Origin of the sequence: Azospira restricta, from assembly GCF_016858125.1 — a bacterium.
GTDB classification, from domain to species: domain Bacteria; phylum Pseudomonadota; class Gammaproteobacteria; order Burkholderiales; family Rhodocyclaceae; genus Proximibacter; species Proximibacter restrictus.
Map to the genome: position 1 here is coordinate 3238120 of NZ_CP064781.1, position 113199 is coordinate 3351318.

The window sequence follows — 113199 nt, forward strand, 5'->3', positions numbered from 1 at the left end:
GCATGCCGAGCAGCGGCGAGACGAAGATGAAGATGATCGTCTTGGTGACGCCCGAGGCGATCAGCGCCGACGGCCCGGCCTTGGCGATCGCGGCACCGACCAGCCCGCCCATCAGCGCGTGCGACGACGACGACGGGATGCCGTAGTACCAGGTGATCAGGTTCCAGGCGATGGCGCCGACCAGCGCGCCGAAGACGACGATGTGGTCGATGATCACCGGCTCGACGGTGCCCTTGCCGACCGTGGTCGCCACCTTCAGCTGGAAGACGGCGACGGCGACGACGTTGAAGAAGGCGGCGAAGGCCACCGCGTGCTGCGGCTTGAGCACGCCGGTCGAGACCACGGTCGCGATCGAGTTCGCGGCATCGTGGAAGCCGTTCATGAAGTCGAACGCGAGGGCCAGCAGGACGAGGAAAATCACTACGCCCAGGCTGATTTGCAGGGTTTCCATGCGCCGTCCGCGTTTTCTGGGTCAGGAGTTTTCGAGGACGATGCCTTCGATGACGTTGGCAACGTCCTCGCAGCGGTCGGTAATCGTTTCGAGCAGTTCGTAGATCGCCTTGAACTTGATCAGCTGGCGGACGTCCGGCTCGTCGCGGAACAGCTTCGACATCGCGCCGCGCATGACGCGGTCGGCGTCCGACTCGAACTGGTCGATCTCGCGGCAGGTGGCGAGGATGGTCTGCGCATGGTCCATCGAATGCAGCAGGTTCACCGCAATCTTCACCCGCTCGCAGCAGGCGAGCGTGATCTCGGCCAGCGTGATCGCCTCCGGCGTGCCGCGCTGGATGTCGTACAGCGCGACGGTCTGCGCCACGTCCTGGGTGATGTCCAGGATGTCGTCCATGCGCGTGATCAGCTGGTGGATCTCGTCGCGGTCGAGCGGCGTGATGAAGGTCTTGTGCAGCTGCGCGATGGTTTCGTGCGTGATCTTGTCGGCACCGGTCTCGGCCTTGTCGATCGCTGCTGCGCAGACCTCGACGTCCTCCTTGCCGTTGTTCAGCGCGGTCATCATCGCGACCAGCTGCTTGCCGCCCTCGACGATCAGTTCCGCGTGCTCGTTGAAAAGATCGAAGAATTTGCCCTCTTTGGGCATCAGCCGTCCGAACATGACAGTTCCGTGATGATTTTGTGACGGGCGCGAGTGTACCATCTCTTGATGCAGCGCAACGACGATTTACCTCAAGGAAATCGCCCTTTCCCGCGCGCCCGTAAACGACAAAGCCCGCACCAATGGTGCGGGCTGTCGAGTGGCGGAGAGGGTGGGATTCGAACCCACGGTAGGTTGCCCTACGCCTGATTTCGAGTCAGGTACAATCGACCACTCTGCCACCTCTCCGCGAAAGGCGCGCAGTATAGCAGCACAAATAGAACGACACAATGCGCTGGCCGCTGATTTTTCTTTCCACCCTTTTTCTCGCCGCCTGCGGGGAGCCGTTGCCGCCCCCGCTCGCCGAGAGCCGCGAGCTGATCGTGCTGACGCGCGAGGGGCCGACGACGCTGTCGCGCGACGACAACGGCAGCACCGCCGGCTTCGAGCACAGCCTGGTCACGCTGTTCGCCGCCGAGCTCGGCAAGAAGCCGCGCTTCGTCGTCGTCCGCGACGACGCCGAGATCGCCGAGCGGCTGAAGGCCGGCAGGGGGCACCTCGGCGCCGCCTGGCTGACACCGCCGGACGACCCGGCGCTGGTCGCCGGCCCGAGCTTCTTCACCAGCGGCAACGTCGTCGCGCAGAACGAGGGCGCGCTGACCATCAACTCGCCGGAGGACCTCGCCGGCCGCACGCTGCACGTGCTCGCCGGCTCGCGCCAGGCGGCGGCGCTGCATGCGCTGCGCGAACGGATCGGCGGGCTGGACGTGGTCGAGGCCGACGACGGCAGCGAACTCGACCTGCTCGGCCGCGTCGCCGAGCGGCGCGACGCCGCGGCGCTGGTCGACGGCGCGGTGCTCGACATCGCCGCCAATTACTATCCGCAGCTGCAGCACGGCCCGAGCCTCGGCGAAGCGGTGCCGATCGCCTGGCTGTTCCCGGCCGGCACCGCCCCCGAGGTGCTGCAGCACGCGCACGCCTTCTTCGAGCGCATCCGCGCCGACGGCACGCTGGCCCGGCTGACCGACCGCTATTTCGGCCACGTCGAGCGCCTCGGGCAGATCGACGTCGTGCGCTTCATCGAGCGCATGCGCACGCTGCTGCCGCGCTACCGGGGCGAGTTCGAGGCGGCCGAGGCGAGCACCGGCATCGACTGGCGGCTGCTCGCCGCGCTCGCCTACCAGGAATCGCAGTGGGACCCGCTGGCGACCAGCCCGACCGGCGTGCGCGGCATGATGATGCTGACCGAGGACACCGCCGACCAGCTGCGCGTGAGCAACCGGCTCGACGCGAAGCAGAGCATCCGCGCCGGCGCGCAGTATTTCGCCGACCTCCGCGACGCGCTGCCGGCCTCGGTGCCGGAGCCGGACCGAACCTGGATGGCGATCGCCGCCTACAACATGGGGATGGGGCACTTCAACGGTGCCCGCCACATCGCGCAGGGGATGAAGAAGAGTACGGACTCGTGGTACGAGATGAAGACCGTGCTGCCGCTGCTGGCGCGGCCGCAGTATTACCAGCGGCTGAAATCGGGCAAGGCGCGCGGCGGCGAGGCGGTGATCACCGCCGAGAACGTGCGCATGTACTACGACATCCTGAGCCGCTTCGAGCCCCGCTACCGCCCGTTCGCCGAGCGCGGCACGGACCGGATCGACGGCGCCGCGGCGGGGCTGCGGCGCTGACCCGGCGCTACCTGCCGATGACGTCCAGCCCGCCCAGGTAGGGGCGCAGCGCGGCCGGCACGGCGATGCTGCCGTCGGCGTTCTGGAAGTTCTCGAGGATCGCCACCAGCGTGCGACCGACGGCCAGGCCGGAACCGTTCAGCGTATGCACGATCTCCGGCTTGTTCTTCTCGTTGCGGAAGCGGGCCTGCATGCGGCGCGCCTGGAAGTCGGAGAAGGTCGAGCACGAGGAGATCTCGCGGTAGGTATCCTGCGCCGGCAGCCAGACCTCGAGGTCGTAGGTCTTCGCCGCCGAGAAGCCCATGTCGCCGGTGCACAGCACGACGCGGCGGTACGGCAGCTCGAGCCGCTCGAGGATCGTTTCGGCGTGGCGGGTCAGCTCCTCGTGCGCTTCCAGCGACTTCTCGGGCGTCACCACCTGCACCAGCTCGACCTTGTCGAACTGGTGCTGGCGGATCATGCCGCGCGTGTCCTTGCCGTAGGAACCGGCTTCCGAGCGGAAGCACGGCGTGTGGCAGACGAACTTCAGCGGCAGCGCCTCGGCAGCGAGGATCTCGTCGCGGACGATGTTGGTCACCGGCACTTCGGCGGTCGGGATCAGATACAGCGGATCGGCGTCGGCGCGGTCGATGCGGAACAGGTCCTCCTCGAACTTGGGCAGCTGTCCGGTACCGAACAGGCTCGCGGCGTTCACCAGGTAGGGCGCATAGACCTCGGTGTAGCCGTGCTCCTGCGTGTGGATGTCGAGCATGAACTGGGCGAGCGCGCGGTGCAGCCGCGCCAGCGGGCCCTTCATCAGCGTGAAGCGGGCGCCGGAGATCTTCGCGGCGGTGGCGAAGTCGAGCTGGCCGAGCCCCTCGCCGAGGTCGACGTGGTCCTTGACCGGAAAGTCGAAGGCGCGCGGCGTTCCCCAGCGCTTGATCTCGATGTTGGCGGTCTCGTCCCGGCCGACCGGCACGCTCTCGTGCGGCAGGTTCGGAATGGCGGCGACGATCGCCTCGATCTGCGGCAGCAGCGCGGAGAGACGCGCCTCGCTCGCCTCCAGTTCGTCCTTCAGCTTCGCCACCTCGGCCATCACGCCGCTGGCATCCTCGCCCTTGCCCTTCAGCATGCCGATCTGCTTCGAGAGCGCATTGCGCTGCGCCTGCAGCTCCTGCGTCTTCGTCTGCAGCGTCTTGCGCTCGCCTTCGAGCTTCTGGAACTCGGAGAAATCGATCGGCTTGCCGCGTGCGGCGAGGCGTTCGGCGACGGCGTCGAGGTTGTTGCGCAGGAGCTGGATGTCGAGCATTTGGGTACGTCCGGAATCAATGGAGGCCGCAGCGCGCGGCGAAAGCGCGGATTATACGCGAGGCCGGCTGCGGCTTCAGCGGCGGGGCAGCGCCGCTCAGCCGCGGAACGCCGAGAACCAGGCGTTCGCCTCCTGCGGCCGGGCGTACAGGTAGCCCTGGTGCACCATCGGGTAGCGGGTATCGAGGTAGTCGGCCTGGGCGCGCGTCTCGACCCCCTCGGCGACCACCTGCAGCTCCATCAGCCGCGCCACGGCGAGGATGGTGTCGACCAGCGCGGCATCGTTGGCGTCGGTGGTCACGTCGCGGATGAAGCCGCGGTCGATCTTCAGTTCGTGGATCGGCAGCCGCTTCAGGTAAGAGAGGCTGGAATAGCCGGTGCCGAAGTCGTCGAGCGAGAAGCGGATGCCGAGGTCCTGCAGGCGGAGCATGCGCGCGACGACCTCGTCGACGTTGCCGATGACCAGGCCCTCGGTCACCTCGAGCACCAGGTGGCTGCCGTCGGCGCCGGTCTGGCGCAGAATCTCGGCGACGCGCTCGACGAAATCCGGCTCCTGGAAGTGCTGCGGGCTGATGTTCACCGAGATGCGCAGCGGCCGCCCGCCGGCGTCGAGGCGGGCGAGCAGCCGGCAGGCTTCGGTCAGCACCCAGCGGTCGAGGACGCCGACCAGGTTGCAGCCCTCGGCCACCGGCACGAAACTCGCCGGCGGCACCAGCCCGCGCCGCGGGTGTTCCCAGCGCACCAGCGCCTCGGCGCCGACCGGCGTCTTGTCCGGGCCGATCTGCGTCTGCAGGTAGAGGCGCAGCTCGCCGGCCTCGATCGCCTGGCGCAGCTCCTGCTCCAGCTCGTAGCGGTCGCGGACGGCGTCGCCCATGCGCGATTCGAAGAACTTGACGCGCCCGCCGCCGCCCGCCTTCGCCTGATGCATCGCGAGGTCGGCCTGGCGCAGGACGTCCATCGCCGTATCGGCGCCGGCCTCGGGGAACAGCGCGATGCCGATGCTGCACTCGACGCGCAGCTTGCCGTCGTGGATGTCGATGCCGCCGTAGAGTCTGCTGCGCAGCTTCTCGGCGGTGCGCAGCGCCGCCGCGGCCAGTTCCTGCCGGTCGTGCGCACGCGGCCCGAGCAGGATGGCGAACTCGTCGGCATCGAGGCGGGCCACCAGGTCGTCGTCGCCGAGCGTGTCCACCAGCGACGAGGCGATCGACAGCAGCACCGTGTCGCCGACGGTGATGCCGCGCGCCTCGTTGAGCAGCTTGAAGCGGTCGATGTCGAGCAGCAGCACGCAGGAGGCCGTCCCGTCTCGGTGCGATGCGGCGAGCGCCTGCGTCAGCCGCTCGCCGAACAGCGAGCGGTTACCCAGCCCGGTCAGCGGGTCGCGCCACGACAGCTGCTCGGCCAGTTCCTGCGCGCGGCGGACCTCCGACAGGTCGGAGAGCACGGCGACGTAGTGGGAAACGGCGCCGTCCTCGTCGCGCAGCGCGGTGATGCGCAGCCACAACGGGCGCCGCTCGCCGTCGCGCATGCGCCCGCTGACCTCGCCGAGCCAGCTGCCCTGCGCCTGCAGGTCGCGCCACAGGCCGGCGGCGAAGACGTCGTCGTCGCGTAATGCGCCGAGGACCTGCGGCAGCGCGCCAGCGACTTCGGCCCCGGCATAGCCGGTGATGCGCGTGAACGCCGCGTTCACGCGCTCGATGCGGCCGGCCGGGTCGGTGATCATCACCGCCTCGCCCATCGTGTCGACGACCTGCGCCGCCAGCTGCTGCTGCGCCGCCGCCGCGCGGTGCTCGGTGATGTCCAGGCCGTGCCCGACGTAGCCGGCGAAGCCGCCGTCGCCGTCATAGCGCGGCGCCCCCTCGCAGACCAGCCAGCGGTAGGCGCCGTCGTGGCGGCGCAGGCGGCAGACGATGTTGAACTTCTCCTGGCGCGCCAGCGCGGCGTCGAGCGCCGCCTGGCAGCGCGCCAGGTCGTCGGGATGCACGCCCTCCAGCCAGCCGTGGCCGGTCTCCTGCTCGGCGCTGCGGCCGGTGAAGCGCAGCCAGGGACGGTTGAAGAACTCGGCGTCGCCGCCGACGCCGGCCATCCAGATCAGCGCCTGGCCGTTGTCGGCGAGCGCCCGGTAGCGCGCCTCGCTGGCGCGCAGCGCGGCCTCGGTCCGTTCGCGCTCGCGCATCTGGTGCAGCAGGCGGCGGTTGGTGTCGAGCACTTCCAGCGTGCGCACGCTGATGCTGTCGTAGAGCTCGCTGACGGTGTTGATCAGCGTATCGTGGCCGGCATCGCCCTCGGCGCTCGCCGACGGCAGTGCCGGCAGCGGCATGCCGAGCGCCGCCAGCTCCCGCGCCAGGCGGGCGTCGACGACGCCGATGTGCTGCACCAGCCACTTCCCGAGGAACGCGAGCAGGTGGTCGACGGCGTCGTCGGTGCACTCGCCGAGCATCGCCTCGGCCTTGTGCAGGCAGCGTGCGAAGCTGGTATGCGCGCGCAGGTGCGCGGCCTTGTTCTCCGGGCTCACCGGCCAGGCCGCCATCAGCTCCTCCTCGAGCCAGAAGTGGTGGCCAGCGTAGCTGCGCAGCTCCTGCAGCGACTCGCGGATCCGCCGCGGTTCGGCGCGGCGGCGGTGCAGGTCGGCAAGCGTAGCGAGCATGTCGAGCAGCTGCCGGTTCTCGCGGTCGAGCATCGACAGCCCGGTCGCCAGCCGGGCGTTCCACGCGGCCTGCGGCAGCACCGCGCTCACGGCCGGCCTCCGCCGACCAGCGCCTCGGGGATGCGTTCGAGCGGCAGGATGCGCTCGGCGGCGTCGAGCCTGATCGCCTCCTTCGGCATGCCGAAGACGACGCAGCTCGCCTCGTCCTGCGCCACGGTGCGCGCGCCGGCGTCGCGCATCTCCTTCAGGCCGCGCGCACCGTCGTCGCCCATGCCGGTCATGATCACCCCCAGCGCGTTGCGGCCGGCGGCGCGGGCGACCGAGCGGAAGAGCACGTCGACCGAGGGCTTGTGCCGGTTGACCGGCGGCCCGTCGCGCACGTCGACGATGTAGTGCGCACCGCTGCGCCGCACCGCCATGTGCCGCCCGCCGGGGGCGATCAGCACGCGGCCGGGGAGCACCCGCTGCCCGTCCGCGGCTTCCAGCACCTCGACCGCGCAGAGCTGGTCGAGGCGCTGCGCGAACAGCGCGGTGAATTTCTCGGGCATGTGCTGGACGACGACGATGCCCGGCGTCGTCCGCGGCAGCCGGCCGAGCACCGCCTCCAGCGCCTGCGTGCCGCCGGTCGAGGTGCCGATCGCGATCAGGCGGTCGGTGGTCTCGGCCATTGCGCCGGCGGCCGGCTCGGCGGCGGCGGCCAGCGGCCGCGCGGCCGACAGCGCACCGCTGCGCCCGAGCGCACGCAGGTTGGCGCGCGCGGCGCCGCGCACCGCCGCCACCAGGTCGTCGGCGGCGTCGTGCAGGAAGGACTTCAAGCCCAGCGTCGGCTTGGTGATGATCGACACCGCGCCGGCGGCGAGCGCCTGCATCGCCGTCTCCGAGCCCTTGCCGGTCAGCGTCGAGCAGACCACCACCGGCGTCGGGCGCTCGGCCATGATCTTCTTCAGGAAGGTGATGCCGTCCATGCGCGGCATCTCGACGTCGAGCGTGATCACGTCGGGCCACGCCTTGTTCATGCGGTCGAGCGCGAACAGCGGGTCGGCCGCGGCGCCGACGACCTCGATGCCGGGCGCCCGGGAGAGCAGCTCGGTAACGACCTGGCGCACCACCGCCGAATCGTCGACGACCATCACGCGGATCGGATCAGCCATGTTGCCCTCCCCGGCGCCGCGCCGCGGTGCCGCCGTCGTCGGCGGCGTGGCGGACCCAGACGTCGCCGCTGGCGATGTCGAAAACGAGGTGGCGATGCCCGTCGCCGGCGAGGTGCTCGGCGACGATGCGGAAGCCGTTCCGGCGCAGCAGGCGGCGGCCGGCCTCGATGTTGCCGCGGCCGATGTCGGTCGCCCGGCCGTCGCCGCCACCGTTGCGCGGCGCGAACATCCAGCCGCCGCCGAACAGCTTCGCCTCGTAGTCGCCCGGCTGCGTGCCGCGCACCGCCAGCTCGCGCAGGAACAGCGCCAGCGCGCCATCGGCGTAGCGGCCGTCGCTGCCGCCCGGGCTGCCGCCGCGCTCGGGCAGCAGGTAGTGGCACATGCCGCCGTGGCGCAGCTGCGGATGCCAGACGGTGATCGCGACGCAGGAGCCGAGCAGCGTGCGCAGGCGCGTGCGGCCGTCGCCGAAATGGAAGTCGCCGGGATCGAGGAAGAAGTCGACCGGCTCGCGGCTGGCGAGATAGGTAGCCATGCTCAGTCCCGGCGGTAGATCGTCGGCCGCTCCTGGCGCAAGGCCGTCGAGATGCCGTTCAGGCTTTCCGAATGGCCGATGAACAGCCAGCCGCCGCGGCGGATGCGGCCGGCGACGCGGGCGACGATCTCGCGCTTGGTCGGCAGGTTGAAGTAGATCAGCACGTTACGCAGGAAGACCACGTCGAATTCGCCGACCGCGGCCAGCGACGCGTTCAGGTTGGCCTCGGCGAAACGCACCCGCCGGCGCAGCTCCGGCGCGACGCGCAGCGTGCCGGTACGGCGGCCGATGCCGCGCAGCAGGTAGCGCCGCTGGTAGGCCGCCGGCACGCCGTCGATGCGCTCGGTGCCGTAGATGCCGGTACGCGCGCGTTCAAGGACCTCGCGGCTGATGTCGGTGGCGAGAATCTCCCACGGCTGGTCCTCGCCGAGGCGGTCCATCAGCACCATCGCCAGGCTGTAGGCCTCCTCGCCGGTCGAGCTCGCCGCGCTCCAGATACGCAGCGGCCGGCCGCCGGCATGGCGCGCCGCCAGTTCGTCGAGGACCGGGCCGGCGAAATACTCGAAGTGCTTCGGCTCGCGGAAGAAGTAGGTCTCGTGCGTGGTCAGGAGGTCGAGCATGCGGTGGTACTCATCGCCGTCGCCGCCGTCGGCGACCAGCCGGTAGTAGTCGGCGAAGCTCGCCAGCCCGCGCTCGCGCACGCGCCGCGCCAGCCGACCGCAGACCAGATGCTTCTTGCTGTCGGCAAGATCGACGCCGGCCACCCGGCGCATCAGGTCGCGGAACTGCCGGAACTCGCCGTCGCTGATCGCCAGGTCGCCGCCCATCGCTTTTCTCCGCCCGCCGGTTTCAGGCCGTCGCCTCGGCGAAGCCGCCGAGGGTCGCCAGTTCGTCGACCGAGAACACCTTGCCGACGTCGAGCAGGATCACGAAGCGGCCGTTCACCCGCCCCATGCCGGCGATGAAGTCGGTGCGGATGCGCGCGCCGAAGGCCGGCGGCGGCTCGACGTCCTCGGCCGGGATCTCCATCACCTCGTTCACCGCGTCGACCATCACGCCCAGCGTCTGCGTCGCCTCCCCGCCCTCGACCTCGACGATCACCACGCAGGTGCGCCGCGCCACCGCCGAGGCCCCCTGGCCGAAGCGCGCCGAGAGGTCGATCACCGGCACCACGGCGCCGCGCAGGTTGATCACGCCGCGGATCGTCTCCGGCATCATCGGCACCTCGGTCAGCGTGCCGAACTCGATGATCTCGCGGATCTGCAGGATGTCGATCGCGAAGACCTCGCCGTTGAGCGTGAAGGCGAGATACTGGCGCCCGCCGCCGCCCTCGACGCGCGGCGCGCTGGCGCCGGCGACCACCATGCTCGTCTGTACCATGGCGGCCTCCCTTCAGACGCGGACGTAGTCGGGGTCGTCGTCGGGGATCGGCAGCAAGCGGGCGAGGTCGCGCCGCTCGCCGGCCTTCTTCGCCAGCGGCGTCACTTTCGCCCGCGCGGCCACCGCCGGGATGCGCGCCGCCGCGCCGCCTTCGAGCCGGAACAGGCTGACCAGCCGCTGCAGCTGCTCGGCCTGGCCGCTCATCTCCTCGGCGGTCGCCGACAGCTCCTCGGAGGCCGAGGCGTTCTGCTGCGTGGTCTGGCTGATCTGGCTCATCGCCGTGTTGATCTGGCCGGCACCGGCGGACTGCTCCTCGGAGGCGGCGGTGATCTCCTGCACCAGCTCGGCGGTCTTGCGGATCGACGGCACCATCTGGTCGAGCAGCGTGCCGGCCTTCTCGGCGGTCTTCACGCTGCTGCCGGCGAGCTCGCCGATCTCCTGCGCCGCCACCTGGCTGCGCTCGGCCAGCTTCCGGACCTCGGCGGCGACCACCGCGAAGCCCTTGCCGTGCTCGCCGGCGCGCGCCGCCTCGATCGCCGCGTTCAGCGCCAGCAGGTTGGTCTGGTAGGCGATGTCGTCGACGATGCCGATCTTGTCGGCGATCGACTTCATCGCCTCGACCGTCGCGCGCACCGCCTGGCCGCCGTCGGTCGCGTCGCCGGCGGATTTGCTGGCGATGCCGTCGGTGACCTTGGCGTTCTCGGTGTTCTGCGCGATCGAGCTCGACATCTGCTCGATCGACGCGGTCGTCTCCTCGAGGCTAGCCGCCTGCTCGGACGACGCCTGCGCCAGCGACTGCGAGGTGGCGCTGACCTGCTCGGACGCCGCCGACAGGGAATCGGCCGCCGAACGCACTTCGCCGATCGTCTGCGCCAGCTTGTCGACCATCGTCTTCATCGCGAACAGCAGGCTGTCCTGGTCGCCGCGGCGCAGCTCGACCTGTACCGTCAGGTTGCCGTCGGCCACCTGGCGCGCCACCTCGGCGGCGTAGAACGGCTCGCCGCCGAGCTGGCGACTCAGGCTGCGGATGATCAGCAGCGCGGCGACCACCGCCACCAGCAAGGCCGCGACGACGCTGCCGAGCACCAGCAGGCGCGCCGATTCGTAGGCTTCCTTCGCTTCCTTGACACCGGCATCGAGCAGATCGCCCTGGAACTTGGCGAAGGCGTTGGCGCTCGCCTGGTAGCTGCGCAGGATCGGCCGCAGCTCGTTGTTCAGGTAGTTGCGCGCGCCGTCCTGGTCGCCGGCCTCGATCAGCGCAATCAGCCGCTCCTGGCCGGCAATGTAGCGCTGCCGGTTCTCGATGATCTCCTGCAGCAGCTCCTTGCCCTTCGGGTTCTGCACCACCTCCTTCAGCTTCTCGACGATGCCGCCCAGCGTGCGCCGGGTCTCCAGCACCGTCTCCTTCTGCCGCTGGAGATCCTCGCGGGAACTGCTGAGCATCATGTTGCGCAGCGCGATGCCGATGCCGCTGCTGTGCACGACGATGTCGCTGGCCATGTGCGCACGCGGCCAGCGTTCCTCGCCGACCGCGCGCAGCGATTCGTTGAGCTGGCCCATGCGGGTGATGCCGATGGCGGAGACGACGAGCAGCAGCAGGATGACCAGCCCGAATCCGAGCGCCAGCTTGGTAGCGACCTTCATGTTTGCGAACATAGTGTTGCCTCCTGGGAAAACCTGGATGAACGGAACGCTCACGCCGCTGGCGCGGGCGTCGGAACCTTCGTGCCGGCCGGCAACGCCGCGCCATGCACGAGCTGGGCGACGTCGAGGATCAGCGCCACCTCGCCGCTGCCGAGAATGGTCGAGCCGGAAATGCCGCTGACCCCGGAAAAGAGCCGGCCGAGCGGCTTGATCACCGTCTGGCACTCGCCGAACAGGCGGTCGACGGCGATCCCCGCCTTGCGCCCGCCGAAGCGCACGACGACGATGTTCTGCCGCAGCGGCTCGTCGCCGGCGACGGCGAACACCCGGCGCAGGCGCAGGAAGGGCAGCACCTCGCCGCGCAGGTTCAGGTAGTCGGCGCCGGCGGCGCCGGCCGGCAGCTCGATGCATTCGACGACGGTGTCGAGCGGCACGATGAAGGTGGCCAGCCCGACGCCGACCTGGAAGCCGTCGATGATCGCCAGCGTCAGCGGCAGGCAGATGCGCATCGTCGTCCCCTGCCCCGGCCGGCTGTCGATGTCGAGCGTGCCGCGCAGCGCCTCGACGTTGCTCTTCACCACGTCCATGCCGACGCCGCGCCCGGACAGGTTGGTGACCTGCTCGGCGGTCGAGAAGCCGGGTTCGAGGATCAGGCGATGGATGTCGGCCGGCGCCAGGCTGGCATCGGCCGCCACCAGCCCCTTGGCGATCGCCTTCTGCAGGATGCGCTCGCTGTTCAGTCCGCCGCCGTCGTCGGCGACCTCGATGACGATGCTGCCCGACTCGTGGTAGGCATTCAGCGACACCGTGCCGCGCGCCGGCTTGCCGGCCGCGGTGCGCCGCTCCGGCGGCTCGATGCCGTGGTCGATGGCGTTGCGCACGAGGTGCATCAGCGGGTCGCCGATGCGCTCGACCATCGACTTGTCGAGCTCGGCGTCGGCGCCGCTGATCGCCAGTTCGATGTCCTTGCCGAGCTCGCGGGCGACGTCGCGGACGACGCGCGGGAAGCGGCCGAAGACCTCGCCGATCGGCGTCATGCGCAGGCGCAACGCCGAGTCGCGCACGTCCTCGACCAGCCGCAGCAGGTTCGACGCCGCCTCCTGCAGCTCGCGCTGGTTCGCCCGCTTCGCCTGCAGCTGTGTCGCCGCGCCGGCGATCACCAGCTCGCCGACCTGGTCGATCAGGGCGTCGAGCCGGTCGGCGGGGATCTTCATGCTCTTCGCCTCGCTGCTGCGCCGCTCCTCGACCTTCTTCTGCTGCGCCAGCGCAGCATCGACCAGCGCCGGCTGCACCGCGCCCTGGCCGACCAGCATCTCGCCCAGTCGCACCGGCGGCGCGGCTTCCTGCTGCGCGGCAAGCGCACGCGCCAGCTCGTGTTCGGTGACGCTGCCGCAGGCGACGAGCAGTTCGCCGAGGCGGAACTTGTCCTCGCCGGACTCCTCGATCAGCGCCAGGAAATCGTCCAGGCGGCTGTGCGGCGGCAGAATCGTGATCCGCGCCTGGTCGAGCACGAACTCGAAGACGCCCTCGATTTCCGCCTTGCTGGCGCCGCTCTTCAGCGCCACCTCGAAGCCGAGGTAGCACAGCTCCGGGTCGAGCGCGGCGAGATCGGGCAGCATGTCGGCCACCGTCTCGAGATGCACCACGGTGCCGAGACTGCCGAGAAAGTGGATCATTGCCAGCGGATCGAAGCCGGACTGAAGCACCTCGCGCTCGAAGCGCAGCGACAGGTGCCAGCAGTCGTTGCCGAGCGGCCCGCCGCCGCTCGCCTCGACCGCCACCAGCGGCGCCGCGACGGTCGCCGGCAGGTCCGCAGGGCGCGCGCCGCCGCCGGCGGCGCGCAGGCCATCGAGCAGCGCCGGCGCGGGCGGCGCCTCGCCGCCGGCGGTGGCCGCCGCGACCAGCGCCGCCATGTGGTCGCGCGCTTCGAGCAGCAGGCCGACCAGCGCCGGCGTGAACGCCAGTTCGCCCTGGCGCAGGCGGTCGAGCACCGTCTCCACCTCGTGCGTGAAGCGCACCACCGGGTCCAGCCCGAACAGCCCGGCCGAGCCCTTGATCGTGTGCGCGCAGCGGAACAGCGCGTTCATCTCCTCGCCCTCGAGCGCGTCGCTCTCGGCGCGCAGAAGGATGCGCTCCATGTCGGCGAGGAGGTCGCGACTCTCGTCGAAGAAGGTCGCCAGTGCCTGCGAGAGGTCCATGGTCACGCCCTCCCGTCGGAGGCGCGGAACAGCAGCGGGTCGCCGAGCTGCTGTCCGAGGTTGGCGAGCTCGAGCAGGCTCAGCACCGCCGCCGAGTGGTTGACGAAGCGCACCGTCCTGCCGGCGCAGCGCTTCGCGGCGAGCATGATCTGCAGCCCGGCGCTGTCCATCTCCTCGACGCCGGCGAGGTCGACCTCGGTTTCGTCGTGGCCGAGCACGGCGACGCCGAGCGCATCGCCGACCTCGGCGGCATTGGCGACGGTCAGGTCGCCGTCGATGACGACGCGGCACGCACGGCCGGCTTCTTCGATACGCAAGCCCATGGTCCGCTCCTCACATCACCAGTTTCGACACCGCCGCCAGCATCTGCTGCGGCTGGAAGGGCTTGACCACCCAGGCCTTGGCGCCGGCGTCCTGGCCGGCCGCCTTCTTGTCCTCGCCGGCCTCGGTGGTGAGCATGATCACCGGCGTGAAGCGGTAGCCGGCGTTCTTCTTCATCTCGCGCACGAAGCTCAAGCCGTCCATGTGCGGCATGTTGACGTCGGAGATGACGAGATGGATCTTCTGCCCGGTCAGCTTGCCCAGCGCGTCGCGGCCGTCGCTGGCCTCGATCACGTCGTAGCCGGCGCCCTTCAGGGTCAGCGCCACCACCTGCCGCAGCGACGCCGAATCATCGACGATCAGGATCGTTTTCGACATGGAATGTCCTCCTGCTAGAAAAAGGTGATGCCTTGCGGCGAGGCGCCCTTGCCCGAATCGAGGGTGTGCTGCTCGAGCGTCGTGTAGGTCTGTTCCAGTTGCCGGATCCAGCCGTCGACGTCGATCGCCGGCGGCACGGCGGACTGCCGGGCCAGCGCCTCGTCGGCCGCGACCCGTTCGCCGAGCCGCGCCATGTCGCCGCGCACCGCCGACAGGATCTGGCTGACGCGGTCCTGGAACTGCAGCTGGACGATGACGCCCTCGACCTGGTGCTGCACCGCGGCGCTGTCCTCCTCGAGGCGCGCCGAGGCATCGGCCAGCGTCGACAGCGTGTCGTTGAAGCCCGCCAGCACGCGGCCGATCGACGCCTCGGCGTCGCGCACCAGGTTCTGGTCGCTCTGCGCCATGCGGTCGGCCGCGGCCAGCGCCTCGCTCATCGCGCGGCTGGCGGTGTCGACGCGGTCGCGGATGTTGGCACCGGTCTTGCCGGAGAGGTCGGAGAGCTTGCGCACCTCGTCGGCGACGACCGCGAAGCCGCGCCCGGTCTCGCCGGCGCGCGCCGCCTCGATCGCCGCATTCAACGCGAGCAGGTTGGTCTGCTTGGCGATTTCGCCGACCTCGTTCGCCATCTGCTTCAGCTCGTCGGTCAGCGCTGCCAGCCGCGAAACCGACTCGAGCAGGACCTGCTTCTCGTCGAGGGCGACGTTCAGCGCCGCGATGGTCGAGCGCAGCTCGTCGCGGGCATCGTCGATCACCGCCAGCACGCCGCGCTCGCCGCCGGCGGCAGCGCGCGATTCGCTGAGCGCGTCGCGCAGGCGGGCAAGGATCTCGTCGAATTCCAGGGTCAGTGCCGTCACCGCCTGTTCGGTCTGCGCGCGCGACACCTCGATATGGCCCGACCAGCGCCGGGCGGTCTCGCCGACCAGGCGGCGCAGGTCGCCGGCGTAGGCGGCGATTTCGCCGCAGGCCGAGACCTTGGCACGGGCGATGTCGGCGTAGGCTGCCGCCTGTTGCCGGTCGCGCGCCCGGGCGCGGGCGGAGGCGAGGACGCCGGCGGCGGCGAGGAGCAGCGCCCCGACCCAAGCCGCCGGGCCGTCGGCAAGCAGCAGCACGACAACGCCGCCGGCAATGCCGATCAGCGCCGCATCGGGAACGGACACGCCGTCGCCCTGCGCCGTCGGCAGCGGCATCGCGCCGACCAGACTATCCGTGGCTTGCATCGTTGATCCCCCTTGAAGACGGCAGGCGACTGCCGGTACGCCACCAATCTAGTGGCAGACCGATGTCATCGCCATTGGAGAAAACCCGGTGCGGGCACCGGGGTTTTCCCGGAGGGGATCAGGCGGGCGGGAGCAGCCCGAGGGTCGCGGCGACGGCCGCCAGCTCGCTGGAGGTGCCGACCTGCATCTTGCCGAGGATGCGGCTGCGGTATTCGTCGACGGTCTTCACGGTGATGCCGAGGTCGGCCGCGATCTGCTTGCTGCGGCGGCCGCCGGCGACATGGACGAGGATCTCGCGCTCGCGCGGCGTCAGCTGCTCGAGGCGCTGGCGGCTCGCCGCCTGCTGCACCGGCGGCGGCGCCTGCCGCGCCGCCGCGGCTGACAGTACCGACTGCACGGCGTCGATCAGCACCTGGTCGCGGAAGGGCTTGGTCAGGAAGTCGACGGCGCCGCGCTTCATCGCGTCCACCGCCATCTCGATATCGCCGTGGCCGGTGATGAAGATCACCGGCGCCGCGATGCCCAGCTCCTTCATCCGCCGCTGCGCCTCGATGCCCGACAGCCCGGGCATGCGGATGTCCATCACCAGGCAGCGGTAGGACGAGGCTTCCGGTGCGGCAAGGAAATCCTGCGCCGAGGCGAAGGTATGCGCGGCGATGCCGATGCTGTCGAGGACGACGACGATCGCCTCGCGCGTCGCCGCATCGTCGTCGACGACGGCGACCGGAACGGTACTGCTGTCGCTCATGAGCTGTCCCTCTCCATCGAAGCCGCGACCTCCGCGAGCGGAGGCGCGGCGAACGCCGCCGCATCGTCGCCCTTGCACTCGCCATCGACGGGAACGGAGAACGAAAACACCGTGCCGCCCCCTTCGCGTGCCGCAGACCACAGGCGGCCGCCGTGGCGGGCGACGATCGACTGCGTGATCGACAGGCCGAGGCCGAGGCCGTCGGGCTTGGTCGTGAAGAACGGCTGGAAGACGTCGCAGGCGACCTGGCTGGGCAGGCCGCAGCCGCGGTCGGCGACGTCGACGACGACCTGCGCGCCGTCGATGCGCGCGCGCACGAGGATGCTGCGCGGGTGTTCGCTGTCGGCCATCGACTGGATCGAGTTGCGCAGCAGGTTGAGCAGCGCCTGCTCGATCAGCACCCGGTCGACGCGCACCGGCAGCGGCACCTCCGGCAGCTCGACTTCGAAGCCGATGCCCTGCACCCGGTTGTCGAGGCGCACCCATTCCAGGCTCTCGTCGATCAGCGCGCGCAGGTCGAGCGCCACCGGGTCGAGCTGGCCGTGCCGCGAGAACTGCCGCATCCGCCACACCACCTGACCGGCGCGCAGCGTCTCGTTCTCGATGCGCACCGCCAGTTCGCGCAGCTCGGGATGGTCCGCCGCCTTGCGCACGAGCACCCCGGCGTAGCTGGCGACGACGCCGAGCGGCTGGTTGACCTCGTGCGCGATCGCCGACGCCATCTCGCCCAGCGCCAGCAGGCGGTCGGCATGCGACAGGCGGTCGAGCTGGGCGTCGATCATCTTCTGCCGCAGCTTGCGCTGCGTGATGTCGCGGGTGGTGCCGATGATCTTCGTCGGCCGGCCGTCGCCGTTCCGCTCCATCGTCCGGCAGCGGTAGCTGACCCAGATCTGCTCGCCGTCGGCGCGGCGCAGCCGGCATTCGCCGTCGAGCTCGTCGGCGTGGCCGGCGAGCATCTCGCGGAAGCCGATGCTGACCTCGGGCAGATCCTCGGTGAAGAAGGCGGCGCCATGCTCTTCCTGGCTGGCAAGTACGGCGCTGTCGGGCAGGCCGAGCATCGACAGCCAGCGCGGCGAGCGGTAGATCGTCCGCTCGTCCACCCGCCACTCCCACAGCGCGTCGCCGTGGCCCTCGATCGCGAAGCGCCAGCGCTCCTCGCTCTGCCGCAGGCGCTGCTCGATCTCGACGCGGCGGCGGATGTCGCGGCGCGAGACGATCAGCCGGTACTCGCCGTCGATCACGATGCGGCGCGCCGACAGCGAGGTGGCGATCTCGTCGCCGCGCTTGTTGCGGAACACCGACTGCAGGTCGTCGATGGCGCCGCCGCGCACGATCAGCTCGCGCACCGCGCGCCGCTGGGCGTCGTTTCCCCACAGCTGGTGCGAGGAGGTGCGCGTCCCGATCAATTCCTCGGCCGACGACGCGGCCAGCTCGCAGTAGGCGCGATTGACGGCAATGAAGACGCCGTCGAGCTCGCAGGTGGTGATCGCGATGGCGTCCGGGAGGTGCTCGAGGAGGACGACGAAGGATTCGCGGTTGGCGCGGCCGACATGCTCGGCGCAGCGCAACGCGTGGATGTCGCGATGTACGCCGAGCATGCGCACCGGCTTCCCGCTTTCGCGCTCGACTACCCGGCCGTGCGCGGCGACCCAGCACCAGTCGCCGTTCTTGCCGCGCATCCGGTAGTCGGCGGAATACGATTCGGTCTCGCCGGAGAGGCAGGCGGCGAGCGCCGCGAAGACCCGACCGTAGTCCTCCGGGTGGATGCGCGACGACCAGAAGCCATCCGTTTCGGCCTCGCCGTCGGCCGGCGCGTAGCCGAGCATGCGGTACCAGTTCTCCGAGCGGAACTGCCGCCCGCTCAGCAGGTTCCACTCCCAGACGCCGTCGCCGCCGATCTCCACCGCGTTGCGCCAGCGCAGGTTGCCGTCCTCGCCGCCGCCGTCCACTTCCCTGGCGAAGAGAAAGACCGGTGACTCGTCGTCGGGGAAATCCAGGCGCAGTTCGAGGCGGAGCAGGCCGCCCCCCTTGCGCCGATGGATGCGGAGCAGAATCTGCGAACGACCGGCGCCGAAGGCGTCGGTGGTCGAGCGGGGTTCGTCGGAAAGGAAGCGCAGCTCGCGCCCGAGCAGTTCGCTGCACCGATAGCCGTGCAGCGCGCAGAAGGCCGGGTTGGCGTGGAGGATCTCGCCGCCGCGGGAGAGGAGCGCCAGCGGCTCGGCGGCGGCGTCCGCGAGCCGGGTCAGCGTCTTATCGACGGCACGGTGCCGGGCAGGCATGGCTCACGGCCGGCAGCGATGGCGAGGGGGAATTCACGTGCATTTCCCTTTCCTGGCAGGTCGAGCGTACGGGAGGCGGCGGACGGCGGCGTCGCCGCAGCGGCGCCGGCCGGGATTCCGGCGCATCATAAACCGAAGCCGCGCGATATGCCAATCGCGTCAAAATGAAGCGCAGCGGAATATTTTCCCGGCCGCCAGCGCGCCGGTCAGCGCGCCTGCCCCTTCTTCTTCGCCTCGGCGTCGAGTCGCCGCAGGTGCGCGAGCTTCTCGCCGATCTTCGTCTCCAGCCCGCGCTCGACCGGCCGGTACCAGCGCTGCGGCTTCATGCCGTCGGGGAAGTAGGTTTCGCCCGCCGCATAGCCCTCGGCCTCGTCGTGCGCGTAGCGGTACTCCTTGCCGAAGCCCATCTCCTTCATCAGCTTCGTCGGCGCGTTGCGCAGGTGCAGCGGCACCGGCCGCGAGCCGTCCTCGGCGATGAAGGCGCGCACCGCGTTGTAGGCGTTGTAGGCGGCGTTCGATTTGGCCGCGACGGCAAGGTAGACGACGGCGTTGGCCAGCGCCAGCTCGCCTTCCGGCGAACCGAGGCGCTCGTAGGTTTCGGCCGCACTCAATGCGATCTCGGCGCCGCGCGGATCGGCCAGCCCGATATCCTCCCAGGCCATGCGCACGATGCGCCGGGCGAGGTAGCGCGGGTCGGCGCCACCGTCGAGCATGCGGCAGTACCAGTACAGCGCGGCGTCCGGGTCGGAGCCGCGCACCGACTTGTGCAGCGCCGAGATCTGGTCGTAGAAGGCGTCGCCGCCCTTGTCGAAGCGGCGCAGCTGCTGCGCCAGCGTGGCGTTCACGAAATCGCCGTCGACCGTGTCGCGGCCGGCGGCCTGCGCCGCGGTGCGGATCTGTTCGAGCAGGTTGAGGAGCTTCCTCGCATCGCCGTCGGCGACGCCGCACAGGCGCCCGCGCGCCGCCTCGTCGAACGAGAGGCCGGCGAGCGCGGTGCTCGCCGCGCGGTCGAAGAGCTGCCCCATCTCGTCTGCGGAAAGCGACTGCAGCGTATAGACCGAGGCGCGCGAGAGCAGCGCCGAATTGACCTCGAACGACGGGTTCTCGGTGGTGGCGCCGACGAAGGTCACCAGCCCGGACTCGACGAAGGGCAGGAAGGCGTCCTGCTGCGCCTTGTTGAAGCGGTGCACCTCGTCGACGAAGAGGATGGTGCGCCGCCCCTGCCCGCGCGTGATCTCGGCGCGGGCGATCGCCTCGCGGATTTCCTTGACGCCGGAGAGCACAGCGGAGAGCGCGATGAAGTCGGCGTCGAAGGCATCCGCCATCAGCCGCGCCAGCGTCGTCTTGCCGACGCCTGGCGGCCCCCAGAAGATCATCGAATGCGGCTGCCCGGCCTCGAACGCGAGCCGGAGCGGCTTGCCCGGCCCGAGCAGGTGCGACTGGCCGACCACCTCGGCTAGCGTCTTCGGCCGCAGTTGTTCGGCGAGCGGGGCGAAGGGGCTGCCCGGCGCCTCGTCGGCGGGGGTCGAGAAAAGGTCGGTCATTTCGGTGAACTCGACGGCATGCCTAGCCGCGCTTCAGCTCGCGGTAGAAATTCTCGTGCGATCCGAGCAGAAGCAGCAGGCGGGTTGTCGGATCGTACTCGTAAGCGAGGAGCATCAGCTGCCCGCAGCACTTGAACTTGTAGACGAAGACGCCGGCCAGATCGCCCTTCTTCGCCTCGCCCAGCGTCGGATCGGCAACGATGGCGCCGACCGCGTCATCGACGTCCGCCTTCTGGTTTGCATGCAGGCGCTTGTAGGCCCGACGGAAGGACGCGCTCTGGACGACCTGAATGGTCATCGTGCGTCGCGCCGGCCTTCCGGAACGAAGGGCGTCGCCAGCGACGGCCCCTCGGCGCGCGCCACCAGCAGGTCGCGCACGAAGTCGATCGGCAGGTCGGGGTTGTCGAGCGCAGCCTTGCCGACCATCGCCCAGAACTCGATCTGCCCGGCGATGGTGCGGCGCTCGGCCTGCGCCTGCGCTTTCGCCTGCTCGTAAAGGGTGTCGTCGATGCGTACCGGCATGCCCATGCTTCACCTCGAATCAAATTGCTACTTTTGTAGCAACACTATAGCCGGCTACGCAACGCGGAGCAAGAAATCACTCGCCGAGCACGTCCGCCCCCTTCGGCGGCGTAAAGCGGAAGTGGGCGGCGGCGAGCGGCGGGTTCTTCTCGACCTTGGAGAAGACGAGCGAGGTCTGCTGGCCGAAGCTGTCGGTCAGCTCCATCGCGCGCAGCTCGGCGCCGGCAAAGCCGATGCGCACCTTCTCGAAGCCGGTGTCCCTGCTCTTCGGCGTCGCCGCCAGCCATTCCAGGCCGTCCTTCGCGCCATCGTCCTTCAGGGCGAAGTGCTGTTCGAGTGCGGCGACGCCCTCGCCGGCGAGCAGCGCGGCCGGCGAACCGGCGAGCGCGGCGCCCTGCTTCCTGACCGTCACCTGGTTCAGCTCGGGGTCGTGCAGCCAGACCTTCTCGCCGTCGCCGACGATCAGCTGCGGGTAGGGCTTGTCGATCTGCCAGCGGAACTTGTGCGGCCGCGCGATGGCCATGCTGCCCGAGGAGAACTGCGGCTTCCTGCCGTTCTTCGGCAGCACCGTCTGCGCGAAGTCGGCGCGCAGCAGTTTGGTCGTTTCGAGGAAGGCGCGCAGGCGGTCGACGGCGTCGGCGTCGGCGGCGGTCGCCGCCAGCGCGAAAAAGAGTCCGAACAGCGAGCGAAACATCATTCCTCCGCGCATCACTCTTCCGCTTTCCGCGCCAGCACTTCGCGGCCGCCGCGGCCGTCCATCGCCGACACCAGGCCGGCTTTCTCCATCGCCTCGATCAGCCGCGCCGAGCGGTTGTAGCCGATGCGCAGGTGGCGCTGCACCAGCGAGATCGACGCGCGGCGGTTCTTCAGCACGATATCGACGGCCTGGTCGTAGAGCGGGTCGCTCTCGGCATCGCCGGCGTCGCCGCCCTCGCCGCCTTCGTCGTCGTCGCCGCCGGCGCCGGTCAGCACGCCGTCGACGTACTCCGGCACGCCGGCCTTCTTCAGGTAGTCGACGACCTGGTGCACCTCCTCGTCGGCGACGAAGGCGCCATGCACCCGCGTCGGGTAGCCGGTGCCCGGCGCCAGCCACAGCATGTCGCCCTGGCCGAGCAGCGCCTCGGCGCCCATCTGGTCGAGGATGGTGCGCGAGTCGATCTTCGACGACACCTGGAACGAGATGCGGGTCGGGATGTTGGCCTTGATCAGGCCGGTGATCACGTCGACCGACGGCCGCTGCGTCGCCAGGATCAGGTGGATGCCGGCGGCGCGCGCCTTCTGCGCCAGACGGGCAATGAGTTCCTCGACCTTCTTGCCGACGACCATCATCAGGTCGGCCAGCTCGTCGATCACCACGACGATGAACGGCAGCGTGGACAGCGGTTCCGGCGCCTCGGGGGTCAGCGACAGCGGGTTCGGGATCTTCTCGCCGCGCTTCTCGGCGTCCTTGATCTTGCTGTTGAAGCCGACGAGGTTGCGGACGCCCAGCGCGCTCATCAGCTTGTAGCGCTTCTCCATCTCGCCGACGCACCAGTTGAGCGCGTTCGCCGCCTGCTTCATGTCGGTGACGACCGGCGCCAGCAGGTGCGGGATGCCCTCGTAGATCGACAGTTCGAGCATCTTCGGGTCGACCATGATCAGGCGCACCTTCTCCGGCTCGGACTTGTAGACCATCGACAGGATCATCGCGTTGATGCCCACCGACTTGCCCGAGCCGGTGGTGCCGGCGACCAGCAGGTGCGGCATCTTGGCGAGGTCGGCGACCACCGGCTGGCCGCCGATGTCCTTGCCGAGCGTCAGGGTCAGCGGAGAAGCCATGTCCTGGTAGGCCTTGCTCGAAACGATCTCGGACAGGCGCACCGTCTGCCGCTTCGGGTTCGGCAGCTCGAGCGCCATGCACGACTTGCCGGGCACCGTCTCGACGACGCGGATCGAAACGAGGGCCAGCGCCCGGGCGAGGTCGCGCGCGAGGTTAACGATCTGCGCCCCCTTTACGCCGACCGCCGGCTCGATTTCGTAGCGGGTGATCACCGGCCCGGGGTAGGCGGCGACGACCTGCACCTGCACGCCGAACTCGGCGAGCTTCCTTTCGATCAGCCGCGACGTGAATTCCAGCGTCTCCGGGCTCGGCCGCTCGGTCTGCGCCGGCGCCGGCGCCAAGAGGTGCAGCGGCGGCAGCATGCCGCCCTCGACCGCCTCCGGGAACAGCGGCGTCTGCCGCTCGCGCTCGATGCGCTTCTCGACCTTCTTCGACACCTCGACCACCGGCTCCGGCATCTCGATGACGATCGGCTCGTGCTGCTCGACCCGCTCGCGCTCGACCTCGACCTCGACTTCGCGCTCGCGCGCGACTTCGCGGCCGATGCGGCGGTCCTGCCAGGTTTCGATCAGGCTGCGCACGCCGAGATAGGCCCCTTCGAGCAGCGTGCCGACGCGCTCGGCGGCCCCCAGCCAGGACATCCCGGAGAACAGGCTCCAGCCGACCGCGACCAGCGCGATCAGCGCCAGCGTGCCGCCGGTGAAGCCGAGCGTGCGCATCGCCAGCCCGCCCAGCTCGTGGCCGATCATGCCGCCCGGGGCGAGCGGCAGCGCGATCTTCAGCGAGTGGAAGCGCAGCGCCTCGAGCGCGCTGCTCGAGGCGAGCAGCAGCAGGTAGCCGGAGAGCGCGATCGCCAGCGGCCGGCGGTCGCCGGCGCGCAGGCCGTCAAGGCGGCGGTAGCCCCACCAGACGATGGCCGCGCACAGCATCACCCACCACCAGGCGGAGATACCGAAGATGTACAGCAGCAGGTCGGAGATCCACGCGCCGGCGCGGCCGGCCGGGTTGTGCAGCGTCGAGCTGAAGACGGCGCGCGACCAGCCCGGGTCTTCCGGGTGGTAGCCGAAGAGCGACAGCGAGAGGAAGCCGGCGAGCACCACCAGGGCGAGCCAGCGCGATTCCTGCAGGACGAGCGCGATCTTCTCGGGCAGCGGGCTCGGCGCGTCGGCGCGCCGTTCGATGGTCTTGGTCGTCAATGAAGTCGGTACGCCAGGGAGTGCGGATACGGCCGGATTATACCCCCCGGCCGCGGCGCCTCCGCAGCCGATGCGGGCCGGCCGCCGTCGCCCGCGAATCCCCGCTGCGGACGGCCGCCGGCCGACGACGCTCCGGCCGCCCGGCGACCTCGCTATAATTTACGGCTTACCCAACCAGCCAACCAGAAGACGATCATGACCCAGACCACTCGCCACTGCCGCCTGCTGATCCTCGGTTCCGGCCCCGCCGGCTACTCCGCCGCCGTCTACGCCGCCCGCGCCAACCTGAAGCCGGTGCTGGTCACCGGCATGGCCCAGGGCGGCCAGCTGATGACCACGACCGACGTCGACAACTGGCCGGCGGACGCCGACGGCGTGCAGGGTCCGGACCTGATGGCGCGCTTCCAGAAGCACGCCGAGCGCTTCGAGACCGAGATCGTCTTCGACCACATCCACACCACGCACCTCGCCGAAAAGCCGATCCGCCTGGTCGGCGACTCGGCCACCTACACCTGCGACGCGCTGATCATCGCCACCGGCGCCTCGGCGCAGTACCTCGGCCTGCCCTCGGAAGAGAAGTTCTCCGGCCGCGGCGTCTCGGCCTGCGCCACCTGCGACGGCTTCTTCTACCGCAACCAGCAGGTCGCCGTCGTCGGCGGCGGCAACACCGCGGTCGAGGAGGCGCTGTACCTCGCCAACATCGCCCGCCACGTCTCGCTGATCCACCGCCGCGACAAGTTCCGCGCCGAGAAGATTCTGGTCGACAAGCTCAACCGCAAGGTCGAGGAAGGCAAGATCAGCCTGGTGCTCGACTCGACGCTGGACGAAGTGCTCGGCGACAACACCGGCGTCACCGGCGTGCGCGTGAAGAGCACCAAGCACGGCGACACCAAGGAGCTGAAGCTGACCGGCGTCTTCATCGCCATCGGCCACAAGCCGAACACCGACATCTTCGCCGGCCAGCTCGAGATGGAAAACGGCTACATCGTCACCAAGGGCGGCCGCGAGGGCGACGCCACCGCGACCAACATCCCCGGCGTGTTCGCCGCCGGCGACGTGCAGGACCACGTCTACCGCCAGGCGGTCACCTCGGCCGGCACCGGCTGCATGGCCGCGCTCGACGCCGAGCGCTACCTGGACGCGCTCGGCCTGGCCTGAACCACGGAGTAGCGCATGAGCCGGCGCCCCAAGGACTCCCCCTTCGGGGCGCTCGCCGCGCTGCGCGGCCGCCTCGCGCCGCCGCCGACCGGCAAACCCGAGGCGCGCCCGCTGCCGCCGGCGGCCGCGGCCGACGACGCGGATGCCGCCGCCCTCTTCCATGCCGCGCTCGGCAACGTCACGCCGCTGCCGGCCGACGACCACGCCGCCATCGAGCGCCCGCGCCCGGCGCCGCTGCCGCGCCCGCGCGGCGAGGAGGCGGAACCCGAGCCGGCGCGCCGCGCGCCGGCGCCCGACCCGAACGATGCCGCCGCCCTCTTCCGCCACGAGATGGCCGACGTCACCCGCCTGTCCGACCACGGCCGCGTCGAGATCGGCCGCCGCCGCGCGCACGCCATCGTCGCCACGCTGCCCGCCGCGCTGACCGCGGACGCCCGCCCGGCGCCGGTCGACGAGCCCTGGCTGCCCGACGACGTCGACGACCCGGCGGCGCTGTTCCGCCATGCCGTCGGCGCCGCCGCGCCGCTGCCCGACGCGAACCGCGCCGAACTGGCGCGCCCCGCGCCGGCGCCGCACCCGCGCCAGCGCGAGGAGGACGAGGCGGCGGTGCTGCGCGAGGCGATCGCCGCGCCGCTCTCCTTCGAGGACCGCATCGACATCGGCGACGAGGGCGTGCACCTGCGCGACGGCCTGCCGCGGCGCGTGCTCACCGACCTGCGCCGCGGCCGCTGGGTGGTGCAGGCCGAGCTCGACCTGCACGGGCTGACCCGCGACGAGGCGCGCAGCGCGCTCGGCCATTTCCTGCACGACGCGCTCGAACACGGCTACCGCTGCGTGCGCCTGATCCACGGCAAGGGCCTCGGCTCGCCGGGGCGCGAACCGGTGCTGAAGCACCTCTCGCGCGGCTGGCTGATGCAGCGCGAGGAAATCCTCGCCTTCTGCCAGGCGCGCCCGCACGACGGCGGCGAAGGCGCGCTGCTGGTGCTGCTGCGCGCGCCGCGCAATACCGAGCGGCCCTAGGCCACAACCACCGACACGACCATGATCCAGAACGAAGACATCATCGGCGACGAGCTGAAGAACTACATCCATGCGCTGTTGAAGGCGATGGTGCAGCACGGCGGCTCCGACCTGTTCATCTCGAAGGACTTCCCGCCGACGATGAAGATCCACGGGACGATGAAGGCGCTGTCGTCGCAGAAGCTCTCCGCCGACGTCTCGAAGAAGCTGGCGTGGATCCTGATGAACCGCGACCAGCGGACCGAATTCGAGCGCGAGATGGAATGCAACTTCGCGATCTCGCTGCCCGGCATCGCCCGCTTCCGCGTCAACGTCTTCGTCCAGCAGCAGGCCGTGGGCATGGTCATCCGCACCATCACCAGCGAAATCCCGAACTTCGAGAAACTGGGCCTGCCGCCGGTGCTGAAGGACGTGATCATGGCCAAGCGCGGCCTCGTGCTGGTCGTCGGCGGCACCGGCTCCGGCAAGTCGACGACGATGGCGGCGATGATCGACCACCGCAACAGCACGGCGCCCGGCCACATCATCACCGTCGAGGACCCGGTCGAGTACGTGCACACCTCCAAGCAATGCCTGATCACGCACCGCGAGGTCGGCGTCGACACGATGTCCTGGCACGCCGCGCTGAAGAACACGCTGCGCCAGGCGCCCGACGTCATCCTGATCGGCGAGATCCGCGACCTGGAGACGATGGAGCACGCGCTGGCCTTCGCCGAGACCGGCCACCTGTGCATGGGCACGCTGCACGCCAACAACGCCAACCAGACGCTGGACCGCATCGTCAATTTCTTCCCCGACGAGCGCAAGCCGCAGGTGCTGATGGACATCGCCTCCAACCTCAAGGCGGTCGTCTCGCAACGCCTCGTCCGCTCGCAGGACGGCAAGCGCAAGGCGGCGATCGAGATCCTGCTGAACACCGCGACGGTCGCCGAACTGCTGTCCAAGGGCCAGTCGGCGGCGATCAAGCCGATCATGGACAAGAGCCGCCAGCTCGGCATGCAGACCTTCGACCAGGCCCTCTTCGACCTCTACGACCAGGGCCACATCAGCTACGACGAAGCCATCCGCAACGCCGACTCGACCAACGAGCTGCGGCTGGCGATCAAGCTGAAGAGTAAGCGCGGGGAGCCGTCGACGGCGAGCGGCATGTCGCTGTCGATCGAGGAGGAAAAGAAGGAAGAGAAGGCCGAGGGCGAAGAGGAAGAGAAGAAGTAATGACGCCTGCCGCGTTTCGGGTTACGTCTAGCGGCCGGTAGTCAGTTTGTCGGCCTTTGCTGCCAGTGAGATGCTTGGGGTGATGGGGCTGCTATGTGACCGAAACCAGCCACAGTGCCCCCAGGCATGGCCTCATTCGATTCCGGTTATTCCTCAAATAGCTCCCGCTCCTTTAGCGATTCGGCAATGTTCTTCTCCGCGTCCCGCTTGATGAGGTCGTAGAGCCTATAAGCGGGGGAGAAGCGTGGGAGCGAATCGAGAATGGACTTCGCTTTTTCCAAGACTTCCACGTCACGGGGAAACGGTTCGCCTGGAGTTCCCTGTTTTCCCCCGCTCACGGCCGAGCAATACAGTGCGCTGGTGGCTGATTCGAGACACTTACTGCCGTGCGACTTGGCTGCTGTAAGGTAGCCGATGGCGAAGGAGGGATTGTCCAATGAGAAATTGTGATCGGCATCCCGGATGACTTTCCCGATCAGTGAAATGTCGAGGCTGTCGCCGGAGCACTTATTCCGCATGAAGAACAGCGTCCTTTCGTCCGTTGCAGAAAATACGGCGGCGAAAAGGTGGGAGGCGAAGTATTGGAATTTGCGGTCGCTGTCATTGCCGCTTCTCATCCAGGACCAAACGTCCTTGCACAGATCGTCGTACGCCGCTGATTCCGCGAACCGCAACGGCTCGTGTATGTACGGGCCGTAGTTGCAGGGGCGGAACGAGTGATCCTCCGTCGAGGCTGCATGCTCGACGCGCTGCTTGAAGAAGCCCAGCGTTTCCACCGGGTACCGGGCCGAAACGGACGCGAGGAATTTCTGGATCCAATACTTTTCGAGAACCGGTATGGGGAACAATTTTTTCAACAGGGTTCCTACTGAGCCGGAATCGAGCAGCTCAAGCGGGATCGGTCCGGGGGTCCCAAAGAGGGATAGGATCTCGTCGGCCACGTACTGACAACCGCAGAGGTTCGCGCTCTCCACGAGTTCCAACGCTTTGGCTGCGTCCAACGATCCGACGTGGCGCAACTCGCGCGCGGCGATTTCTACGTCATGTTGGTCATCGGAAGAGAGAAATCCTTTCAGGACGTCGAGTTCGTAGTCGCCGAATGACGAATTTTCAATGATCTGACCGAGGCAGCGGGCCAACGACATCCTCAGTTCCTGACTCCCGGATGTCAGTATTCTGGACGTGAATGCCCTTCCCTTTCCGACGTCTTCCAAATAGACCATCGGCAACGCCAGGGGAACGTACCGGACGATGACGGACTCCGGGTTCCCGAGCGCGTACTCCACGACATGGTTTGCCAAGGAGTTCGTACCAGCGAGCAGTTCGTGGAACAGGATGTGGGGCGAGGCGTCCCTTCCCTGCTTGGAGTTTTCGACCCTCGTTAGCATCGTCGCCGCGAACTGCACGATCGCCTCCGGGGTCTGGAAGGCGTCGGCTATCTCCGAGGCGGTATGCCGGACGGTCGCTTGCCATTCCTTTTGCCTCGTTTCGAAGTCCGGATCCTCAACCAGGTGGCCATACCCGTCGACGAATGCGCGTATCGCCCTGAATTCCAGGCTGTCCGGGATAAGCCCGAATATCTGGTTCGCCGCGTCGCTCGTCTTGCCGCTGGCGAACTTCGCGTGCCATGAGATCGAAGAGAGCAGTTCGAGCCAGACGAACGGATCCAACGTCGACGACAGCACCTTGCCCTTAATTGATTCCAACGTGCTGACGAATTCGTCGGTCCAACGCTCGCGGTCCGCTTCCGAAACGGTGACCCCGAATTGGCCCATCGGATACCGGAGCGCGTCGGAAAGCGCCCTCGCGGACAGGATCGCAACGTCCACCCGCTCGGAATCGAGCCGGGCAATCGTAGCGAGGATTACATCCTGTCTCAGCGAAGCAACGGCTTCCTGCCTCACGAAGTACGGGCTGAACGAAAACGCGCGGCCATTCGAAGAAGTGGTGTGGCCTTCGGTTTGGAGAATCCCACTCAGGAAGTCGTACGGCGTGTACACCTCGCTCCACGAATCGGGGCAATCTAAGAGCGATAGTCCGAATCCAACGACCTCGGCGTTGTACTCGACCGGCTTATTGGGCTCCACCGTGCAGAGTTCCTTCAGTATGCGGATGGCGTGGCCGGGGTGTTGGTGCAACTGCCTTTCGTCCGATTTCCCCAATTCCCACAAGCATTCGCACGCCCGACGCAAGTGCCCGAAGTTGTAGGCGGCGTACTTGACGAGATCCGGCAGGCCCGTGGGAATCCTGTCTTCGGCGATGCGTTGTTCGGCGAACTGAAGCGCCCTCGCGGGCTGGTAGTACGCGACGGACGTCATCGCCTTGAAATGCGCGTCGCCGTACTCCCCCGTGGGCCGCAATTGCTGCCACAGCCCGTCGAGCAATCGGCTGCTGGCGGTGTTCCCGCTCGACAGCCGCCAATCCAGCTTCCCGAGGTTCAGCAGGACGTGCTCCACGAGTGATTGCGGTGACGCGGCGAAGAGCTTTTCCGCGTAGCCGGACGACGCGCCGTTCTCGGTCACGCAGCTTTGCTCGATGATGTAGTCGGCGAGGAGGTCCGGAGCGAGCCTGTACGTCAAGCCCCGCTTGAACGCCACGCCGCCCGTTACCAAGGTCTTGACTAAGCGGTTGCTGTCCGCGACGGAGATGCCCTCGGCATCCTCCAGCAGTTTCAGGAGCCCGGCGTCGTCCGGACTGAAAGGTTGGACCAATGCCAAGACTCTCAGGATGGAGAGGATGGCCTCTCTGTCTTTGCCTTGGGCTAGATCTCCCGCGATTACCTGCTGGAAGCGGGCCAAAAGAGTCGTCCGGAACGCGCCTTCGGTGCTCAGGAGTTCCGGATGCAACTTCTCCTTCGCCACGACCTGGGCCGCGACGACCGTGGCCAATGGGCAGTCGAGGGTGTAGCGGCTGACCGCGTCGGCCGCCGATTCGGGGCCGCCGTACTCCTTCAGAACCTGGGCCGCGAGTTCGACCGACTGTTTCTGGGACAGCGGTTCGAGGCCGATTTGGAAAGTGTAGGGCGGCTGGAGAAGGACGGCGGCCGCCTGCAACCTGATCCGCTCGAGGCCGTACGTCCGGAGGGAAAGGACCGCTCGCGCCGAATTCTTGGGATTGGCGACGTAGGCGAAAAGAATGGGGAGATCGTCCCGGTCGTGAGCGTCGTCGACGACCAAGAGCTTTTCGCCTTGCCCGAGACTCTCTAGATGCTTCGAGGAGAGCTCCTCCGTCGTCGAAAGAACTTTGACTAGCGTTCCAGACTTCGTGTTTTTGTAATCGGTGAGGGCTTGGTACAGCAAACGGGACTTCCCAGACCCGCCAGAGCCGGTCAGCAGGGTGACCAGCCGATCCTTGTCGCGGATGCTGTCGGATAGGTTTGCGAGCTCTTCGCTCCGTCCCACCAGTTGCCACAGGTGGTTGAAGGCGCGCTCCTTGCGCAGGAACGCGGAGAAGAAGTCCTCGACGGACATCCACGGGCCGGCCTCGACTTCGCCGAGCAACGCGAGTCGCTGTCCGGGGAAAAAGATGTCCACTAGGCGAATTTGCTCCGACTTCGGGAGTTGGCGGATTCGTTTGGCGACGTCCTCTTTGTCCCACAGTTCCCACTCGGGATGGGCGGCCATCGCCACCCTCGCCTGCGGGCTGGCGATTCTTGTGAGCAGCAGGACTTTCTTGTCGGAGCGGCGGACGTGTGCTTTTACAGCCGCTTCGACCTTCGCTGCGCCGAACTCCTTATGCCTCTTGCATTGATAGGTGCGGATCGTCCCGTTTTGCAAAACGGCCTCGACATCTAGGCCGTCCTGCTTGTGGCCGGTCCCGCCGAACCGGTGCACGTCGGCAGTCGGATGGAGCGCGGAGATAAAGAAGTCGCAAAACCGTTCGAAACCTTCCGCACTCAGGGAGTCGATCGGAAACGGTTGGTCGAAACTGACCGTCGTCGTTTGCGGATCCAGCCCTCGCTCGCTCACGTTCTCTAGATCCTCTGGGCTTACGGATAGCACGTGCGCGAGCCGAAGCATGTCCTTTGCCCTGGGGCGAGATGTGCCGGCCTCCCATCGGCTGACTGTCTGCTGCCGGACGCCCATCGCAATGGCCAATTCCCTTTGCGTCTCGATTCCCGCTTGGATGCGGAATTGCAGGAGACGATGGCCAAATTCGGCCGCCCTCGCATCGTTAGTCGTACTCATATCATGTGTGCCAAATAAGTAGAACACAGTTTATGAGTGCAAAAATGCTGCGTCAAGTGCGGGTGATTATGGATTCCAAGGACCTATGCCGCCTTAGTCTGCAATCAACCACATGGCCGACATTACTGGAGTGGCACGCCGACGGCAGCTTCGGCCGACTTGCAGACGTACTCGCCATTGACCACAAGCAGCCCCAAACGAAACGGGCCAGCACTTTCGTGCCGGCCCGTTTCGTTATCGGATCGCCTGAAAAGCGTCAGATCGCCGCTTCGTTCGTCTCGCCGGTGCGGATGCGCACGATCTGCTCGACCGGCGTCACGAAGATCTTGCCGTCGCCGATCTTGCCGGTGTGCGCGGCCTTGACGATGGCGTCGATCGCCGGCTCGACGCTGTCGTCGGCGACGACGATCTCGAGCTTCACCTTGGGCAGGAAGTCGACCACGTATTCGGCGCCGCGGTACAGCTCGGTGTGGCCCTTCTGGCGGCCGAAGCCCTTGACCTCGGTGACGGTCAGGCCGGTGACGCCGATTTCCGACAGGGCCTCGCGGACCTCGTCGAGCTTGAAGGGTTTGATGATCGCTTCGATTTTCTTCATGGTGGGTGGTCTCCGGCGGTAAGCGCCTATCGTATCAAATCTCGGTCAAAACTCGTCGCGGTAGCGGTTGGTGATCGGGTAGCGCCAGTCCTTGCCGAACCCGCGCTGGGTGACGCGGATGCCGACCGGCGCCTGCCGCCGCTTGTATTCGGCGATGCGCAAGAGGCGAACGACGCGACGCACGTCGGCTTCCGCATAGCCCCTGGCGATGATCTCGCGCGGGCTCTCGTCGCGCTCCATGTAGGCCTGCATGATCGCGTCGAGCACCTCGTACGGCGGCAGGCTGTCCTGGTCGGTCTGGCCGGGCTTCAGCTCGGCCGACGGCGGCCGCGTGATGATGCGTTCGGGAATGATCTCGCGCTCGCGGTTCACCCAGCGCGACAGGCGGTAGACGAAGGTCTTGAAGACGTCCTTGATCACCGCGAAGCCGCCGGCCATGTCGCCGTACAGCGTGCAGTAGCCGACCGCCATCTCCGACTTGTTGCCGGTGGTCAGCACCAGCGCGCCGGTCTTGTTCGAGAGCGCCATCAGGATGTTGCCGCGGATGCGCGCCTGCAGGTTCTCCTCGGTGGTGTCGCTGGGCAGGCCGGCGAACTCTTTCGCCAGCATCGCGTCGTAGGTCTGCATCGCCGGCGCGATCGGGATCTCGTCGTAGCGCACGCCGAGCGTCCGCACCATCTGCCGCGAATCTTCAAGGCTGATGTCGGCGGTGTAGGGCGAAGGCATCATCACCGCACGCACCTTGTCGGCGCCGAGCGCATCGACGGCGACGGCCAGCGTCAGCGCCGAGTCGATGCCGCCGGAGAGGCCGATGATCGCGCCGGGGAAGCCGTTCTTGCCGAGGTAGTCGCGCACGCCGAGCACCAGCGCGGCGTAGACCTGCGCCTCCAGCGGCTGCGCCGGCGCCTGCGTTCCCGGCCGCGGCTGGCCGTCGACGAGCTCGACGATCTCCAGCGCTTCGGCGAACTGCGGCAGGCGGCAGGTCTCGTTGCCGGCGCCGTCGAGCACGAACGAGCCGCCGTCGAAGACCAGCTCGTCCTGGCCGCCGACCAGGTTGGCGTAGAGCGCCGGCATGCCGGTGGCGGCGATGCGCTCGCGCAGCACGGCGACGCGGTCCTCGTGCTTGTCGAGGTGGTAGGGCGAGGCGTTCAGCACCAGCAGCAGCTCGGCGCCGGCGGCGTGCGCCGCCTCGGCGGCGCCCTCCTCCCAGATGTCGGCGCAGATGTTGATGCCGCAGCGCACGCCCTGCACGGTCACGACGCAGGCGGCGTCGCCGGCCTCGAAGTAGCGCTCCTCGTCGAAGACCTCGTAGTTCGGCAGCCGCTGCTTGCGGTAGGTGGCGACCTGCCGCCCGTCGGCGAGCAGCGTCGCCGCGTTGTAGCGCTTGCCGTCGCAGTCCTCGGGATGGCCGACGAGGACGGCGATGCCGGCGATGCGCGCGGCCAGCGCGTCGAGCTCGCGGGCGCAGGCGCGGTAGAAGTCGGGGCGCAGCAGCAGGTCTTCCGGCGGGTAGCCGCACAGCGCCAGCTCCGGCGTCAGCAGCAGGTCGGCGCCGGCGGCGCGGGCGCGTTCGGCGAATTCGGCGATCTTCGCCGCGTTGCCGGCGAGGTCGCCGACGGTGGCGTTGATCTGGGCGATGGCGATCTTCAGTGACATAGGCCGCAACTATACCGGAAGCGGAATTCGTCCGCCGCCCCGGACGGCACGCGAGTGCCCGCGTTTACAGGCGTTCGCGCGCAGCGTCGGGAAACGGCGACAGCCCGATCGCCCCCGCGCACGGGGCCGGCGCGCAAACCGCGCCACCGGCTGTCGCCGGCAGGCGACGGTTTGTCCGCCGTCGCCCCGCCGGGCTACGATCATCCCGCTGATTTTGCAGGCTTTCCGTAGATTGGCACGCAAGCTGCAGGGCGTGCCCATCTGCTTTGACAAGGAGCGAACGATGAATTTCCTGCGCACCCGACGATGGTTGGCCGCCGCGCTGGCGGCCACTGCCCTGACCGCCTGCGCCGGCAGCGCGACGCGCGAGAGCACCGGCGAATACATCGACGACAGCGTGATCACCACCAAGGTCAAGGCCAAGTTCTTCGACAACCCGCAGGTGCGGGCGATGTCGATCAGTGTCGAGACCTACAAGGGCGTCGTCCAGCTGAGCGGCTTCGCCGCCAGCGAAACCGAACGCAGCCGCGCCGTCGAGCTCGCGCGCACCGTGCCCGGCGTCAAGTCGGTGCACAACGACATCATCCTGAAGTAAGCCGACGCCCGGACCGGCGCCAGCGCCGGCCGCCGGGCGACCTCCCCCCACCCGTTGCACGACGCGCTCCGGGCGGCCCGCGCGGGCCGCCCGCCGCCGCCATTTCCGCCCCCCAAAGAACAGAAAGGAGCACGCATGCCTTTTCGCCCGCCCCCCCATCACCTCTGGCTCAGCCTGCGCCACATCGCCGGCCACGTCGCAATCACGCTGCTCGCGGTCGGCATCGCCTTCGCGCTGCCGCCGTTCGCCGAATACATCCTCTACAGCTGGTGGCCGCAGGTGCGCGACGATTCGCAGATGCTGCTGTTCACCGAGATCGCCTTCGCCGCGGTGCTGGTCGTGCTGTTCAACGCGCTGTCGCTGGCGCTGCACTACCGCCGGAAGGCGCGCATGAGCGGCGTCGCCGCGCTGGTGCACGCGCACGAGCAGAGCGACTGGTTCTCGCGCCGCGAGAAGCGCAACCTGCTGCGCCGGTTGCCGTGGAAGCGCGACGTGGCGATCATGGCAGTCACCGGCTACGGCACCTTCTCGGCGGCCGACGCCGACCTGCGCCATGTGCTGCAGGATTGCTACGAGGTGCGGGTGATGCTGATGCATCCCGACGGCGCCGGCGCCCGCGCCTACGTCGCGACGCACGCCGACCCGCCGGCTGCGCTCGCCAGCCTGCGCCGGGAATTCGCCGCCAGCCTCGACTACCTGCGCGCGCTGCACGCCGCCGGGCGCCAGGTGGCGCTGAAGCTCTACGACGAGGCGCCGTTCTGGAAGCTGGTGTTCACCGGCGAACACGCCTGGGTGCGCTGCTGCCACGACTGCCGCGACTTCGGCCGCTACCCGGAGTACGTCTTCGCGCTGCAGGCCGAGAAGCCGGCGCGCGGCTTCTTCCCGGCCTTCTACACCTACTTCCTCAACCAGTGGAACGACCCGCGCCACCCCGACTACAGCTTCGAGAGCGACGAGCTCGTCTATCGCGACGCCGACGGCCGCGAGGCGCGCCGCGAAGGCCGGCCCGGCGACGGCGCCGCGGACGGCCCCCCGCCGGCGCTGGCGGCGGCCGCCTGAGCGCCCGCCCGGGAAACAAAAAACCCGCCGGACGGCGGGTTTTTTTTCGCTGCGGAAGCGGGGCCGATCAGTAGTTCGGCTTGTCCTTGGCTTCCTCGTAGCGCTTGACGCCTTCCATGATCTCGTTCTTCGCCTCTTCCTGGCCGTACCAGCCTTCGATCTTGACGAACTTGCCCGGCTCGAGATCCTTGTAGTGCTCGAAGAAGTGCGAGATCTGGTCGAGGGTGATCTGCGGCAGGTCGCGCGGGCTCTGCACGTTGCGGTAGAGCGGGGTCAGCTTGTCGACCGGCACGGCGAGCAGCTTGGCGTCGGCGCCGGCCTCGTCGGTCATCGCCAGCATGCCGATCGGGCGGCAGCGGACGACGACGCCCGGCGGCAGCGCGAACTGGGTGACCACCAGCACGTCGACCGGGTCGCCGTCGCCGGCGATGGTGTGCGGGATGTAGCCGTAGTTGCACGGGTAGTGCATCGACGTCCCCATGAAGCGGTCGACGAAGATCGCGCCGCTTTCCTTGTCGACCTCGTACTTGACCGGGTCGGCGTGGGCCGGGATCTCGATGATCACGTTGAAATCGTTGGGCAGGGACTTGCCGGAGGGGACGTTGTTGAGGGCCATGATGCGTGCTTTCTGACGGACTGTTTGCGAAAGGCCGTAATTATACGCCATTTCTCCCCCGGAAGCCGCTTCCGTGCTGGCTTTGCTTACATTCCTGACACATCCGCTGGCGGCCTTCCGGCGACGACTATTTTTGCAGAAAGGGTTGACGAAGGCATCATGCCTTCGCATAATGCGAACCATTCTCATTCGCAAAGCAACCCAAGACAGCGGAGCCCACGATGCAGACGAATCCCACCGCCCCCACCCTGGTCGTCGTTCCGGTCCAGCCCGAACTGCCGCCGCGGGTCGACAGCAGCCAGCTGCTGCGCGGCCGGCGCACCGTCGAGATCGAGCACGGCGAGCAGACCTACACGCTGCGCGTGACCAAGGACAACAAGCTGATCCTGACCAAGTAGGACGCGGCCCGCACCGACTTCATCCCCCTGGAGAGATCACCCCCGTTTTCTCTCGCTCGTTCCGCCAGCCAGCCAGCCCTCGGGCAAGCAAGCCACGCTTTTTTTGACCGGGCTGCGCGGGACTCGGCGCCTCGACGACCAGCTGCCGGATGCCCACATTCCCATGACCACGCTCACCCACGCCCGCCTCGAGCTCCCCTACGCCCCGTCATCGCGCCCCTCGCTGCGCGCGATCGCGCTGATCGCCGGCGCCCACGCCGGGGCGCTGGCGCTGCTCGTTTCGCTCGACGTCGTTCCCGTTCCGCAGGCCGTCAACAGCCTGATGGTCGACATCATCCGGCCGGCCGCGCCGACGCCGCCGCCGGAAATCGTCAAGCCGCGGCCGCGACCGGTGGAAAGCAAGCCGCAACCGCGGCCGCAGCCGGCTCCGACGCCGACGCCGGTGCTCGCCGTGCCCGCCGAAAGCCCGGCGCCCGCCGTCGAGGCGGCAGTGGTGAAGGCGCCGCCACCGCCGCCGGCCCCGCCGGCGCCGGTCACCGTCAGCCAGCCGCGCTTCGACGCCGACTATCTCTCCAACCCGGCGCCGGCCTATCCGGCGATCTCCCGCCGCCTGGGCGAGGAAGGCAAGGTGGTGCTGCGCGTCCAGGTCGAGCCGGCCGGCCATCCGTCGCAGGTCGAGCTGAAATCGTCCAGCGGCTCGCCGCGCCTCGACCAGGCGGCGCTGGACGCCGTCCGGCGCTGGAAATTCATCCCCGCCAGGCGCGGCGACGAAGCCGTCGCCGCCTGGGTGCTGGTTCCCGTCGTATTCAACCTGAAGAGCTGAAAGACCCCCATGGAAAACCCGCTGGGCTTCGCCCACTTTCTTGCCCACACCGACGCCGTCGCTCGCGTCGTCCTCGTGCTGATGCTGATCGCTTCGATCGGCACCTGGTACCTGATCGTCACCAAGGGAATCCAGGGCCTGCGCATGAAGCGGCGCAGCAACGCGTTTCTCGCCGCCTTCTGGGAGGCGCCCAATCTCGAAGCGGTCGCCGCGCGCATTCGCGAGAACGGCACCACCGAACCCTTCTCGCACCTCGTGCACCACGGATTCACCGCGATCGAGCAGCAGAACCGCCATGCCGGCGGCAACGGCCGCACCGCACTGGTCAACGCCGGGGCGCCGGAGGAACTGCTCACCCGTGCGCTGAAACGCGCGATCGACGAAGACAAGGCGCACCTGGAGTTCGGCCAGACCTTCCTCGCCACGGTCGCCTCGGCCGCCCCCTTCGTCGGCCTGTTCGGTACCGTCTGGGGCATCTACCATGCGCTGATCGCCATCGGCATGTCCGGCCAGGGCACGCTCGACAAGGTCGCCGGCCCGGTCGGCGAGGCGCTGATCATGACCGGCATCGGTCTCGCCGTCGCCATCCCGGCGGCGGTCGCCTACAACCACTTCGCCCGCGCCAACCGCAACACGCTGTCGCAGCTCAACTCGTTCGCCTACGACGTGTTCGCCTTCCTCGCCACCGGCGTCAAGACCTCGCCGATGCTGACCGACGCCCGCGCGACCAGCGAGAAGGTGATCGCGATGGCCCGCGCCCAGGGCGTGTCGGCCGGCGATGCGCGCGTGCCGGGTCATCCCGGCATCGCCGTGCGCTGAGGAGGGACGGAGATGGCCTTCGCCAGCATGGATTCCGGCGACGACGACGCGCCGCTGACCGAAATCAACATGGTGCCGCTGATCGACGTGATGCTGGTGCTGCTGATCATTTTCATCGTCACCGCGCCGCTGCTGACGCATGCGGTCAAGGTCGAGCTGCCCAAGGCCTCGTCCTCGGCCAACCAGACCAAGCCCGAGAACGTGCAACTGGCGATCGACGCCGCCAGCCAGATTTTCTGGAACGGCGAGGCGGTGGACGCCAGCGAGTTCGACCGCCGCCTGCAGGCGGCGAGCGCGCTGCAGCCGCAGCCCGAGCTGCACATCCGCGCCGAGCGGACGACGCCTTACGAAAAGGTCGCGCAGGTCATGTCGGAGGCCGCGAAGAACGGCCTGACACGGATCGGCTTCGTCACCGATCCGTCGGCCGCCGCGCACTGAACAGTTTTTTTCATCACAAAAAGGGAGAGTCACCAATGTTGTCCACCAAGAAAATCATCGCCTCGCTGCTGCTGTCGGCGGCCCTGTCCGCCCCGGCGCTGGCGCTCGAATACCCGATCGGCGTGCCGCAGAACAAGGCCGGCATGGAGATCGCCGCGGTCTACCTGCAGCCGGTCGAGATGGAGCCGGAAGGCTTCATGCGCAAGGCGTCCGAATCCGACATCCACATCGAGGCCGACATCCACGCGCTCGCCAACAACCCGAACGGCTTCGAGGAAGGCGCCTGGATTCCGTACCTGGTGGTCAAGTACGAAGTGAGCAAGATCGGCGCCGACTACAAGGTCGCCGGCGAGTTCATGCCGATGGTCGCCAACGACGGCCCGCACTACGGCGACAACATCAAGCTCGCCGGCCCGGGCAAGTACAAGGTGAAGTACACGATCCTGCCGCCGTCGGAGAACAAGCACGCCCACTTCGGCCGCCACACCGACCGCGCCACCGGCGTCCGCCCGTGGTTCAAGCCGTTCGAGGTCGAGTACGAATTCACCTACGTCGGCATCGGCAAGAAGGGCGGGTACTGATCATGCGCACCCGGGTATTGGTCGCCGCGCTCGCCGCGGCGGGACTGTGTTCGCCCGCGCTCGCCGCCAAGGCGGCACCGGCGAAGGGGACGAAGGCCGAGCCGGTGAAGGTCGCGACGGCCGACGCGGCGCTGCTGGAAAAGCTGGCGGCGCGGCTGGAGAAGCTCGAAGCGCGCAACGCCGAGCTGGAAAAGGAGGTGAAGACGCTGAAGAGCGACAACGAGAAGATCGTCAGCGGCCTCGACAGCGACCGCATCTCGCAGTACGAGCCGGAGCTGACCGCACGCCTGAAGGCGGTCGAGAAGGACACGCTGGAGATGAAGAAGTCGGCCAAGGTGATCGAGGCGCTCGACGGCGTCAAGGCCGGCGCCAGCCTGACGATGGTCGCGCAGAAGCCGGCCGGCCTGCCCGCCGGCACCCGCGACAACAACGGCCGGCTCAGCTACCGCGCCGACGTCGAGGTCGAGCTGCCGCTGGCGCCGATCGGCGACATCGAGCAGAAACTGTTCGGCCATTTCCGCCTCGGCCAGGGCTTCGGCGCAAACGAGCCGCTCGGCAACATCGGCGCCTTCAGCCCGGCGAACGGCACCGCCTTCCGCATCGGCGGCGTCGACGACGACAACTCGTCGGCGCTGCTCGCGCAGGCCTGGTACCAGGCGAGCATCCCGCTGCCCTACGGCGGCTTCAAGCCGCACTCGCGCGAGAAGCTGGAGCTGACCTTCGGCAAGATCGACCTGTTCGGCTTCTTCGACCAGAACGAGGTCGCCGGCGACGAGGCGACGCAGTTCCTGAACACGATGCTGGTGCACAACCCGCTGCTCGACGCCGGCGGCGAGGTCGCCCCCGACGGCAACGGCTTCCAGCCGGGCTTCATCGCCGCCTACGTGAACGAGACGAACAAGGCCGAGCCGTGGCGCGTCTCGCTCGGCTACTTCGGCGCCGGCGAACGCGGGGCGAGCTTCGGCCGCAGCTTCAACTCGCCGCTGACGATCGCGCAGGCGGAGAAGCAGCTGAAGCTGTTCGGCGGCCTCACCGGCAACTACCGCGCCTATGTCTGGCACCGCAGCCGCGCCACCGAGCTCGACGGCGTCACCGAGAAGAACCACACCGGCTTCGGCCTCTCCGCCGACCAGCGCATCGGCGACGGCGTAAACGTCTTCGCCCGCTTCGGCAAGCTGGCCAAGGGCGAGCTCGCCTTCGACCGCGCGCTCGCGCTCGGTGCCGAGATCAGCGGCAACTACTGGGGCCGCGGCGGCGACGCGCTGGGCTTCGGCGGCGCCTGGATGAAGGCCAGCGACGACTTCCGCCGCGCCGGCGGCACCGTCGACCTGACCGGCGACGGCGTCACCGCGGTGTCCGCCTACGCCCCGTCGGGCGCCGAGAAGCTGGCGGAGATCTACTACCGCTACCGCGTCTCGCCGCAGTTCCACCTGACCCCGGACTTCCAGTGGATCGGCCGCCCCGGCGCCAATCCGGATGCGAAGGCGGTGAAGGTGGTCGGCGTCCGCGCCAACGTCGCCTTCTGACGGAGGACACGATGCCCGCCCTACCCCTCGATTTCGCCCGCGGCACGTTCACCCGCCTGCACCGGCGGCTGCTCGCCAGCGACTGGGCGCCGATCGGCGCCGCCGCACTGGTGCTGCTGGCGTCGATCTGCTGGACGCCGCCGGCCCGCGCCGACGACATGCCGACCATCGAGCTGTTGATGAAGGACGGCCGCCTCCATCCGGAAGCGCTGGAGGTGCCGGCGAACACCCGCTTCCGGCTGCGGGTGAGGAACGAGGGGCCGGGCGCCGCCGAGTTCGAGAGCCTGGAACTCCGGAAGGAACTGGTGCTCGCCCCCGGCGTCACGCGCAACCTCGTGTTCGCGCCGATGAAGCCGGGCAGCTACAAGTTCTTCGACGAGTTCCACCCGGACACGGCGCAGGGGCGGATCGTCGCCAAGTAGCACGGAACCCGCCCGGCCGGCGACGGCCGGGCGGAACCGCATCCGTGTGCGCAGCGAACGGACGGCGTCGACAGAACGCCCGGCGCCGCGCACGGACAACCGAAACAACGGGAGAGAGAAAAATGGGTAACGCATTCTTCGTCGTCTGGCGGGAAAGCCTCGAGGCCTTCCTCGTCGTCGGCATCCTCTACGCCTGGCTGCAGGCCAACGACGATAGCGGCTACGGGCGCGGCCGGCGGGCGCTGTTCGCCGGCGTCGCCGCCGGCGTCGCGCTGGCGGCGGCGCTCGGCTGGGCGCTGGTCGGCGTCCAGGACGAACTCGCCGGCGAGGCGCTGGACGCCTTCCAGACCGGCATGCTGCTGGTCGCCGCGGCACTGATCACGCAGATGGTGCTGTGGATGAGGAAGCACGGCCGGCAGATGCGCGCGCGGCTGCATGCCGAGCTGGCGTCGGCGAGCGAACGCTCCGGCGCCCTCGGCGTCGCCGTCGTCGCCGCGCTCGCCGTCGCCCGCGAAGGCGCCGAGACGGTGATCTTCCTCTACGGGCTGGCGCAGGAAGGCAGCCTGCAGCCGCTCTTCGCCGGCGCCGCCGCCGGCTTCGTCGCCGCCGCGCTGACCGCGTGGCTCGCCGCGCGCGGCCTGAAACTGCTCAACCTCGGCCTGTTCCTGCGCATCTCCTCGCTGCTCCTCCTGGTGCTCGCCTCGGCGCTGCTGGTCGCCGCCGCCGACCGCATGATCGGCGCCGGCTGGCTGCCGGCGCTGGTCGACCCGCTGTGGGACAGCAGCGCGCTGCTCGACGATGCCGCCGGCGCCGGCAAGCTCGTCGCCGATTTCTCCGGCTACCGCGCGCGGCCGGCGCTGAGCGTGGTGATCGCCTACGCCGCCTACTGGGCCGGCGTCGCCCTGGTCTGGCGGAGAGCTGCCCGTGGCTGAGCAGCCCCTCGTCTTCCACCGGCGGCGCCCCGCCGAGCTGCCGGCCGGCCAGCCTGCCGGAACGCTGGCCAAGGCGGGCCTGTTCCTGCGCCGCCACCGCAGGCTGATCCTGACCATCCAGTGGATGGTCGTCTGCGTTTACGCGGTCCTCGTCGTCGTCCCCGCCTTCCTGCCGCTGCCGCCGGAAAGTGCGCACCTGTGGGACAACCTGCGCCTGTTCGCGCAGTTCGTCTTCTGGGGCATCTGGTGGCCGGGCGTGATGGTCGCCACGGTGCTGCTCGGGCGCGTCTGGTGCGGCCTCTTCTGCCCGGAGGGGTCGCTCTCCGAATGGGCCAGCCGCCACGGCCGCGGCCGGCCGCTGCCCGGCTGGCTGAAGTGGTCGGGCTGGCCCTTCGTCGCCTTCGTCGCCACCACCGTCTACGGCCAGCTGGTCAGCGTCTACGAGTACCCGCAGGCGGCGCTCCTGGTGCTCGGCGGCTCGACCGTCGCCGCCGTCGCCATCGGCCTGCTCTACGGCCGCGAGAAGCGCATCTGGTGCCGCTACCTGTGCCCGGCCTCGGGCGTCTTCGCCGTGCTGGCGAAGATCGCGCCGCTGCACTACAAGGTCGACCGCGACGCCTGGGACCGCCACAGCGGCGAAGGCAAACATTTCGAGCCGGTCAACTGCGCGCCGCTGGTCGACGTGCGGCGCATGACCAGCGCCTCCGAATGCCACGCCTGCGGCCGCTGCGCCGGGCAGCGCGACGCCGTCGCACTGGCCTTGCGCTCGCCGGCCGCCGAGGCGCTCGACCTCGCGGCGCCGGCGAAGACGGCGGACGCGGCGACACTGCTCTTCGGCGTGCTCGGCGTCGCCACCGCCGCCTTCCAGTGGACGGTCAGCCCGTGGTTCCTGAAAGCGAAGCTCGCGCTCGCCGACTGGCTGGTCGAGCGCGAGCATTTCGCGCTGCTCGACAACGAGGTGCCGTGGTGGCTGCTGACCCACTACCCGGAAGCCAACGACCTGTTCACCTGGCTCGACGGCGCGCTGATCATCGCCTACCTGCTCGGCGGCGGCTTCCTGCTCGGCGCGCTGCTGTGGACCGGGCCGGCCCTCGCCGCGAGGCTCGTGCGCCACCCGCGCCTCGACTGGCAGCGCTTCACGCTGGCGCTGACGCCGCTCGCCGCGGCCAGCGTGATCCTCGGCCTCTCCATGCTCACGGTCACCCACCTCAGGGCCGAACACGTCTGGCTCGGCTGGCTGCCGGCGTTCCGCGTCGCGCTGCTCGCCGGCGGCGGCCTCGCCTCGCTGTGGCTCGCGCTGCGCCTGCTCGCGGCCAGCGGCGCCGCGCGGCCGCGCCGGCTCGCCGCCGCGCTGGCGATGGCGGCGCCGGTGGCGCTGATGGCGACGATCTGGAGCCTGGTCTTCTTCGTCTGGTAAGCTCGCCACCCTCGCCCAAGCCCCGCATCGAAACCATGAAGAAAGCGCACCAAAACGAGCACCAGCAAGCCGCCTGGCAGTTCGTCCGCCGCCTCGCGCCGGCGCTGGCGATCGCCCACCATATCCCCGGCCGCATCCGCCTGAAGCTGCACGGCGGCGCGACCGAGATCGGCGAATTGCCGCCGCTCGACGAAATCCGGCGCGAGCTGGAGGCGACCCGCGGCGTGAGCGCCGTGCGCGTCAACCTCCTCGCCCGCTCCTGCACCGTGGAGTACGATGCACAGATCATTCCGCCGACGGCGTGGAATGACCTCCTGGCCGGCACGGCAAGCCCGGCCGCCGACGCGCTGGTCGGCACCCTGCGCGCGCAGTACGACGCCTGGCGCGACCGGCAAGATTGATCTAGACAGCGAAAGGAGCAACGATGATTCCCCTCCTCCCCTTTGCCGCCGGCCTGATCGCCGGCGGTCTGGCGGTCCGGCTGTGGCGCAGCGAGGAAACGCAGGCCGGCGTGAAGAAGGCGCAGGACACGCTGCGCTCGGCGGCGCAGTCCGGCCTGGACACGCTCCGCGAAACGGGTGCCGCCGTCCGCCAGCGCTTCGCCGGCGGCGAGTCCCCGGCTGCGGCAGCCGAGGTGACGGCGGCGGCGCCGAAGAAGAAGGCGGCGCCGCGGAAACGCAAGCCGGCGGCGGACAAGGCCGTCGCGAAAGCGGCCGCGCCCGCCGCCCCGCACAAGCGCGCGCGCAAGGCGACGACTGAGACGCCGGCATGAAGAAGCGATCGCGCAAGGCGCGCCGCGCCGCCGGCGGCGAACTGCAGGACGGTTTCGTGCGCGGCTTCGTCGCCACCGGCCTGCTCGCCGCGCTGCGCGACGGCGCCGGCCGCAAACAGGTGCTCTGCGCCGCGCTGCAGGGCGGCACCGCGCTCGCTGCCGCCGGCCTCGCGGTCGACGCGCTGAAGCAGCGCTCGCCGGCCGGCGCGCTGTCGGCAGTCGCCGCCGGCGCCGCCGGCCTCTATCTGATCGGGCGGCTCGCCGACGGCGAAACGCAGTGAGCGCCTGATCGAACAACGACTTTACGGGAGAAAACCAATGGCCAAGAAGAAGGACAAGAAGCGCATGAAGCGCGAGATGGAAACGATGTTCGCGCAGGCGATGCTGAACGCCGGCAACGGCGGAGCGGCATTCGCCGGCAACCAGCGCGGACTGCTCGGGCGCCTGGCGACGGTGGCGCCGAACCAGCAGTTCATGCTCGGCGCGCTGCTCGGCGCGGCGGCGGTCTACGTACTCGGCGACGAGAAGCTGCGCGGCAAGCTGATGAAATCGGGAATGAACCTCTACGCCAGCATCCTCGGCGGCATCGAGGAGATCAAGGAACAGGCCGCCGACCTGCGCGCCGAAGTGGAAGCGAATGCCGGCAACACCCTCTGAACTTCCGCTCTTCGCGGCGCTGACGCCGCTGCACGCAATCCCCGGACGGATCCGCTTCCGCTACCGGAGCAACGACAACGGCGTCGACGCGCCGGCGATCGAGCGTGCGCTGCAGCACCTCGCCGGCGTCGTCGCGGTGCGCGCCAACCCGCGCATCCGCTCGCTCGCCGTGGTCTATGACGCGCAGGCGACCGATGCCGAGCGGCTCAGCGCCGAACTGCTCGCCTGCGTGCCGGTGCCGCGCAACGGCGCCGCCCCGCCGGCGCGCCGCGACACGCTGGACGCGGTGACGCGCAACGCCGGCATGCTGCTCCTCGGCAACGCGCTGCCGCAGGCGATGCGCCTGCCGGCGACGCTGTCGGCGGCGACGCCGCTGTTCGCCGAGGCCGCCGACGACCTGCGCACGGTCGGCGTCAATTCGCACGTACTGGAAGCGCTGGCGGTCGGCATCTCGACCGCGCGCAAGGACTTCACCGCGGCGAACACGACGCTGTTCATGCTCGCGCTCGGCGAGCACCTCGAACAGTCGATCGCCCGCCGCTCCGACGACCTGCTGCGCAGCCTGCTGCGTCCGGACACCGGCCTCGTCTGGGTCGAGCGCGACGGCGTCGAATGCCGCATCACCGCCGACGAGCTGGCGATCGGCGAGACGGTGGTGGTCGGCGCCGGCGCGACGATTCCGGTCGACGGCACGATCCTGTCCGGCGAGGCGCTGGTGAACGAAGCGGCGATGACCGGCGAGAGCGTCCCCGTCGCCAAGGGGCGCGGCGGCAAGGCGCTGTCCGGCACGGTGGTCGAGGAAGGCCGGCTGCGCATCTACGCCGAGCACGTCGGCCGGCACACCGCCGTCGCGCGCATCGCCGACTATGTCGAGGCCTCGCTCGCCTCGAAGAGCCAGGCCCAGCTCGGCGCCGCGAAGCTCGCCGACAAGCTGGTGCCGGCGGTGCTCGGGCTGGCCGGCACCGCCCTCGTCGGCAGCGGCGACTGGCGGCGCGCCGCCGCGGTGCTGCAGGCCGACTACGCCTGCGCGCTGAAGCTGGCGACGCCGGTCGCCTTCAAGTCGGCGATGCACCGCGCCGGCAAGGCCGGCATCCTGATGAAGGGCGCCGACGTGCTCGAGCGCCTGGCCGAGGCCGACACCTTCGTCTTCGACAAGACCGGCACGCTGACCACCGGCCGCCTGGAGGTGACCGACTCGGTGACCTTCGACAAGACCTTCACCGCCGACGACCTGATCTGCCTCGCCGCGTCGGTCGAGGAGCACTACTTCCACCCGCTCGCGCTCGCCGTCGTCGAGGCCGCGCGCATGCGCCACGGGCGCCATTTCGACCACACCGAGGTGCAGTTCATCGCCGCCCACGGCGTCGCCAGCGTCGTCGACGGCAAGCGCATCGTCGTCGGCTCGCGCCACTTCGTCGAGGAGGACGAGGGCATCGCCATCGACGCCCGCCAGCGCGCGCAGATCACCCGCCTCTACCGGCAGGGCAAGACGCTGCTCTACATCGGCTTCGGCGGCCGCCTGCTCGGCGTCATCGCGCTGAAGGACCAGCCGCGCGCCAACGCCGCCGCCACCGTCGCCCGCCTGCGCCGGCTCGGCGCGAAGAAGATCCTGATGCTCACCGGCGACCACCGCGAGCGCGCCGAGGAGCTGGCCGCAGCGCTCGGGCTCGACGCCTGCCACGCCGAGCTGCTGCCCGACGAGAAGGCCGAGATCGTCCGCCGCCTGAAGGAAAACGGCGCGCGCGTCGCCTTCATCGGCGACGGCATCAACGACGCGCCGGCGCTGGCCGGCGCCCACGTCGGCATCGCCATGCAGCGCGGCGCCGACATCGCCCGGCTGACCTCCGACGTCGTGCTGCTCGAGGACGACATCGACCTCGTCGCCGAAGCCAAGGCCTCGGCGGATGCGACGCTGAAGCTGATCGCCGGCAACTACCGGCTGACCGTCGGCATCAACACTGCCATCCTCGCCGCCGCCGCCTTCGGCCGGCTGTCGCCGATCGCCTCGTCGATCCTGCACAACGGCGCGACCCTCGGCATCCTGCTCAACGCGCTGCGCGGCGGCACGCGCCGGCCCCGGCAGCGCAAGCCGGCGCGGGGTGCAGCGTGACGCGCATTGTCGCCACCATTCCCGGCCGCATCCGCATCCGCGACGGCGGCCTGCGCCAGCCGGACCGCCAGGACCGCCTGCAGCAGGCCGTCACCGCGCTTCCCGGCGTGCTCTCCTGCCGCGGCAACCCGGTCGCCGGCAGCGTCGTCGTCCATTACGATGCCGCCCGCGTGGCGCCCGAGCGCATGGAGACGCTGGTCGAGCAGGCGGTCGACGCCGAACTCGCGCAGCCGCGCGACAAGGCGGCGATCGCCCGCCGCCTGCGCACCAACCGCATCGCCAAATACGGCATGCTCGGCAGCCTCGCCGCGTCGCTCGCGCTCGCCGCCGCCGGCAACAAGCGCTGGCACGCGGCCACCGGCGTCGCCTTCGTCGCCTGCCTCGGCGTGCATCTGGCGACGCACCGGCGGCAGCTGCTGCGCTGAGCCCGAACGCGGGCCCCTCTCGTTCCTGCGGGTGCTCGCCGAACGGTTGCGGGCACCGCTGGGCACCCAGGCAATCAACGCCGCCACCTTCGTGCGAGCCGTCCTGGCTGGCACCGTTCTCGTTCTACGCCTGGCGCATGCGGACGCTGCTCGCCGGCCCGTGCGATGACAGCGATGCGGGCTGTGCAGGAATCACCGCCGCAGCTTAGGACACGGAGAGCTCCCCGTCGCGAACGCAGGCGGCCTCGACCGCCCGGCCGAAGCTGGACACGCCCGGGTTCTTCACGAACAGACAGGGCTTGCCGGTACGCTTGCAGTGCTCCTTCACCCGCCAGTAGGCGCTGTGGCTGATGCAGCCGACCTGGCAGACGACGAGGTCGGCGGCGGCGACGGCGCTGTCGATGCGGTGCAGGTTCTCCTCGACGCCGCCGTCGTGGTGCAGGAAGCGGCCGCCGGACTGCTCGACCACCTCGCGATACGAATCGACCGCGCCCAGCCGGCCGCCGACGCAGAGCACGCATTTTCCGGACAGCTGTACCGGCACGCCGCGATCGCAGATGCCGGCGACGGCCTCCGGCGGCGCGGCGAGCGCCGCCTCGGCCGCTGCGGCACGCTCGCGCCAGCGCGCAGCGTCCTGCGCCAGCGCCTCGGCCTGCCGCCGCAGCGCCGCCGCCTGCGCCTCGACGTCGTTCAGCCGCTGCGCCAGCGCCTCGCGCGCCGGCAGGTCGCGCTGCGCACGGCGCAGGTCGGCGACTTCGCCGGCCAGCCGCGCGCTGCCGCTTGCGGCCGCCGCCAGCTCGGCGCGCAGCGCAGCGACTTCGCGCGCAGCCCCCTGCGCCGCGGCATCCCGGCCGGCGCGCGCCTCCTCCAGCGCCGCCTGCGCCGCCGCGAGCTGCCGGCGCAGGCCGGCGTTCTCGTCGCGCAGCGCCTGCATCGCGCGCAGGTCGGCACGCGTACCGCTGCCGAGCTGGTGCTGCAGCATGTGGATGTCGGCGAAGATTTCCTGCTCGAGCGCCGGGTCGAGCGCCGGGTGCGTGCAGCACGCCCACAGCGCGGCGGCGACTTCGACGCCTTCGCCGCAGGCGCGGCGCCAGGCCGCGCGCAGTGCGGCAGCGTCGCGCAGCGCCGCGAAGCGCGCGACCGTCAGCCGGTAGCGCTTCTCCAGCGCCTTGTGCAGGAGCTCGGCGAGCGGGCTGCGCTGCTCGCAGGCGCCGACGGCGCTGGTATGCAGGTAGTAGTCGTCGGCGTCGCGGGCGAGGTGCATGACCTTCGCCATCAGGCCGCGCAGCTCGTCGCAGGCGAAGCAGACGCCGATCACCGGGCAGTGGAACTTGTGCGGCAGCTCCCACAGCCGCCGCCGGCGCGAGCCGGCCGCGCGCTGCGCGGCGGCCGGCGAGGGCTCGCCGGGCCAGGCCGCCTGCGGTGCGGCGAAGGCGGTGCGCGCGGCGCCGATGATGCCGCCGGCGACATGAAAGGGAAATCCGGACACGGTGATCTCCTAGCGCTCGACCGCGGCCGTGCGCAGCCGGTGCAGCTCGCGCGCCAGCGCGTCGCGCTCGGCGTGCAGGCGCAGGCATTCGGTACGGCTCAGTTCGAGGATGCGGGCGAGCTTCACCGCACGCAGCGCATCGCCGCGCAGCAGCCGGTTGGCCTCGCTCAGTTCCATCAGCTTGCGCCCGAGCTCGACGATCGGCAGCCCGGCGGCATAGCCCTCCAGCTGCCGCTGCTGCCGCTCGCAGAGCGCCCGCAGCCGGGCGAGCTCGGCGTGCAGCGCGGGGCGGCGCGGGCCGCGCCGCCGGCCGCTGCGCGTCTCGTCGCCGGCGCGGGCGAGGATGCTGCGATCTTCAAGCGGGGCAAGCATGCTGCACCTCCAGTCGCTGTTCGAGGCGCCGGCTCGCGCGTTCGCACAGCGCCCGCAACTCGCCGTCCACCCCGTCGTCGGCGCACAGCGCGTCGAGCAGGCGGATGGCGTGCCGTGCGGAATGCCGGCAGCCGGTTTCGTCGTGGATCAGCAGCTGGCTGAGCACGCCGGCGCAGAGACCGTTGGTCGGCATCGCGGGCGCCCTCAGTGGCTGGCCAGCACCAGCCAGAGCAGGCCGGCGGTGATGAGTACGTTGAAATAGAGACTCTGCGGCATGGCGACCTCCAGTCTTCCGGTGGGGTTGATGGCTGGCTACCGGGATGCGGTCGCTGGCTGATTGTTGAGAACAATTCTCATCAACTCGAACCGCAAAGTCAACACAAATGAGAACTACTTTTATTTGCCGTAGTCATGAAGCGGCCGGACACCGGAGCGGCGCGTCCCCGGCCGCCCGCGGCGGGCCCGCTATAATCCGGCGCATGCCCGAACCCGACCGCCTTCCCGCCGCCGACGGCGACTGGCCGCCCCCCGCGCTGCGCTGCGCCGGGCTGGCGATCGCCGGGCTGCTGCTGGCGCTGCTCGCCGTCTGGCTCGGCACCGGCTGGCTCGACGGCTTCGACTACCGCGGCGTCAACAAGCTCGGCCGCCGCTTCCTGCGCGCACTGCCGTGGGCGCTGCCGCTCGCCGCGGCGGGCGGCATGCTGCTCTACGGCTATTTCCGCTGGGCGCTCGCCGAGCGGCACAAGGGCTGGGTGACGCTGCTCGCGGTGCTGCGCGCCTTCGCGCTCTTTCCCTTCCTCGGCTTCGCGATGCTGTTCGCGATGATCTTCGGCTTCGTCGCCGCGATCGCCGTCGGCGTCTGGCACAAGCTCGCCCCCCGGCCGCCGGCGGAGGGCGCCGACGGCTCCTTCTTCCCCGGCCTGCTGGTACCGTTGCTGTGGATGATGACGCTGCCGTTCACGCTGCTGAAGATCCAGTCGCGGGGCGACATCGAGATTCCGGCGCGCATCCCGCCCGCACGGCTGCTCCGCTGGCTGCCGATCCTGTTCCTGATGCTGCTCGTCGGCCCCGGCTTCGAGTCGGAATCGACCGGCGAGCGCGTCGATCCGAACTGGCTGGCGGCGCTCGCCGCCTACTGGCTGGCCGACTGCCTGATCGTCGCCGGCCATGTCGCGCCGCTGCTGGCGCGGCAGGCCCGCGCGGCGCGCGTCGCCGAGCTGCGGCGGGGAACTTGACCGGCCCCGCGAACCGCCCGCCGCCGGCGCAGTCCAATCGCAGGTGAGGCCGGTCCATGCCGGCGGGAATTTGTAATCCCGGCGGCAATCTCATATAACGGTAGCAAGTAACGCATCACCCGTCCGGGCGACAGGACGTGCAGGGAGGGCGGGGGGACGGACGGTGCCGCGATCCGGTGAAAGGGATGGCGCACCATGATGGAATGTCTGCAACACGGCAGTCCGCTGCCGTTCCGTGTCACTGCCCGCCCGGGGCCCGGCGTCCGGTGGCCCGGCCTGCGCGTCGCGCTCGCCGTTCTCCTGCCCTGGTTCGCCGCCGCCGGCACCTTCTTCGCGCTGCACGGCGCGTGGCCGATCGTCGCCTGGATGGCCGCCGCGCTGGCCGGGCTGGTCGCTGCCTTCCTGCACCTCAAGCGTCACGCCGGCGATTTCGAGCGGCTGACGCTGGACGCCGACCGCCTGGTCGTCGACAGCCACGCGCCGGGCGACGACCGCCATACCGAATTCAACAGCCACTGGGTGTCCGCCGCGCTGCGCCGGGTCGACGCCGCCGGCACGCGCCGCCTGGTGCTGCGCGCAGAGGGCAAGGAGGTCGCCTTCGGCCGCCTGCTCTCGGACGCCGAACTCGCGATCGTCGGCCGCGAACTGGGCCGGCGGCTGGCGCGGCTGCGCCAGTGGGGCGGCCGCTAGGACCATGGGCACAACACGCTGCTCCCTGTCCGTGCCGGCCGTGCTGGCGGCAGGCTTGCTGCTCGCCGGCCCGGCCGGCGCCGAATTCGCCCTCAACCTGCCGCCGCCGGCAACCGAGATCGCCCGGAAAATCTACGACCTGCACACGCTGATCCTGTGGATCTGCTTCGGCATCTTCCTGGTCGTCTTCGTGCCGATGTTCTATGCGCTGTGGCGCCACCGGAAATCCGCCGGCCACGCCGCGCAGCCCTTCCACGAGCACCCGCAGCTGGAGATCGCGTGGACCATCGCGCCGGCGCTGATCCTGATCGGCATGGCGGTGCCGACCACCTCGGTGGTGCTGGCGATGAAGGACACCGGCGCCTCCGACCTGACGGTCAAGGTCACCGCCCGCCAGTGGAAGTGGGAGTACGAGTACCTCGGCGAGGACGTGCGTTTCGCCAGCAACCTGGCGACCCCGCAGGCGCAGATCGAGAATCGCGAGGTCAAGGGCGAGCACTACCTGCTCGAGGTCGACCGGCCGCTGGTGGTGCCGACCGGCAGGAAGGTGCGCCTGGTGCTGACCGCCGAGGACGTGATCCACGCCTGGTGGGTGCCGACGCTCGGCGTCAAGCAGGACGCGATCCCCGGTTTCGTCCGCGACGCCTGGTTCCGCATCGACGCACCGGGCACCTACCGCGGCCAGTGCGCCGAGCTGTGCGGCGTGAACCACGCCTTCATGCCGGTCGTCGTCGAGGCGGTGCCGCCGGAGCAGTACGCGGCCTGGCTGGACGGGCAGAAGCGCGAGCGGGCCGCGGCGCAGGCGGCCACCGGCCGCGACTACGCGCTGGCCGAGCTGGTCGAGCGCGGCAAGGCGGTCTATGCCGCCAACTGTGCGGCCTGCCACCAGGAAAACGGCAAGGGCCTGCCCGGCACCTTCCCGGCGCTCGACGGCTCGCCGCTGGTCAAGGGGCCGACCGCCGCGCATCTGGCGATCGTCCTCGACGGCAAGCCGGGCACCGCGATGCAGGCCTTCGCCAAGCAGCTGTCCGACCTCGACCTGGCGGCGGTGGTGAGCTACGAGCGCAACGCCTGGGGCAACCAGACCGGCGATGCCGTGCAGCCGCGCGACGTGGCGGCGCTGCGCAAATAGGAGATCGCGGATGGACGCCACCCTCGCCCCGCACGCGCACGACGCGCATCCGACCGGCCTCGCGCGCTGGCTGACGACGACCAACCACAAGGACATCGGCACGCTCTACCTGTGGTTCTCGCTGTCGATGTTCCTGTTCGCCGGCGCGCTGGCGATGATCATCCGCGCCGAGCTGCTGCAGCCCGGGCTGCAGCTGGTCGATCCGATGCAGTTCAACCGGCTGACCTCGATGCACGGGCTGATCATGATCTTCGGCGCGATCATGCCGGCCTTCGTCGGCTTCGCCAACTGGCAGGTGCCGCTGATGATCGGCGCCCCGGACATGGCCTTCCCGCGGCTCAACAACTGGAGCTTCTGGCTGCTGCCGGTGGCGGCGACGCTGCTGCTGACCTCGTTCTTCGTCCCCGGCGGCGCGCTCGCCGCCGGCTGGACGATGTACCCGCCGCTGTTCATCCAGGGCGGCATCGCCTACGACATGACCATCCTCGCCGTGCATGTGCTGGGCCTCTCCTCGATCATGGGTGCGATCAACATCATCACGACGATCCTCAACCTGCGCGCACCGGGGATGACGCTGATGAAGATGCCGCTGTTCGTGTGGACCTGGCTGATCACCGCCTACCTGCTGGTCGCGGTGATGCCGGTGCTGGCCAGCGTGATCACCATGCTCTTGACCGACCGCCACTTCGGCACGCACTTCTTCAACGCCGCCGGCGGCGGCGACCCGGTGATGTTCCAGCACATCTTCTGGTTCTTCGGCCACCCCGAGGTGTACATCATGATCCTGCCGGCCTTCGGCATCGTGTCGACGATCATCCCGACCTTCGCGCGCAAGAAGCTGTTCGGCTACACCTCGATGGTCTATGCGGTGTCGTCGATCGCGCTCTTGTCGTTCATCGTCTGGGCGCACCACATGTTCACCACCGGCATGCCGGTCACCGGCCAGCTGTTCTTCATGTACGCGACGATGCTGATCGCGATCCCCACCGGGGTGAAGGTGTTCAACTGGGTGGCGACGATCTGGCGCGGCTCGCTCAGCTTCGAGACGCCGATGCTGTTCGCCGTCGCCGTCGTCTGCCTGTTCACCATCGGCGGCTTCTCCGGGCTGGTGCTGGCGCTGGTGCCGGTGGACATCCAGCTGCAGGACACCTACTACGTCGTCGCCCACTTCCACTACGTGCTCTTCTCCGGCGCGGCGATGAGCATCATGGGCGGGGTCTATTACTGGCTGCCGAAATGGACCGGCCACCGCTACGACGAGGCGCTCGGCCAATGGCACTTCTGGCTGACGACGATCGCCTTCAACCTGACTTTCTTCCCGATGCACTTCCTGGGCTTGGCCGGCATGCCGCGGCGGATTCCCGACTACGCGCTGCAGTTCGCCGACTTCAACGTGATCGCCAGCATCGGCGGCTTCGTCCTCGGCGCCGCGCAGCTGCTGTTCGTCTACATCGTCGTCAAGTGCGTGCGCGGCGGCGAGCCGGCCGGCGACAGGCCGTGGGACGGCGCCGACACGCTCGAATGGACGCTGCCGTCGCCGCCGCCCTACCACTCGTTCACGACGCCGCCGAAGATCGACTGAGCAAGGGGAACGCGCCATGAGCGAACACGCCTCCGCCTACTACCTGCCGCCGCCGTCGCGCTGGCCGATCGTCGGCTCCTGCGCGCTGCTGGCGATCACCGCCGGCTTCGTGCTGCTGCTCGCCAAGGTCGCCGCCGGGCCGTGGCTGATGGCGCTCGGCGCCGCGATCCTCATCTACATGCTGGTCGGCTGGTTCGGCAGCGTCATCCGCGAGAACCAGGCCGGCCTGCTCGAAGGCCAGGTCGACGTCTCGTTCCGCTGGGGCATGGTGTGGTTCATCTTCTCGGAAGTGATGTTCTTCGCCGGTTTCTTCGGCGCGCTGTTCTACGCGCGCAACTTCGCCGTGCCCGGGCTCGCCGACGCCGAGCTGGTGTGGCCCGGCTACGAGGGCGGCTGGCCGACCGCCGGGCCGGGGATCAAGGACGCGTTCACGCCGATGGCGGCCTGGGGCATCCCGGCGATCAACACGCTGATCCTGCTCTCGTCCGGGGCGACGGTGACCTGGGCGCACTGGGGGCTGCAGAAGGGCGCGCGCTGGCAGATCAAGCTCGGCCTGCTGCTCACGATCGGCCTCGGCCTCGTCTTCCTGGCGCTGCAGATCCACGAGTACGGCGTCGCCGCGTTCTCGCTGAAGACCGGCATCTACGGCGCCACCTTCTACCTGCTGACCGGCTTCCACGGCCTGCACGTGACGCTCGGCATCGTCATGCTCGCGGTCATCGCCGGCCGCGTCTTCGCCGGCCACTTCGACGCCGCACACCACTTCGGCTTCGCCGCGGTGTCGTGGTACTGGCACTTCGTCGACGTCGTCTGGCTGATCCTGTTCGTCTTCGTCTACTGGCTGTAGAAAACGGGATCCCTATTTCGTGGTTGATGCGCCCTGGGCATACCGCGTCGCGATAAGGCGGCGGCACGCCGCTCGCTGCCGGGATTTTGACAGTCTCAGTTCGACCCGCGCCTACCCATTGCCTCTCCCAGATTCCGACGGCAGGTAAGCGAGTCGAGAAGTCATAGGGACCAACAACCCACGGACGGGAAGTCGGCCAAAGCCGACTGTTAGCCTTGGCTCGGCATCGGGCAGCTATGCGCCAGTTTCTGGCCGCTCAGCACGAAAGAGCTGGGAACGGCAACATTCTCGTTAAAAAAATACGTGCTCCCGTAACCGAAAAGATTTCCGCGTTGCCTATGTGGTCACGCCACTGCCGTTTCTGTCCGAGCAAAGGCGCAAGGAAAAAGCACTCAGCGGAGAGCGCACTTGGTGAACACCGTCAGTTAGACTGATCTTTGGAGAATGGATCGATGTGCTCTACGTCGTCCGTGGCTTGGCCATAACGCGTTCCCAGCAGTTTCTCGAAGGCGGTCATGTCAGGAGTACGGGATCGTACGGTAAGGTTCCAAATATTCGCTGTTGTCATCATGAAGGTAGTTGCCGACATCTTCGCTTCTTCGCTGAATAGGGTTTCCACCGGGAATTCGACAGCGTCAGCAGATTCCTCCTCGTGCAGTACTTTAGACATGTACTGCCGCAATCCCTCCACATCGTTAGGCTTAAGCGCCAGCCTTGCCCGATAGTTGAGGATCGTATTCATGAGAACGAGAAGGATCCACCAGTCCTTGCGCCCGTCCGCGCGATGTAAGGCGACCCACTCCTGGAATCGCGGATTCCCTCGCAGACGTGCAAGCGTGGTCGCGATTGGTTTCACGCCACGCTCATATCGGTTCCTGAGCGCGATCTGAGCCTTCTCTCGAGTGTAGCCTGGCCCCGGAGTGTCAATCCAAGCGAGTTCTGGTGCTGAGCGAATGAGATAGGCACTCGCATCAACTGGAGCCAACAACGTAGCCCTCCGCCTGTCGTACTCGGTGGAGTCTACGAACTGAACGAACAGTTCACTGTACGGACGGACGATAAACACTTTAGACGTAAGCCCATCTCGGAAGGCGCTGTCGAGTCGGCTGAATAGGTCCTTATCCGAAAGGCAACTGCATTGCGTCAGCACGGCTAGAGCTATGCTACTGACGTCTTGCTGTATCTCCTCCAGTTCTGTCTGGCTAACGGCATTTACCTTCGGTAATGTGACCTTCATTCCGGAAGCGTTGTTACCAGGCAGCATCTCGACCCCCGCCCGGCGAATCGCCTTTAGTTCCACCTGAATCGACACGCTTGTGGGAAGCAGGCACAGGTCGCGCTGCGCGAGATCGGCCAATGCTATTTGCAGAATGGCGACGAACTGCTCGACCACGCAGATCGTTTCGTAGCTATTGGGGCACATTACACGCCACTGAATTCCGAGCGCCGCCCAAGCGTAAGTTCGGGTCGGGCCGGTGTCGCTGAGCGGTACTCCGAAGAATTCCCTCTGCATCTCATCACGAAGCTGCGCCGCGCTAAAAGTTTCGAATTTTGTCAAATCGGTCAAAGGAATCAGAAGGTCCTTCGCCAAGTCCTCCGGCATGCTGACAGCAGCCAGTGGTGCGTTCAGGAGCGCCATTGCCGATTCACCGTTGAGCGCCTTGGAGAGCGCACGGGCGACAAAGAAGTGGTAGACGGTTGCCTGGAGTCGTTCGTGCTCCTCCCAATTATCCGGGTCGTTGAGGAATTCATAGTGCGATGACAGTATCAACGGCATCAGCTCGCTGAACGACATCCACTCTCCTGCCTCATAGTTGCAAGCAGCCGCTTCGTGGAGTGCGCCCACAAAAAGTGGCCGCAGGTCGTCATCCTCAGACCTATGAACCAGGAACGCGGCGCCGAACGCATAGTACTTAGCCGCCCAGACCAGTCCGAGCCTGCGATAGGCCCCTGAGAGCAACAGCATTGCAAGTACGGTTGGCCGCAACGTGTCTCCTGTGAACCACTTGACCTTGACCCGATGTAGCTCCGACATGCCGGACAGGATGTCACCTTGCTCGATGAGGGCAATTGCGCGATCGCGGCATTTCTCAGCCACAACGAAGCCGGACGTGCGCTTCTCAAGCACTTCGTCAGCCCGACGGACAAGCCGGTTGAACTGCGGGTGGCTGCTCAGGATGGGGGTCAGCTTCGTCAGCCCGTCTACGAACAACTCCAGTTCGAATAGCGGTGCTTCATCAGCAACCTTCAATAACTTGAACCAGAATCTGATCGGAGCGTCGAGGTCGAACTGCGGCTCGGCGCCAGCGAGGAATGGGAGCGAGGCGAGCGTAGAACGTGTGTAGAGGAGGTCAGCTAGCCGGTTCCGGTTGTCGGAGGACGCAGCAATCTCTGCGTCCACGAACGTGACGATCTCGGTGCTGTAACCATGGAGCACAGCTGGGTCCGCATCGAATTCGCGATGAAGTACTGCGGACGAGGCATAGGACAGCAGGAGTGCCGAATCACGAAGCTCCGCAGGCCTGGTCCATCGGTGCCAGTCGGCGAGGTATGCGTGGACCATGGGTTCGCGTGGTCTCAAGTCATGCAATCCGCGAAGTGTCGCCACGCACAGCTCGTATTGGGCTCGACGGACCAGCGACTCCCTCTGCTCGGGAGTTATTAACTGCTCCATAACGGCAAGCCAGCGCGTCAAATCAGCTTTGTACTCCGACTGAAAGGTCGCAGCGCGAAGGCCGTACTTGACGCTGACGAAGTCGGCGAACGTGTACGGCGTCTGTGTCTCTTCGAGCCATCGCCGACGGGCGTCCGCGTATGCGGATTTGGGGGCCACCTGCGGCTCCGGAAGCAGGTCGCTGGGTATGTGAAGGTATTCCTCAGCGATCCAGAATAGAGTCGGTTCGGTGAACTGTTCCGCCATAGCCTGTGCGTCCAAGATCTCAAGGCGGCACCCGTAGGTGTCAACGCATTCTTGTGCGAGCTCAAGGCGAGTAGCGATGGGAATGTTCTGGTTGGAGAAGAAGTAGACGATATAGGGGGCTTCTCGCGCGCAAATCTTGGCGAGGTCGTCACGAACTTTCGCTTTGATGCGGGATTTTCCGGTGATTGAGCAGGCGAAGACCAGCGGCTTCGACTCCCCGATGCCGCGGAAGAGGCTGCTACGGGTCTCCACCCGCCGTATGAAGGTCGTGAAAGTCTCGAAATCTCTGCCCTCATCGCCACCAGCTGTCACAGGGCCGGTCGCCGGGAGGATGTTTGGCGTAATCGTCTCACGAGCCAAGTGGCGGCAGATGTGTTCAAACTCGTGGTGCGAGTTTGTGGCTGAAAGCTGGTCTAGCTGAAAGAGCAGTTGCGCGATTAGGGCACGTCGCCTCGGCGTATTTTTCGCCCGCTTAGGTGCGCTTTCTGTTGCATACGTCAAAGTTGTCCCCCTGAGTCGCTCGGCTATGTTCTAGGTCGTTTAGCGGACCCGAGGGGCCGCCGACTGAGAATTTCGTATGGGTTTTAAGCTTGCGTTGCCGCCGACATATTACTGCCTGATTTAGCTATGATGAGCAATTAAGAACGGCATCGGACTGCTCGGGTAGCCTTCGTCGCAAAGGTAACTCTAAGATCTGGTGACTGGCGTATAGCAGACGTTCATGCGGTAACGGCTGTATGTCCGCAAAGGCCGATCACTGTGAATTGGCCCTACGGCAGGTCTCGAAGTACAACTGCCACGCAGATGACGGCTTTGTGGAACCGACCACTGTCGGCAGTGGGCCGGACGCGCCCCTCAGAACGCCGAGCAGGGCATGCCCACGCAATGGCGCACTGCGCAACGGAAAATCGACCACGGAGTGCGGATACCCAAAAGACATCGGCCCGCCCGGCGACTGCCGGAACGGGCCGATGCGCATTGCGTTGCGGAAGCGCCTAGGCCGAGAACGACACCGCCCAGCCCCAGCTGACGAAGGCCAGCCCGAGCATCGCCACCCAGCCGACCAGGCCGGCACCGACCACCGAGGCGGTCAGCAGCTGCGCCGGGCCTTCCTCGTCGATGCCGAAGACGCGGTAGGTGCCTTCGTAGATCAGCAGCACCGACGCGGCGATGGCGACGACGCCGACCAGCGCGATGAAGATCAGGTTCGGCACAAACAGCGCCAGGCCGGACAGCCACAGCGGCGTCGGCACGACCGCGGCGAAGGCGAACGCGTCGTGATACTCCGGACGACGGTCGGCGACTTCGCCGATGTTGCGGATCACCGCCGCCATCACCGGCACCATCACCAGCTCGGCGATGTAGAAGATCGTCGCCAGCGCCCAGGCACGGTTCATCGGGATGCCGAGCACGCCCTCCTCGTAGGCGCTCGCCGCGTAGAGCAGCATCGCCGGCGGGATCAGCGACATCGGCACGACATAGAGCGCCATCATCTTCATGACCGACGGGTGGACGCGCATCAACCACGCCCATCCTTCGTCGTGCGACGACAGCATCTTCGGGAACATCATCATGTTCATGGCTGGCCTCCTTTGCGCAGTCATTCGATACTCCTTTGACTGGCGACGCCGCGGCCGGTTCCGGGCCGCCGCCGGCGCCGACTTGAATGCCGGCCGGCGCCGCCTAGAATGAACGAAACGTATGCGAAGGATTGCGCGACACGCGCAGCCCGGAGGCGCCCGCCGCGCATCCGCGGCGACGAGCGCCTGCGAAAGGAGGCCGCATGCCGACCCGTTCCCCGCCCACCGCCGTCCCGACCGACCGCGAACGCCCGCGCGCCGGCGGCGGCCGGCGCCTGCGGCCAACCCCCGCGCCATGAACGAGCGCAGCCCGCGCGACGACGCGCGCGCGGCGGCCGCCGAACGCTACCGCGCCGTGCGCGCGTTGAGCGAACGGCTGGCCGAGCCGCTGTCGGCCGAGGACCAGGGCCTGCAGTCGATGCCCGACGCCAGCCCGACGCGCTGGCACCTGGCGCACACCAGCTGGTTCTTCGAGGCGCTGCTGCTGGCGCCGCTGCAGCCCGGCTACGCGGTTTTCGACCCGCGCTTCCACTACTTCTTCAACTCCTACTACGAGAGCCTCGGGCCGCGCCAGGCGCGCCCGCAGCGCGGCCTGATCAGCCGCCCCGGCAGCGACGAGATCCGCCGCTATCGCGCGCACGTCGACGCCGCCGTGCAGCGCCTCGTCGCCGGCGGCGACGCGGCGACCTGGGCGGCGGCGGCGCCGCTGCTCGAACTGGGCCTCAACCACGAGCAGCAGCACCAGGAGCTGATCCTCACCGACATCAAGCACGCGCTGGCGCAGAACGCCTTCGACCCGGCCTACCGCGCCGCACCGGCGGCCTCGGCATCCCCGGCCGCCGCCGCGCCGGCCGTCGCGTGGTGCGACTTCGCCGGCGGCGAGGTCGCGGTCGGCGACGCCGGCGCCGGCTTCGCCTACGACAACGAGCGGCCACGGCACGCGGTGCTGCTGCGCCCCTACCGGCTGGCCAGCCGGCCGGTGACCTGCGGCGAATACCTCGACTTCATCGACGACGGCGGCTACGCCCGCGCCGCGCTGTGGCTGTCCGACGGCTGGACGCTGGCCGGCGAGCAGCGCGGGCAGGCGCCGCTCTACTGGCGGCGCGAAGCCGACGGCAGTTGGAGCGAATTCACGCTGCACGGACGGCGCCCGCTCGACCCGGCGGCGCCAGTCTGCCACGTCAGCTTCTACGAGGCCGCCGCCTACGCCGCCTGGGCCGGCGCCCGGCTGCCGACCGAATTCGAGTGGGAGGCCGCAGTCGCCGACCTGCCGGTCGCCGGCCGCTGGCTCGACGCCGACGTGCTGCGGCCGCTGCCGGCGACGCCGGGGCCGGGGCTGCGCCAGGCCTTCGGCGACGTCTGGGAATGGACGCGCTCGGCCTACGACCCCTACCCCGGCTTCCAGCCGCTCACCGGCGCCGCCGCCGAGTACAACGGCAAGTTCATGGTCGGCCAGCTGGTGCTGCGCGGCGGCAGCTGCGCCAGCCCGGCCGGGCACCTGCGCGCCAGCTATCGCAACTTCTTCCCGCCGGCCGCGCGCTGGCAGTTCTCCGGCATCCGCCTGGCGAGGGACGCATGACCCCGCAGGCGGCCCTGCACCTGGTGCCGGCGGCGGCTGCCGCCGAGTTCGGGCGCGACCTGCTCGACTGCCTGCGCCGGCAGCCGCACGCGATCGCGCCGAAGTATTTCTACGACGCGACCGGCTCGCAGCTGTTCGAGCGCATCTGCGCGCTGCCCGAGTACTACCTGACGCGCACCGAGCTCGCCGTCCTCGAGCGCCACGTCGGCGAAATGGCGGCGCTGATCGGCCCCGGCGCCGAGATCGTCGAGTTCGGCGCCGGCTCGCTGACCAAGGTCCGCCTGCTGCTCGACGCGCTCGATTCGCCGGCGCGCTTCACCGCCATCGACATTTCCGGCGACCACGTGAACGCGGCGCTGGCGGCGCTGCGCGGGGATTATCCGGGGCTGGAGATGGAGGCGATCGTCGACGACTTCACGCGCATGGAGACGCTGCCGGTCTGGCGCGTCGGCCATCCGCGGCGGATCGGCTTCTTCCCCGGCTCGACGATCGGCAACTTCACGCCGGAGGAGGCGCATCGCTTCCTGTCCACGGCCTCGCGCCTGCTCCGCGGCGGCGGCCTGCTGATCGGTATCGACCTGGTCAAGGACCCGGCGCTGCTGCACGCCGCGTACAACGACGCCGCCGGGGTCACCGCCGCCTTCAACCGCAACCTGCTGGCACGCGCCAACCGCGAGCTGGGCGCGAACTTCGACCCCGCCGCGTTCGCCCACTACGCGTTCTACAACCCGCAGCAGCGGCGCGTCGAGATGCACCTGGTCAACCAGGCGCAGCAGGAAATCCGGCTGCTCGGCCAGCATTTCGTGCTGCTGCCGGGCGAGGCGATCCACACCGAGAACTCGTACAAGTTCACGCCGGAATCCTTCGCGGCGATGGCGAGCTACTGCGGCTTCGCGCCGGCGGCGCAGTGGTGCGACCCGGAACGGCGCTTCGCCATCTACTGGCTGGCAGCGGGCTGAGCCCGGGCCGCCGGCAGCGCTTGCACGCCGTCGCGATATCCGTATAATGCGAACAATTCTCATTTGTATACGGACGGACATCATGCTGCAATCGCTGGTCATCGCCCTGCGCGAAGGGCTGGAAGCCTTCCTGATCGTCGGCATCACGCTCGCCTACCTGCGCCAGACCGGCCGCGGCGCGCTCGTCGCCGCCGCCCGCTGGGGCATCGCCGTGTCCGTGTTCACCTGTTTCGCCGCCGGCTGGGCGCTCGGCAAGGCGGACAGCCAGCCGCTGTGGGAGGGCTCGCTGGCGCTGGTCGCCGCGGTGCTGGTGATCTCGATGGTGGTCTACATGCTGAAGGCGGCGCGCTTCCTCCGGCAGCGCATCCACGCCCGGCTCGACGCCGCGGCGGCGAAGACCGGCGCCGCCGCCTGGCTCGGCGTGTTCGCCTTCGTCGTGCTGATGATCACGCGCGAAGGGATGGAGACGGCGCTGATGCTGACCTCGCTCGCGGCGCTCGGCACCGCCGGCGACATGATCGCCGGCGCGCTGCTCGGGCTGGCACTCGCCGCCGCGATCGCCTGGGCCGGCGGCCGCTTCGGTGCCCGCCTCGACCTCGCCCGCTTCTTCCAGGTGACCTCGGTCTTCCTGCTGCTGTTCGCCGTGCAGCTCGTCTTCTACGCCTTCCACGAATTCACCGAGACCGGCCTGCTGCCGATCGATAACGAATACTGGCATCTCGCCACCGAGCCCTACGCGCCCGAGGGCGAGTACGGCAACGTGATCACCAGCCTGCTGCTGTTCGTTCCGCTCGCCTGGTACGTCGTGCTCAGCCTGCGCGCCCGCCTGCGCCCGGCCGCCGCCTGAGCGATATGCCGCGCATATCGCGAGGAAGAGCCCTCGGGGTACGCCTGAGCGATTTTCCCGGGGGCGCCTGACGGCCCCGCAACCCCCCGCCCACACCGACTGACCGCTATCGACTAGACCCGTTTTTCACAATCGAACGCCAGCCAGCCCTGCGCCAGCCAGCTCTCAACAAAGCTCCCTGGAGGTCCGCATGTCTGCCGTTCGCGCGCACCCGCGCCGTTGTTTCACGCTTCAACCGCTCGCCGCTACGCTCGCCGCGGCACTTTCCGCCGCCGCCTTCCCCGCGCTCGCCGACACCGCGCTGCGCGACACCGTCGTCACCGCGACGCGCAGCGCGGCGGCGATCGACGACCTGCCGGTCACCGTCACCACGGTCACCCGCGAGGAGATGGACCGCCGCCTGCCCGCCGACGAGGCCGACCTCTTCCGCGACGAACCGGACGTGGCGATGGCGCGCGACCTGCGCCGCTTCGGCGCGACGCGCGTGAACATCCGCGGCATCGAGGACAACCGCGTCGTCACCATGGTCGACGGCGTGCGCCTGCCCGACTTCTACAACGGCGGCGGCCCGACCAACTTCTCGATGAGCGCGACGCCGTCGGCGCTGCCCGACTTCCTGAAGCAGGTCGAGATCGTCCGCGGCCCGGCCTCCAGCCTCTACGGCTCGGACGCGATGGGCGGCGTCGTCGGCTTCGTCACGCTCGATCCCGCCGACATCGCGACCGGCGAGCGAAAGGCCGCGGTGCGCGTGCGCGGCGGCTACTTCGGCGCCAGCGAGCAGTTCTCGGGCAGCGTCGTCGGCGCGCTGCGCGGCGAGCGCGCCGAGTTCCTGCTCGGCTACGGCGAAGCGCACGGCCACGAGGCCGACAACCAGGGCAGGAACGACAGCACCAGCCGCTTCCGCGAGAAGCCGAACCCGGCCGACAGCGAAGACCGCGGCCTGCTCGCCAAACTGGTGCTGAAGCCGGCCGCCGGCCACAAGCTGACGGCGACCGTCGAGAGCCGCGAACAGAAGGTCGACACCGACGTGCGCCGCCTCTCCGGCTCGCTGCCGAAGATCACCCGGATGCTCGGCGACGACAGCAGCGAGCGCACCCGCTTCAGCCTGGAATACGAGCACAAGCCGACCGGCGCCTTCTACGACCGCCTGCTCGCCCGCGCCTACCATCAGCGGGCGGAAACGCACAACGAGAACTACCAGCGCCGCAGCAACACCGGCGCCACCTGCTCGGCCTCGACCGGCGCCGGCAACAACTGCGACATCTTCCAGGATTTCCGCTTCGAGCAGACCAGCAGCGGCATCAACCTGCAGTTCGAATCGCTGCTCGGCAAGGACGTCACGCAGCTGCTGACCTACGGCGTCGACCTGATGCGCAGCGAGGTCGAGGAGCTGCGCGACGCGACACGCTACAACCTGACCACCGGCACCGTCTCCAAGTCGATCGCCGGCGAGAACTACCCGCTGCGCGACTTCGCCAACGGACGTACCGACACCATCGGCCTCTTCGTCCAGGACGAGATCGGCGGCCTGGTCGGCGGCCGCCTGACGCTGACGCCGGGCATCCGCTATGACCGCACGACGCTGAAGCCACAGGTCGACGCGCTCTCGCAGGGCGTGCTGACGGCGATCAATCGCAGCGTCGCCGAGCAAAGCTACAGCCGCTTCTCGCCGAAACTGGCGGCGCAGTGGAAGGTCGACGAGGCGCTGTCGACCTACGGCCAGATCGCCGCCGGCTTCCGCGCGCCGAACTACAACGAGGTCAACGGCGCCTTCCGCAACACTGCGCAGCTCTACGCGACGATCCCGAACGGCGAACTGAAGCCGGAGACCAGCGTCGGCGTCGAGCTCGGCCTGCGCGCGAAGGGCGCCACCGCCCGCGGCCAGGTCGCGGTCTTCCACAACAAGTACAAGGACTTCATCGAGACCGTCCGCCTCGCCTGCCCGTCCGACCCGGCGTGCATCGCCGGCTTCACCACCTACCAGTCGCGCAACCTCTCCAAGGTCCGCATCTACGGCGCCGAAGCCCGCGGCAGCTGGGACTTCATGCCGGGCTGGCGCGTCGATGGCGCGCTCGCCTACGCGCACGGCGACAACCAGGAAGACGACCAGCCGCTGAACAGCATCGAGCCGATGCGCCTGAGCCTCGGACTCGTCCGCGACGCCGGCAGCTGGGGCGCCGAAGCCCGCCTGCGGGCGGCAAAGCGCAAAACGCGCATCGACGACAGCGACGGCACCGCCAGCGATCCGGTCTACTACCGCACCCCGGGCTACGGCGTCACCGACCTCGCCGCGTGGATCAAGCCGAGCCGCGACACGCGCCTGACCGTCGGCGTGAACAACCTGTTCGACAAGAAGTATTGGCTGTGGAGCGACATCCGCCAGGCCGACGCGCGCAATCCGGCGGCCGTCGACTTCTACTCGCAGCCCGGCCGCAGCTTCCGCGTCGCCTTCCAGGCGGATTTCTAAACCAAAGAGGAAAAGGCCGGAGACAGCCCCCCGGCACGCATCCGCGTGCCGGGGTTCCCGCCGAAAGGAACAGCGATGGACACCGCCCCGCACCGCCCGCAACTGCCCGACCCGAGCGCGCTCGTCGCCGCGCTGCTGACGATGATGACGCGCTTTTCCTGCCTCGGCTGCCCGCGGCTGGCCGGCCGCATCCGGCGCAACCTGGCGCTGCTGCAGCACTACGCCGACGACGACATGCCGCCGCTGCTGAAGGCGCTCGCGCAGAAGCTCGAACGCGAATGGGCGCAGCTGCAGTTCGCCATTTCCGACGCCGCCGGCGAGCCCGGCGACGCCCCCGCCGAACCGACCGCCTACCCCGCCAGCCAGTCGCTGCATTGATCGACCGACGCCCCCCATGCCGCTCGCCAGACTCCTCCGCCTCGCCGCCTTCGCCGCCGCGCTGATCGGTACCGCCGCTGAGGCCGATACCGTCCTCTTCGTGTCCACCAGCCCGGTGCCGCCCGGCAAGTTCACGAAGCTCGCCGAAATCGGCGCCGCGCACGGCTTCAAGGTCGAATCGCGGCAGGCCGAGAAGCTGCCGGCCGATCCCGACGCGTCGCTGTGGAGAGGCGCCGACGCCGTCTTCTTCGACGCGCCGCGCGACCACCTGCAGGACGCGGTGCGCGCCAAGCTCGCCAAGGCCCTGCCGGGCCTTTCCGCGCCGCACCTCTGGATGCACGAGGCGAAGCCGGAAAGCCGGGGCTTCCCGAAGCCGGTCGCCGACCGCCTGCACGCCTACTACGTGAACGGCGCGCGACCGAACTTCGAGAACTTCTTCCGCACGCTCGCCGCGCACCGCCAGGGCCAGCCGCTCGACGGCATCGCACCGCCGGTGGTCTTCCCGAAGGCGGCGATCTACCACCCGCAGGCGCCCGGCCTCGTCTTCGCCGATACCGCCGCCTACCTGAAGTGGAAACTTGGCAAACGCGAGGTCGATCTCGCGCAGAAGCCGCCGGTGATCGCCGTCGCGCTGCACCAGACCTACGTCGGCAGCGAGCAGACCGCCTTCGTCGACGACCTGATCGCGCGCATCGAAGCGGCCGGCGCCGTGCCGCTGGCCTGGTACGCGCCGGTGATGGGGCCGCAGGCCGGGCTGCTGAAAGTCGACGGCCGGCTCGTCGCCGACGCGATCATCAACACGCAGATCGTCCTCGACCCGGACGGCCGGCGGAAGGAGCTCGAAGCGCTCGGCATTCCGGTCATGCAGGCGCTCTCCTACCGCAAGGGCGACGAGGCCGACTGGCGCGCCGACCCGCAGGGTGTGCCGCTGATCGACGTGCCCTTCTTCCTCGCCCAGGGCGAATACGCCGGCATCACCGACGCAGTCGTCGCCGGCGCGCAGAAGAAGGGCGACGACGCGGTGACGGCGATCGCCGCGCAATCCGCGGCAGTCGTCGCCAAGGCGGTGAACCAGGTCCGCCTGCAGCGCCTGCCGAACGCCGACAAGAAGCTCGCCGTGATGTTCTGGAACTACCCGCCGGGCGAGAAGAACCTCTCCGCCTCCTACCTCAACCTGCCGAAGAGCCTCGCCGCGACGCTGCAGGCGCTCAAGGCCGCCGGCTACGACACGCGCCCCGAGGACGAGGCGGTGCTGATCAACAACCTGCAGCGGCTGCTGGCGCCGTTCTACCGCGACGGCCAATTGCCGTCGCTGCTGCGCGACGGGCTCGCCGAGCGGCTGCCGGTCGCCGCCTACCGCGCCTGGCTGGCGACGCTGCCGGAGCCGGTCCGACGCGAGCTGCACGAGCGCTGGGGCGACCCGGAGCAGTCGGCGATGGTCATCCGCAACGACGGCGCGCCCTACTTCGTGATCCCGCGCTTTACCGCCGGCAAGGTCGTGTTCACGCCGCAGGCGCCGCGCGGCGAGAAGTGGGAGGACAAGGAGAAGGCGCTCTACCACTCGACCAAGGCGGTGCCGTCGCACTACTACCTGGCGCAGTACCTGTGGGCGCGCGAGCAGTTCAAGGCCGACGCGCTGGTGCATTACGGCACGCACGGCTCGCAGGAATGGCTGCCGGGCAAGGAGCGCGGCCTGGCGATGAGCGACTACCCGATGCTGGCGGTGGGCAACGTGCCGGTGATCTACCCGTACATCGTCGACAACATCGGCGAGGCGCTGCAGGCCAAGCGCCGCGGCCGGGCGACGATCGTCACGCACCAGACGCCGGCCTTCGCGCCGGCCGGCCTGCACGAGGCGACGGTGAAGATCCACGACCTGCTGCACGCCTGGCTGGCGCAGGACGACGGCGCGGTGAAGCTGAAGCTCGCCGCCGACCTCAGGGCGGCGGTGAAGAAGGAGCGCATCGACAAGGACATGGGCTGGAGCGACGCGCGCATCGACGCCGAGTTCCGCAACTTCGTCGACGCCCTGCACGACCACCTGCACGAGCTGGCGCAGACCGCGCAGCCGCTCGGCCTGCACACCTTCGGCACGGCGCCGCAGGAGACGCACCGCCTCGGCACGGTGCTGCTGATGCTCGGCAAGGGCTTCTGGGAAAGCGCGGCGAAGGCCGCCGGTGTCGCCGCCGACGAGCTCGACGAGATGTTCGTCGACAGCTACGAGAAGACGGTCGAGGCGCCGCCGTTCAAGCTGTTCCGCGACTGGATGACCGGCAAGGCAGCGAAACCTGCCGATGCCAGGCTGGCGGCGCAGTTCGAGCAAGGCAAGACGTGGTACGAACAGCTCGCCGCCGCCGGCGAGATGAACGGCCTCATCGCCGCGCTCGCCGGAAAATACCTCCCGACCTCGTACGGCGGCGACCCGATGAAGAACCCGGACGCGCTGCCGACCGGCCGCAACCTGTACGGCTTCGACCCCTCGCGCGTACCGACCAAGCAGGCCTGGGAGGCCGGCAAGGAGGCGGCGGAAGCGCTGCTCGCCGCGCACCGCGCGAAGACCGGCAGGACCCCGAAGAAGCTCGCTTTCTCGCTGTGGTCGGTGGAGACGATGCGCCATCAGGGCATGCTCGAGGCGCAGGCGCTGTGGACGATGGGCGTCGAGCCGGTGTGGGACCAGGGCGGGCGCGTCGTCGACGTGCAGCTGGTGCCGCGCGAGAAGCTCGGCCGGCCGCGCGTCGACGTCGTGCTGTCGGCCACCGGCCTCTACCGCGACCACTTCCCGAACGCGATGAAGCAGCTGGCGAAGGCGGTGCAGCTCGCGGCCCGCGCCGACGAGGCCGACAACCCGCTGTTCGAGAACAGCCGCGCGATCGCCGCCCGGCTGCTCAGGCAGGGCGTGCCGGCGGCGGCGGCGGTGAAGGCAGCCGAGACGCGCCTGTTCTCGTCCGAATCGGGCAAGTACGGCACCGGTCTCGACGACGCGACGCTCGCCACCGACACCTGGAAGGGCAAGGCCGAGGGCGACCGCAAGCTCGCCGACCTCTACCTCTCCCGGATGCAGTTCGCCTACGGCGCCGACGAGGCCGACTGGGGCGCGCAAGGCATCGCGGGCGCCACGGGCAAGCCGGCGCAGATGAACCTCTACGCCGAGCACCTGAAGGGCACCGAAGGCGCCGTGCTGTCGCGCACCTCGAACCTGTACGGCATGCTGACCACCGACGATCCCTTCCAGTACCTCGGCGGCATCGGCCTCGCGGTGCGCCGCCTCGACGGCAAGGCGCCCGAGCTGTACATCTCGAACCTGCGCGGCAGCGGCTCGGGCAAGGTCGAAGGCGCCGACGCCTTCCTCGCCAAGGAACTGGCGACGCGCAACTTCCACCCCGGCTACATCCAGGGGCTGATGGCCGAGGGCTACGCCGGCACGCTGCAGGTGCTCGACGCGATGAACAACTTCTCCGGGTGGACCATCGTCGCCCGCGAGATCGTGCGCGACGACCAGTGGCAGGAGTTCGTCGACGTCTATGTCCGCGACAAGCACCGGCTGGGCCTCAAGCAGTGGTTCGAGACGCACAACCCGGCGGCGCTGGCGCAGACCATCGAGCGCATGCTCGAAGCCGCGCGCCAGGGCTACTGGCAGGCCGACGCGAAAACGCTGGCCGAGCTGAAGGAGCGCTACCGCGACCTCGCGCAGCGCCACGACGTCGTCACCGACAACCAGGCGTTCAAGGATTTCGTCAAGGCCGGAGCGGACGCAAATTCGGGCTTCGGCCTCGCCGCGCTGCTCGGCGCGACGAAACCGCAGCAGGCCGCCGACCTCACCCCGCCGCCGGCAGCCCCGGCGCCGCCGACTATCGAAGGCATGCGGCTGGAGCGCGTCGAGGAAAAGCAGCAAGCCCCCGCCCTGCCCTTCGCCCTGCTCGGCATCGCGCTGCTGCTGCTCGCCACGCTCGGCGGCGCCGCGCGCACGCTGGCCAATCCGGCGCTGCGCCGGGTGGAGGCGGCGGCATGAAGGCGCGGCTGAAACCGGCGCTCGCCGCGGTTCTCGCCCTCGCCAGCGGCTCGGCGCTGGCGCAGGCCGAGCTCGACGAAATCGTCGTCACCGCTACCCACGACGTCCTCGCCGACCGCCGCGAGGCGGTCACGCAGAAGACCGTGCTCGACCGCAAGGAAATCGAGGCCCTCGGCGGGCTCACCGTCGGCGAAGTGATCCGCAAGCTGCCCGGCATCGACGCCGGCGAGCACAGCGGCGACGGCGCGCCGTCGGCGAAGACGCGCGGCATCGGCCGCGACGCGGTGCAGTTCCTGGTCGACGGCGAGCGGCCGTCGGCCAACGCGCGCTACGCGCTGACGCTGGTCGGCCGCATGCCGTCGGGCGAACTCGAGCGCGTCGAGATCCTGCGCGGCGCGTCGGCCGAGCATGGCGGTTCGGCGCCGGTCACCGTCAACCTCGTCATGCGCAAGGCGAGGCCGACCGCGTCGACGACGCTGAAGGCCGCCGTCGGCCAGCGCGGCAGCGGCGGCGACGCCGAGCCGAACGGCCAGTTCTCGCTCAGCCGCGGCGGCGGCAGCACGGCGGCCGACGGCACCGCGTTCTCGTGGCTGCTGCCGGTCACCATCAACCGCCACGGCCTGCCGCTCGAAAAGGACAGCACGCGCATCGCCGCCACCGCCGGCACGCGCACGCTGTGGCAGGAGGACCACGAGACCGGTCCGTACACGCTGAACGAACTGATCGTCTCGCCGCGGCTGACCTGGAAGAAGGCCGGCGACAGCTTCACGCTGTGGCCCAGCCTGTACCGCAACGAAGGCCGGCGCGAGACGGTGCTGACGCGCGCCGCCTACGCCGACCCGGCGGCCGGCACCAGCCTTGCCGCCGACGGCGGCCGCCGCGACGACGAGACGAGCGACCTGACCATCGCCCGCCTGCGCGGCGAAGGCGAGCTGAAGCTCGCCGGCGGCGGCAAGCTGTCCGGCCGCGCCGCGGTGATGGGCGGCTGGCGCGACAGCGACACCGCGCGCCGCTGGCGCGACGCGCTCGGCACCGTCACGCAGAGCCGCGAAAAACTCGGCCGCGACGAGAACGAGTTTTCCGCCGCGCTGCGCCTCGACCAGCCGGTCGGCGAGGCGATGAACAGCTTCGGCATCGAGCACGCGACGCACCGCCGCGACGAGACGCAGACGATTGTTGGTAACCTCGCCGGCGTCGGCGCGATCGACACCAGGGCGGAGGCCAGCCAGCGGCACTGGACCGCCTGGGCGCAGCACGAATGGTCGCCGACGAAACCGTTGACGCTGACCGCCGGCCTGCGCGGCGAGGCGATCCGCCTCGAGTCCGACGGCCGCGCCAGCCATGCCTCCCAGCTCGCGCCGTCCGTCGCCGCGCGGCTCGACGCCGGCGCCGGCTGGATGCTGCGCAGCTCGCTCGGCGCCGGCATCAAGGCGCCGAAGCTCGACGAGATCTCGGCGATCACCGTCCGCAACACCGCCAGCAGCGCCGGTAACACGCCGCTCGAAGCCGACCGCGCCGGCAACCCGGAGTTGAAGGCCGAGCGCAACGTGAACCTCGAAGCCGGCGTCGAGCGCTATCTCGCCGACGATTCGGGAGTTCTCGGCGCCAACCTCTACCTGCGCCGCACCGAGGACTTCATCGAGCGCACGACACGCCTCGAAGGCGCGCGCTGGGTCGAGCGCCCGTACAACCAGGGCACCGCCCGCCACTACGGGCTCGAACTCGACGCCAAGCTGAAGAGCGAACGCTTCGGCGTCAAGGGCGGCTCGCTGCGCACCCACCTGACGCTGCCGCGCGGCCGCGTCGCCGACGAGCGGCTGGGCCGCAGCCGCGACGCGCGCGAACTGCCGCGCTACCAGCTGACCCTCGGCTACGAGCAGGCGCTGCCGGCGCTGTCGTCGTCGGCCGGCTTCCAGCTGACGCACAACGGCAAGCTGCGCACGAACCTGCCCGGCGAACTCGCCGACGAGACGAAACGCCGCACGCTGCTCGACGCGCACTGGGTCCGGAAGCTCTCCCCGGCGCTGAACCTGCGGCTGCAGGCGCAGAACCTGCTGCGCGCCGACACCCGGCGCGGCGCGCAAGCCTTGGCCGGCACCGACGACTGGCGGCTGGCGAGCACCGAGAAGGGGCAGCCGAGCTGGCTGCTGTCGCTGGAGGGGAAATGGTGAAACGCCCGCCACCCCGTCACCCCGGCGAAGGCCGGGGTCCAGAAACAACCCCGACTCGCGCCGCCACGGCCGCACTGGATTCCGGCTTGCGCCGGAATGACGGTTCGGCCTCCATTCACTGAATCCATCGTTCCAAGGAGAACCCGATGTCCAACCTAGTCGAAACCACGATGTACCAGATCTCGCAGATCTTTCTGCTGCCGACGCTGGCGCTGATCGCGATCCTCTTCCTCTACGCCTTCTGGGTACTCGGCGAGTTCGCCGTGCTCGCGCTGCGGCGCAGGAGCGGCGCCGGCCGCCCGCTCGTCGCGCACTTCGCGCGGGTGCCCCAGCTGTCGCCCGACGAGCTCGACGTGCTCGCGCACAAGGCGCTGGAGACGCCGCGCATCGCCAGCCGGGTGACGCCGATGCTCGGCCTCGTCGCGACGATGATCCCGATGGGCCCGGCGCTCAAGTCGCTGTCCGACGGCAACCTCGCCGAGGTCTCGAACAACCTGACGGTCGCCTTCTCGGCGGTGATCCTGGCGCTGATCGCGGCGTCGATCACCTACTGGGTGGTGAACGTCCGCCGCCGCTGGCTGGCCGAGGAACTGCTGGAAATCGAGGCGATGCGGGGAGCGCGGGCATGAGCATGAAGCTGCTGCACGAACCGGAGACCGAGGATCCGATCCTGTCGGTGGTGAACCTGATCGACATCTTCCTCGTCATCATCGCCGCGCTCCTGATCACCGTCGCCCAGAACCCGCTGATCAACCCGTTCAACAAGCAGGACGTGACGGTGATCACCGACCCCGGCAAGCCGACGATGGAGATGGTGGTCAAGAAGGGCGAGAAGATCGAGAAGTACAAGGCCAACGGCAGCATCGGCAGCGGCGACGGCGAGAAGGCCGGCGTCGCCTACCGCATGCAGGACGGCTCGATGGTCTACGTGCCGGAAGGCGACGCCGGCCAGCCGGCCGCCGGCCGCCGGCTGTAAGGCGCCGCCCAGGGAGAAGAACAACGATGAGCGCCACCATCCACCCGCATGTCATTCTCGACTGCATCAACGCGCGCCGCTTCGGCGTCGAGTACCAGCCCTTCGTCGACATCGCCAGCGGCGAGGTGGTCTGCCACGAGGCGCTGGCGCGCTTCGTCGACGCCGGCGGCAACGCGCTGCCGCCGGACGCGGTGTTCGGCGCGCTGCACGACAACCCGCTGCTGCTGCTCCACGCCGAGCTGGAAATGAAGCGCCTGCAGCTCGCCGAGGCGCCGCCGCACGGGCTGCTCTTCGTCAACCTCGACCCCGACAGCTACGTCGCCGGCGAGGACGCGGACGGCGGCAACCGCTTCCTGCCGCTGCTCGCCACGCAGCGCAGCCGGCTGGTCGTCGAGGTGATCGAGAACCTGCACCTGCAGGACGTCATCCTCTCCGCGCTGATGATCCAGGCGCTCGACGGCGCCGGCATCCGCATGGCGGTCGACGACCTGTCGTCGTCGCGCGGCCTGGTCTCCTACGCGGCGCTGATGAGCGCCGCCTACGTCAAGTTCGACCGCAGCTGGCTCGCCGGCCCGATGAACGGCCGCCAGCGCACGCTGCTCACCTGGGCGCTGGCGCAGGCCCGCGACCTCGGCCTGGTCACCGTGCTCGAGGGCGTCGAGAGCGAGGAGCACCTGGCGCTGGCGCGGCAGATGGGCTTCGACCTGGCGCAGGGCTTCCTCTACGCCGACCGCTTCCTCCGCCGCGGCTGCCGGCCCGAGCGGCGGCGCCCCGCCCGCGCCGCCGCGCTGCCGGCGGCGGCCTGAACCCGATTCCGCAATTCCAGACCCCAACCACGAAAGGAAAACCATGGCTCGCTACACCGGCCCCCGCCTGAAGGTCGTCCGCGCCCTCGGCGTCGAGCTCCCCGGACTCACCCGCAAGACCCCGAACCGCGACTACGGCCCCGGCCAGCACGGCGCCAAGCCCAAGCGCAAGTCCGGCTTCGGCGTGCAGCTGATGGAGAAGCAGAAGCTGCGCTACAACTACGGCGTCTCCGAGCGCCAGATGCAGCGCCTGTTCCGCGAGGCGAAGAACGACAAGGGGCAGACCGGCAACAAGCTGCTCGAACTGCTCGAGCGCCGGCTCGACAACGTCGTCTTCCGCGCCGGCTTCGCGCCGACCGCGGTCGCCGCGCGCCAGCTGGTCAGCCACCGCCACCTGCGGCTGAACGGGCGGCCGGTCAGCATCGCCTCGATCCGCGTCAAGCCGGGCGACACGATCGCGCTGTCGGACAAGGGACGGCAGATCCCGATGGTCGTCGAAACGCTCGCCGAGCCGGCGCTGACCCGCCCCGAGTGGCTCGCCGTCGACGCCGCCAAGGGCAGCGCGACCGTGACCCGGCTGCCGGAGGCGAACGAGGTGCCGTTCCCGATCGAGGTGCAGCACGTGGTCGAGTACTACGCGGTGCGGCTGTAAGGCATCGCTGCCGCCGGCGCGGCCGCCGCGCCCGCCGGCACTCGGCGTTTCCTGAACACGTAGAAGAGGTTGGGCTCGCTGACCAGATAGAGCGTGCCGGCCTCGTCGAGGGCGACGCCCTCGGCCTGCGGCACGCTTTCCTTCAGCCCGTGGTGGCCGCGCGACAGCGACAGCGTGCTGATCGGCCGGCCGCGCGTGTCGAGCTCGACGACCAGCCGCGATTCGTCGGAGAGCGCCAGCAGGTGGCCGGTGCGCCGGTCGTACTGCAGGCTGGAGACGTCGCGCACGAACAGGCCGCGGTCGCGCTTGGGATCGTCGGCGACGTCGACGGCGAAGTCCGCCGTCGCCTCCGGGAAGCCGCGGATCTCGTAGATGCGCACCGGCTTCTCCTTGGCGACGAACAGGCGTTGCCCGTCCGGGTCCCAGGCCAGCCCCTCGAAGCCGAGGTTGCCGCTGCGCCCGATGGCGAGCGACAGGTGGCGACTGGCGGCGGCGTCGAGGCTGCGCGTGGCGTCGTCGACGCGCACCTCGAACAGGCGCTGCCGGCGTTCGTCGCTGATCACGTAGGTGCCGCGGCGGATGTATTCGACCGCCTCGGTGTCGCCGAAGCCGGCGAGCGCGATGCGGCGCAGGATGGCACCGTCGAGCGAGAGCTCGATCAGCTCGCCGTTCTGGTTGGTGACGGTAAACAGCGTCTTCCGGTCGGGATCGTAGGTCAGCGCCGAGACGTTCTCGACGCCGGGGATCGGCCGCCCCTCGACGACCACGTCGTAATCCGGCAGCCACAGCGCGCGCGCCTGCCACTCGGCGCCCTGCCGCCATTGCGCGACGGCGAACCAGCCGCGCTCGAACAGGCGGAAATGCTGGGCGACGGCGCCGGCGGCGGCAAGCGCGGCGACGACGAACGCGGCGGCGAGCAGGCGGAGCGGTGGGCGGCGGTTCATCGGTGCGCGGCGGCAAGCGGCCCGGCATGCCGGGCCGCGGCGATCGTCAGCCGACGACGACGCGCGGCAGGCCGTCGATCACCTCGCCGATCACCGTCGCGTGGTCGAAGCCCTGCTGCAGGAAGATGGAAAGCACCTCGGTCGCCACCTCCGGCGCGCACGAGACGAGCAGGCCGCCGCTGGTCTGCGGGTCGGCGAGCAGCAGCCGCTCGACCTCGCCGAGGCGGCCGGCGAGGCCGAGCAGCTGGCCGTAGCTCTGCAGGTTGCGCGTCGAGGCGCCGGTGACGAAGCCGTCGCGTGCGTAGGCGAGCACGTTCGGCAGCAGCGGCAGCGCGTCGAAGGAGAGCGTCGCCGCCACCTGCGAGGCCTTGCAGATTTCCAGCAGATGGCCGGCCAGCCCGAAGCCGGTGACGTCGGTCATCGCATGCACGCCCTGCAGGCACGCGAGCGCCGGCCCCGGCGTATTGAGCTGGGTGGTCGAGGCGATCATCGCCGCGTAGTCGTGCTCCTTCAGCGCCCCTTTCTTGAACGCCGCGGAATGGATGCCGACGCCGAGCGCCTTGCCGAGGATCAGCTTGTCGCCCGGCTTCGCGCCGGCGTTGCGCTTGACCTGGTCGGGGCGCACCAGGCCGATCGCGACCAGGCCGTAGATCGGCTCCGGCGAATCGATGGTGTGGCCGCCGGCGATCGGGATGCGCGCCTGGGCGCAGATCGACTCGCCGCCTTCGAGGATGCGCCGGATGGTCGCCGTGTCGAGCTGGTTCACCGGCATGCCGACGATCGCCAGCGCGAACAGCGGCGTGCCGCCCATCGCGTAGATGTCGGAGATGGCATTGGTGGCGGCGATCTGGCCGAAGTGGAACGGGTCGTCGACCACCGGCATGAAGAAGTCGGTGGTGGCGACGATTGCCTGCGCGTCGTTGAGCTGCCAGACCGCGGCGTCGTCGGCGGTCTCGATGCCGACCAGCAGCTGCGGCGGCAGCGTGCCCGGTGCCGCCTTGGCGAGGATCTGCTCGAGCACGCCGGGGGCGATCTTGCAGCCGCAGCCGCCGCCGTGGGCGAGCTGGGTCAGGCGGACGGGGGCGGGGGAAGCCGTGGGGTCGGACATGGTCGTGACAGCGAAAGGAAAAGCCGTGATGGTAGCAGAGGGCGGCGCCGGCTCAGGCGCCCCCGCGGCGACTTCTTCGTAATGCGCTGGCGCGCATTAGCATTACTCAGCCGCACCCCAAGGGCACTTCTTCTCAATGCGCTGGCGCGCATTACTCAGGCGGCGTCGAAGCCGGCGTCCTCGATCGCTGCGCGCAGCTCGACGATCGAGACCTGCGCCGGATCGAAACGCACGCGCGCCTCGCCGGCATCGAGCGAGACCGCGACGTCGGCGACGCCCGGCAGCGCCTGCAGCGCGCCGCCGACGCCCTTGACGCAGCCCTGGCAGCTCATGCCGCCGACCTTGATGACGATTTCTTCCATGGCTTTCCTCTCGCGAAAACGGGCCGCGGGCGCTCAGCGGGCGGCGACGAACGGCTGCCGCGCCAGCAGCCCGACGAAATCGCCGGCCGGCACCGGCCTGCTGAAATGATACCCCTGCACCGCGTGGCAGCCCTGGCGGCGCAGCATGTCGAGCTGCTCGGCGGTCTCCACGCCCTCGGCGATGACCTGCAGGCGCAGGCTCTGCCCCATCGAGATGACGGTACTGGCGATCGCCCAGTCGTCGGCGTCGGTGACGATGTCGCGGACGAAGCTCCGGTCGATCTTCAGCTTGTCGATCGGGAAGCGCTTCAGGTACGAGAGGCTGGAGTAGCCGGTGCCGAAGTCGTCGATGGCCAGCTGCACGCCCATCACCGACAGCTTCCTGAGCGCCTGCACGGTGGCCTCGGCGTCCTCCATGACGATGCTCTCGGTCAGTTCCAGCTCGAGGTGCTCGGCCGGCAGCCCGGTCAGCTGCAGCACGCCGGCGACCGCCTCGTCGAAGCGCTGCTGGCGGAACTGCGCCGACGAGATGTTCACCGCGACGCTGATCGGCGGCAACCCGGCGGCGCGCCACTCGGCGGCCTGCCGGCAGGCCTCCTTGAGCACCCAGGCGCCGATCGGGACGATCAGTCCGGACGCCTCGGCGATCGGCACGAAGCGGCCGGGCGAAACCATGCCCAGCTGCGGGTGCTGCCAGCGGATCAGCGCTTCGGCGCCGATGATGCGGCCACTGGCGAGGTCGACCTGCGGCTGGTAGTGCAGCACCAGCTCGCGCCGCTCGAGCGCGACGCGCAGGCTGTTCTCCAGCATCAGCCGCTCGAAGGCCGCCTCGTTCATCTCGCGGGCGAAGAACTGGTAGGCGTTGCGGCCGCTCTCCTTGGCCCGGTACATCGCCGTGTCGGCATGCTTCAGCAGCGTCTCGAAATCGTCGCCGTCCTGCGGGAAGAGGCTGATGCCGACCGACGGCGTCACCGTCAGCTGGTGGCCGTCGGTCTGGAACGACTGCGACACCGCCTTCAGGATCTTGCGCGCGACGCCGGCGGTGCCCTCGATGCTCGTTTCCGAGCAGACGACGACGAACTCGTCGCCGCCCAGCCGCGCCACCGTATCGGTCTTGCGCACGCACTCGCTCATCCGCTGCGCCACGGCGCACAGCAGCTGGTCGCCGGTGAAGTGGCCGAGCGAGTCGTTGATCGTCTTGAAGTGGTCGAGGTCGATGAACAGCAGCGCCGCCAGCGTGCCCTCGCGCCGCGTCTGCGCCAGCACCTGGTCGACGCGGTCCTGCAGCAGCGTGCGGTTGGGCAGCCGGGTCAGCGGGTCGTAGTAGGCGAGCTGGCGGATGCGCGCTTCCGCCGCGTGCCGCTCGGAGATGTCCGACGAGATGCCGATGTAGTTGATGACCTTGCCTTCGCTGTCGCGGTAGGCGCTGATCGTCAGCCAGGCCGGGAACACCTCGCCGTTCTTGCGCCGGTTCCACAGCTCGCCCTGCCAGACGCCGTCGCGCTCGATCGCCGCCCACATCGCGGCGTAGAACTCGGGCGGCTGGCGGCCGGAGCTGAGGAAGCCCGGCGTCTGGCCGACCGCCTCCTCGCGGCTGAAGCCGGTGACGCGGGTGAAGGCCGGGTTGACGGTGATGATGCGGCGCTCGGCATCGGTGATCAGGATCACCTCCTCGCCGACGTCGAACACCCGCTGCGCCAGGCGCAGCCCCTCCTCGGCGCGGCGCCGCGCCGAGATGTCGCGGAAGATCGCCTGCAGCTGCTTGCGGCCGCCGTTCTCGACGACGCTGGTGCTGACCTCGACCGGCACGTCCTCGCCGTCGGCGTTGCGGATGCGCATCTCCTCCGGCGCCTCGCCGCCGGCGGTGATGTGCCGGCGCAGCTCGACCTCGTGGCGGGCGCGCCGGTCGGGCGGGAAGATGTCCGCCGACGGCAGCCGCAGCAGCTGCTCGCGCGGGCGGCGGAACAGGATTTCGGCGGCGACGTTGGCCTCGACGATGGTGCCGGCCGCGCCGTCGATGACGATGATCGCGTCCTGCGCCGACTCGAACAGCGCACGGTAGCGGTTGCGCGACTCGACGATCTGGTCCTCGACCAGGCGCTGCGCGGTCAGGTCGAAGACGGTGCCGACCGAGGCCGGCTCGCCGCTGAAGGTCGCCGGCACGCCCATGATCGCCATCGGGAAGCGGCTGCCGTCCTTGCGCACGCCGGTCAGCTCGTAGGGGAAGCCGGGCTCGCCGGCGGCGCGCCGGCGCATCTGCTCGCGCAGCCAGTCGTGCTGCTCGGGCGCGACGACGTCGAGCGGCCCCATCGCCAGCAGCTCCTCCTCGCTGTAGCCGAAGTAGTTGGCCAGCCGCGGATTCACGTAGACGAAGCGCGCGTCCTGCAGCATGAAGATGCCGACCTGCGCCGCGCGCATGATGCCGCTGTACTTGGCCTCGCTCTCGCGCAGCGCCCGCTCCTGCGCGACGCGCTGCGAGATGTCGCGCTGCATGCCGAAGACGCCGAGTGCGCGGCCGTCGCCGTCGAGGTCGGCGAGCAGCTGCATCTCGACCCACGCCGGCGCCTCGGCGCGCGGCGCAAACTCGAGGACGGCGACGCGGTGCTTCGCCGCCAGGCAGTCGGCCAGCGCCTGCCGCCAGGCCGCGGCGTCGCGCACCGGCAGCGCGTCCGGGCCGGCGCCGGCGAGCGCCGCCGCGGTCGTCCCGCACTGCGCGGCGAAGGTATCGCTGACGCGCGAAAAGCGCAGGCCGTCGAGCCAGGCGGCGGCGCCCTGCGCCGGCAGCGGCGCGGCGAAGCGCAGCACGAAGCAGCCGTCGAGCGACTGCGCGAAGAAGTCGGCGAGCAGGTGCGCGCTTTCCTGCAGCGAGGCCTCGGTGCGCTTGTGCTCGCTGACGTCGGTGGCGATGCCGAAGACCGCGGTCGCCCGCCCGTCGGCGTCGGCGGTGACCGTGCACGCATCGCTGAACCAGGCGAGCCGGCCGTCGGGCAGCTGCAGCCGGTAGTCGACCCGCGTCCGCGTCTGCCGCCCCGGCGCCGCCGCGGCGAGCGCCTGGAAATGCGCGCTGACGCGCGCGTAGTCGGCGGCCGGCATGCGCTCGCGGAGCACCGCCAGGCCGCGCCGGCGCAGCTCGGCGAGCGGCGCGCCGAGCGCGCGCTCGCCGCTGGCGCTGACGTAGTCGTAGGCGTCGCCGGCGAGATCGGCGCGATAGACGATCGGCTCGGCGCAATCGAGGATCTCGCGCAGCAGCGCGCCGTCGTCCGCCGCCGGCGTCACGTCCTGCGCCTGACCGGGTGTGTTCATCTACGCCTTCCTCCCGTGCGCCCGCGGCCGCCAGCGCCGCAGCAGCAGCGAGTTGGAGACGACCGAGACCGAACTCAGCGCCATCGCCGCGCCGGCGACGACCGGGTTGAGCAGGCCGAGGGCGGCGAGCGGGATGCCGATGACGTTGTAGAGGAAGGCGAAGAACAGGTTCTGCCGGATCTTGCCGAGCGTCGCCCGCGACAGGCGGATGGCGTCGGCGACGCCCTTCAGGTCGCTGCCGATCAGCGTCAGGTCGGCGGCCTCGATCGCCGCGTCGGAGCCGGCGCCGAGGGCGAAGCCGATGTCGGCGGCGGCCAGTGCCGGCGCGTCGTTGATGCCGTCGCCGACCATCGCCACCGCGCGCCCGCTGCCCTTCAGCGCGTTCACCGCGGCGGCCTTGTCGCCGGGCAGGATGCCGGCGCGGAAGTCGGCGATGCCGGCGGCGCGCGCCACCGCGGCGGCGGTCGCCGCGTTGTCGCCGGTGAGCATCACCACCGCCAACCCCATCGCCTGCAGCTCCGCCACCGCTGCGACCGCTCCCGGCCGCAGCGGGTCGGCGATCGCCAAGAGCGCCAGCAGGCGGCCGCCTTCGGCGAGCGCGACGACGGTCTTGCCCTCGTCCTGCAGCCGGCGCACGTCGTCGCCGGCAGCGCCCGCCGCCGCCCAGTCGGCGGCGCCGAGGGAAAGCGCGCGACCGTCGACAACGCCCGTCACGCCCTGGCCGGGGATCGCCCGGAAATCGGCGACCGCGGGCACGGCGACGCCGGCCGCCGCGGCGCGTGCCAGCACGGCGCGCGCCAGCGGGTGCTCGGAGCCCTGCTCGAGCGCGGCGGCGAGCCGCAGCGCCTCGCCGGCGGCGATGCCGACGGCGACCACGTCGGTCACCTCGGGCTCGCCGCGCGTCAGCGTGCCGGTCTTGTCGACGGCGACGACGCCGACGCGCTCGGCGCGCTCCAGCGCCTCGGCGTTCTTTACCAGGATGCCGGCCGCGGCACCGCGGCCGGTGCCGACCATGATCGCCGTCGGCGTCGCCAGCCCGAGCGCGCACGGGCAGGCGATGACCAGCACGGCGACGGCACTGGTCAGCGCCTCGGCAGGATCGCCGGCGAGCCACCAGCCGGCGAAGGTGACGAGCGCGACGAAACAGACCGCCGGCACGAAGACCGCCGAAATGCGGTCGGCGAGCTTCTGCACCGGCGCCTTCGAGCCCTGCGCCTCGGCCACCAGGCGGATGATGCCGGCCAGCAGCGTATGCTCGCCGACGCCGGTGGCGCGGCAGCGCAGCTGGCCGAGTTCGTTCCGCGTCGCGGCGAAGACGCGGTCGCCGGCGGCCTTCGCCACCGGCATGCTCTCGCCGGTCAGCATCGCCTCGTTGACGCTCGAGGCGCCGGCGAGCACCTCGCCGTCGACCGGCACGCTCTCGCCCGGGCGGACGATGAAGACGTCGCCGGGCAGCAGCGCATCGGCGGCGACCTCGAGCAGCTGCCCGTCGCGCTCGATGCGCGCGCTGCGCGGACGCAGCCGGATCAGCGCCTCGATCGCCGCGGTGGTGCCGGCCTTGGCGCGTGCCTCGAGCAGCTTGCCCATCAGCACCAGCGTGATCACCGCCGCCGAGGCCTCGAAATAGACGTGGCGATGGTCGAGGCCGAGCACCGTCACCACCGCCGAGAAGCCCCAGGCCATCGTCGTGCCGAGCGCGACCAGCACGTCCATGTTGGCGCCGCTCCAGCCGCCGCCGCGCAGCGCCTTCCAGCCGCCCTCGTAGAAGCGGCGGCCGATCCACAACTGCACCGGCGTCGCCAGCGCGAGCTGCAGCCAGCGCGGCAGCGGCTCGGCGCCATGCCCGCCGTCGGCGCCGAACATCCACAGCATCTGCGCCAGCAGCGGCAGCGTCAGCGCCGCGGCGATCCAGAAGCGGGCGAGCTCGGCGCGCCAGGCCGCGGCGCGGCGCGCCTGTTCCTCCTCGCGCGAACGGTCGTCGGCGACGCGGGCGCCGAAGCCGGCCTTCCCGATCGCGGCGATCAGGTCGGCCGGCATCGCGCGGCCGGGCACGTAGCGCACGCGCGCACGCTCGGCGGCGAGGTTGACGCTGGCCTCGACGCCGTCCAGCCGGCGCAGCACCTTCTCGATGCGCGCCGCGCAGGCGGCGCAGGTCATGCCGCCGATCGCCAGCTCGACGGTCTGCGGCGGCACGCTGAAGCCGGCCTTCTCGATCGCGGCGACCACTGCCGCCGGCGTCGTCGCCGCGTCGGCGAGGCGCACGCGCGCCTGCTCGGCGGCGAGGTTCACGCTGGCGTCGACACCGGGCAGCCGGTTGAGCACCTTCTCGATGCGCGTCGCGCAGGCGGCGCAGGTCATGCCGCCGATCGGCAGGTCGAACTGGCGGGAGAGGTCGCGGGGCACGGAGGCGCTCATGCGGCCGCCAGCCGCCAGACGCCGAACAGCCCCCAGACGCCGAAGCCGGCGACCGTCGCGCCGGCGACGCCGCGCAGCCACGGCTGCTGCACGAAGGCGCGCAGCCGCGCGAGCAGCAGCCCGGCGAGCAGCAGGTTGGGCAGCGTGCCGGCGCCGAAGGCCAGCATCAAGAGCGCCCCCCGCGCCGGCGAGCCGGCGGTGAGCGCGGTCGCCAGCGCGCTATAGACCAGGCCGCAGGGCAGCCAGCCCCACAGCAGGCCGAGCGGGAAGGCGCGCGCCGGGGTGTCGGCCGGCAGGAAGCGCCGCGTCAGCGGCTGGATGCGCCGCCACAGCCGCTGGCCGAGGCGTTCGGTGAAGGCCAGCGCGCGCGTGACGCCGATCAGGTAGAGGCCGAGCGCGATCAGCATCAGGCTGGCCGCAGCATGCAGCGCAAGGCGCACGGGCAGCTGGCCGGACAGCGCCAGCGCGCCGCCGACGGCGCCAACCAGCGCGCCGGCGAAGCCGTATGAGAGGATGCGGCCGAGGTTGTAGGCGAGGTGCAGCGACAGCCGCGACGGGCCACCCAGCGACAGCGCGCCGACGATGCCGCCGCACATGCCGACGCAGTGCGTGCCGCCGAGCAGGCCGACGAGGAACAGCGCGAGATAACCGGAATCGGGCATTAAGAGGAGCTGGGGACCAGGGGCTAGAGGCTAGCAATAAACCTGCGTATTTTACTCTAGCCCCTGGTCCCCAGCCCCCCGCCCCTCAAATGACTTTCGAATAGCGCGTGCGCTGCCGGTCGGCGCGCAGGTAACGGTCGAAGACCATCGAGATCGCGCGCACCAGCATGCGTCCCGGCGGCAGCACGGTGATCCACTTGTCGTCGATGTTGACCAGCCCGGCCGCCTGCATCTCCTTGAGGTCCTCGAGCTCCGCGGCGAAGTACTTGCGGAAGTCGATCAGGTGGGCGATCTCGATCGATTCGAGCGACAGCTCGAAGTGGCACATCAGCGCCTGGATGATCGCGCGACGGAGGATGTCGTCGGCCGACAGCTCGATGCCGCGATAGACGGGCAGGATACCGGCGTCGAGGCGGTCGTAGTACTCGTCGAGCGTCTTCACGTTCTGCTCGTAGGTCGGCCCGACCTTGCCGATCGCCGAGATGCCGAAGGCCAGCAGGTCGCAGTCGGCGTAGGTCGAGTAGCCCTGGAAGTTGCGGTGCAGCCGGCCCTGGCGCTGGGCGACGGCGAGCTCGTCCTCGGGCTTGGCGAAGTGGTCCATGCCGATGTAGACGTAGCCGGCCTCCGTCAGCTTGCGGATCGCCAGCGACAGGATCTGCATCTTGGTGTCGGGCGACGGCAGGTCGGCGTCGGCGATCCGGCGCTGCGGCTTGAACAGGCTCGGCAGGTGCGCGTAGTTGTAGATCGACAGGCGGTCGGGGTCCATCGCCAGCACGCGCTCGAGCGTACGGTTGAAGCCCATCACCGTCTGGAACGGCAGGCCGTAGATCAGGTCGATCGACACCGACTTGAAGCCGTTGCCGCGCGCGGCGCGGATCACGGTCTCGGTTTCCTCTTCGGTCTGGATGCGGTTGACCGCCTGCTGCACGCGCTCGTCGAAGTCCTGCACGCCGAGGCTCATGCGGTTGAAGCCGAGCTCGCCGAGGAGCTGCACGGTGGCGACGTCGACCTTGCGCGGGTCGACCTCGATCGAGTATTCGCCGCCGTCGAGCAGGTTGAAGTGCTTGCGGGTCGAGGCCATCAGCTGCCGCATCTCGTCGTGCGAGAGGAAGGTCGGCGTGCCGCCGCCCCAGTGCAGCTGGATGACGTCGTGCGTGCCGTCCAGGTACTGGCTCTGCAGGTCCAGCTCTTTCGCCAGGTATTTCAGGTACTTGGCCGAGCGCCCGTGATCCTTGGTGATGATCTTGTTGCAGGCGCAGTAGTAGCAGATGGTGTTGCAGAACGGGATATGGAAGTACAATGACAGCGGTCGGCTGATGCCGCCGATGTTGCGCTTTCCCAGCCAGAGCTTGTAGGCCTCCGCATCGAAGGCCTCGACGAAGCGGTCCGCGGTCGGGTACGACGTGTAGCGGGGACCGTTGATGTCGAAGCGGCGGAGAATCTGCGGGTCGAAGACGAGGTTGGGTGCGGCGAAGTTCATTGGTGTTGAGCGGTTGGTGTGCTACGGATTATCGTGTGCCCCGTAAACGCGCACGTTGACATGGATCAAAGGGGCTTTAGACCCCTCAAACGCCGGAGCGGAAATGCCTAACAGAAAGATCGCAACCCCGATTTCGCTGGTCGAAGTGAAGACGGCGTGCTCCAACTGTAACCTGCACGAACTCTGCCTGCCAATGGGGCTCTCCCACGACGAGGTGGAAAAGCTCGACGAACTCGTTTCCAACCGCCGCCGGCTGAAGCGCGGCGAGCACCTGTACCGCGCCGGCGAGCCGTTCGACTCGATCTTCGCGGTGCGCAGCGGCTTCTTCAAGACCGACGTGCTGCTCGAGGACGGCCGCGAACAGGTCACCGGCTTCCAGATGACCGGCGAGCTGCTCGGCCTCGACGGCATCAGCACCGAAATCCATTCCTGCAACGCGGTCGCGCTGGAAGACAGCGAAGTGTGCGCGATCCCGTTCTCGCACCTCGAAGGCCTGTCGCGCGAGATCCACACGCTGCAGCACCATTTCCACAAGGTGATGAGCCGCGAGATCGTCCGCGACCACGGCGTGATGATGCTGCTCGGCACGATGCGCGCCGAGGAACGGCTGGCCGCCTTCCTGCTCAACCTGTCGCAGCGCTTCACCGCGCGCGGCTACTCGCCGGCCGAGTTCTACCTGCGCATGACGCGCGAGGAGATCGGCAGCTACCTCGGCCTGAAGCTGGAGACCGTCAGCCGCGCCTTCTCCCGCTTCCAGGAGGAAGGCCTGATCGCCGTGCAGCAGAAGCACGTGCGCATCCTCAACATCCCCGGTCTCAAGCAGTTGATGAACCACCAGCAGGGCCGCGGCTGAACCGCCGACCACCCTGCCCCGCGCCGCCCTAGCCGGCGAGCAGCGCCAGCACGCCGCGCGGGTCGCGCGTCAGCGCCACCGACACGATGTAGGCGAAGGCCGCCAGCGCGGCGACGAACCAGGCTGCGCGCTGCGCCTTGGTACGCCCGCGCTTCAGCGCCATCATGCCGAAGCCGATGTAGGCGAGCAGGCCGATGACCTTGGCGGTCAGCCAGGACAACACGAACGGGTACTGCGCGCTGATTATCACCATCGCCAGCGCGCTGCCGAGCAGGATGGTGTCGATCACGTGCGGCAGCACCTTCGCCAGCCGCGTCTGCAGGAGCGGCGACGCGCGCAGCATGAGCAGGCCGCGCAGCAGGAAGCCGGTGCCGGAAAGCGCCACCGCGGTGACGTGGATGTGCTTGAGGATCAGATAGCTCATCGACCTAGCCTGCTCGCCCGTCGGGGCGGGGTTTGAGGAACATCGGCAGGTGCACGCGGCCCCACATGCCGAACACGCCCAGCCAGCCGAGCGCACTGAGCCAGACCGGATTGAAGGCGCCGAGTTCCGTCGCCCATTCGCCGCCGATGCGCAGCAGCGCCACCCCCTGGAACAGCCAGAACAGCCGCCAGGCCCAGACGTCCGACGAGATCAGCCGGCCGGAATGGCCGAGCGTCACCCGCGTCGCCATGCCGACCAGGATCGACGCGAAATAGCCGACGGTCAGCGCGTGCAGCGGCGCCCTACCGCCCCAGCCGCTGCCGGCGAACGCCGCCAGACTCTGCGCGGCGAAGAGCAGGAAGGCGACGCCGAGCCAGACGCCGGCCAAGTGGTGCATTGCCAGCAGGTGCGAGACGAAGGCCTTGCGCAGCTGCCAGCGCCACGACAGCCAGAGTGCGGTGGTGCCGCCGGCGAGGTCCGGCAGCCACAGCCAGGCGCGCAGCTCGCCGACCGCCAGTGCCGCGTGCAGCGCGCAGCAGCCGAGTACGATCCAGTACGGCGTGCGGCCGCGGTATTCGTCGTAGCCGCGGATGACGCTGCCGGAGAAGAACGGCAGCATGCGGTAGGTAACGGTGAAGAAGACCGGCACCAGGAACAGCCAGAGGCCGATCTCGATCGCCGCCGCGACCAGCGCCGGCTGCGTGAATGCGATGCCGGCAGCGAACAGCACGAGGCCGCCGCCGCCGCCGGCGAGCGCGGCCAGCACCACCCAGGCATGCGTCTTGTGCTCGCTGATCGAGCTGTGCACGCTGGCGAACAGCGCGCGCCAGCCGAGCCCCCAGCCGGCGGCGGCGACCAGCATGCCGAGCGGCAGCAGCGGCGCCGCGGCAAGGCCGGCGTAGAACAGCCCCCAGCCGGCGGCGAGGACGACGAAGGCCGGCACGTACTGCCGCTGCTCGAGCGGCCCCTGCGCCACCCACTTCGGCAGCGCCGTCATCAGGAAGCCGAAGATGAAGAAGGTGAACAGTCCGTACAGCATCAGCGCCGCGTGCAGCCAGGTCGCCGGCGCCGGCCACGGCAGCGGCGCGTAGAGGCCGGCGTAGCGGGCACCGAGGTCGCTCGCCCAGAAGGCCATGCCGAACAGCGCCTGCAGCCCGCCGGCGAAGAACATCACGCGGTGCGGCGCGGCGAAGAAGACGTGGCGCAGGTTCATGCCCGGCCTCCCGCGAGTTCCGCCAGCCGGCGGTCGACCAGCGCCGCATGGCGGCGGTAGACGCCGAGCGCGGCGAACAGGTTGGCGGCGAGCAGCGCCGCCGACAGCGCCAGCGCCAGCCCGGCCGGCCGCGCCAGCCACGCCGGCCAGAGCACGGCGGCGGCGAGCAGCGCGCAGGCGGCGAAATGCACGCGCATCTGCCGCTGCATCGGCGGCTCGGCGAGCACCGCCTTCATGTTCGGCGCCGTCACCTTGCCGCGGCCGCGATTCTGCAGATGCAGCCAGACCAGGAAGGGGACGATCTTGTAGAGCATGCCGACGACCACCGACATGTAGCCGCCGGCGAGCACCAGCACGCCGAACAGCAGCGGCCATTCGTCGCGTTCGCCGATGGCCGGCACCAGCGCCGCCAGCGCCCACAGCAGGCAGGCCGCGAGCCCGCAGAGCAGGCCGCCGCGCCACAGGCGCTGCGTCGCGTCGGGGCGCGCCCGCTTGCTGCGCGCCTGCAGCCACAGCGTCATCGCGCAGAAGGCCGCCGCCAGCCAGACCAGCAGCGCCTGCAGCAGCTCGCCGGCGACGGCGCGGCCGGACAGCGTCGCCGCCGCCAGCAGCGTCGCCGCCGCGAACAGCACGCCGCCGAAGGCGCGGCTGAACCAGCGCGGATAGAGCGGCGTCAGCTGGAACATCGGCACGACGACGTAGGCCACTGCCGAGAGCAGGCCGACCCCCCAGGCGCCGAGCCCCCAGCCGGCATGGACGTGGGTGGTATCGACCAGCGGCAGCGACCAGCGCGCCTCCAGCCCGCCGGCGAGCGCGACGCCGAGGCCGACGACGACGGCGAGCGAGGCCAGCGCGACCTTCAGGCCGCCGATCGTATGGCTGGTCGACGGCACGCCGAGCAGCGCGCGCGCCGCGGCGACGACGAACAGGCCGACGCCGGCGACGAGCAGCACGGCGGCCGGCGCAAAGCCCGGGAACAGGCCGAGGAAGCCGGCGACCAGGCACAGCGCGCCGGGCACCAGCAGCGCATGCACCAGCCGCGCCACCCACAGCGGCCCGGCCAGGTTGGCGCCGGCGACCACCGGCAGGATCTGGATCAGCGCGCCGAGCATCACCTGCAGCACGAAGCCGACCGCGATCAAGTGCGTCAGCGCCAGTGCGCCCGGCGACCAGCGCGAGGCGAAGGCGTCGCCGCCGCCGACCAGCAGCACGGCGCCGGCGAGCAGCGCGAACAGCGGCGCGGTGAGGAAGAAGCGGAAAGGCGCGGCCATCGGCGGCGCCTGCTCGAACGACAGGAGGGCCTGCACGGCGCTACGCCTTCACGCGTCGGCGTGCCAGATCAGGATCTCGACGGTGCCGTCGGGGAGGTGTTCGGCCGCGTGCGCGAAGCCGTTGTTGGCCAGCGCCTTGTACAGCGGGAACGGCTCGCGGTAGAGCAGCAGCAGCAGCTTCTCGCCCTTCGGCAGGCGGTCGAGCGCGTCCATCGTCAGCACGAAGGGTTCCGGCGGCTCCAGCCCGCGCGCGTCGATCACCCGGTCGCTCTTCGGGTGCTTCATTCGCCGGCTCCCGGCATCTCGGCGCGCAGCTGCGGCACCAGCGTATCGGTCTCGTAGGCGAGGTGCTGGTCGCACATCGGATAGAGGATGTTCTCCTCCTTCATGTTGTGCTGCTGCATCATGATCAGCAGGGTCTCGGCCTCGCCGGCGTAGGCGTCGGCATCCTGCGCCGCCAGCGCGGCGGCGGCGGACTGCATCAGCTCGCGCATCTGCACGTGCTCGCTGCGCATCACCTGCGTCGGCCCCATGCGCATCCCGGTCTTCTGCTCGAAGGCCGGGAACAGCAGCGACTCCTCGGCGGCGAAATGCTGCAGCACGCTCTCCTGGAAACGGGCGAAGGCAGCCGCGGCGGCGGCCCAGTCGCCGCCGGCAACGGCCTGCTCGACCTCGGCGAAGACGTCATCGCAACGGCGATGGTCGTCGGTCATGAAATCTCTGATGGTGGTCATCTCGGGGACTCTGTTGTTGGTCGGGCCATTGTCAGATTCCCCCGGCGAGGTGGCATTGACTGAGATCAAAAAGGGCGGCCGCCCTCCCTGCCCGGCCCGCCGCTGCGGCGATTTGCCGCAGCCTGCCGCTCAGGCGCCTGGCCAGCGGCCTTCCTCGCAGAGCGCGAAGCGCTCAGCTCAGGCGCCCCCCGGAAGACCTCTTCGCGATGCGCGAGGCGCATCGCTCAGGCGCACCCCGGGAGTACTTCTTCGCGATGCGCGAGGCGCATCGCTCAGGCGCGCGCGACGCCGACGCGGAGTTCGTCGAACCAGTTGATGAAGCGCTGCACGTCGCCGCCACGGTAGATCGCGCCGTGCTGCGGGCAGAGCATGTCGATGTCGAGCTGGGAGACGCGTTCGCACCATTGCCGCTTGGCCTCGTTCGACCCCATCCAGCGCCGGTGGAAGGCGTCGGCGTGGCGGATGTGCGCGGCGAAGTCCTCGACGAAGAGCCCCTGCCTGTCGGCCGGCAGCAGCGCAGCGCCGACGTCGCCGGAGAACAGGATCTTCGCCTGCTTGTCGTAGAGGTGCAGGTTGCCGGACGAATGCAGGTAGTGCGCCGGCACCGCCTGCAGCGGCAGCCCGGCGAGCGGGATCGCCATGCCTTCGTCGGGGAGCGCGACGAAGGTCTCGGCGGTGCCGCCGAAATGCGGGATGAAGCTGGCCCACAGCCAGCTCACGTAGCACTTCATCTGCGGGTTGAATTCCAGCCACAGCGCCAGCGACGAGATGATGTCCGGGTCCTGGTGCGAGGCGAAGATGCCGGCCAGCCGCGACGGATCGAACTCGGCGGAGAGCGCCGAGAACACCGCCGGGAAGATCTCGGCGCCGCCCGGGTCGAGCAGCAGCCCCTGCCCGGCGTGCTGGACCAGGTATTCGTTGGTATCGATCAGGTACCCGGGCTTCGCCGGATCGCGGACGATCGCCGTCCATTTGTGGCTGCCGGCCTCGAAGAAGGTTTGCGTCGTCTTCATGCTCGTCCCCCGAAGAAGCTGGAGCGCCGCAGCTTGTCGAGCGACGCGCGGATTTCCTCGACGATGCCGTCGAATTCGCCGGAGACCTGCGCCAGCGACGAGGCGAAGCCGGCGCCGTAGGCCGCCTCGATCTTCGCCGACTTGGCCAGCACGCCGCCCAGCTCGACCAGCCGCGCCGCCTCGTCGACGGCCAGGCGCAGGTTGCGGCGCAGCGTCGCGATGCGCTCCTCGCGCGCCGCCCGCCGGCCGTCGCGCCGCGCCAGCACCTCGCGCAGCCGGGCGTTGCCCGGCACCTCGTCGGCGGTGCGCCGGAACAGCCCGTCCTGGCGCGACTCCTGCAGCAGCACCGAGACTTCGGCGACCGCGTCGTGGATCAGCCGGGTCAGCGCCATCATGCTTTCGCGCAGGTCCTTCGAGAACACGCGCAGTTCGTTGGAGAGGACGCCGAAGCCGAGCGCGGCATTGCCGGCGCGCTTGGCGAGGAAGATCGCGTTCAGCGCCATGATGTTGATCTTGAAGGCGACCGCGACGACCCGCTTGATCTCTTCGTTGATGCGCACGATGCGCAGAAGGTCGCGCGCCGGGCCGGAGGCCCCCGGCCCGGCGCCGTGCCGGCGGCTTGCAATCTCGGTCGGTTCGGCAGTCATCTCGTCGCGCGCCTCTCGCGGATCACGGGTTGGCAGGGAAGGACGCGCGCCGGGCGGGACCCCGGCGCTGCCGGCACTGTAGCAGGCCCCGCCGGAGCTGGACACTCCCGCCGGCGTCACTTTTCGAGGACGTAGGTGCCGGGTGCCGGACCGAGGTCCGGATAGCCGGGCGCCGCCGGCGACAGCGGCGCCACGCGCTCGCCGCAGCGCGGGCGCAGCCAGGCGACCCAGTCCTCCCACCACGAGCCGCTCTTCTTCTTCGCGCGCTCCTGCCAGTGCTCGAAATGCTCGTTGCGCTCCGGGTTGCCGACCCAGAAGCTGCGCTTGGGCGGATTCACCGGCGGGTTGACGATGCCGAGGATGTGCCCCGAGCTGGAGAGCACGAAGCGCACCGGCGCATTCACGTTCACGTACTTGCGGATGCGGTAGCACTGGCGCCACGGCGCGATGTGGTCGTCCTCGGCGGTGACCGCGTAGAGCGGCTGCTCAATGCGGTCGAGGTCGATCGGCTCGCCGGCGATGGTCAGCGCATCGCGCTTCATCAGGTTGTTGTTGAGGTACATCTCGCGCAGGTAGAACGAATGCATCGCCTGCGGCATGCGCGTGGTGTCCATGTTCCAGAACAGCACGTCGAACGGCGGCAGCGGCTCGCCGTACAGGTAGCTGTTCACGAAGTAGTGCCAGATCAGGCTGTTCGAGCGCAGCATGCGGAACGACGAGGCCATCTCGCTGCCGTCGAGGTAGCCCTTCTTCGCCATCGACTGCTCGAGCCAGCGGACGCTGCCCTCGTCGATGAAGACCTCGATGTCGCCCGGCTTGGAGAAGTCGGTCAGCGTCGTAAACAGCGTCCAGCAGGCGACCGGCACCTTGTCGGCGCCGTAGCGGCGGTTGGCCCAGGCCATGTAGGTGGCGACCAGCGTGCCGCCGATGCAATAGGCGGCGAGCGCCACCTGCGGCACCTTGTGCAGCTTGCAGACGAAGCGGACCGCCTCGTCCACGCCCTCGCGCAGGTAGTCGTCGAAGCTGACGCTCGCCATCTCGGGACCGGGGTTCTTCCAGCTGGTGATATAGACCGAGAAACCCTGTTCGGTGAGCCAGCGCACCAGGCTCTTCTTCGGCGTCAGGTCGAGGATGTAGTACTTGTTGATCCACGGCGTGACGATCAGCAGCGGCACCGCGTGCACGGTCGCCGCGGTCGGCGTGTAGTGGATCAGCTCGAGCAGGCGGTTGCGGTAGACGACGTGCCCCGGCGTCGTCGCCAGGTCGGTGCCGATCGTGAAGGCGTCCTCCTCGACCATGCGCACGTTCTTCGCCTGCAGGTCGCGCATGAAGTACTGCAGCCCCTGGCGCAGGCTCTCGCCGCGGCTGTCGACGAACTTCCGCATCGCCACCGGGTTGGTCCAGAAGAAGTTGGTCGGCGCCATCGCGTTCAGCCACTTGCGGAACCAGAACGCGGCGCGCCGGCGCTCCTTCTCGGACAGCCCCGGCGTCTCGTAGCACATGTCCTCGAGGCGGTGGGTAAACGCCAGGTAGGCTTCCTTGACGATGTCCCAGGTCGCCGACTCCTGCCACGCCGCGTCGGAGAAGCGCGTGTCGTCCTCGTTCGGCGCCACCACATCCTCGCTCTCGAAGCCCATCGCGCGCCGCATCACGTGCGTCTGCAGCGCGAGCACGTCCTCGGACAGCGCGGTCATCGCCCGCATCAGTTCCTGCGGATGCATCAGCCAGGCGGCCTGGGCGTTGAGCATCGAGGTGGTGACGCCGAACGGGTCGACCTGTTCCTCGATCGCGCTCGTCAATTCCTCGAGCGGACTGGTGCCGTTCAGGCGGGCGCCGCGGCGGCCGCGCCCCGAAGAATTCCCGTTAGCCATGACACACCTGCCGATCCGTTGTCATCAACCTTGAATCATAAGGGCATTTCCGCCCGGTAGCCGGGAATTTCGACGTTCTCCCAGCCGAGCTGGCTGCGGATCGCCTCGGCGAAGGCGCCGGCCGCCGCCGGCTCGCCGTGCACGACGTAGGTGCGCGCCGGCGGCTGCCGGAAATGGCGCAGCCAGCCGAGCAGCGCCGCCTGGTCGGCGTGCGCGGAGAGGCCGCCGATGGTGTGGATGGCCGCCCGCACCGGCACCTGCTGGCCGAAGATGGCGACCGAGCGGGCGCCGTCGACCAGGCGGCGGCCGAGCGTGCCGGCGGCCTGGAAGCCGGTGATCAGCACCGCGCATTCCGGCCGCGGCAGGTTGTTGCGCAGGTGGTACTTGACCCGCCCGGCCTCGCACATGCCGCTCGCGGAAAGGATCACCGCGCCCGCGCGCACGTCGTTCAGCGCCATCGACTCCATCACGTCGGCGACGAAATGCACGTCGAGCTGGTGCGTGTGGTGGCGCTGCCAGTCGATCAGTTCGCGCGTCTCGGTGTCGAGCAGCGCCGCGTGGTGCAGCGTGATCTGCGTCGCCGCCTTGGCCATCGGCGAATCGACGTAGAGCCGCATCGGCGCCAGGCGGCCGGCGCGGATCAGCCCGGCCAGCACGTAGATCAGCTCCTGCGTGCGGCCGACGGCGAAGGCCGGGATGACGATGTTGCCGCGCTTCTCGCGCAGCGTGTGCGTGAACGCCGCGACCAGCTCGTCCTCGGTCTCCTGCAGCGAGCGGTGCAGGCGGTTGCCGTAGGTCGACTCGACCACCAGCACGTCCGCGTCGCGCAGCGGCGTCGGATCGTTGATCACCGGCCGCCCGGGCTGGCCGAGGTCGCCGGAGAAGACCAGCCGGCGGCCGCCGCTGCGGATCTCGATGATCGCCGAACCGAGGATGTGGCCGGCGTCGAAGAAGCGCACCTGCACCTCGGGGTGCGGCGAGAACGGCTCCTCGTAGGCCACCGGCCGCAGGTGCTTGAGGGCGTCCAGCGCCTGCGTCACCGAATAGAGCGGCTGCGGGCTGCCGCGCAGCGAGGCGTTGCGCCGGTGGCGGTGGCGCAGCTCCCACTCGGCGTCCTTCTCCTGGATGTGCGCGCTGTCGAGCAGCATCACCTTGAGCAGGTCGATGGTCGCCGCGGTGGTGTAGACCGGCCCCTTATAGCCGAGCATGGTCAACCGCGGCAGCAGGCCGGAGTGGTCGATGTGGGCATGCGTCAGCAGCACGAAGTCGAGCTTGCGCACGTCGAAGGGCAGCGCGCGCAGGTTCTTCAGGCGGGCATCGGGGCCGCCCTGGAACATGCCGCAGTCGACGAGGAAAGCGAGGCCCGGTCCGGTCACCAGATAGCAGGAGCCGGTCACCTCGCCGGCGGCGCCGAAGAACTGGATGTTCATCATGTGTCGATTGTTGCACCAATTGCCGTCGCCGGTGCGATTTCGCGCGCTCGCCGGCGCGGCGGCACCCCGGTTTTCCATATCGGCGCCGGCCTGCTAGGATGCAGACAGATGGAGCAGCATGCCGAACGTAAGGACTCAGAGGGGAGATACGCCATGTTCAAGCACATTCTTGTCCCGACCGACGGCTCCGAGCTGTCGCAGGAAACGGTGCGCCGCGCCGTGGCCTTCGCCAAGGAGGCGGGGGCGCGCATCACCGCCTTCTACGCCAAGCCCGAGTACCCGGTGACCTATTACGGCGAGGGCGCGCTGATCGACCCGACGACGCCGGAGAAGTTCGCCGAACTCGCCGACACCCAGGCGCAACAGGTGCTCGGCTTCGTCGAGCAGGCCTGCGCTGCGGCCGGGGTCGATTGCGCCAAGCTGGCGCTGACCAGCGACATTCCCTACGAGGCGATCATCCAGGCCGCCGAGCAGTCCGGCTGCGACCTGATCTTCATGGCCTCGCACGGCCGCCGCGGCATCAGCGGCCTGCTGCTCGGCAGCGAGACCAACAAGGTGCTGACGCACTCGCAGATCCCGGTGCTCGTCTATCGCTGACCGTCGGCGACGATGCGCGCGAGCTCGCGACCGTCGCGCGCGTCGCAGGCGACCAGCGCGCTCAGCGCGCCGATCAGGTAGTGCTTCTTCAGGGTGAAATCGACCGGGCGGGCATGCACCGCCTTCCAGAAGGTCGTGCTCTCGCCGGTCGCCGGCTCGCCGAGGCGGGCGATCGCCACCAGGCGCAGCGACGGCACGGCTGCCGCCCCCGCCGGCAGCGGCAGCACGAAGCCGGCGTCGCCGCGCGCATAGAAGCGATAGGGATTGTCGAAGGCCAGGAAATAGTCGTGGCGCCGCTCGACGCGCGTCTGCTGCGGCACGCCGACCTTCTCCTCCTGCACGTAGCTCGCGCCGTGCTCGGTCACCGTTTGCAGCGGCAGGAACTTCCAGCGGTAGTAGTCTTCGTCCTCGGGCCGCGTCTGCGGCTGCCAGCTCCAGCCCTCGGCGACGTCGTTGAAGGCCATCCCGTAGCGCAGGCCGCCGTCGGCATCGAGGGCGACGTCGGCGCTGGCGGCCAGGTCCACGGCGACGGCGATGGTCTGCCCCGCCCTCGCGGCGGCGGGCTGCGCCGCCAGCCGGGCATGCCAGTCGGCCGCCGTCGGCGGCAGCGCACAGGGCGCGGCGACGGACGTTTCGGCCGCCGCCGGTGCACCCGCGCAGAGCGCGGAAAAAAGAACGGCGGCCGCAGCCGCCGAAAGCGAATGAAGATTGAAGAGACGCATCGCCAAATGACGTCATCGACACCGCACATGCGGCAAGACGCATCCTAGGCTTGCGCCGGCGCCGCCAATATGATCTGGATCAAGCTTTCCCGCCGTCCGCCGTCGATTGCAGCAGGGCGTGACAGAACGCCCGCAGCGACGGCCAGGCGGCTTCGAGGTGCGCGGCGGCGGCCGGGCTGAGCCCGGTGCCGAGTTCGAAGCGCTCGCCGCGCACGCAGAGGACGTGCGCCGGCGGCGGCTCGCCGCCGACGACGCGGCGGTAGACGGCAAGCACCGCCGCCGGCGGAATCGCATGCGTGCTGTGCCCCGGCGTGTCGTCGGGCAGCACCGGCTGCAGCGTGAACGGCGCCGGCGTACCCGTGCCGGCGTCGATGAACAGCGCCGCCCGCCGCGCCTCGAGGTCGAGCGCGTGCTCGATCTGGAACTGGAAATCCTCGATCAGCGCGAACGATTCCGCCAGGCCTTCGGCGCGCAGCCAGGCGTCGAGCCGCGCGAGCAGCTGCGGCCCGAGCGCGTCGTCGCCGCGGCTCGGATTGCCGCAGGCGAGGATCACGAACGGCGCGCTCATGCGCCGCGGCTCAGCCGGTGCACGAGGCTGCCGTCGGCGTCGCGCAGCTCGACCGCGAGCGGCATCTTGCCGAGCGCGTGCGTCGCGCACGAGAGGCACGGGTCGTAGGCGCGGATCGCCACCTCGATGTGGTTGAGCAGCCCCTCGGTGATCTCGCGGCCGTGCAGGTAGCGCCGGGCGACGTGGCGGATCGCCTCGTTCATCGCCTGGTTGTTGTGCGTCGTCGACACGATCAGGTTGCACATCGTCACCAGGTCGTCCTCGCCGACGCGGTAGTGGTGGATCAGCGTGCCGCGCGGCGCCTCGATCATGCCGACGCCTTCGAAACCGCGCTCGCCGCCGGCCATCAGCTCGCCGCCGAGGAGATCCGGATCGTGCAGCAGGTCCTTGATCGTCTCCGCCGCATGCAGCATCTCGATCATGCGCGCCCAGTGGTAGCCGAGCGCGGCGTGCATCGGCGTGCCGCCGGCGTAGTCGAGGAACTCGCGGCGCTCGGCGTCGGCCAGCGGCGTCGGCATCGCATCGCAGTTCTGCACGCGGGCGAGCGGGCCGACCTTGTACCAGCCGTGCTCGTTGCCGAGCGCGCGGAAGTACGGGAACTTCATGTAGCTCCAGGGCTTCACTTCCTCCTGGATGTGCTTCTCGTAGTCGGCCTGGGCGACGCCGTCGAAGAAGATCGCCCCGGCGTCGTCGCGTGCGCGCAGGCGGCCGTCGTAGAGGTCCATCCGACCGTCGGCGCCGACCAGCGACATGAAGTGCGAGCGGAAGATACCGAAGCTGTTGTACAGCGCCGGGTCGGTTTCGTGCAGCTGGCGCGCCAGATGCACCGCGTCGCGCGCCCAGGCGACCATCTGGTAGGCGTCCCTGAGCAGCGTGTCGCGCTCCTCGATGCTGAGCGACTTGTTCACGCCGCCGGGAATCGCGCCGGTGCCGTGGATGCGCTTGCCCGCGGTGATGCGGATCGCCTCCTGGCCGAACTTCCGCAGCAGCACGCCGCGCCGCGCGGTCTCCGGGTGCGTTTCGGCGACGCCGACGATGTTGCGCCGGCCGACCTCGCTGTCGAAGCCGAACAGCAGGTCCGGCGAACACAGGTGGAAGAAGTGCAGCGCGTGCGACTGCAGGATCTGGCCGTAATGCATCAGCCGGCGCATCTTCTCGGCGGTCGGCGTCAGCCGCCGCGCGCCGACGATCGCGTCCATCGCCTTCGCCGCGGCGAGGTGGTGCGAGACCGGGCAGATGCCGCACAGGCGCTGCACCATCACCGGCACCTCCCAGTACGGGCGGCCCTGGATGAACTTCTCGAAGCCGCGGAACTCGACGATGTGCAGGCGCACCTGGTGCACCTTGTTGCTGTCGTCGAGCAGCAGCGTGACCTTGCCGTGGCCCTCGACGCGCGACACCGGGTCGATCGCGACGCGGCGCAGCTGCTCGGGATGCTCGGCGGTCTCCAGACGGTAGCTCATTGGTCGTCCTCAGTCGTAGTGCAGCAGGCCGAAGCCGAGCTGCGGGTCGCGGCCGGCGACGATGTCGGTCAGCGCCTTCCAGATCGCCTCGCCGGACGGCGGGCAGCCGGGCAGGAACCAGTCGATCTTCACCACCTCGTGCAGCGGATGCACCTTGTTCAGCGGCAGCGGCAGCTCGGGGTCGTTGGGGATCATCCCCTGCGCGATGCCCGGGCTGGTGTGGTAGACCTCTTCCAGGATCTCGGCGAGCTTGAGGTGGTTGCGCTGCGCCGGCAGGCCGCCGTTCACCGCGCAGGCGCCGATCGCCACCAGCTTCCTGCAGCGCGCGCGGAACTCGCGCAGCACCTGCACGTTCTCGGCGTTGCACAGGCCGCCCTCGATGATGCCGAGGTCGCACTCGCCGACCTCCTTGATGTCGGTCAGCGGCGAGCGGTCGAACTCGACCAGCTCGACAAGCTCGAACAGGTGCTCGTCGATGTCGAGGAAGGACATGTGGCAGCCGAAGCAGCCGGCAAGCGAGGTGGTCGCCACGCGCAGCTTCTTCTTCGCGGGTTCGCTCATCTCAATCCTCCGTCGCCGAGATCGGCGCCTTGTCGTAGGTACGTTCGCCGATCGGCACCGCGAAGCCGCGCCGCTTCCTCAGGATGACGCCGACCGGGCAGACCGCCAGCGCCTTGTCGTCGCTCGCCACGTCGGTGTCGGCCAGCCGGCCGCTCGCCGCATTGACGATCAGCTTCGTGCCGATGCCGCGTCCCGACAGCGCGAACACGCACTTGCCGTCGACGTCGCGGCTGGCGCGCACGCACAGCGAGCAGAGGATGCAGCGGTTGAAGTCGAGCAGGATCTCCGGATGCGAGGCGTCGACCGGCCGGCTCGGGTAGAAGTGGTCGAAGTGCGGCGTCATCATGCCGAGCTCGTAGGCGGCGGCCTGCAGCTTGCAGTCGCCGCTCTTCTCGCACGACGGGCAGAAGTGGTTGCCCTCGACGAAGAGCATCTGCAGCAGCGTGCGGCGCTCGCCGTTGAGCGCCTCGGTGTTGCTCTCGACCACCTGCCCGGCCGCCGCCCGCGTCGTGCACGAGGCCATGTGGCGGCCGTTCACGGTCACCGTGCACAGCTTGCACGAACCGTGCGGCTTGAACTCCGGGTGGTAGCACAGGTGCGGAATCCAGGCGCCGGCGTCGTGCGCCGCCTGGATGATGGTCTGCCCGTCGCGGAAGGGGATTTCCCGGCCGTCCAGCGTAAAGGTATCGCTCATTGTTCCTCCTCGGCGTGGATCGACAGGTGCGCGCCGGCATCGTCGCGGCCGGTCATCTGCCGCGCCGGCGCCAGCGCCCGGTCGAGGTCGAAGGCCGGCTCGAACGACGCGTTGGACAGCCGCCGCTCGTAGGCGGGCCGGAAGCGGGCGATGGTGTCGAGCACCGGGTTGCAGGCCGAGTGGCCGAGCCCGCAGTGGCTCATCTGCTGCAGGATGTGGTTCATCTTCTCGATCTCGGCGAAGTCGTACGGCGAGCCGTGGCCGTTGGCCAGCTTGTCCATCAGGTTCTTCAAGAGCGGGGTGCCGACGCGGCACGGCGTGCAGAAGCCGCAGCTCTCGTGCGCGAAGAAGTGGGTGAAGTTGCGCGCCACCTCGAACATGTCGCGGGTCGAATCGAAGACCATGAAGGCGCCGGCCGACGGCACGTCCTCGAAGGCAATGCGGCGGCCGAACTCGGCAGCACCGACGCAGGTGCCGGATGGCCCGCCGACCTGCACCGCCTGCGTGTCGGCGGTGCCGGCGGCGGCCAGCACCTCGCCGACGGAAACGCCGAACGGGAACTCGTAGATGCCGGGCCGCGCGACGTCGCCGGAGACCGACAGCAGCTTGGTGCCGGTCGATTTCGCGGTGCCGATGCCGGCGAACCAGTCGCCGCCGTGCTGCGCGATCAGCGCCGCGCAGGCGAAGGTCTCGACGTTGTCGACCACCGTCGGCTGCTCGAGGTAGCCATGCGTCACCGGGAACGGCGGCCGGTTGCGCGGCGTGCCGCGCTTGCCTTCGAGCGACTCGATCAGCGCCGACTCCTCGCCGCAGACGTAGGCGCCGGCGCCGAGGTGGATCTCGATGTCGAAGTCGAAACCGGCGATGCCGAGGATCGCGCGACCGAGCAGCCCCGCCGCACGCCGCCGCGCGAGCACGGCCAGCAGCGGGCCGAGCAGATGGCGGTATTCGCCGCGCAGGTAGAGGAAGCCGCGCGCCGCGCCGACCGCGTAGGCGGCGACGGTCATGCCCTCGAGCACGAGGTCGGCGTGGCTGGCAAGCAGCACGCGGTCCTTGAAGGTGCCGGGCTCGCCCTCGTCGGCATTGCAGACGACGATGCGCTGGCGGCCGGCGGCGAGCGGCGCATTGCGGCAGGCGTCCCATTTCAACGCCGTCGCAAAGCCTGCGCCGCCGCGGCCGCGCAGGCCGGCGCGGCGGATTTCCTCGATCACCGCGACCGGCCCGGCGAGTCCGGCCGGCAGGCCCTCGCGCCAGGAGCGGGCGTTCGACGCCTCGATGCCGTCGCCGGCGGCGCGGCCGTGCGCCGCACGCAGTGCGTCCCCCGGCTGCAGATCGTTGCCGAGCAGGACGCCGGCCTGGCGCACGTTGTCGGCAACGACGAACAGGTCGGTCGGCCAGTCGGCCAGCGGCACCTCGCCGCGGATCAGCTCGCACAGCCGGTCGATGCGCGCCGCATCGAGGTTCGGCACGGCGCGGTTGTTCACCAGCAGCGCCGGCCCCTGGTCGCCCATGCCGATGCACGAGGTGGTGTCGACGCTGACCAGCCCGTCCTCCGAGACCTTGCCCGACTCGACCCAGAGGTTGCGGCACATGCGTTCGCGCAGCGCGACGCTGCCCTGCATGCGCTCGACGATGTTGTCGGCGAAGAGCACGCGGTAACGGCCGCGCGGACGGGTGTAGAAGAAGCTGTAGAAGCCGGCCACGCCCTCGATCTTGGCGCGCGGCAGGTGCAGGGCGGCGGCCAGCGCGTCGATCAGCTCGGGCGAGATCCAGTCCGTTTCCTCCTGCGCCTCGCGCAGGATCTGGACCAGGGCGGTCGGATCGTTCCGCCAGCGCTGCAGGATCGTCGGCAACACCGCGGCTGGCGCCTTGCTCTTCTCACCCATGAGAGACTCCGGCAATATTTTCCCGCTATCTGGAAACACTCCCCGATTCCGGCAGCACCGGTTGCCGGGAAGGATCCCCGCTTCATGTGCGTCCGCATCATTTTCGCGGACTGGCCACAAAATTGCTTGGTCCGGCCTTGCAAGTTGTATGCCGCACTGCAGCAAACTATACTCGTCGAATCCCTACATTCACAGACCACGGAGCCCCGCATGTCAAGCGCCCACAGCGCCCCGCACGGCGAACAGTATTTGGAAAACCGCATTTTCAGCGAAATCCGGGTCGGCGACACGGCCTCGCTGATCCGCACGCTGCGCCCCGAGGACATCCAGCTGTTCGCGGTGATGACCGGCGACATCAACCCGGCCATCGTCGACCAGGAATTCGCCCACAGCGGCATCTTCCGCGAGGTCGTCGCGCACGGCATGTGGTCGGCGTCGCTGATCTCGACGGTGCTCGGCACGCAATACCCGGGCCCGGGGACGATCCTCGTCGACCAGTCGCTGCACTTCGTGCGGCCGGTGACGATCGGCGACACGATCACGATCACCGTCACCGTCAAGCACAAGTTCGAGCACAACCAGCACGTCGTCTTCGACTGCACCTGCACCAACCAGGACGACTTGCCGGTGATCCAGGGCAGCGTCGAGACGCTGGCGCCGCGGGACAAGGTGCGGCGGGCGAAGGTGACCCTCCCCGACGTCGTCATCGCCGACAGGCACGGCCGCTACGAGCAGCTGCTGGCCAAGGTGCGCGGCCTGCCGCCGATCGACATGGCGGTGGCCCACCCGTGCGACTACGAGTCGCTGAAGGGGCCGCTGCAGGCGGCCGAGGCCGGCCTGATCGAACCGATCCTGGTCGGCCCCGAGAAGAAGATCCGCTCGCTCGCCGAGGAGCACGGCTTCGACATCAGCCGCTTCCGCATCGTCAACGTCAAGCACAGCCACGAAGCGGCGGCGATGGCGGTGACGCTGGTCAGGAACGGCGACGCCGAGGCGCTGATGAAGGGCAGCCTGCACACCGACGAGCTGATGGGCGAGGTCGTCTCGCGCGCCGGCGGCCTGCGCACCGGCCGCCGCCTCAGCCACGTCTTCGTGATGGACGTGCCGACCTACCCGAAGCCGCTCCTGATCACCGACGCCGCGATCAACATCGCGCCGACGCTGGAAGAGAAGGTGCACATCATCCAGAACGCGATCGACCTCGCGCACATCCTCGGCCGCCCGGAGCCGAAGGTGGCGATCCTGTCGGCGGTGGAGACGGTCAACCCGAAGATCCAGTCCACGCTCGACGCCGCGGCGCTGTGCAAGATGGCCGACCGCGGCCAGATCAAGGGTGGCATCCTCGACGGCCCGCTCGCCTTCGACAACGCGGTGTCGATCGTCGCCGCCAAGACCAAGGGCATCAAGTCGGCGGTCGCCGGCGACGCCGACATCCTGGTCGTTCCCGACCTCGAATCGGGCAACATGCTCGCCAAGCAGCTGGAATACCTGGCCAACGCGCTGACCGCCGGCGTCGTCCTCGGCGCCGCGGTGCCGATCGTGCTCACCAGCCGCGCCGACACCGCCGAGACGCGCACCGCCTCGTGCGCGATCGCAGCGTTGATCGCCCACGCCAAGCGCAAGGCGGAATGATGCCAGCCACGACCATCCCCCCGACCCCCTGCCCACGGCAGGGGGCGATTACGGTTCGGCCGCTGGCGCGGCCTTCGCGCATTGTCTCGCTGCCTCCTTGGGGCGGCCCGGCGGAGGCAGCATGAGCCGCGCCATCCTGACCATCAACGCCGGCTCGTCGTCGATCAAGTTCGCGCTCTACGCGCTCGATGGCGAACTGGCGCGCCATCCCTACCTGAGCGGCCAGATCGACGGCCTCGGCGCCGCCGCGCGCCTGGTGGCGAAAAGCGCCGCCGGCGAGCGCATCGCCGACGATGCGCTCGCCGAAGGCATCAAGCATGCGGCCGCCTTCGACGCGCTGCTCGGCTGGCTCGATGCGCATCAGCAGAACTCGCGGCAGATCGTCGCCGTCGGCCATCGCGTCGTGCATGGCGGCGAGCGCTACTCGCAGCCGGTTCGCCTCGACGCGGAAACGATCGCCGCACTCGAGCAGTTCGTCGCACTGGCGCCGCTGCACCAACCGCACAACCTCAACGGCGTCAAGGCGCTCGCCGCGCGGCTGCCCGGCGTGCCACAGATCGCCTGCTTCGACACCGCCTTCCACCGCACGCAGCCGGCGCTGGCGCAGTTGTTCGCGATCCCGCGCGCGCTGACCGCCGAAGGCGTCCGCCGCTACGGTTTCCACGGCCTGTCCTACGAATACATCGCCCGCGTGCTGCCCGAGCACAGCGCGCGCGCCGACGGCCGCGTGGTCGTCGCCCATCTCGGCAACGGCGCCAGCATGTGCGCGATGCGCGGGCTGCGCAGCCAGGCGACGTCGATGGGCTTCACCGCAATCGACGGCCTGATGATGGGCACCCGCACCGGCGCCCTCGACCCGGGCGTGGTCCTCTACCTGATGCAGGAGAAGGGGATGGACGCCAAGGCGATCGAGAAGCTGCTCTACAAGGAATCCGGCCTGCTCGGCGTGTCCGGCATCAGCCAGGACATGCGCACGCTGCTCGCCAGCGACGACCCGCACGCCGCCGAGGCCGTCGACCTCTTCTGCTACCGCATCGTGCGCGAGATCGGCGCGCTCGCCGCCTGCATCGGCGGCATCGACGCGCTGGTGTTTACCGGCGGCATCGGCGAGCACGCCACCGAGGTGCGCCAGCGCGTCTGCGCCGCGCTCGGCTGGCTCGGCATCGAGCTCGACCCGGTCGCCAACGGCAGCGGCCTGCGCCGCATCAGCACCGCCGGCAGCCGTACCGAGGCGCTGGCGATCCCCACCGACGAGGAGTGGATGATCGCGCAGCACACCCGCGACCTGCTCTGACCACGCGTCGAGCGCGCGCCCCGGCATCGATGCCGGGGCCGGCGAGACGAAGCGCAAGCGAGGAATCGGCGGCCCCCGTTCGGGAGGGTGGAAAGGACGCTCCGGCCTTCAGGCGGGGGCGAGTCACCGCCGCCCCTGCCGCGGGCGGCATCGCCGCCTCGCCGATTGGCTCACGGCAGGATGGAAAATCGCGCGCCCCGGGAACCCTTTTTCCCGGGGCGCGGTCTATTGTGCAGCGCACAACCCATGGGTGCCCACTCCGTCCCCGGCGCCGCTAAACCAGCGATTTCAAAGCTTTTGCGGCGCCCGCCCGGGGCCACGCCGCAAACCTACATTTAGTCAAGTTCTTGCCATCACCTACTAGATATAGTAGTTTTCAGGGCATCCGCTCGCTGTACAGAACAACCTATTACCTTTCGCATACCCAGCAGTTTTTCAATAATTCGAACAGGATGAGACCATGAGCACTGTCGCCAAGCAGCTGTCGCTGTCGAACGTCCCCGATGCACCGGAAGTCGGTCCGTTGCCGGAACAGGAAATCTCCGTCGAGGTTCTCGTCGAGAAATACGCCAAGGGCAAGGAAACCAACGTCCACGACGTGCGCCGCCGCGTCGCCGCCGCCCTCGCCGCCGCCGAGGAAGAGAAGAACCGCGCGCACTGGGAAGCCAAGTTCCTGTGGGCGCAGGAAAACGGCTTCGTCCCGGCCGGCCGCATCAACTCCGCCGCCGGCACCGACCTCGCGGCGACGCTGATCAACTGCTTCGTGCAGCCGGTCGGCGACTCGATCGTCGAGACCGTCGACGGCAAGCCCGGCATCTACACCGCGCTCGCCCAGGCCGCCGAGACCATGCGCCGCGGCGGCGGCGTCGGCTACGACTTCTCGTCGATCCGCCCGGTCGGCGCGCTGGTCAAGGGCACGCACTCGCGCGCCTCCGGCCCGGTCTCCTACATGCGCGTCTTCGACCGCTCGTGCGAGACCGTGGAATCCGCCGGCGCCCGCCGCGGTGCGCAGATGGGCGTGCTGCGCTGCGACCACCCGGACATCGAGGACTTCATCCACGCCAAGGACCACGGCGACCTGACCAACTTCAACATCTCGATCGGCGTCAGCGACGCCTTCATGCAGGCCGTCGAGGCCGACGCCGACGTCGAGCTGACGCACCGCGCCGAGCCGAACGTCGACATGAAGGCCAACGGCGCCTACCAGCGCGAGGACGGCCTGTGGGTCTACCGCAAGGTGCCGGCGCGCGACCTGTGGGATCAGGTGATGAAGTCCACCTACGACCATGCCGAGCCGGGGATCCTGTTCCTCGACCGCATGAACAAGGACAACAACCTCAACTACTGCGAGCTGATCGAGGCCACCAACCCGTGCGCCGAGCAGCCGCTGCCGCCCTACGGCTGCTGCTGCCTGGGCTCGATCAACCTGACCCTGTTCGTCAAGCACGCCTTCACCGACCTCGCCGAATTCGACTTCGACGCCTTCGGCGAAGTGGTCAAGGTCTCGGTGCGCATGCTCGACAACGTACTCGACGTCACCGCCTGGCCGCTCGAGCGGCAGAAGGAAGAGGCCGCCAACAAGCGCCGCGTCGGCCTCGGCTTCACCGGGCTGGGCGATGCGCTGGCGATGCTGCGCCTGCGCTACGACCGCCCCGAAGCGCGCGCGATGGCCGCGCGCATCTCCGAGTACATGCGCGACATCGCCTACCTGGCTTCGGTCGACCTGGCCAAGGAGCGCGGCCCCTTCCCGCTGTTCAACGCCGAGCTCTACCTGTCCGGCGGCAACTTCGCGTCGCGCCTGCCGGCCGACGTCAAGAACGACATCCGCAAGCACGGCCTGCGCAATTCGCACCTCTTGTCGATCGCGCCCACCGGCACCATCTCGCTGGCCTTCGCCGACAACGCCTCGAATGGCATCGAGCCGCCCTTCTCGTGGACCTACAACCGCAAGAAGCGCATGCAAGACGGCACGCTCAAGGAATACTCGGTCGAGGACTACGCGTGGCGCCTGTACAAGCACCTCGGCGGCGACGTCGAGAAGCTGCCCGACTACTTCGTCACCGCGCTCGAGATCTCGGCGCAGGCGCACGAGGAGATGGTCGCCGCGGTCGCCCCGTACATCGACACCTCGATCTCGAAGACGGTGAACGTGCCGGCCGACTATCCCTACGAGGATTTCCAGGACCTCTACCTGGCGGCCTGGAAGTCGGGCCTGAAGGGGCTGGCCACCTACCGTCCGAACAGCGTGCTCGGCGCCGTGCTCTCGGTGGAATCTGCCAGCAGCGCGGCCAAGACCGAGCAGCAGGATGCCAAGGCGCCGCAGGACTTCGTCACCGGCGACGCCAACCGCCGCCTGTCGATCAAGAACCTGCCGGCGCCGGTGCTCTCGTCGCTGCGCTGGCCGGGCCGGCCGAACCTGCCGGAAGGCAACCTGGCCTGGACCTACATGATCGACCACCCGCAGGGCAAGTTCGCGCTGTTCGTCGGCCATGTCGAGCAGGAAGGCAAGAACTGGCCGTTCGAGGTCTGGGTCAATGGCCCGGCGCAGCCGCGCGGCCTTGGCGCCGTCGCCAAGACGCTGTCGATGGACATGCGCGCCAACGACCGCGCCTGGCTCGAACTGAAGCTCGAATCGCTGGCCAAGACCCCGGAAGGCGAAGGCTTCGTCATGGCCTTCCCGCCGCACGGCGAGCAGAAGCAGATGCCGGGCGCCGTCGCCGCGATGGCGCAGCTGATCCACTACCGCGTCGAGCAGATCGGCGGCTTCAAGCAGGAAGGCCCGACGCCGGTGCTCGATGCGCTGTTCAGCCTGAAGGAGCCGAAAACCGGCACCGACGGCACGCTGTCGTGGACCGTCGACGTCTTCAACCCGGCCACCGGCGAAGACTTCGTGCTCGGCCTGAAGGAGATCATGCTGCCGGACGGCGTCACCCGCCCGTACTCGGTCTGGCTCTCCGGCAACTACCCGCGCGCGCTCGACGGACTGACCAAGCTCTTGTCGCTCGACATGCGCGTCGTCGACCCGGCCTGGATCGGCATGAAGCTCAGGAAGCTGCTCGACTACCCGGAGCCGCTCGGCGACTTCATGGCCTTCGTTCCGGGCACGCGCAAGCAGGCCAACTACCCGTCGACGGTGGCCTACCTGGCGAACCTGATCATCCACCGCTACGCGATGCTCGGCATCCTCGACGAGAACGGCTACCCGGTGCAGCAGATGGGCATCCTGCAGGCGCCCGAGGAGCCGTCGAACAGCGTCCGCCCGACGCAGGGCAAGCTGTGCAGCGAGTGCGGCAACACCACGGTGATCCGCAAGGACGGCTGCGATTTCTGCACCGCCTGCGGCGCAGTCGGCACCTGCGGTTAAACCACAGGCATATCAGGGTTATACTGGCGGGGTGCCCGGAAGGGCGCCCCGCTTGCTTTTCCGCGAACCGCCGGGAAAGCAAGCGGCACCAACAACAAGAACGCTACCAACCGGGAGGGGGCTACCGCCATGAGCCATCTTGCTCATATCGTCTGGACACGGCTGACCGGGCTGATGCCCGGCGAGCTGAACCGTTCCGAACTCGTCTGGCTGCTCTCGCCGCACGCCCATTTCTCGCTGCTGGCGCGGCGCCGCGCGACGATGATCGTCAACCGGGTGCGCCTGTTCGCCTTCCTCTTCGCGGTGCTGACGCCACTGTGGGCGATCATCGACTACTTCGTCTTTCCCTACCCGCTGTGGTTCTCGCTCGCCGCGCTGCGCCTCTCGGCGAGCTTCGCCTTCGCGCTGGTCGTCGTCGGCTACCGCCCTTCCGGCAGCCTGCCCGACGCCTACCGGGCGATGGCGCTGCTCTTCGCGATCCCGACGGTGTTCTATGTCGCCTCGCACCAGCTGCTGGCCGGGCACCAACTGGCCGGGCTGTCGGCGGCGATCGCCACCGGCTACGCCTTCCTGCCCTTCGTGCTGCTCGCCGGCCTGGCGATCTTCCCGCTGACCTTCCTCGAGAACCTGCTGATCGCCAGCCCCATCCTGTTCGCGCAGGCGCTGTCCGGCTACATGCGCTGGTCGACGCTGGACTGGCCGTCGTTCGCCGGCGCCTTCTGGCTGCTGACGTTGATCACCGGCGTCTCCAACCTGGCCGGAATGAGCCAGCTCGCCTTCATGATCGCGCTCGTCCGGCAAGCGATCCGCGACCCGCTGACCGGCTGCTTCTCCCGGCGCAGCGGCGAGGAAACGATGGAAATGCAGTTCACGCTGGCACGGCGCAGCAACGCGCCGCTGACGGTCGCCTTCATCGACCTCGACCACTTCAAGAGCGTGAACGACGGCTTCGGCCACGAGGCCGGCGACCGAGTGCTGACCGAGGCGGCGACGCGGATCACCAACAACCTGCGCCGCGGCGACATGCTGGTGCGCTGGGGCGGCGAGGAGTTCGTGCTGGTGCTGCCGAACACCGACCTGCATCGCGCGCGCGACGTGCTCGCCCGGCTGCGTCACCGCGGCTTCGGCAAGCGCCCGGACGGCGCGCCGGTCACCGCCAGCATCGGCCTCGCCGAGCGCCGCCAGGAAGCGGCGGAGGACTGGCAGCAGTTGGTCGAGGTCGCCGACCGCCGCATGTACCACGCCAAGACCGGCGGCCGTGACCGCATCGTGCACGCCGACCCCGAAGAATCCCGCGCGGCAGCCGCCTGAGGCGGCCCCCGCGCGCCGCGCCCCGCTCAGTCCCAGTCGCCGGCGACGATCTTTTCCGCCCAGAACAGCGCGGTGACCGTCTTGGCGTCGGTGATGCGGCCGTCGCGCACAGCGGCCGTCGCCTCGGCCAGCGACAGCGTCAGCACGTCGAGGAACTCGTTGTGGTCGAGCGACGGCTCGGCGACCTTGCGCAGGCCGCGCGCGAGGAAGATCTCGATGCGCTCGTCGGAATAGCCGATGCACGGGTGCATGACGCCGAGGTGGCGCCAATCGCCGGCCTCGTAGCCAGTCTCCTCGAGCAGTTCGCGGCGCGCCGTCGCCAGGATGTCCTCGCCGGCGTCGATCTTGCCTGCCGGCAGTTCGAGGAAGTCGCGTTGCAGCGGGTAGCGGAACTGGTTCTCGAACAGCAGGCGGCCGTCGTCGAGCAGCGGGATGATCACCACCGCCCCGGGATGGACGATGTACTCGCGCACGCTCTCGCCGTCGTTCGGCAGGCGCACGCGATCGCGGCGCACGTCGAGCAGGACGCCCTTGAACACCTGGGCGCTTTCGATCCGTTCCTCATGCAGATGCGACATCGGCCTCACTCCTGAAACGACGAGGCCCGCATGACGCGGGCCCCGGGGATTGCGGCAGGCGGCTTTGCGCTCAGCGCAGCGAATAGAGCAGCGTGTAGGCGCACAGCGACATCAGCGCCTGCGGGAAGACGCCGAGCACGGCGACGGCGAGGCCGTTGGCCGACATCAGCGCCTTGATACCGAACGGCGCCTCGATCGGCGACGGGTCGGCCGGCGCGTCGAAGTACATCAGCTTGACCACGCGCAGGTAGTAGAAGGCGCCGATCAGCGAGAAGATCACCGCGGCAATCGCCAGCCACATGTAGCCGGCGGCGACGACGGCCTGCAGCACCGAGAACTTGGCGAAGAAGCCGACGAAGAACGGCACGCCCGCCATCGAGAACATCAGCATCATCATGATGCCGGCGAACCACGGGCTGCGCTTGTTGAGGCCCTTGAAGTCGTCGAGCTGGTCGGCTTCGAAGCCGGAGCGCGCCATCAGCAGGATCATGCCGAAGGTGCCGGCGCTGGTCAGCACGTAGGTGACGACATAGAACATCGCCGAGCTGTAGGCGTTCAGCGCGTAGCGGGCGTCGCCGCCGACGACGCCGGTGACCAGGCCGAGCAGCATGAAGCCCATGTGCGAGATCGCCGAGTAGGCCAGCATGCGCTTCAGGTTGGTCTGCGCGATCGCCGCCAGGTTGCCGATCGCCATCGACAGCACCGAGAGGACGATCAGCATCTGCTGCCAGTCCTGCGCCAGCACGAGCATGCCGCTGACCAGCATGCGGATGACGATGGCGAAGGCGGCGAGCTTCGGCGCCGAGCCGATGAACAGCGTGATCGCCGTCGGCGCCCCGTGATAGACGTCCGGGATCCACATGTGGAACGGCACGACGCCGAGCTTGAAGGCGATGCCGGCGACCAGGAAGACGAGGCCCAGCGAGAGCACGGTCTTGTTCGCGGCACCCATCTGCAGGCGCTCGGCGACACCGGTGATTTCCAGCGTGCCGGTGGCGCCGTAGATCATCGACATGCCGTAGAGCAGGAGGCCGGAAGCCAGCGCGCCGAGGACGAAGTACTTCATCGCCGCCTCGGTGGCCTGCACCGAGTCGCGGTTCAGCGCGACCATCGCGTAGAGCGACAGCGACAGCAGTTCGAGACCGAGATAGACGGTCAGGAAGTGGTTCGCCGAGATCATCACCATCATGCCCAGCGTCGCGAACAGCGTCAGCGTGTAGAACTCGCCGCGGGCCTGCGGCGCGCGCTCGAGCATGTAGCCGCGGGAGTAGATGACGACGACGAACACGGTTGCGTAGAGCAGCAGCTTGAGGAAGTCGCCCATCAGGTCGTCGACGAACATGCCGCTGAAGGTATAGACGACTTCCCCGGTGTTGGTGACGAAGGTGATGAAGAAGGCGCCGGCCAGCGTCAGCTGCGTCAGGACGAAGGTGGCGGTGCGCCGCGCGTCCTTGAGGAAGACGTCGAGGACGAGGATGGCGCAGGCCATCGTCAGGAGGAAGATCTCCGCGGCCGCCGGCGCCAGGTCCGGCAGTACGAAATTCATTTCGGAAAGCGTCATGTCGATATCCGGATTATTGAATCTTGGTCACGGCCACGTGGCGCAGCAGATCGTTCACCGAGGCGTGCATCACCTCGGAGAAGGGCAGCGGATGGACGCCCATGTACAGCGTGCCGGCGGCGAGCAGAGAGAGGATCAGGAACTCGCGGGCGTTGATGTCTTCCATCTCTTCGACGTGGTGGTTGCCGACGTTGCCGAAGATCACGCGCTTGTACATCCACAGCGTGTAGGCAGCGCCGACGACCATCGTCGAGGCGGCGAAGAAGGCGACCCAGAAGTTGTACTTGACGGCGCCGAGGATGACCATGAATTCGCCGACGAAGCCGGAGGTCGCCGGCAGGCCGGCGTTGGCCATCGCGAACAGCATGAAGAAGGCGGCGAACTTCGGCATCTTGTTCACGACGCCGCCGTAGTCGGCGATCTGGCGCGAATGGACGCGGTCGTACATGACGCCGATGCAGAAGAACATGGCGCCCGAGACGAAGCCGTGCGAGATCATCTGCACCAGCGCGCCCTCGACACCCATCGCGTTGAACATGAAGAAGCCGAGGGTGACGAAGCCCATGTGCGCCACCGACGAGTAGGCGACCAGCTTCTTCATGTCGGCCTGGACCAGCGCGACGAAGCCGATGTAGACGACGGCGATCAGCGACAGCGCGATGATCAGGCCGGCCAGTTGGTGCGAGGCGTCCGGGGTGATCGGCAGCGAGAAGCGGAGGAAGCCGTAGGCACCGAGCTTCAGCGCAATCGCCGCCAGCACGATCGAGCCGCCGGTCGGGGCCTCGACGTGCGCGTCCGGCAACCAGGTGTGCACCGGCCACATCGGCACCTTGACCGCGAAGGCGACCAGGAAGGCGAGGAAGATCCAGATCTGCGCGCCCAGCGGGATCGGCAGCTGGTGCCAGTCGAGGATCGAGAAGCTGCCGCCGGAATTGATGAACAGGTAGAGCTGGGCGATCAGGAACAGCAGCGAGCCGGCCAGCGTGTAGAGGAAGAACTTGAAGGCCGCGTAGACGCGGTTGGGGCCGCCCCAGATGCCGATGATCAGGTACAGCGGGATCAGCGAGGCCTCGAAGAAGACGTAGAACAGCATGCCGTCGAGGGCGGTGAAGATGCCGTTCATCAGGCCCGACATGATCAGGAAGCCGGCGTTGTACTGCGCCACCTTCTGCTCGATCACCTGCCAGCCGGCGAGCACGACGATCACCGTGATGAAGGCGTTGAGGATCACGAAGAGCATCGAGATACCGTCGACGCCGAGGTGATAGTTGATGTTGAAGCGCGGAATCCAGGGCTTCAGCTCGACGAACTGCATCGCGGCGGTGGTGTAGTCGAAGCCAGTCCACAGCGGTATCGTCACCAGCAGGCCGAGCACGGCACCAACCAGCGAGAGCATGCGGGCCAGCGGCGCGTTGCGGTCGGAGCCGGTCGCCAGGACGACCAGGCCGGCGATGATCGGGACCCAGATCGCGAGGGAAAGAAGGTAGCCAGACATAGTGTTCCCTGATTCGTTCTTGTTAGGCGCGGACGACCCAGAAGGTCAGCAGCATGACCAGGCCGATGATCATCGTGAAGGCGTAGCTGTAAATGTGGCCGGTCTGGAAGAAGCGGACGACGGAGGCGATCCAGCCGACCATCTTCGCCGAACCGTTGACGATGACGCCGTCGATCACGGCGACGTCGCCACCCTTCCACAGGCCGGTACCGAGCTTGCGCGCACCGCCGGCGAAGAACGCCTCGTTGAACTTGTCGAAGTAGTACTTGTTGTCGAGCAGCGTGTAGGCCCACTCGAAGCGCGCCTTGATCGCCGCCGGGATGTCCGGGCGCTTCATGTAGAAGAACCAGGAGACGACGACACCGGCCAGCGCCAGCCAGAACGGCACGGTGACGAAGGCGTGCGCGGCGAGCGCGCCGGCGCCGTTGAAGTGCTCGGCGAGCGCCGCCATCGCCGGATGCGCGGCGGCATCGACGTGGATCACGCCCTTGAAGTAGTCGCCGAAGAGCATCGGCCCGATGCCGATGTAGCCGACGATCACCGACGGCACGGCGAGCGCGATCAGCGGCAGCGTCACCACCCACGGCGACTCGTGCGGCTTCTCGCCGGGGGCCAGGCCATGGTGGTGGTCGGCGGAGACTTCCTCGTCGTCGTGGTCGCCTTCGTGGTCGTGGTGGTCCTTGCCGAAACGCTCCTCGCCGTGGAAGACCAGGAAGTACATGCGGAACGAGTAGAAGGCGGTGACGAAGACGCCGGCGAGCACCGACGCGTAGGCGAAGCCGGCGCCCGGAACGTTCGCGTACTTGACCGCCTCGATGATCATGTCCTTGGAGTAGAAGCCGGCGAACAGCGGCGTGCCGATCAGCGCGAGCGAGCCGATCAGCGACGTGATCCAGGTGATCGGCATGTACTTCCTGAGGCCGCCCATGTTGCGGATGTCCTGGTCGTGGTGCATGCCGATGATCACCGAGCCGGCGGCGAGGAACAGCAGCGCCTTGAAGAAGGCATGCGTCATCAGGTGGAAGATCGCCACCGAGTACGCCGAGGCGCCGAGCGCGACGGTCATATAGCCGAGCTGCGACAGCGTCGAGTAGGCGACGACGCGCTTGATGTCGTTCTGGATGATGCCGAGAAAGCCCATGAACAGCGCGGTGATCGCGCCGATGACGATGACGAAGCCGAGCGCGGTAGTCGACAGCTCGAACAGCGGCGACATGCGGGCGACCATGAAGATGCCGGCGGTCACCATCGTCGCCGCGTGGATCAGCGCCGAGATCGGGGTCGGGCCTTCCATCGAGTCAGGCAGCCAGACGTGCAGCGGCACCTGCGCCGACTTGCCCATGGCGCCGATGAACAGCAGGATACAGGTGACGGTCATCAGCGACCATTCGGCGGCGCCCCACAGGTTGACCGTGGTCTTGGCGAACTGCGGCGCCGCGTCGAACACGGTCTTGTAGTCGAGCGAGCCGAAGTAGGCAAGGATGAAGCCGATGCCGAGGATGAAGCCGAAGTCGCCGACGCGGTTGACCAGGAAGGCCTTCATGTTGGCGAAGATCGCCGTCGGCCGGGTGTACCAGAAGCCGATCAGCAGGTAGGAGACGAGGCCGACCGCTTCCCAGCCGAAGAACAGCTGCATGAAGTTGTTGCTCATCACCAGCATCAGCATCGAGAAGGTGAACAGCGAGATGTAGCTGAAGAAACGGTTGTAGCCGGGATCCTCGTGCATGTAGCCGATGGTGTAGACGTGCACCATCAGCGACACCGAGGTGACGACGATCATCATCGTCGCCGTCAGCGAGTCGATCAGGAAGCCGACCTCGAACTTGTAGTCGCCGGAGGTCAGCCACTGGTAGACCGGGCCGTTGAAGGTATTGCCGGCCATCACGTCCTTGAACACGAGGCAGGAGGCGACGAAGGCGATGGCGACGCCGGCGATGGTCGCCGTGTGCGCCACCCAGCGCGGGATGATGCGGCAGAACAGGCCGGCGATGAT

98 protein-coding genes and 1 tRNA gene (2 of these 99 cut by a window edge) are annotated in these 113199 nt (G+C 69.1%); 43 read left to right on the forward strand and 56 right to left on the reverse strand.

From position 1 onward, the window contains the following. The 3 genes from IWH25_RS15475 to IWH25_RS15485 form a co-directional block, all read right to left on the reverse strand. Positions 1–451, reverse strand: partial view of an inorganic phosphate transporter gene (locus tag IWH25_RS15475; RefSeq protein WP_203386661.1) — the beginning only. It extends 557 nt beyond the left edge of the window; 451 of the gene's 1008 nt are visible here — the first part of the coding sequence; it begins with the start codon at positions 449–451; its stop codon lies off the left edge, out of view. Between the two features lie 21 nt (positions 452–472). After that, on the reverse strand, positions 473–1111 hold the full coding sequence (locus IWH25_RS15480) for a DUF47 domain-containing protein (protein ID WP_203386662.1): 639 nt from the start codon (positions 1109–1111) through the stop codon (positions 473–475). Between the two features lie 140 nt (positions 1112–1251). After that, positions 1252–1339, reverse strand: a tRNA-Ser gene (locus tag IWH25_RS15485). A gap of 98 nt (positions 1340–1437) precedes the next feature. On the opposite strand from IWH25_RS15485, the gene mltF reads away from it, so the two are divergent. After that, complete coding sequence (mltF, locus tag IWH25_RS15490; protein WP_203386663.1) at positions 1438–2772, forward strand: membrane-bound lytic murein transglycosylase MltF; 1335 nt, start codon at positions 1438–1440, stop codon at positions 2770–2772. Positions 2773–2779: 7 nt separating this feature from the next. Here the strand turns inward: mltF and serS are convergent, their stop codons facing one another. The 18 genes from serS to IWH25_RS15580 form a co-directional block, all read right to left on the reverse strand. Continuing rightward, a complete protein-coding gene (serS, locus tag IWH25_RS15495; RefSeq protein ID WP_203386664.1) occupies positions 2780–4060 on the reverse strand; it encodes a serine--tRNA ligase in 1281 nt (426 codons plus the stop codon). Positions 4061–4156: 96 nt separating this feature from the next. Next, entirely contained in the window at positions 4157–6793 is a 2637-nt protein-coding gene (locus tag IWH25_RS15500) for an EAL domain-containing protein (RefSeq protein ID WP_203386665.1), read from the reverse strand. After that, positions 6790–7854: a protein-glutamate methylesterase/protein-glutamine glutaminase gene (locus tag IWH25_RS15505; RefSeq protein ID WP_203386666.1), complete on the reverse strand. Its 1065-nt coding sequence runs from the start codon at positions 7852–7854 to the stop codon at positions 6790–6792. Before IWH25_RS15505 ends, IWH25_RS15500 begins: the two co-directional genes overlap by 4 nt. Further along, positions 7847–8386, reverse strand: a complete 540-nt coding sequence (locus IWH25_RS15510; RefSeq protein WP_203386667.1) for a chemotaxis protein CheD — start codon at positions 8384–8386, stop codon at positions 7847–7849. Before IWH25_RS15510 ends, IWH25_RS15505 begins: the two co-directional genes overlap by 8 nt. A gap of 2 nt (positions 8387–8388) precedes the next feature. Next, on the reverse strand, positions 8389–9213 hold the full coding sequence (locus IWH25_RS15515) for a CheR family methyltransferase (protein WP_203386668.1): 825 nt from the start codon (positions 9211–9213) through the stop codon (positions 8389–8391). Positions 9214–9235: 22 nt separating this feature from the next. Next, positions 9236–9766 (reverse strand): chemotaxis protein CheW, encoded by a 531-nt coding sequence (locus IWH25_RS15520; protein ID WP_203386669.1) that lies wholly within the window; start codon positions 9764–9766, stop codon positions 9236–9238. A gap of 12 nt (positions 9767–9778) precedes the next feature. Next, positions 9779–11410: a methyl-accepting chemotaxis protein gene (locus IWH25_RS15525; protein WP_238998925.1), complete on the reverse strand. Its 1632-nt coding sequence runs from the start codon at positions 11408–11410 to the stop codon at positions 9779–9781. A gap of 50 nt (positions 11411–11460) precedes the next feature. Further along, positions 11461–13608, reverse strand: coding sequence for a chemotaxis protein CheA (locus tag IWH25_RS15530; RefSeq protein ID WP_203386671.1), 2148 nt, complete (start codon positions 13606–13608; stop codon positions 11461–11463). Between the two features lie 2 nt (positions 13609–13610). Further along, on the reverse strand, positions 13611–13931 hold the full coding sequence (locus IWH25_RS15535) for an STAS domain-containing protein (protein ID WP_203386672.1): 321 nt from the start codon (positions 13929–13931) through the stop codon (positions 13611–13613). A gap of 10 nt (positions 13932–13941) precedes the next feature. Beyond that, a complete protein-coding gene (locus IWH25_RS15540) occupies positions 13942–14307 on the reverse strand; it encodes a response regulator (RefSeq protein ID WP_203386673.1) in 366 nt (121 codons plus the stop codon). Between the two features lie 14 nt (positions 14308–14321). After that, positions 14322–15527 (reverse strand): methyl-accepting chemotaxis protein, encoded by a 1206-nt coding sequence (locus IWH25_RS15545; protein ID WP_203386674.1) that lies wholly within the window; start codon positions 15525–15527, stop codon positions 14322–14324. Positions 15528–15645: 118 nt separating this feature from the next. Further along, positions 15646–16275, reverse strand: a complete 630-nt coding sequence (locus tag IWH25_RS15550) for a response regulator transcription factor (RefSeq protein ID WP_203386675.1) — start codon at positions 16273–16275, stop codon at positions 15646–15648. Further along, entirely contained in the window at positions 16272–18554 is a 2283-nt protein-coding gene (locus IWH25_RS15555; protein WP_203386676.1) for a PAS domain-containing protein, read from the reverse strand. Before IWH25_RS15555 ends, IWH25_RS15550 begins: the two co-directional genes overlap by 4 nt. Positions 18555–18760: 206 nt before the next feature. After that, positions 18761–20098 carry a replication-associated recombination protein A gene (locus IWH25_RS15560; protein ID WP_203386677.1) on the reverse strand — a complete coding sequence of 446 codons (1338 nt, stop codon included), beginning with the start codon at positions 20096–20098 and terminating at the stop codon, positions 18761–18763. Positions 20099–20120: 22 nt separating this feature from the next. Beyond that, positions 20121–20396, reverse strand: coding sequence for a type II toxin-antitoxin system RelE/ParE family toxin (locus IWH25_RS15565; RefSeq protein ID WP_203386678.1), 276 nt, complete (start codon positions 20394–20396; stop codon positions 20121–20123). After that, the gene (locus IWH25_RS15570) at positions 20393–20626 is read right to left on the reverse strand and encodes a ParD-like family protein (protein WP_238998926.1); all 234 of its coding nucleotides are present in this window, start codon (positions 20624–20626) and stop codon (positions 20393–20395) included. The genes IWH25_RS15565 and IWH25_RS15570 overlap by 4 nt, the downstream gene beginning before the upstream one ends. A gap of 70 nt (positions 20627–20696) precedes the next feature. Then, a complete protein-coding gene (lolA, locus tag IWH25_RS15575; protein WP_238998927.1) occupies positions 20697–21314 on the reverse strand; it encodes an outer membrane lipoprotein periplasmic chaperone LolA in 618 nt (205 codons plus the stop codon). A gap of 14 nt (positions 21315–21328) precedes the next feature. Continuing rightward, a complete protein-coding gene (locus IWH25_RS15580) occupies positions 21329–23635 on the reverse strand; it encodes a DNA translocase FtsK (protein ID WP_203386680.1) in 2307 nt (768 codons plus the stop codon). Positions 23636–23830: 195 nt separating this feature from the next. Between IWH25_RS15580 and trxB the strand changes: the two genes are divergently transcribed. Genes trxB through IWH25_RS15595 form a run of 3 tightly spaced genes read left to right on the forward strand, consistent with a single transcriptional unit; the run spans position 23831 to position 27028 of the window. Further along, a complete protein-coding gene (trxB, locus tag IWH25_RS15585; RefSeq protein ID WP_203386681.1) occupies positions 23831–24793 on the forward strand; it encodes a thioredoxin-disulfide reductase in 963 nt (320 codons plus the stop codon). A gap of 15 nt (positions 24794–24808) precedes the next feature. Then, a complete protein-coding gene (locus IWH25_RS15590; protein WP_203386682.1) occupies positions 24809–25813 on the forward strand; it encodes a Smr/MutS family protein in 1005 nt (334 codons plus the stop codon). Between the two features lie 21 nt (positions 25814–25834). Continuing rightward, positions 25835–27028, forward strand: coding sequence for a PilT/PilU family type 4a pilus ATPase (locus tag IWH25_RS15595; protein ID WP_203386683.1), 1194 nt, complete (start codon positions 25835–25837; stop codon positions 27026–27028). Between the two features lie 146 nt (positions 27029–27174). Here IWH25_RS15595 and IWH25_RS15600 read toward each other — a convergent pair whose 3' ends face one another. The 3 genes from IWH25_RS15600 to IWH25_RS15610 form a co-directional block, all read right to left on the reverse strand. Next, positions 27175–31215 (reverse strand): helix-turn-helix transcriptional regulator, encoded by a 4041-nt coding sequence (locus tag IWH25_RS15600; protein WP_203386684.1) that lies wholly within the window; start codon positions 31213–31215, stop codon positions 27175–27177. A gap of 256 nt (positions 31216–31471) precedes the next feature. After that, positions 31472–31810: a P-II family nitrogen regulator gene (gene glnK / locus IWH25_RS15605; protein ID WP_203386685.1), complete on the reverse strand. Its 339-nt coding sequence runs from the start codon at positions 31808–31810 to the stop codon at positions 31472–31474. A gap of 45 nt (positions 31811–31855) precedes the next feature. Next, positions 31856–33466 carry an NAD+ synthase gene (locus IWH25_RS15610; RefSeq protein ID WP_203386686.1) on the reverse strand — a complete coding sequence of 537 codons (1611 nt, stop codon included), beginning with the start codon at positions 33464–33466 and terminating at the stop codon, positions 31856–31858. Between the two features lie 283 nt (positions 33467–33749). Here IWH25_RS15610 and IWH25_RS15615 point away from each other — a divergent pair, with 283 nt between their 5' ends. Both IWH25_RS15615 and IWH25_RS15620 read left to right on the forward strand, forming a co-directional pair. Next, entirely contained in the window at positions 33750–34061 is a 312-nt protein-coding gene (locus IWH25_RS15615) for a BON domain-containing protein (RefSeq protein WP_203386687.1), read from the forward strand. 135 nt (positions 34062–34196) lie between these two features. After that, complete coding sequence (locus IWH25_RS15620) at positions 34197–35120, forward strand: hypothetical protein (protein WP_203386688.1); 924 nt, start codon at positions 34197–34199, stop codon at positions 35118–35120. 67 nt (positions 35121–35187) lie between these two features. On the opposite strand, the gene ppa is transcribed toward IWH25_RS15620, so the two are convergent. After that, entirely contained in the window at positions 35188–35736 is a 549-nt protein-coding gene (gene ppa / locus IWH25_RS15625; RefSeq protein WP_203386689.1) for an inorganic diphosphatase, read from the reverse strand. Positions 35737–35957: 221 nt separating this feature from the next. On the opposite strand from ppa, the gene hemP reads away from it, so the two are divergent. The 15 genes from hemP (at position 35958) to IWH25_RS15700 (ending at position 47056) form a co-directional block, all read left to right on the forward strand. Then, positions 35958–36134: a hemin uptake protein HemP gene (gene hemP, locus IWH25_RS15630; protein ID WP_203386690.1), complete on the forward strand. Its 177-nt coding sequence runs from the start codon at positions 35958–35960 to the stop codon at positions 36132–36134. A 163-nt stretch (positions 36135–36297) separates the two neighbouring features. Further along, the gene (locus IWH25_RS15635; protein WP_203386691.1) at positions 36298–36957 is read left to right on the forward strand and encodes an energy transducer TonB; all 660 of its coding nucleotides are present in this window, start codon (positions 36298–36300) and stop codon (positions 36955–36957) included. 9 nt (positions 36958–36966) lie between these two features. Continuing rightward, positions 36967–37776 (forward strand): MotA/TolQ/ExbB proton channel family protein, encoded by an 810-nt coding sequence (locus IWH25_RS15640; RefSeq protein ID WP_203386692.1) that lies wholly within the window; start codon positions 36967–36969, stop codon positions 37774–37776. Positions 37777–37788: 12 nt separating this feature from the next. After that, positions 37789–38214 carry an ExbD/TolR family protein gene (locus tag IWH25_RS15645; protein ID WP_203386693.1) on the forward strand — a complete coding sequence of 142 codons (426 nt, stop codon included), beginning with the start codon at positions 37789–37791 and terminating at the stop codon, positions 38212–38214. A 35-nt stretch (positions 38215–38249) separates the two neighbouring features. After that, the gene (locus IWH25_RS15650) at positions 38250–38795 is read left to right on the forward strand and encodes an iron transporter (RefSeq protein WP_203386694.1); all 546 of its coding nucleotides are present in this window, start codon (positions 38250–38252) and stop codon (positions 38793–38795) included. Between the two features lie 2 nt (positions 38796–38797). Next, positions 38798–40321 carry a carbohydrate porin gene (locus tag IWH25_RS15655; RefSeq protein WP_203386695.1) on the forward strand — a complete coding sequence of 508 codons (1524 nt, stop codon included), beginning with the start codon at positions 38798–38800 and terminating at the stop codon, positions 40319–40321. A gap of 11 nt (positions 40322–40332) precedes the next feature. Further along, positions 40333–40743, forward strand: coding sequence for a cupredoxin domain-containing protein (locus tag IWH25_RS15660; protein ID WP_203386696.1), 411 nt, complete (start codon positions 40333–40335; stop codon positions 40741–40743). A gap of 122 nt (positions 40744–40865) precedes the next feature. Next, on the forward strand, positions 40866–41675 hold the full coding sequence (locus IWH25_RS15665) for an FTR1 family iron permease (RefSeq protein ID WP_203386697.1): 810 nt from the start codon (positions 40866–40868) through the stop codon (positions 41673–41675). Beyond that, positions 41668–43092, forward strand: coding sequence for a 4Fe-4S binding protein (locus IWH25_RS15670; RefSeq protein ID WP_238998929.1), 1425 nt, complete (start codon positions 41668–41670; stop codon positions 43090–43092). Before IWH25_RS15665 ends, IWH25_RS15670 begins: the two co-directional genes overlap by 8 nt. Before the next feature lie 35 nt (positions 43093–43127). Beyond that, entirely contained in the window at positions 43128–43493 is a 366-nt protein-coding gene (locus tag IWH25_RS15675) for a heavy-metal-associated domain-containing protein (protein ID WP_238998930.1), read from the forward strand. Between the two features lie 23 nt (positions 43494–43516). Next, positions 43517–43864, forward strand: coding sequence for a hypothetical protein (locus IWH25_RS15680; RefSeq protein ID WP_203386698.1), 348 nt, complete (start codon positions 43517–43519; stop codon positions 43862–43864). Continuing rightward, positions 43861–44145: a hypothetical protein gene (locus tag IWH25_RS15685; RefSeq protein ID WP_203386699.1), complete on the forward strand. Its 285-nt coding sequence runs from the start codon at positions 43861–43863 to the stop codon at positions 44143–44145. The genes IWH25_RS15680 and IWH25_RS15685 overlap by 4 nt, the downstream gene beginning before the upstream one ends. A 37-nt stretch (positions 44146–44182) precedes the next feature. After that, on the forward strand, positions 44183–44521 hold the full coding sequence (locus IWH25_RS15690) for a hypothetical protein (RefSeq protein ID WP_203386700.1): 339 nt from the start codon (positions 44183–44185) through the stop codon (positions 44519–44521). Continuing rightward, positions 44502–46631 (forward strand): heavy metal translocating P-type ATPase, encoded by a 2130-nt coding sequence (locus tag IWH25_RS15695; RefSeq protein WP_203386701.1) that lies wholly within the window; start codon positions 44502–44504, stop codon positions 46629–46631. Before IWH25_RS15690 ends, IWH25_RS15695 begins: the two co-directional genes overlap by 20 nt. Next, the gene (locus tag IWH25_RS15700; protein WP_203386702.1) at positions 46628–47056 is read left to right on the forward strand and encodes an HMA2 domain-containing protein; all 429 of its coding nucleotides are present in this window, start codon (positions 46628–46630) and stop codon (positions 47054–47056) included. Before IWH25_RS15695 ends, IWH25_RS15700 begins: the two co-directional genes overlap by 4 nt. Positions 47057–47261: 205 nt before the next feature. Here the strand turns inward: IWH25_RS15700 and IWH25_RS15705 are convergent, their stop codons facing one another. Genes IWH25_RS15705 through IWH25_RS15715 form a run of 3 tightly spaced genes read right to left on the reverse strand, consistent with a single transcriptional unit; the run spans position 47262 to position 49110 of the window. Next, positions 47262–48545 carry a DUF2325 domain-containing protein gene (locus tag IWH25_RS15705; protein ID WP_203386703.1) on the reverse strand — a complete coding sequence of 428 codons (1284 nt, stop codon included), beginning with the start codon at positions 48543–48545 and terminating at the stop codon, positions 47262–47264. Positions 48546–48554: 9 nt separating this feature from the next. After that, complete coding sequence (locus IWH25_RS15710) at positions 48555–48917, reverse strand: hypothetical protein (protein WP_203386704.1); 363 nt, start codon at positions 48915–48917, stop codon at positions 48555–48557. After that, the gene (locus IWH25_RS15715; protein WP_203386705.1) at positions 48901–49110 is read right to left on the reverse strand and encodes a hypothetical protein; all 210 of its coding nucleotides are present in this window, start codon (positions 49108–49110) and stop codon (positions 48901–48903) included. The genes IWH25_RS15710 and IWH25_RS15715 overlap by 17 nt, the downstream gene beginning before the upstream one ends. A gap of 286 nt (positions 49111–49396) precedes the next feature. On the opposite strand from IWH25_RS15715, the gene IWH25_RS15720 reads away from it, so the two are divergent. From IWH25_RS15720 to IWH25_RS15740, 5 genes are all read left to right on the forward strand, one after another. Continuing rightward, on the forward strand, positions 49397–50152 hold the full coding sequence (locus IWH25_RS15720) for a hypothetical protein (protein WP_203386706.1): 756 nt from the start codon (positions 49397–49399) through the stop codon (positions 50150–50152). Between the two features lie 195 nt (positions 50153–50347). Next, a complete protein-coding gene (locus IWH25_RS15725; RefSeq protein ID WP_203386707.1) occupies positions 50348–50842 on the forward strand; it encodes a DUF2244 domain-containing protein in 495 nt (164 codons plus the stop codon). 4 nt (positions 50843–50846) lie between these two features. Beyond that, positions 50847–51974 (forward strand): cytochrome c oxidase subunit II, encoded by a 1128-nt coding sequence (coxB, locus tag IWH25_RS15730; RefSeq protein ID WP_203386708.1) that lies wholly within the window; start codon positions 50847–50849, stop codon positions 51972–51974. 10 nt (positions 51975–51984) lie between these two features. After that, positions 51985–53556, forward strand: coding sequence for a cytochrome c oxidase subunit I (gene ctaD, locus IWH25_RS15735; protein ID WP_203386709.1), 1572 nt, complete (start codon positions 51985–51987; stop codon positions 53554–53556). A 16-nt stretch (positions 53557–53572) separates the two neighbouring features. Beyond that, positions 53573–54403 (forward strand): cytochrome c oxidase subunit 3, encoded by an 831-nt coding sequence (locus tag IWH25_RS15740; protein WP_203386710.1) that lies wholly within the window; start codon positions 53573–53575, stop codon positions 54401–54403. Between the two features lie 421 nt (positions 54404–54824). Here IWH25_RS15740 and IWH25_RS15745 read toward each other — a convergent pair whose 3' ends face one another. Together IWH25_RS15745 and IWH25_RS15750 are read right to left on the reverse strand one after the other, a co-directional pair. Then, positions 54825–57575 carry a hypothetical protein gene (locus IWH25_RS15745; protein WP_203386711.1) on the reverse strand — a complete coding sequence of 917 codons (2751 nt, stop codon included), beginning with the start codon at positions 57573–57575 and terminating at the stop codon, positions 54825–54827. A gap of 743 nt (positions 57576–58318) precedes the next feature. After that, complete coding sequence (locus IWH25_RS15750) at positions 58319–58903, reverse strand: Yip1 family protein (protein WP_203386712.1); 585 nt, start codon at positions 58901–58903, stop codon at positions 58319–58321. Between the two features lie 295 nt (positions 58904–59198). Here IWH25_RS15750 and egtB point away from each other — a divergent pair, with 295 nt between their 5' ends. The 11 genes from egtB to rpsD all read left to right on the forward strand — a co-directional run bounded on the left by egtB (position 59199) and on the right by rpsD (position 73747). Next, on the forward strand, positions 59199–60482 hold the full coding sequence (egtB, locus tag IWH25_RS15755; protein ID WP_203386713.1) for an ergothioneine biosynthesis protein EgtB: 1284 nt from the start codon (positions 59199–59201) through the stop codon (positions 60480–60482). After that, positions 60479–61441: an L-histidine N(alpha)-methyltransferase gene (gene egtD, locus IWH25_RS15760; protein ID WP_203386714.1), complete on the forward strand. Its 963-nt coding sequence runs from the start codon at positions 60479–60481 to the stop codon at positions 61439–61441. The genes egtB and egtD overlap by 4 nt, the downstream gene beginning before the upstream one ends. 82 nt (positions 61442–61523) lie before the next feature. Further along, complete coding sequence (locus IWH25_RS15765; protein WP_203386715.1) at positions 61524–62288, forward strand: FTR1 family iron permease; 765 nt, start codon at positions 61524–61526, stop codon at positions 62286–62288. A gap of 190 nt (positions 62289–62478) precedes the next feature. Next, complete coding sequence (locus tag IWH25_RS15770) at positions 62479–64755, forward strand: TonB-dependent hemoglobin/transferrin/lactoferrin family receptor (protein ID WP_203386716.1); 2277 nt, start codon at positions 62479–62481, stop codon at positions 64753–64755. Between the two features lie 75 nt (positions 64756–64830). Beyond that, positions 64831–65133 (forward strand): hypothetical protein, encoded by a 303-nt coding sequence (locus IWH25_RS15775; protein ID WP_203386717.1) that lies wholly within the window; start codon positions 64831–64833, stop codon positions 65131–65133. A gap of 16 nt (positions 65134–65149) precedes the next feature. Then, a complete protein-coding gene (cobN, locus tag IWH25_RS15780; RefSeq protein ID WP_203386718.1) occupies positions 65150–69142 on the forward strand; it encodes a cobaltochelatase subunit CobN in 3993 nt (1330 codons plus the stop codon). Beyond that, a complete protein-coding gene (locus tag IWH25_RS15785) occupies positions 69139–71313 on the forward strand; it encodes a TonB-dependent receptor plug domain-containing protein (RefSeq protein WP_203386719.1) in 2175 nt (724 codons plus the stop codon). Before cobN ends, IWH25_RS15785 begins: the two co-directional genes overlap by 4 nt. 146 nt (positions 71314–71459) lie before the next feature. After that, positions 71460–71942, forward strand: a complete 483-nt coding sequence (locus IWH25_RS15790) for a MotA/TolQ/ExbB proton channel family protein (RefSeq protein WP_203386720.1) — start codon at positions 71460–71462, stop codon at positions 71940–71942. Then, positions 71939–72289: a DUF2149 domain-containing protein gene (locus IWH25_RS15795; RefSeq protein ID WP_203386721.1), complete on the forward strand. Its 351-nt coding sequence runs from the start codon at positions 71939–71941 to the stop codon at positions 72287–72289. Before IWH25_RS15790 ends, IWH25_RS15795 begins: the two co-directional genes overlap by 4 nt. Positions 72290–72315: 26 nt before the next feature. Beyond that, the gene (locus tag IWH25_RS15800) at positions 72316–73095 is read left to right on the forward strand and encodes an EAL domain-containing protein (RefSeq protein ID WP_203386722.1); all 780 of its coding nucleotides are present in this window, start codon (positions 72316–72318) and stop codon (positions 73093–73095) included. 43 nt (positions 73096–73138) lie between these two features. Beyond that, the gene (rpsD, locus tag IWH25_RS15805; protein ID WP_203386723.1) at positions 73139–73747 is read left to right on the forward strand and encodes a 30S ribosomal protein S4; all 609 of its coding nucleotides are present in this window, start codon (positions 73139–73141) and stop codon (positions 73745–73747) included. Here rpsD and IWH25_RS15810 read toward each other — a convergent pair. The 7 genes from IWH25_RS15810 to hemN all read right to left on the reverse strand — a co-directional run bounded on the left by IWH25_RS15810 (position 73729) and on the right by hemN (position 84021). After that, entirely contained in the window at positions 73729–74691 is a 963-nt protein-coding gene (locus IWH25_RS15810) for an SdiA-regulated domain-containing protein (protein ID WP_203386724.1), read from the reverse strand. The genes rpsD and IWH25_RS15810 overlap by 19 nt on opposite strands. Positions 74692–74737: 46 nt before the next feature. After that, positions 74738–75799, reverse strand: coding sequence for a selenide, water dikinase SelD (gene selD / locus IWH25_RS15815; RefSeq protein WP_203386725.1), 1062 nt, complete (start codon positions 75797–75799; stop codon positions 74738–74740). Positions 75800–75954: 155 nt separating this feature from the next. Next, complete coding sequence (locus IWH25_RS15820; RefSeq protein ID WP_203386726.1) at positions 75955–76161, reverse strand: heavy-metal-associated domain-containing protein; 207 nt, start codon at positions 76159–76161, stop codon at positions 75955–75957. Positions 76162–76194: 33 nt separating this feature from the next. Beyond that, the gene (locus IWH25_RS15825; protein ID WP_203386727.1) at positions 76195–79464 is read right to left on the reverse strand and encodes a sensor domain-containing protein; all 3270 of its coding nucleotides are present in this window, start codon (positions 79462–79464) and stop codon (positions 76195–76197) included. Then, complete coding sequence (locus IWH25_RS15830; protein WP_203386728.1) at positions 79465–81879, reverse strand: heavy metal translocating P-type ATPase; 2415 nt, start codon at positions 81877–81879, stop codon at positions 79465–79467. It abuts the gene before it with no gap. After that, a complete protein-coding gene (locus tag IWH25_RS15835; RefSeq protein ID WP_203386729.1) occupies positions 81876–82541 on the reverse strand; it encodes a sulfite exporter TauE/SafE family protein in 666 nt (221 codons plus the stop codon). The genes IWH25_RS15830 and IWH25_RS15835 overlap by 4 nt, the downstream gene beginning before the upstream one ends. A gap of 85 nt (positions 82542–82626) precedes the next feature. Next, complete coding sequence (hemN, locus tag IWH25_RS15840) at positions 82627–84021, reverse strand: oxygen-independent coproporphyrinogen III oxidase (RefSeq protein WP_203386730.1); 1395 nt, start codon at positions 84019–84021, stop codon at positions 82627–82629. Positions 84022–84124: 103 nt separating this feature from the next. Between hemN and fnr the strand changes: the two genes are divergently transcribed. Then, the gene (gene fnr, locus IWH25_RS15845; RefSeq protein WP_203386731.1) at positions 84125–84874 is read left to right on the forward strand and encodes a fumarate/nitrate reduction transcriptional regulator Fnr; all 750 of its coding nucleotides are present in this window, start codon (positions 84125–84127) and stop codon (positions 84872–84874) included. Between the two features lie 28 nt (positions 84875–84902). On the opposite strand, the gene IWH25_RS15850 is transcribed toward fnr, so the two are convergent. The 9 genes from IWH25_RS15850 to IWH25_RS15890 form a co-directional block, all read right to left on the reverse strand. Then, positions 84903–85298: a SirB2 family protein gene (locus IWH25_RS15850; RefSeq protein WP_203386732.1), complete on the reverse strand. Its 396-nt coding sequence runs from the start codon at positions 85296–85298 to the stop codon at positions 84903–84905. Positions 85299–85302: 4 nt separating this feature from the next. Further along, positions 85303–86511 carry an NnrS family protein gene (locus IWH25_RS15855; protein WP_203386733.1) on the reverse strand — a complete coding sequence of 403 codons (1209 nt, stop codon included), beginning with the start codon at positions 86509–86511 and terminating at the stop codon, positions 85303–85305. Continuing rightward, complete coding sequence (locus IWH25_RS15860; RefSeq protein WP_203386734.1) at positions 86508–87818, reverse strand: hypothetical protein; 1311 nt, start codon at positions 87816–87818, stop codon at positions 86508–86510. Before IWH25_RS15860 ends, IWH25_RS15855 begins: the two co-directional genes overlap by 4 nt. A 12-nt stretch (positions 87819–87830) precedes the next feature. Next, on the reverse strand, positions 87831–88067 hold the full coding sequence (locus IWH25_RS15865) for a DUF2249 domain-containing protein (RefSeq protein WP_203386735.1): 237 nt from the start codon (positions 88065–88067) through the stop codon (positions 87831–87833). Then, positions 88064–88516, reverse strand: coding sequence for a hemerythrin domain-containing protein (locus tag IWH25_RS15870; RefSeq protein ID WP_203386736.1), 453 nt, complete (start codon positions 88514–88516; stop codon positions 88064–88066). The genes IWH25_RS15865 and IWH25_RS15870 overlap by 4 nt, the downstream gene beginning before the upstream one ends. A gap of 272 nt (positions 88517–88788) precedes the next feature. Beyond that, entirely contained in the window at positions 88789–89529 is a 741-nt protein-coding gene (locus IWH25_RS15875; protein ID WP_203386737.1) for an oxygen-binding di-iron domain-containing protein, read from the reverse strand. Then, on the reverse strand, positions 89526–90176 hold the full coding sequence (locus IWH25_RS15880; RefSeq protein ID WP_238998931.1) for a chemotaxis protein: 651 nt from the start codon (positions 90174–90176) through the stop codon (positions 89526–89528). The genes IWH25_RS15875 and IWH25_RS15880 overlap by 4 nt, the downstream gene beginning before the upstream one ends. Positions 90177–90292: 116 nt before the next feature. Beyond that, positions 90293–92047, reverse strand: a complete 1755-nt coding sequence (locus IWH25_RS15885; protein WP_203386738.1) for a PHA/PHB synthase family protein — start codon at positions 92045–92047, stop codon at positions 90293–90295. 35 nt (positions 92048–92082) lie between these two features. Beyond that, positions 92083–93477, reverse strand: a complete 1395-nt coding sequence (locus tag IWH25_RS15890) for an MBL fold metallo-hydrolase RNA specificity domain-containing protein (protein WP_203389282.1) — start codon at positions 93475–93477, stop codon at positions 92083–92085. A 156-nt stretch (positions 93478–93633) separates the two neighbouring features. Between IWH25_RS15890 and IWH25_RS15895 the strand changes: the two genes are divergently transcribed. Beyond that, a complete protein-coding gene (locus IWH25_RS15895; protein ID WP_203386739.1) occupies positions 93634–94077 on the forward strand; it encodes a universal stress protein in 444 nt (147 codons plus the stop codon). On the opposite strand, the gene IWH25_RS15900 is transcribed toward IWH25_RS15895, so the two are convergent. The 6 genes from IWH25_RS15900 to IWH25_RS15925 all read right to left on the reverse strand — a co-directional run bounded on the left by IWH25_RS15900 (position 94068) and on the right by IWH25_RS15925 (position 99971). Beyond that, positions 94068–94799: a hypothetical protein gene (locus IWH25_RS15900; RefSeq protein ID WP_203386740.1), complete on the reverse strand. Its 732-nt coding sequence runs from the start codon at positions 94797–94799 to the stop codon at positions 94068–94070. The two genes, IWH25_RS15895 and IWH25_RS15900, sit on opposite strands and share 10 nt — an antisense overlap. Before the next feature lie 79 nt (positions 94800–94878). Continuing rightward, positions 94879–95367: a hydrogenase maturation protease gene (locus IWH25_RS15905; RefSeq protein ID WP_203386741.1), complete on the reverse strand. Its 489-nt coding sequence runs from the start codon at positions 95365–95367 to the stop codon at positions 94879–94881. Beyond that, positions 95364–96830, reverse strand: a complete 1467-nt coding sequence (locus IWH25_RS15910) for a Ni/Fe hydrogenase subunit alpha (protein ID WP_203386742.1) — start codon at positions 96828–96830, stop codon at positions 95364–95366. Before IWH25_RS15910 ends, IWH25_RS15905 begins: the two co-directional genes overlap by 4 nt. 9 nt (positions 96831–96839) lie before the next feature. Further along, the gene (locus IWH25_RS15915) at positions 96840–97391 is read right to left on the reverse strand and encodes an NADH-quinone oxidoreductase subunit B family protein (RefSeq protein ID WP_203386743.1); all 552 of its coding nucleotides are present in this window, start codon (positions 97389–97391) and stop codon (positions 96840–96842) included. A 1-nt stretch (position 97392) separates the two neighbouring features. Then, positions 97393–98085, reverse strand: a complete 693-nt coding sequence (locus tag IWH25_RS15920; protein ID WP_203386744.1) for a 2Fe-2S iron-sulfur cluster-binding protein — start codon at positions 98083–98085, stop codon at positions 97393–97395. Continuing rightward, positions 98082–99971, reverse strand: a complete 1890-nt coding sequence (locus IWH25_RS15925) for an NAD(P)H-dependent oxidoreductase subunit E (RefSeq protein ID WP_203386745.1) — start codon at positions 99969–99971, stop codon at positions 98082–98084. Before IWH25_RS15925 ends, IWH25_RS15920 begins: the two co-directional genes overlap by 4 nt. A 210-nt stretch (positions 99972–100181) precedes the next feature. Here IWH25_RS15925 and IWH25_RS15930 point away from each other — a divergent pair, with 210 nt between their 5' ends. The 4 genes from IWH25_RS15930 to IWH25_RS15945 all read left to right on the forward strand — a co-directional run bounded on the left by IWH25_RS15930 (position 100182) and on the right by IWH25_RS15945 (position 107572). After that, positions 100182–101603: a bifunctional enoyl-CoA hydratase/phosphate acetyltransferase gene (locus tag IWH25_RS15930; RefSeq protein WP_203386746.1), complete on the forward strand. Its 1422-nt coding sequence runs from the start codon at positions 100182–100184 to the stop codon at positions 101601–101603. A 121-nt stretch (positions 101604–101724) separates the two neighbouring features. Continuing rightward, positions 101725–102897, forward strand: a complete 1173-nt coding sequence (locus IWH25_RS15935; protein WP_203386747.1) for an acetate/propionate family kinase — start codon at positions 101725–101727, stop codon at positions 102895–102897. Positions 102898–103357: 460 nt separating this feature from the next. After that, complete coding sequence (locus tag IWH25_RS15940; RefSeq protein WP_203386748.1) at positions 103358–106261, forward strand: adenosylcobalamin-dependent ribonucleoside-diphosphate reductase; 2904 nt, start codon at positions 103358–103360, stop codon at positions 106259–106261. Between the two features lie 129 nt (positions 106262–106390). Further along, positions 106391–107572: a GGDEF domain-containing protein gene (locus tag IWH25_RS15945; RefSeq protein WP_203386749.1), complete on the forward strand. Its 1182-nt coding sequence runs from the start codon at positions 106391–106393 to the stop codon at positions 107570–107572. A gap of 26 nt (positions 107573–107598) precedes the next feature. Here the strand turns inward: IWH25_RS15945 and IWH25_RS15950 are convergent, their stop codons facing one another. From IWH25_RS15950 to nuoL, 4 genes are all read right to left on the reverse strand, one after another. Next, positions 107599–108150: an NUDIX domain-containing protein gene (locus tag IWH25_RS15950; protein ID WP_203386750.1), complete on the reverse strand. Its 552-nt coding sequence runs from the start codon at positions 108148–108150 to the stop codon at positions 107599–107601. 70 nt (positions 108151–108220) lie between these two features. Beyond that, positions 108221–109696, reverse strand: a complete 1476-nt coding sequence (gene nuoN, locus IWH25_RS15955; protein WP_203389283.1) for an NADH-quinone oxidoreductase subunit NuoN — start codon at positions 109694–109696, stop codon at positions 108221–108223. A gap of 28 nt (positions 109697–109724) precedes the next feature. After that, positions 109725–111206, reverse strand: a complete 1482-nt coding sequence (locus IWH25_RS15960) for an NADH-quinone oxidoreductase subunit M (RefSeq protein ID WP_203386751.1) — start codon at positions 111204–111206, stop codon at positions 109725–109727. A 22-nt stretch (positions 111207–111228) separates the two neighbouring features. Continuing rightward, positions 111229–113199 carry the 3' portion of an NADH-quinone oxidoreductase subunit L gene (nuoL, locus tag IWH25_RS15965; RefSeq protein WP_203386752.1) on the reverse strand. Its footprint extends 54 nt past the window's final position, so only the last 1971 of its 2025 coding nucleotides appear in the window; its start codon lies off the right edge, out of view; the stop codon is at positions 111229–111231.

Bases quoted from the DNA above. Each gene is read 5' to 3' on its own strand.
- IWH25_RS15895 (WP_203386739.1), top strand. From the start codon at position 93,634: ATGTTCAAGCACATTCTTGTCCCGACCGACGGCTCCGAGCTGTCGCAG.
- IWH25_RS15940 (WP_203386748.1), top strand. From the start codon at position 103,358: ATGAGCACTGTCGCCAAGCAGCTGTCGCTGTCGAACGTCCCCGATGCA.
- IWH25_RS15620 (WP_203386688.1), top strand. From the start codon at position 34,197: ATGCCTTTTCGCCCGCCCCCCCATCACCTCTGGCTCAGCCTGCGCCAC.
- nuoN (WP_203389283.1), bottom strand. From the start codon at position 109,696: ATGAATTTCGTACTGCCGGACCTGGCGCCGGCGGCCGCGGAGATCTTC.
- IWH25_RS15950 (WP_203386750.1), bottom strand. From the start codon at position 108,150: ATGTCGCATCTGCATGAGGAACGGATCGAAAGCGCCCAGGTGTTCAAG.
- IWH25_RS15650 (WP_203386694.1), top strand. From the start codon at position 38,250: ATGTTGTCCACCAAGAAAATCATCGCCTCGCTGCTGCTGTCGGCGGCC.
- IWH25_RS15635 (WP_203386691.1), top strand. From the start codon at position 36,298: ATGACCACGCTCACCCACGCCCGCCTCGAGCTCCCCTACGCCCCGTCA.
- IWH25_RS15665 (WP_203386697.1), top strand. From the start codon at position 40,866: ATGGGTAACGCATTCTTCGTCGTCTGGCGGGAAAGCCTCGAGGCCTTC.
- IWH25_RS15690 (WP_203386700.1), top strand. From the start codon at position 44,183: ATGGCCAAGAAGAAGGACAAGAAGCGCATGAAGCGCGAGATGGAAACG.
- glnK (WP_203386685.1), bottom strand. From the start codon at position 31,810: ATGAAGAAAATCGAAGCGATCATCAAACCCTTCAAGCTCGACGAGGTC.
- IWH25_RS15810 (WP_203386724.1), bottom strand. From the start codon at position 74,691: ATGAACCGCCGCCCACCGCTCCGCCTGCTCGCCGCCGCGTTCGTCGTC.
- IWH25_RS15900 (WP_203386740.1), bottom strand. From the start codon at position 94,799: ATGCGTCTCTTCAATCTTCATTCGCTTTCGGCGGCTGCGGCCGCCGTT.
- IWH25_RS15535 (WP_203386672.1), bottom strand. From the start codon at position 13,931: ATGGGCTTGCGTATCGAAGAAGCCGGCCGTGCGTGCCGCGTCGTCATC.
- IWH25_RS15480 (WP_203386662.1), bottom strand. From the start codon at position 1,111: ATGTTCGGACGGCTGATGCCCAAAGAGGGCAAATTCTTCGATCTTTTC.
- IWH25_RS15555 (WP_203386676.1), bottom strand. From the start codon at position 18,554: ATGCCTGCCCGGCACCGTGCCGTCGATAAGACGCTGACCCGGCTCGCG.
- rpsD (WP_203386723.1), top strand. From the start codon at position 73,139: ATGGCTCGCTACACCGGCCCCCGCCTGAAGGTCGTCCGCGCCCTCGGC.
- IWH25_RS15925 (WP_203386745.1), bottom strand. From the start codon at position 99,971: ATGGGTGAGAAGAGCAAGGCGCCAGCCGCGGTGTTGCCGACGATCCTG.
- IWH25_RS15565 (WP_203386678.1), bottom strand. From the start codon at position 20,396: ATGACCATTCAGGTCGTCCAGAGCGCGTCCTTCCGTCGGGCCTACAAG.
- IWH25_RS15930 (WP_203386746.1), top strand. From the start codon at position 100,182: ATGTCAAGCGCCCACAGCGCCCCGCACGGCGAACAGTATTTGGAAAAC.
- IWH25_RS15855 (WP_203386733.1), bottom strand. From the start codon at position 86,511: ATGAACCTGCGCCACGTCTTCTTCGCCGCGCCGCACCGCGTGATGTTC.
- IWH25_RS15530 (WP_203386671.1), bottom strand. From the start codon at position 13,608: ATGGACCTCTCGCAGGCACTGGCGACCTTCTTCGACGAGAGTCGCGAC.
- selD (WP_203386725.1), bottom strand. From the start codon at position 75,799: ATGTCCGACCCCACGGCTTCCCCCGCCCCCGTCCGCCTGACCCAGCTC.
- IWH25_RS15765 (WP_203386715.1), top strand. From the start codon at position 61,524: ATGCTGCAATCGCTGGTCATCGCCCTGCGCGAAGGGCTGGAAGCCTTC.
- IWH25_RS15680 (WP_203386698.1), top strand. From the start codon at position 43,517: ATGATTCCCCTCCTCCCCTTTGCCGCCGGCCTGATCGCCGGCGGTCTG.
- hemP (WP_203386690.1), top strand. From the start codon at position 35,958: ATGCAGACGAATCCCACCGCCCCCACCCTGGTCGTCGTTCCGGTCCAG.
- IWH25_RS15570 (WP_238998926.1), bottom strand. From the start codon at position 20,626: ATGGGCATGCCGGTACGCATCGACGACACCCTTTACGAGCAGGCGAAA.
- IWH25_RS15610 (WP_203386686.1), bottom strand. From the start codon at position 33,466: ATGTCACTGAAGATCGCCATCGCCCAGATCAACGCCACCGTCGGCGAC.
- IWH25_RS15905 (WP_203386741.1), bottom strand. From the start codon at position 95,367: ATGAGCGCGCCGTTCGTGATCCTCGCCTGCGGCAATCCGAGCCGCGGC.
- IWH25_RS15645 (WP_203386693.1), top strand. From the start codon at position 37,789: ATGGCCTTCGCCAGCATGGATTCCGGCGACGACGACGCGCCGCTGACC.
- IWH25_RS15795 (WP_203386721.1), top strand. From the start codon at position 71,939: ATGAGCATGAAGCTGCTGCACGAACCGGAGACCGAGGATCCGATCCTG.
- IWH25_RS15945 (WP_203386749.1), top strand. From the start codon at position 106,391: ATGAGCCATCTTGCTCATATCGTCTGGACACGGCTGACCGGGCTGATG.
- IWH25_RS15520 (WP_203386669.1), bottom strand. From the start codon at position 9,766: ATGGTACAGACGAGCATGGTGGTCGCCGGCGCCAGCGCGCCGCGCGTC.
- IWH25_RS15615 (WP_203386687.1), top strand. From the start codon at position 33,750: ATGAATTTCCTGCGCACCCGACGATGGTTGGCCGCCGCGCTGGCGGCC.
- coxB (WP_203386708.1), top strand. From the start codon at position 50,847: ATGGGCACAACACGCTGCTCCCTGTCCGTGCCGGCCGTGCTGGCGGCA.
- IWH25_RS15880 (WP_238998931.1), bottom strand. From the start codon at position 90,176: ATGACTGCCGAACCGACCGAGATTGCAAGCCGCCGGCACGGCGCCGGG.
- IWH25_RS15655 (WP_203386695.1), top strand. From the start codon at position 38,798: ATGCGCACCCGGGTATTGGTCGCCGCGCTCGCCGCGGCGGGACTGTGT.
- IWH25_RS15790 (WP_203386720.1), top strand. From the start codon at position 71,460: ATGTCCAACCTAGTCGAAACCACGATGTACCAGATCTCGCAGATCTTT.
- hemN (WP_203386730.1), bottom strand. From the start codon at position 84,021: ATGAACTTCGCCGCACCCAACCTCGTCTTCGACCCGCAGATTCTCCGC.
- fnr (WP_203386731.1), top strand. From the start codon at position 84,125: ATGCCTAACAGAAAGATCGCAACCCCGATTTCGCTGGTCGAAGTGAAG.
- egtD (WP_203386714.1), top strand. From the start codon at position 60,479: ATGACCCCGCAGGCGGCCCTGCACCTGGTGCCGGCGGCGGCTGCCGCC.
- IWH25_RS15590 (WP_203386682.1), top strand. From the start codon at position 24,809: ATGAGCCGGCGCCCCAAGGACTCCCCCTTCGGGGCGCTCGCCGCGCTG.
- IWH25_RS15825 (WP_203386727.1), bottom strand. From the start codon at position 79,464: ATGAACACACCCGGTCAGGCGCAGGACGTGACGCCGGCGGCGGACGAC.
- IWH25_RS15865 (WP_203386735.1), bottom strand. From the start codon at position 88,067: ATGAAGCACCCGAAGAGCGACCGGGTGATCGACGCGCGCGGGCTGGAG.
- IWH25_RS15505 (WP_203386666.1), bottom strand. From the start codon at position 7,854: ATGGCTGATCCGATCCGCGTGATGGTCGTCGACGATTCGGCGGTGGTG.
- IWH25_RS15540 (WP_203386673.1), bottom strand. From the start codon at position 14,307: ATGTCGAAAACGATCCTGATCGTCGATGATTCGGCGTCGCTGCGGCAG.
- IWH25_RS15695 (WP_203386701.1), top strand. From the start codon at position 44,502: ATGCCGGCAACACCCTCTGAACTTCCGCTCTTCGCGGCGCTGACGCCG.
- IWH25_RS15800 (WP_203386722.1), top strand. From the start codon at position 72,316: ATGAGCGCCACCATCCACCCGCATGTCATTCTCGACTGCATCAACGCG.
- IWH25_RS15545 (WP_203386674.1), bottom strand. From the start codon at position 15,527: ATGCAAGCCACGGATAGTCTGGTCGGCGCGATGCCGCTGCCGACGGCG.
- IWH25_RS15775 (WP_203386717.1), top strand. From the start codon at position 64,831: ATGGACACCGCCCCGCACCGCCCGCAACTGCCCGACCCGAGCGCGCTC.
- IWH25_RS15785 (WP_203386719.1), top strand. From the start codon at position 69,139: ATGAAGGCGCGGCTGAAACCGGCGCTCGCCGCGGTTCTCGCCCTCGCC.
- IWH25_RS15725 (WP_203386707.1), top strand. From the start codon at position 50,348: ATGATGGAATGTCTGCAACACGGCAGTCCGCTGCCGTTCCGTGTCACT.
- IWH25_RS15875 (WP_203386737.1), bottom strand. From the start codon at position 89,529: ATGAAGACGACGCAAACCTTCTTCGAGGCCGGCAGCCACAAATGGACG.
- IWH25_RS15885 (WP_203386738.1), bottom strand. From the start codon at position 92,047: ATGGCTAACGGGAATTCTTCGGGGCGCGGCCGCCGCGGCGCCCGCCTG.
- IWH25_RS15720 (WP_203386706.1), top strand. From the start codon at position 49,397: ATGCCCGAACCCGACCGCCTTCCCGCCGCCGACGGCGACTGGCCGCCC.
- IWH25_RS15850 (WP_203386732.1), bottom strand. From the start codon at position 85,298: ATGAGCTATCTGATCCTCAAGCACATCCACGTCACCGCGGTGGCGCTT.
- IWH25_RS15835 (WP_203386729.1), bottom strand. From the start codon at position 82,541: ATGCCCGATTCCGGTTATCTCGCGCTGTTCCTCGTCGGCCTGCTCGGC.
- egtB (WP_203386713.1), top strand. From the start codon at position 59,199: ATGAACGAGCGCAGCCCGCGCGACGACGCGCGCGCGGCGGCCGCCGAA.
- IWH25_RS15750 (WP_203386712.1), bottom strand. From the start codon at position 58,903: ATGAACATGATGATGTTCCCGAAGATGCTGTCGTCGCACGACGAAGGA.
- IWH25_RS15820 (WP_203386726.1), bottom strand. From the start codon at position 76,161: ATGGAAGAAATCGTCATCAAGGTCGGCGGCATGAGCTGCCAGGGCTGC.
- serS (WP_203386664.1), bottom strand. From the start codon at position 4,060: ATGCTCGACATCCAGCTCCTGCGCAACAACCTCGACGCCGTCGCCGAA.
- IWH25_RS15710 (WP_203386704.1), bottom strand. From the start codon at position 48,917: ATGCTTGCCCCGCTTGAAGATCGCAGCATCCTCGCCCGCGCCGGCGAC.
- IWH25_RS15510 (WP_203386667.1), bottom strand. From the start codon at position 8,386: ATGGCTACCTATCTCGCCAGCCGCGAGCCGGTCGACTTCTTCCTCGAT.
- IWH25_RS15870 (WP_203386736.1), bottom strand. From the start codon at position 88,516: ATGACCACCATCAGAGATTTCATGACCGACGACCATCGCCGTTGCGAT.
- IWH25_RS15595 (WP_203386683.1), top strand. From the start codon at position 25,835: ATGATCCAGAACGAAGACATCATCGGCGACGAGCTGAAGAACTACATC.
- IWH25_RS15890 (WP_203389282.1), bottom strand. From the start codon at position 93,477: ATGAACATCCAGTTCTTCGGCGCCGCCGGCGAGGTGACCGGCTCCTGC.
- IWH25_RS15740 (WP_203386710.1), top strand. From the start codon at position 53,573: ATGAGCGAACACGCCTCCGCCTACTACCTGCCGCCGCCGTCGCGCTGG.
- ctaD (WP_203386709.1), top strand. From the start codon at position 51,985: ATGGACGCCACCCTCGCCCCGCACGCGCACGACGCGCATCCGACCGGC.
- IWH25_RS15525 (WP_238998925.1), bottom strand. From the start codon at position 11,410: ATGAAGGTCGCTACCAAGCTGGCGCTCGGATTCGGGCTGGTCATCCTG.
- IWH25_RS15920 (WP_203386744.1), bottom strand. From the start codon at position 98,085: ATGAGCGATACCTTTACGCTGGACGGCCGGGAAATCCCCTTCCGCGAC.
- lolA (WP_238998927.1), bottom strand. From the start codon at position 21,314: ATGTTTCGCTCGCTGTTCGGACTCTTTTTCGCGCTGGCGGCGACCGCC.
- IWH25_RS15915 (WP_203386743.1), bottom strand. From the start codon at position 97,391: ATGAGCGAACCCGCGAAGAAGAAGCTGCGCGTGGCGACCACCTCGCTT.
- trxB (WP_203386681.1), top strand. From the start codon at position 23,831: ATGACCCAGACCACTCGCCACTGCCGCCTGCTGATCCTCGGTTCCGGC.
- IWH25_RS15960 (WP_203386751.1), bottom strand. From the start codon at position 111,206: ATGTCTGGCTACCTTCTTTCCCTCGCGATCTGGGTCCCGATCATCGCC.
- IWH25_RS15515 (WP_203386668.1), bottom strand. From the start codon at position 9,213: ATGGGCGGCGACCTGGCGATCAGCGACGGCGAGTTCCGGCAGTTCCGC.
- IWH25_RS15715 (WP_203386705.1), bottom strand. From the start codon at position 49,110: ATGCCGACCAACGGTCTCTGCGCCGGCGTGCTCAGCCAGCTGCTGATC.
- IWH25_RS15560 (WP_203386677.1), bottom strand. From the start codon at position 20,098: ATGACCGACCTTTTCTCGACCCCCGCCGACGAGGCGCCGGGCAGCCCC.
- IWH25_RS15685 (WP_203386699.1), top strand. From the start codon at position 43,861: ATGAAGAAGCGATCGCGCAAGGCGCGCCGCGCCGCCGGCGGCGAACTG.
- IWH25_RS15830 (WP_203386728.1), bottom strand. From the start codon at position 81,879: ATGAGCGCCTCCGTGCCCCGCGACCTCTCCCGCCAGTTCGACCTGCCG.
- IWH25_RS15935 (WP_203386747.1), top strand. From the start codon at position 101,725: ATGAGCCGCGCCATCCTGACCATCAACGCCGGCTCGTCGTCGATCAAG.
- IWH25_RS15600 (WP_203386684.1), bottom strand. From the start codon at position 31,215: ATGAGTACGACTAACGATGCGAGGGCGGCCGAATTTGGCCATCGTCTC.
- IWH25_RS15910 (WP_203386742.1), bottom strand. From the start codon at position 96,830: ATGAGCTACCGTCTGGAGACCGCCGAGCATCCCGAGCAGCTGCGCCGC.
- ppa (WP_203386689.1), bottom strand. From the start codon at position 35,736: ATGGCCCTCAACAACGTCCCCTCCGGCAAGTCCCTGCCCAACGATTTC.
- IWH25_RS15660 (WP_203386696.1), top strand. From the start codon at position 40,333: ATGCCCGCCCTACCCCTCGATTTCGCCCGCGGCACGTTCACCCGCCTG.
- IWH25_RS15770 (WP_203386716.1), top strand. From the start codon at position 62,479: ATGTCTGCCGTTCGCGCGCACCCGCGCCGTTGTTTCACGCTTCAACCG.
- IWH25_RS15640 (WP_203386692.1), top strand. From the start codon at position 36,967: ATGGAAAACCCGCTGGGCTTCGCCCACTTTCTTGCCCACACCGACGCC.
- cobN (WP_203386718.1), top strand. From the start codon at position 65,150: ATGCCGCTCGCCAGACTCCTCCGCCTCGCCGCCTTCGCCGCCGCGCTG.
- IWH25_RS15675 (WP_238998930.1), top strand. From the start codon at position 43,128: ATGAAGAAAGCGCACCAAAACGAGCACCAGCAAGCCGCCTGGCAGTTC.
- IWH25_RS15550 (WP_203386675.1), bottom strand. From the start codon at position 16,275: ATGAGCGACAGCAGTACCGTTCCGGTCGCCGTCGTCGACGACGATGCG.